The organism is Colwellia sp. TT2012 (genome assembly GCF_001440345.1).
Taxonomy (GTDB): domain Bacteria; phylum Pseudomonadota; class Gammaproteobacteria; order Enterobacterales; family Alteromonadaceae; genus Colwellia.
Map to the genome: position 1 here is coordinate 115344 of NZ_LJYX01000002.1, position 115343 is coordinate 230686.

115 protein-coding genes, 5 pseudogenes and 1 riboswitch (2 of these 121 cut by a window edge) are annotated in these 115343 nt (G+C 39.7%); of the genes and pseudogenes, 59 read left to right on the forward strand and 61 right to left on the reverse strand.

From position 1 onward, the window contains the following. Positions 1 to 19, forward strand: partial view of a serine hydrolase gene (locus tag ASU03_RS00515; RefSeq protein ID WP_057829957.1) — the end only. Its footprint begins 1589 nt before the window's first position; 19 of the gene's 1608 nt are visible here — the last part of the coding sequence; the start codon falls outside the window, past its left edge; the stop codon is at positions 17 to 19. Between the two features lie 137 nt (positions 20 to 156). Here the strand turns inward: ASU03_RS00515 and ASU03_RS00520 are convergent, their stop codons facing one another. Both ASU03_RS00520 and rsmD read right to left on the reverse strand, forming a co-directional pair. Beyond that, entirely contained in the window at positions 157 to 705 is a 549-nt protein-coding gene (locus tag ASU03_RS00520; RefSeq protein ID WP_057829958.1) for a methylated-DNA--[protein]-cysteine S-methyltransferase, read from the reverse strand. Positions 706 to 789: 84 nt separating this feature from the next. Next, positions 790 to 1413 (reverse strand): 16S rRNA (guanine(966)-N(2))-methyltransferase RsmD, encoded by a 624-nt coding sequence (gene rsmD, locus ASU03_RS00525; protein WP_197411162.1) that lies wholly within the window; start codon positions 1411 to 1413, stop codon positions 790 to 792. Between the two features lie 433 nt (positions 1414 to 1846). On the opposite strand from rsmD, the gene ftsY reads away from it, so the two are divergent. From ftsY to hemB, 13 genes are all read left to right on the forward strand, one after another. Next, positions 1847 to 3292, forward strand: a complete 1446-nt coding sequence (gene ftsY, locus ASU03_RS00530) for a signal recognition particle-docking protein FtsY (RefSeq protein WP_057830101.1) — start codon at positions 1847 to 1849, stop codon at positions 3290 to 3292. Positions 3293 to 3427: 135 nt separating this feature from the next. Beyond that, positions 3428 to 4117, forward strand: coding sequence for a cell division ATP-binding protein FtsE (gene ftsE / locus ASU03_RS00535; protein ID WP_057829959.1), 690 nt, complete (start codon positions 3428 to 3430; stop codon positions 4115 to 4117). 11 nt (positions 4118 to 4128) lie between these two features. Then, complete coding sequence (ftsX, locus tag ASU03_RS00540; protein ID WP_057830102.1) at positions 4129 to 5094, forward strand: permease-like cell division protein FtsX; 966 nt, start codon at positions 4129 to 4131, stop codon at positions 5092 to 5094. 240 nt (positions 5095 to 5334) lie between these two features. Beyond that, positions 5335 to 6192 (forward strand): RNA polymerase sigma factor RpoH, encoded by an 858-nt coding sequence (gene rpoH, locus ASU03_RS00545; RefSeq protein WP_057829960.1) that lies wholly within the window; start codon positions 5335 to 5337, stop codon positions 6190 to 6192. 103 nt (positions 6193 to 6295) lie between these two features. Then, positions 6296 to 6517 carry a hypothetical protein gene (locus tag ASU03_RS00550; protein ID WP_057829961.1) on the forward strand — a complete coding sequence of 74 codons (222 nt, stop codon included), beginning with the start codon at positions 6296 to 6298 and terminating at the stop codon, positions 6515 to 6517. A 170-nt stretch (positions 6518 to 6687) separates the two neighbouring features. Then, positions 6688 to 9153, forward strand: coding sequence for a TonB-dependent receptor plug domain-containing protein (locus ASU03_RS00555; RefSeq protein ID WP_057829962.1), 2466 nt, complete (start codon positions 6688 to 6690; stop codon positions 9151 to 9153). A gap of 357 nt (positions 9154 to 9510) precedes the next feature. After that, complete coding sequence (gene tatA / locus ASU03_RS00560) at positions 9511 to 9780, forward strand: twin-arginine translocase TatA/TatE family subunit (RefSeq protein WP_057829963.1); 270 nt, start codon at positions 9511 to 9513, stop codon at positions 9778 to 9780. A 3-nt stretch (positions 9781 to 9783) separates the two neighbouring features. Continuing rightward, positions 9784 to 10272 (forward strand): Sec-independent protein translocase protein TatB, encoded by a 489-nt coding sequence (gene tatB / locus ASU03_RS00565; RefSeq protein ID WP_057829964.1) that lies wholly within the window; start codon positions 9784 to 9786, stop codon positions 10270 to 10272. Next, positions 10269 to 11033, forward strand: a complete 765-nt coding sequence (gene tatC / locus ASU03_RS00570) for a twin-arginine translocase subunit TatC (RefSeq protein WP_057829965.1) — start codon at positions 10269 to 10271, stop codon at positions 11031 to 11033. The genes tatB and tatC overlap by 4 nt, the downstream gene beginning before the upstream one ends. Then, positions 11030 to 11539 (forward strand): hypothetical protein, encoded by a 510-nt coding sequence (locus ASU03_RS00575; protein WP_057829966.1) that lies wholly within the window; start codon positions 11030 to 11032, stop codon positions 11537 to 11539. The genes tatC and ASU03_RS00575 overlap by 4 nt, the downstream gene beginning before the upstream one ends. A 105-nt stretch (positions 11540 to 11644) precedes the next feature. Next, a complete protein-coding gene (locus ASU03_RS00580) occupies positions 11645 to 12448 on the forward strand; it encodes a TatD family hydrolase (RefSeq protein ID WP_057830103.1) in 804 nt (267 codons plus the stop codon). 6 nt (positions 12449 to 12454) lie between these two features. Next, the gene (locus ASU03_RS00585) at positions 12455 to 13336 is read left to right on the forward strand and encodes a GGDEF domain-containing protein (RefSeq protein ID WP_231731454.1); all 882 of its coding nucleotides are present in this window, start codon (positions 12455 to 12457) and stop codon (positions 13334 to 13336) included. A gap of 15 nt (positions 13337 to 13351) precedes the next feature. Beyond that, positions 13352 to 14398, forward strand: a complete 1047-nt coding sequence (gene hemB, locus ASU03_RS00590) for a porphobilinogen synthase (RefSeq protein ID WP_057829967.1) — start codon at positions 13352 to 13354, stop codon at positions 14396 to 14398. A 103-nt stretch (positions 14399 to 14501) separates the two neighbouring features. Here the strand turns inward: hemB and ASU03_RS00595 are convergent, their stop codons facing one another. Further along, a complete protein-coding gene (locus ASU03_RS00595) occupies positions 14502 to 15158 on the reverse strand; it encodes a glutathione S-transferase family protein (protein WP_057829968.1) in 657 nt (218 codons plus the stop codon). A gap of 129 nt (positions 15159 to 15287) precedes the next feature. Here ASU03_RS00595 and ASU03_RS00600 point away from each other — a divergent pair, with 129 nt between their 5' ends. Together ASU03_RS00600 and ASU03_RS00605 are read left to right on the forward strand one after the other, a co-directional pair. Then, complete coding sequence (locus ASU03_RS00600) at positions 15288 to 15857, forward strand: TetR/AcrR family transcriptional regulator (RefSeq protein ID WP_057829969.1); 570 nt, start codon at positions 15288 to 15290, stop codon at positions 15855 to 15857. Between the two features lie 25 nt (positions 15858 to 15882). Beyond that, complete coding sequence (locus ASU03_RS00605; protein WP_231731455.1) at positions 15883 to 16140, forward strand: hypothetical protein; 258 nt, start codon at positions 15883 to 15885, stop codon at positions 16138 to 16140. A gap of 35 nt (positions 16141 to 16175) precedes the next feature. Here ASU03_RS00605 and ASU03_RS00610 read toward each other — a convergent pair whose 3' ends face one another. Together ASU03_RS00610 and rhlB are read right to left on the reverse strand one after the other, a co-directional pair. Continuing rightward, entirely contained in the window at positions 16176 to 17144 is a 969-nt protein-coding gene (locus ASU03_RS00610) for a Ppx/GppA phosphatase family protein (protein ID WP_082627078.1), read from the reverse strand. A 39-nt stretch (positions 17145 to 17183) separates the two neighbouring features. Next, on the reverse strand, positions 17184 to 18479 hold the full coding sequence (gene rhlB, locus ASU03_RS00615; RefSeq protein ID WP_057829972.1) for an ATP-dependent RNA helicase RhlB: 1296 nt from the start codon (positions 18477 to 18479) through the stop codon (positions 17184 to 17186). Positions 18480 to 18651: 172 nt separating this feature from the next. On the opposite strand from rhlB, the gene trxA reads away from it, so the two are divergent. The 4 genes from trxA to fre all read left to right on the forward strand — a co-directional run bounded on the left by trxA (position 18652) and on the right by fre (position 22891). Beyond that, entirely contained in the window at positions 18652 to 18978 is a 327-nt protein-coding gene (gene trxA, locus ASU03_RS00620; RefSeq protein ID WP_057829973.1) for a thioredoxin TrxA, read from the forward strand. Between the two features lie 244 nt (positions 18979 to 19222). Then, entirely contained in the window at positions 19223 to 20482 is a 1260-nt protein-coding gene (rho, locus tag ASU03_RS00625; protein WP_057829974.1) for a transcription termination factor Rho, read from the forward strand. Positions 20483 to 20572: 90 nt separating this feature from the next. After that, a complete protein-coding gene (ubiD, locus tag ASU03_RS00630) occupies positions 20573 to 22054 on the forward strand; it encodes a 4-hydroxy-3-polyprenylbenzoate decarboxylase (protein WP_057829975.1) in 1482 nt (493 codons plus the stop codon). 117 nt (positions 22055 to 22171) lie between these two features. Then, positions 22172 to 22891: an NAD(P)H-flavin reductase gene (fre, locus tag ASU03_RS00635; RefSeq protein ID WP_057829976.1), complete on the forward strand. Its 720-nt coding sequence runs from the start codon at positions 22172 to 22174 to the stop codon at positions 22889 to 22891. 116 nt (positions 22892 to 23007) lie between these two features. Here fre and ASU03_RS00640 read toward each other — a convergent pair whose 3' ends face one another. Beyond that, entirely contained in the window at positions 23008 to 23658 is a 651-nt protein-coding gene (locus tag ASU03_RS00640) for a response regulator transcription factor (RefSeq protein WP_082627079.1), read from the reverse strand. A 366-nt stretch (positions 23659 to 24024) separates the two neighbouring features. Here ASU03_RS00640 and ASU03_RS00645 point away from each other — a divergent pair, with 366 nt between their 5' ends. Beyond that, complete coding sequence (locus tag ASU03_RS00645) at positions 24025 to 24453, forward strand: GGDEF domain-containing protein (protein ID WP_057829978.1); 429 nt, start codon at positions 24025 to 24027, stop codon at positions 24451 to 24453. 38 nt (positions 24454 to 24491) lie between these two features. Here ASU03_RS00645 and ASU03_RS00650 read toward each other — a convergent pair whose 3' ends face one another. The 3 genes from ASU03_RS00650 to coaBC form a co-directional block, all read right to left on the reverse strand. Then, on the reverse strand, positions 24492 to 25955 hold the full coding sequence (locus tag ASU03_RS00650) for an aminoacyl-histidine dipeptidase (protein WP_057829979.1): 1464 nt from the start codon (positions 25953 to 25955) through the stop codon (positions 24492 to 24494). A 96-nt stretch (positions 25956 to 26051) separates the two neighbouring features. Next, positions 26052 to 26648 carry a nucleoid occlusion factor SlmA gene (slmA, locus tag ASU03_RS00655; RefSeq protein ID WP_057829980.1) on the reverse strand — a complete coding sequence of 199 codons (597 nt, stop codon included), beginning with the start codon at positions 26646 to 26648 and terminating at the stop codon, positions 26052 to 26054. A gap of 69 nt (positions 26649 to 26717) precedes the next feature. Next, positions 26718 to 27929 (reverse strand): bifunctional phosphopantothenoylcysteine decarboxylase/phosphopantothenate--cysteine ligase CoaBC, encoded by a 1212-nt coding sequence (gene coaBC / locus ASU03_RS00660; RefSeq protein ID WP_057829981.1) that lies wholly within the window; start codon positions 27927 to 27929, stop codon positions 26718 to 26720. 134 nt (positions 27930 to 28063) lie between these two features. Between coaBC and radC the strand changes: the two genes are divergently transcribed. The 8 genes from radC (at position 28064) to mutM (ending at position 32670) form a co-directional block, all read left to right on the forward strand. Beyond that, the gene (gene radC / locus ASU03_RS00665; RefSeq protein WP_082627080.1) at positions 28064 to 28816 is read left to right on the forward strand and encodes a RadC family protein; all 753 of its coding nucleotides are present in this window, start codon (positions 28064 to 28066) and stop codon (positions 28814 to 28816) included. 86 nt (positions 28817 to 28902) lie between these two features. Next, positions 28903 to 29214, forward strand: coding sequence for a PilZ domain-containing protein (locus tag ASU03_RS00670; RefSeq protein ID WP_057829982.1), 312 nt, complete (start codon positions 28903 to 28905; stop codon positions 29212 to 29214). Positions 29215 to 29320: 106 nt separating this feature from the next. Continuing rightward, on the forward strand, positions 29321 to 29989 hold the full coding sequence (locus tag ASU03_RS00675) for an AAA family ATPase (protein ID WP_057829983.1): 669 nt from the start codon (positions 29321 to 29323) through the stop codon (positions 29987 to 29989). Further along, the gene (locus ASU03_RS00680) at positions 29976 to 30410 is read left to right on the forward strand and encodes a hypothetical protein (protein WP_057829984.1); all 435 of its coding nucleotides are present in this window, start codon (positions 29976 to 29978) and stop codon (positions 30408 to 30410) included. The genes ASU03_RS00675 and ASU03_RS00680 overlap by 14 nt, the downstream gene beginning before the upstream one ends. 270 nt (positions 30411 to 30680) lie before the next feature. Beyond that, positions 30681 to 30917 carry a 50S ribosomal protein L28 gene (rpmB, locus tag ASU03_RS00685; protein WP_019029297.1) on the forward strand — a complete coding sequence of 79 codons (237 nt, stop codon included), beginning with the start codon at positions 30681 to 30683 and terminating at the stop codon, positions 30915 to 30917. A gap of 27 nt (positions 30918 to 30944) precedes the next feature. Next, positions 30945 to 31100, forward strand: coding sequence for a 50S ribosomal protein L33 (gene rpmG, locus ASU03_RS00690; RefSeq protein ID WP_057179290.1), 156 nt, complete (start codon positions 30945 to 30947; stop codon positions 31098 to 31100). Between the two features lie 204 nt (positions 31101 to 31304). After that, positions 31305 to 31805, forward strand: a complete 501-nt coding sequence (locus ASU03_RS00695) for a hypothetical protein (protein ID WP_057829985.1) — start codon at positions 31305 to 31307, stop codon at positions 31803 to 31805. 49 nt (positions 31806 to 31854) lie between these two features. Then, positions 31855 to 32670, forward strand: a complete 816-nt coding sequence (mutM, locus tag ASU03_RS00700; protein ID WP_057829986.1) for a bifunctional DNA-formamidopyrimidine glycosylase/DNA-(apurinic or apyrimidinic site) lyase — start codon at positions 31855 to 31857, stop codon at positions 32668 to 32670. On the opposite strand, the gene coaD is transcribed toward mutM, so the two are convergent. After that, a complete protein-coding gene (coaD, locus tag ASU03_RS00705; protein ID WP_057179293.1) occupies positions 32667 to 33140 on the reverse strand; it encodes a pantetheine-phosphate adenylyltransferase in 474 nt (157 codons plus the stop codon). The genes mutM and coaD overlap by 4 nt on opposite strands. 234 nt (positions 33141 to 33374) lie before the next feature. Here coaD and ASU03_RS00710 point away from each other — a divergent pair, with 234 nt between their 5' ends. Next, positions 33375 to 34031, forward strand: coding sequence for a TetR/AcrR family transcriptional regulator (locus ASU03_RS00710; protein WP_057179294.1), 657 nt, complete (start codon positions 33375 to 33377; stop codon positions 34029 to 34031). Between the two features lie 107 nt (positions 34032 to 34138). On the opposite strand, the gene ASU03_RS00715 is transcribed toward ASU03_RS00710, so the two are convergent. The 3 genes from ASU03_RS00715 to bioH all read right to left on the reverse strand — a co-directional run bounded on the left by ASU03_RS00715 (position 34139) and on the right by bioH (position 36462). Beyond that, entirely contained in the window at positions 34139 to 35158 is a 1020-nt protein-coding gene (locus tag ASU03_RS00715) for a putative metalloprotease CJM1_0395 family protein (protein WP_057829987.1), read from the reverse strand. A 48-nt stretch (positions 35159 to 35206) separates the two neighbouring features. Further along, positions 35207 to 35509 (reverse strand): hypothetical protein, encoded by a 303-nt coding sequence (locus ASU03_RS00720; RefSeq protein ID WP_057829988.1) that lies wholly within the window; start codon positions 35507 to 35509, stop codon positions 35207 to 35209. 116 nt (positions 35510 to 35625) lie between these two features. After that, complete coding sequence (bioH, locus tag ASU03_RS00725) at positions 35626 to 36462, reverse strand: pimeloyl-ACP methyl ester esterase BioH (RefSeq protein ID WP_057829989.1); 837 nt, start codon at positions 36460 to 36462, stop codon at positions 35626 to 35628. 71 nt (positions 36463 to 36533) lie between these two features. Here bioH and ASU03_RS00730 point away from each other — a divergent pair, with 71 nt between their 5' ends. Then, positions 36534 to 37295: a ComF family protein gene (locus ASU03_RS00730; RefSeq protein WP_057829990.1), complete on the forward strand. Its 762-nt coding sequence runs from the start codon at positions 36534 to 36536 to the stop codon at positions 37293 to 37295. Positions 37296 to 37306: 11 nt separating this feature from the next. Here the strand turns inward: ASU03_RS00730 and ASU03_RS00735 are convergent, their stop codons facing one another. After that, entirely contained in the window at positions 37307 to 39883 is a 2577-nt protein-coding gene (locus ASU03_RS00735; RefSeq protein WP_057829991.1) for a M14 family zinc carboxypeptidase, read from the reverse strand. A 173-nt stretch (positions 39884 to 40056) separates the two neighbouring features. Here ASU03_RS00735 and nfuA point away from each other — a divergent pair, with 173 nt between their 5' ends. The 4 genes from nfuA to ASU03_RS00755 all read left to right on the forward strand — a co-directional run bounded on the left by nfuA (position 40057) and on the right by ASU03_RS00755 (position 42687). Beyond that, positions 40057 to 40635, forward strand: coding sequence for a Fe-S biogenesis protein NfuA (nfuA, locus tag ASU03_RS00740; protein ID WP_057829992.1), 579 nt, complete (start codon positions 40057 to 40059; stop codon positions 40633 to 40635). Positions 40636 to 40647: 12 nt separating this feature from the next. Continuing rightward, a complete protein-coding gene (locus tag ASU03_RS00745; protein WP_057829993.1) occupies positions 40648 to 40899 on the forward strand; it encodes a hypothetical protein in 252 nt (83 codons plus the stop codon). A 21-nt stretch (positions 40900 to 40920) separates the two neighbouring features. After that, positions 40921 to 41283 (forward strand): VanZ family protein, encoded by a 363-nt coding sequence (locus tag ASU03_RS00750; RefSeq protein WP_057179302.1) that lies wholly within the window; start codon positions 40921 to 40923, stop codon positions 41281 to 41283. 330 nt (positions 41284 to 41613) lie between these two features. Then, a complete protein-coding gene (locus ASU03_RS00755; RefSeq protein WP_057829994.1) occupies positions 41614 to 42687 on the forward strand; it encodes a polysaccharide deacetylase family protein in 1074 nt (357 codons plus the stop codon). A 41-nt stretch (positions 42688 to 42728) separates the two neighbouring features. Here ASU03_RS00755 and ASU03_RS00760 read toward each other — a convergent pair whose 3' ends face one another. From ASU03_RS00760 to ASU03_RS00810, 11 genes are all read right to left on the reverse strand, one after another. Next, positions 42729 to 43394, reverse strand: coding sequence for an SCO family protein (locus ASU03_RS00760; protein ID WP_057829995.1), 666 nt, complete (start codon positions 43392 to 43394; stop codon positions 42729 to 42731). 89 nt (positions 43395 to 43483) lie between these two features. Next, positions 43484 to 44404 carry a heme o synthase gene (gene cyoE / locus ASU03_RS00765; protein WP_057830106.1) on the reverse strand — a complete coding sequence of 307 codons (921 nt, stop codon included), beginning with the start codon at positions 44402 to 44404 and terminating at the stop codon, positions 43484 to 43486. Positions 44405 to 44432: 28 nt separating this feature from the next. Continuing rightward, entirely contained in the window at positions 44433 to 45494 is a 1062-nt protein-coding gene (locus tag ASU03_RS00770; RefSeq protein WP_082627081.1) for a COX15/CtaA family protein, read from the reverse strand. Between the two features lie 4 nt (positions 45495 to 45498). Then, positions 45499 to 46122 carry a hypothetical protein gene (locus ASU03_RS00775; RefSeq protein ID WP_057829996.1) on the reverse strand — a complete coding sequence of 208 codons (624 nt, stop codon included), beginning with the start codon at positions 46120 to 46122 and terminating at the stop codon, positions 45499 to 45501. Beyond that, positions 46115 to 46987 carry an SURF1 family protein gene (locus tag ASU03_RS00780; RefSeq protein WP_082627082.1) on the reverse strand — a complete coding sequence of 291 codons (873 nt, stop codon included), beginning with the start codon at positions 46985 to 46987 and terminating at the stop codon, positions 46115 to 46117. The genes ASU03_RS00775 and ASU03_RS00780 overlap by 8 nt, the downstream gene beginning before the upstream one ends. An 11-nt stretch (positions 46988 to 46998) precedes the next feature. Further along, positions 46999 to 47883 carry a cytochrome c oxidase subunit 3 gene (locus ASU03_RS00785; RefSeq protein WP_057829997.1) on the reverse strand — a complete coding sequence of 295 codons (885 nt, stop codon included), beginning with the start codon at positions 47881 to 47883 and terminating at the stop codon, positions 46999 to 47001. Positions 47884 to 47907: 24 nt separating this feature from the next. Beyond that, positions 47908 to 48471 carry a cytochrome c oxidase assembly protein gene (locus ASU03_RS00790; RefSeq protein ID WP_057829998.1) on the reverse strand — a complete coding sequence of 188 codons (564 nt, stop codon included), beginning with the start codon at positions 48469 to 48471 and terminating at the stop codon, positions 47908 to 47910. 20 nt (positions 48472 to 48491) lie between these two features. Further along, positions 48492 to 50099 (reverse strand): cytochrome c oxidase subunit I, encoded by a 1608-nt coding sequence (ctaD, locus tag ASU03_RS00795; protein ID WP_057829999.1) that lies wholly within the window; start codon positions 50097 to 50099, stop codon positions 48492 to 48494. Positions 50100 to 50109: 10 nt separating this feature from the next. Further along, on the reverse strand, positions 50110 to 51615 hold the full coding sequence (coxB, locus tag ASU03_RS00800) for a cytochrome c oxidase subunit II (RefSeq protein WP_231731462.1): 1506 nt from the start codon (positions 51613 to 51615) through the stop codon (positions 50110 to 50112). Positions 51616 to 52288: 673 nt separating this feature from the next. Further along, on the reverse strand, positions 52289 to 52924 hold the full coding sequence (gene lexA, locus ASU03_RS00805) for a transcriptional repressor LexA (protein WP_057179310.1): 636 nt from the start codon (positions 52922 to 52924) through the stop codon (positions 52289 to 52291). Positions 52925 to 52977: 53 nt separating this feature from the next. After that, entirely contained in the window at positions 52978 to 53583 is a 606-nt protein-coding gene (locus ASU03_RS00810; RefSeq protein ID WP_057830001.1) for a HutD/Ves family protein, read from the reverse strand. A gap of 515 nt (positions 53584 to 54098) precedes the next feature. Further along, positions 54099 to 54196, forward strand: a riboswitch (TPP riboswitch). Positions 54197 to 54311: 115 nt separating this feature from the next. Here ASU03_RS00810 and thiC point away from each other — a divergent pair. The 6 genes from thiC to ASU03_RS00840 all read left to right on the forward strand — a co-directional run bounded on the left by thiC (position 54312) and on the right by ASU03_RS00840 (position 61813). Further along, complete coding sequence (gene thiC, locus ASU03_RS00815) at positions 54312 to 56288, forward strand: phosphomethylpyrimidine synthase ThiC (protein WP_057830002.1); 1977 nt, start codon at positions 54312 to 54314, stop codon at positions 56286 to 56288. Positions 56289 to 56297: 9 nt separating this feature from the next. Further along, positions 56298 to 57467, forward strand: a complete 1170-nt coding sequence (locus ASU03_RS00820) for an FAD-dependent oxidoreductase (protein WP_057830003.1) — start codon at positions 56298 to 56300, stop codon at positions 57465 to 57467. Positions 57468 to 57611: 144 nt separating this feature from the next. Continuing rightward, complete coding sequence (gene thiS, locus ASU03_RS00825; protein WP_057179314.1) at positions 57612 to 57824, forward strand: sulfur carrier protein ThiS; 213 nt, start codon at positions 57612 to 57614, stop codon at positions 57822 to 57824. A gap of 5 nt (positions 57825 to 57829) precedes the next feature. Continuing rightward, positions 57830 to 58624 (forward strand): thiazole synthase, encoded by a 795-nt coding sequence (locus ASU03_RS00830; protein WP_057830004.1) that lies wholly within the window; start codon positions 57830 to 57832, stop codon positions 58622 to 58624. Between the two features lie 336 nt (positions 58625 to 58960). Next, entirely contained in the window at positions 58961 to 60577 is a 1617-nt protein-coding gene (gene thiE / locus ASU03_RS00835) for a thiamine phosphate synthase (RefSeq protein ID WP_057830005.1), read from the forward strand. A 129-nt stretch (positions 60578 to 60706) separates the two neighbouring features. Then, complete coding sequence (locus ASU03_RS00840; protein ID WP_057830006.1) at positions 60707 to 61813, forward strand: multicopper oxidase domain-containing protein; 1107 nt, start codon at positions 60707 to 60709, stop codon at positions 61811 to 61813. Positions 61814 to 62138: 325 nt separating this feature from the next. On the opposite strand, the gene ASU03_RS00845 is transcribed toward ASU03_RS00840, so the two are convergent. Beyond that, the gene (locus ASU03_RS00845) at positions 62139 to 62804 is read right to left on the reverse strand and encodes a PEP-CTERM sorting domain-containing protein (RefSeq protein WP_057830007.1); all 666 of its coding nucleotides are present in this window, start codon (positions 62802 to 62804) and stop codon (positions 62139 to 62141) included. 346 nt (positions 62805 to 63150) lie between these two features. Here ASU03_RS00845 and ASU03_RS00850 point away from each other — a divergent pair, with 346 nt between their 5' ends. After that, positions 63151 to 63612 carry a methyltransferase family protein gene (locus ASU03_RS00850; RefSeq protein ID WP_057830008.1) on the forward strand — a complete coding sequence of 154 codons (462 nt, stop codon included), beginning with the start codon at positions 63151 to 63153 and terminating at the stop codon, positions 63610 to 63612. Positions 63613 to 63736: 124 nt separating this feature from the next. On the opposite strand, the gene ASU03_RS00855 is transcribed toward ASU03_RS00850, so the two are convergent. Further along, entirely contained in the window at positions 63737 to 64588 is an 852-nt protein-coding gene (locus ASU03_RS00855) for a delta-class carbonic anhydrase (protein ID WP_057830009.1), read from the reverse strand. Positions 64589 to 65126: 538 nt separating this feature from the next. Here ASU03_RS00855 and ASU03_RS00860 point away from each other — a divergent pair. Together ASU03_RS00860 and ASU03_RS00865 are read left to right on the forward strand one after the other, a co-directional pair. Further along, positions 65127 to 65381, forward strand: coding sequence for an AbrB/MazE/SpoVT family DNA-binding domain-containing protein (locus tag ASU03_RS00860; protein WP_231731456.1), 255 nt, complete (start codon positions 65127 to 65129; stop codon positions 65379 to 65381). Positions 65382 to 65425: 44 nt separating this feature from the next. Further along, positions 65426 to 66133: a lipoate--protein ligase family protein gene (locus ASU03_RS00865; RefSeq protein ID WP_057830010.1), complete on the forward strand. Its 708-nt coding sequence runs from the start codon at positions 65426 to 65428 to the stop codon at positions 66131 to 66133. Between the two features lie 30 nt (positions 66134 to 66163). On the opposite strand, the gene ASU03_RS00870 is transcribed toward ASU03_RS00865, so the two are convergent. Then, on the reverse strand, positions 66164 to 66748 hold the full coding sequence (locus tag ASU03_RS00870) for a peroxiredoxin family protein (RefSeq protein WP_057830011.1): 585 nt from the start codon (positions 66746 to 66748) through the stop codon (positions 66164 to 66166). A gap of 193 nt (positions 66749 to 66941) precedes the next feature. Here ASU03_RS00870 and ASU03_RS21695 point away from each other — a divergent pair, with 193 nt between their 5' ends. Beyond that, the gene (locus ASU03_RS21695) at positions 66942 to 67157 is read left to right on the forward strand and encodes a cysteine-rich CWC family protein (RefSeq protein ID WP_082627083.1); all 216 of its coding nucleotides are present in this window, start codon (positions 66942 to 66944) and stop codon (positions 67155 to 67157) included. 137 nt (positions 67158 to 67294) lie between these two features. Further along, positions 67295 to 68779: an FAD-dependent oxidoreductase gene (locus ASU03_RS00875; protein WP_057830012.1), complete on the forward strand. Its 1485-nt coding sequence runs from the start codon at positions 67295 to 67297 to the stop codon at positions 68777 to 68779. 208 nt (positions 68780 to 68987) lie between these two features. Here ASU03_RS00875 and ASU03_RS00880 read toward each other — a convergent pair whose 3' ends face one another. The 4 genes from ASU03_RS00880 to ASU03_RS00895 form a co-directional block, all read right to left on the reverse strand. Then, positions 68988 to 69698, reverse strand: a complete 711-nt coding sequence (locus tag ASU03_RS00880) for a phosphoglycolate phosphatase (protein WP_057830013.1) — start codon at positions 69696 to 69698, stop codon at positions 68988 to 68990. A 41-nt stretch (positions 69699 to 69739) separates the two neighbouring features. Then, positions 69740 to 70849 carry a PepSY-associated TM helix domain-containing protein gene (locus ASU03_RS00885; protein ID WP_057830014.1) on the reverse strand — a complete coding sequence of 370 codons (1110 nt, stop codon included), beginning with the start codon at positions 70847 to 70849 and terminating at the stop codon, positions 69740 to 69742. Positions 70850 to 70949: 100 nt separating this feature from the next. After that, positions 70950 to 72227 carry a DUF4374 domain-containing protein gene (locus ASU03_RS00890; RefSeq protein ID WP_057830015.1) on the reverse strand — a complete coding sequence of 426 codons (1278 nt, stop codon included), beginning with the start codon at positions 72225 to 72227 and terminating at the stop codon, positions 70950 to 70952. 16 nt (positions 72228 to 72243) lie between these two features. Continuing rightward, entirely contained in the window at positions 72244 to 74385 is a 2142-nt protein-coding gene (locus ASU03_RS00895) for a TonB-dependent receptor domain-containing protein (protein ID WP_057830016.1), read from the reverse strand. Between the two features lie 231 nt (positions 74386 to 74616). Here ASU03_RS00895 and ASU03_RS00900 point away from each other — a divergent pair, with 231 nt between their 5' ends. Genes ASU03_RS00900 through ASU03_RS00910 form a run of 3 tightly spaced genes read left to right on the forward strand, consistent with a single transcriptional unit; the run spans position 74617 to position 76899 of the window. Then, complete coding sequence (locus ASU03_RS00900) at positions 74617 to 74886, forward strand: hypothetical protein (RefSeq protein ID WP_057830017.1); 270 nt, start codon at positions 74617 to 74619, stop codon at positions 74884 to 74886. Between the two features lie 25 nt (positions 74887 to 74911). Continuing rightward, a complete protein-coding gene (locus ASU03_RS00905; protein WP_082627084.1) occupies positions 74912 to 76576 on the forward strand; it encodes a PepSY-associated TM helix domain-containing protein in 1665 nt (554 codons plus the stop codon). Next, the gene (locus tag ASU03_RS00910) at positions 76576 to 76899 is read left to right on the forward strand and encodes a DUF3325 domain-containing protein (RefSeq protein WP_057830019.1); all 324 of its coding nucleotides are present in this window, start codon (positions 76576 to 76578) and stop codon (positions 76897 to 76899) included. The genes ASU03_RS00905 and ASU03_RS00910 overlap by 1 nt, the downstream gene beginning before the upstream one ends. Positions 76900 to 76937: 38 nt before the next feature. Here ASU03_RS00910 and ASU03_RS20515 read toward each other — a convergent pair whose 3' ends face one another. Continuing rightward, complete coding sequence (locus ASU03_RS20515) at positions 76938 to 77090, reverse strand: hypothetical protein (protein WP_157465779.1); 153 nt, start codon at positions 77088 to 77090, stop codon at positions 76938 to 76940. Positions 77091 to 77545: 455 nt separating this feature from the next. On the opposite strand from ASU03_RS20515, the gene ASU03_RS00915 reads away from it, so the two are divergent. Further along, a complete protein-coding gene (locus ASU03_RS00915; RefSeq protein ID WP_057830020.1) occupies positions 77546 to 78304 on the forward strand; it encodes a TSUP family transporter in 759 nt (252 codons plus the stop codon). A 17-nt stretch (positions 78305 to 78321) separates the two neighbouring features. Here ASU03_RS00915 and ASU03_RS00920 read toward each other — a convergent pair whose 3' ends face one another. Beyond that, the gene (locus ASU03_RS00920) at positions 78322 to 80772 is read right to left on the reverse strand and encodes a cation:proton antiporter (RefSeq protein ID WP_057830021.1); all 2451 of its coding nucleotides are present in this window, start codon (positions 80770 to 80772) and stop codon (positions 78322 to 78324) included. A gap of 186 nt (positions 80773 to 80958) precedes the next feature. On the opposite strand from ASU03_RS00920, the gene ASU03_RS00925 reads away from it, so the two are divergent. From ASU03_RS00925 to ASU03_RS00945, 5 genes are all read left to right on the forward strand, one after another. Next, the gene (locus ASU03_RS00925; RefSeq protein ID WP_057830022.1) at positions 80959 to 81444 is read left to right on the forward strand and encodes a hypothetical protein; all 486 of its coding nucleotides are present in this window, start codon (positions 80959 to 80961) and stop codon (positions 81442 to 81444) included. Positions 81445 to 81505: 61 nt separating this feature from the next. Next, complete coding sequence (locus ASU03_RS00930) at positions 81506 to 81751, forward strand: helix-turn-helix transcriptional regulator (RefSeq protein WP_057830023.1); 246 nt, start codon at positions 81506 to 81508, stop codon at positions 81749 to 81751. A 144-nt stretch (positions 81752 to 81895) separates the two neighbouring features. Further along, the gene (locus ASU03_RS00935; RefSeq protein WP_057830024.1) at positions 81896 to 82231 is read left to right on the forward strand and encodes a hypothetical protein; all 336 of its coding nucleotides are present in this window, start codon (positions 81896 to 81898) and stop codon (positions 82229 to 82231) included. Then, complete coding sequence (locus ASU03_RS00940) at positions 82231 to 82485, forward strand: hypothetical protein (protein WP_057830025.1); 255 nt, start codon at positions 82231 to 82233, stop codon at positions 82483 to 82485. The genes ASU03_RS00935 and ASU03_RS00940 overlap by 1 nt, the downstream gene beginning before the upstream one ends. A 3-nt stretch (positions 82486 to 82488) precedes the next feature. Then, a complete protein-coding gene (locus ASU03_RS00945) occupies positions 82489 to 84144 on the forward strand; it encodes a PepSY-associated TM helix domain-containing protein (RefSeq protein ID WP_082627085.1) in 1656 nt (551 codons plus the stop codon). 132 nt (positions 84145 to 84276) lie between these two features. On the opposite strand, the gene ASU03_RS00950 is transcribed toward ASU03_RS00945, so the two are convergent. Then, positions 84277 to 86598 (reverse strand): TonB-dependent receptor, encoded by a 2322-nt coding sequence (locus tag ASU03_RS00950; protein WP_057830027.1) that lies wholly within the window; start codon positions 86596 to 86598, stop codon positions 84277 to 84279. Positions 86599 to 86615: 17 nt separating this feature from the next. Between ASU03_RS00950 and ASU03_RS00955 the strand changes: the two are divergent. Continuing rightward, positions 86616 to 86927, forward strand: a pseudogene (locus tag ASU03_RS00955) (hypothetical protein); the annotation flags it as partial. Between the two features lie 771 nt (positions 86928 to 87698). Here the strand turns inward: ASU03_RS00955 and ASU03_RS00960 are convergent. The 16 genes and pseudogenes from ASU03_RS00960 to ASU03_RS22020 all read right to left on the reverse strand — a co-directional run. Then, entirely contained in the window at positions 87699 to 88091 is a 393-nt protein-coding gene (locus ASU03_RS00960; RefSeq protein WP_057830029.1) for a hypothetical protein, read from the reverse strand. Next, positions 88078 to 88746 (reverse strand): AAA family ATPase, encoded by a 669-nt coding sequence (locus ASU03_RS00965; RefSeq protein WP_057830030.1) that lies wholly within the window; start codon positions 88744 to 88746, stop codon positions 88078 to 88080. The genes ASU03_RS00960 and ASU03_RS00965 overlap by 14 nt, the downstream gene beginning before the upstream one ends. Positions 88747 to 88851: 105 nt before the next feature. Further along, complete coding sequence (locus ASU03_RS00970; protein ID WP_057830031.1) at positions 88852 to 89157, reverse strand: PilZ domain-containing protein; 306 nt, start codon at positions 89155 to 89157, stop codon at positions 88852 to 88854. Positions 89158 to 89269: 112 nt separating this feature from the next. Then, positions 89270 to 89572: a JAB domain-containing protein gene (locus ASU03_RS00975; RefSeq protein ID WP_057830032.1), complete on the reverse strand. Its 303-nt coding sequence runs from the start codon at positions 89570 to 89572 to the stop codon at positions 89270 to 89272. Positions 89573 to 89782: 210 nt separating this feature from the next. After that, positions 89783 to 90253, reverse strand: a pseudogene (locus ASU03_RS00980) (transposase); the annotation flags it as partial. Positions 90254 to 90334: 81 nt separating this feature from the next. After that, on the reverse strand, positions 90335 to 90787 hold the full coding sequence (locus ASU03_RS00985; protein WP_057830034.1) for an IS66 family transposase: 453 nt from the start codon (positions 90785 to 90787) through the stop codon (positions 90335 to 90337). Then, positions 90771 to 91231: pseudogene (locus ASU03_RS22005) on the reverse strand (IS66 family transposase). The gene ASU03_RS00985 and the pseudogene ASU03_RS22005 overlap by 17 nt, the downstream one beginning before the upstream one ends. Positions 91232 to 91267: 36 nt before the next feature. Next, positions 91268 to 91345 carry a hypothetical protein gene (locus ASU03_RS21320; RefSeq protein WP_231731463.1) on the reverse strand — a complete coding sequence of 26 codons (78 nt, stop codon included), beginning with the start codon at positions 91343 to 91345 and terminating at the stop codon, positions 91268 to 91270. 47 nt (positions 91346 to 91392) lie between these two features. Beyond that, positions 91393 to 91641, reverse strand: coding sequence for a hypothetical protein (locus ASU03_RS00990; protein WP_157465781.1), 249 nt, complete (start codon positions 91639 to 91641; stop codon positions 91393 to 91395). A gap of 710 nt (positions 91642 to 92351) precedes the next feature. Beyond that, on the reverse strand, positions 92352 to 93326 hold the full coding sequence (locus ASU03_RS00995) for a methylenetetrahydrofolate reductase (RefSeq protein WP_057830036.1): 975 nt from the start codon (positions 93324 to 93326) through the stop codon (positions 92352 to 92354). Positions 93327 to 93744: 418 nt separating this feature from the next. Then, positions 93745 to 93852 (reverse strand): annotated as a pseudogene (locus ASU03_RS22010) (XdhC family protein); the annotation flags it as partial. Positions 93853 to 93992: 140 nt separating this feature from the next. Beyond that, complete coding sequence (locus ASU03_RS01005; protein ID WP_057830038.1) at positions 93993 to 97076, reverse strand: PqiB family protein; 3084 nt, start codon at positions 97074 to 97076, stop codon at positions 93993 to 93995. After that, complete coding sequence (locus ASU03_RS01010) at positions 97073 to 97753, reverse strand: paraquat-inducible protein A (protein WP_057830039.1); 681 nt, start codon at positions 97751 to 97753, stop codon at positions 97073 to 97075. The genes ASU03_RS01005 and ASU03_RS01010 overlap by 4 nt, the downstream gene beginning before the upstream one ends. Next, the gene (locus ASU03_RS01015) at positions 97740 to 98387 is read right to left on the reverse strand and encodes a paraquat-inducible protein A (protein ID WP_057830040.1); all 648 of its coding nucleotides are present in this window, start codon (positions 98385 to 98387) and stop codon (positions 97740 to 97742) included. Before ASU03_RS01015 ends, ASU03_RS01010 begins: the two co-directional genes overlap by 14 nt. Positions 98388 to 98519: 132 nt before the next feature. Next, entirely contained in the window at positions 98520 to 99062 is a 543-nt protein-coding gene (locus ASU03_RS22015) for a c-type cytochrome (protein WP_231731464.1), read from the reverse strand. A gap of 144 nt (positions 99063 to 99206) precedes the next feature. Continuing rightward, positions 99207 to 99476 (reverse strand): annotated as a pseudogene (locus ASU03_RS22020) (c-type cytochrome); the annotation flags it as partial. 244 nt (positions 99477 to 99720) lie between these two features. Between ASU03_RS22020 and yihA the strand changes: the two are divergent. After that, on the forward strand, positions 99721 to 100407 hold the full coding sequence (yihA, locus tag ASU03_RS01025; protein WP_057830109.1) for a ribosome biogenesis GTP-binding protein YihA/YsxC: 687 nt from the start codon (positions 99721 to 99723) through the stop codon (positions 100405 to 100407). Between the two features lie 127 nt (positions 100408 to 100534). Here the strand turns inward: yihA and ASU03_RS01030 are convergent, their stop codons facing one another. Then, on the reverse strand, positions 100535 to 102340 hold the full coding sequence (locus tag ASU03_RS01030) for an ABC transporter ATP-binding protein/permease (RefSeq protein ID WP_057830042.1): 1806 nt from the start codon (positions 102338 to 102340) through the stop codon (positions 100535 to 100537). 807 nt (positions 102341 to 103147) lie between these two features. Here ASU03_RS01030 and ASU03_RS01035 point away from each other — a divergent pair. Further along, the gene (locus ASU03_RS01035; protein WP_057830043.1) at positions 103148 to 104284 is read left to right on the forward strand and encodes a GGDEF domain-containing protein; all 1137 of its coding nucleotides are present in this window, start codon (positions 103148 to 103150) and stop codon (positions 104282 to 104284) included. A gap of 389 nt (positions 104285 to 104673) precedes the next feature. On the opposite strand, the gene ASU03_RS01040 is transcribed toward ASU03_RS01035, so the two are convergent. From ASU03_RS01040 to ASU03_RS01080, 9 genes are all read right to left on the reverse strand, one after another. After that, the gene (locus ASU03_RS01040) at positions 104674 to 104991 is read right to left on the reverse strand and encodes a hypothetical protein (RefSeq protein ID WP_057830044.1); all 318 of its coding nucleotides are present in this window, start codon (positions 104989 to 104991) and stop codon (positions 104674 to 104676) included. A 426-nt stretch (positions 104992 to 105417) separates the two neighbouring features. Continuing rightward, the gene (locus tag ASU03_RS01045) at positions 105418 to 105699 is read right to left on the reverse strand and encodes a hypothetical protein (RefSeq protein ID WP_057830045.1); all 282 of its coding nucleotides are present in this window, start codon (positions 105697 to 105699) and stop codon (positions 105418 to 105420) included. A gap of 258 nt (positions 105700 to 105957) precedes the next feature. Then, positions 105958 to 106341, reverse strand: coding sequence for an HsmA family protein (locus tag ASU03_RS01050; RefSeq protein ID WP_057830046.1), 384 nt, complete (start codon positions 106339 to 106341; stop codon positions 105958 to 105960). Between the two features lie 88 nt (positions 106342 to 106429). Continuing rightward, positions 106430 to 107200 carry an MBL fold metallo-hydrolase gene (locus tag ASU03_RS01055; protein ID WP_057830047.1) on the reverse strand — a complete coding sequence of 257 codons (771 nt, stop codon included), beginning with the start codon at positions 107198 to 107200 and terminating at the stop codon, positions 106430 to 106432. Positions 107201 to 107383: 183 nt separating this feature from the next. Then, positions 107384 to 110476, reverse strand: coding sequence for an efflux RND transporter permease subunit (locus tag ASU03_RS01060; RefSeq protein ID WP_057830048.1), 3093 nt, complete (start codon positions 110474 to 110476; stop codon positions 107384 to 107386). Positions 110477 to 110488: 12 nt separating this feature from the next. Further along, the gene (locus ASU03_RS01065; RefSeq protein WP_057830049.1) at positions 110489 to 111622 is read right to left on the reverse strand and encodes an efflux RND transporter periplasmic adaptor subunit; all 1134 of its coding nucleotides are present in this window, start codon (positions 111620 to 111622) and stop codon (positions 110489 to 110491) included. A 116-nt stretch (positions 111623 to 111738) separates the two neighbouring features. Further along, positions 111739 to 112461: a TetR/AcrR family transcriptional regulator gene (locus tag ASU03_RS01070; RefSeq protein ID WP_057830050.1), complete on the reverse strand. Its 723-nt coding sequence runs from the start codon at positions 112459 to 112461 to the stop codon at positions 111739 to 111741. A gap of 213 nt (positions 112462 to 112674) precedes the next feature. Continuing rightward, positions 112675 to 112980, reverse strand: coding sequence for a hypothetical protein (locus ASU03_RS01075; RefSeq protein WP_231731458.1), 306 nt, complete (start codon positions 112978 to 112980; stop codon positions 112675 to 112677). 273 nt (positions 112981 to 113253) lie between these two features. Continuing rightward, positions 113254 to 114120 (reverse strand): LysR substrate-binding domain-containing protein, encoded by an 867-nt coding sequence (locus ASU03_RS01080; RefSeq protein WP_057830052.1) that lies wholly within the window; start codon positions 114118 to 114120, stop codon positions 113254 to 113256. A gap of 218 nt (positions 114121 to 114338) precedes the next feature. Between ASU03_RS01080 and ASU03_RS01085 the strand changes: the two genes are divergently transcribed. Beyond that, positions 114339 to 115343 carry the 5' portion of an S-(hydroxymethyl)glutathione dehydrogenase/class III alcohol dehydrogenase gene (locus ASU03_RS01085; RefSeq protein ID WP_057830053.1) on the forward strand. 150 nt of this gene lie beyond the right edge of the window, so only the first 1005 of its 1155 coding nucleotides appear in the window; it begins with the start codon at positions 114339 to 114341; its stop codon lies off the right edge, out of view.

The following is a 115343-nucleotide window of genomic DNA, read 5'->3' on the forward strand; positions in this document are numbered from 1 at the left end:
ATTAGTACCTAAAAAATAACTCACTAAGCTGAACTCTGGATAATGGCTGATTGCTCGCTAAGTGCAGTTTAACGAGTTTACTAATGAAAAAGGAGTGCTAATCTGGCACTCCTTTTTTGTTTTTAGCCAATAAGCTAATCCAATTCAGCGTGGATATTAGCGGAGAAATTGTGTTTTTGCTTGTCGTTTATGAATCACATTATTGATATCTAGCTGGGTGTATTCATCAGAGGCTTTAACGCTGACCCCTTCATGCTTTAATAACCAGAGTTTACGTTCAATACCTCCGGCATAACCCGTTAAAGCGCCATCAGCACCAATAACGCGATGACAAGGTACTATTAAAGTAATAGGATTTCTGCCATTAGCGCCACCAACCGCCTGGGCAGCTTTTGGCTTATTGAGCATCTTGGCTATGTCGCCATAGGATTTTACTTGCCCAAAAGGAATTTCTGTTAGACAACGCCATACTGATTGTTGAAATGATGTTCCTAGTGGATCCAGCGGCAGGGTAAATACTTGGCGCTCACTGGCAAAGTATTCTGTTAATTGCTGTTTGCACAGTGCCGTGATGTCATTAGTTTTGCCTTGCGCTTGTTCACCACCACAAACTTTATCACCACAAAAAATAGCTTGGCAAATGCCTTGCTCGGAGGCCATAAATTCAAATAAACCTAATGGCGTGTCGAGATAGTCGGTATACATACTTGTTGTTGCCAAAAGTTGCCTCCAGTGCTTTAATTTATTGTTTCAAGTTATGACTTCAAAATATTGTTACCAATAGCGAAATTAGGCTTTATATTGATAGAGCTGATAGACAACCTGACCGGCGATTTTTTCTTTTAATAATTGCCAGTTTTCTGGCATAAGCTGTTTGCTTTCAACTTCCATTTCGACATAAATGAGTGCTTGCTCAGCTAAACCATATTGATTTAATAATGCTGCCGCTTGCTCTACTAGCTGTTTTCTAAAAGGAGGGTCGAGAAAAACTAGATCAAAGGGCTTGTGGCTACTTGCCGTTTTCCCCAACTTAAGAAAAGCAAGTGCATCACGGTTAATCACCATGACATTGTCAGCTTTAAGTAGCTCTTTATTGGCTTGTAGTTGTTTAGCCGCGGCTTTATTTAATTCCACTAAGGTAACTTGAGCAGCGCCACGTGATAATGCTTCAAAACCTAAGCCACCAGAGCCAGCAAAGCAATCTAAGCAATTAGCTTGATTAATGTAAGGCATTAGCCAGTTAAAGACGGTTTCTTTTACTCTATCGGTGGTTGGCCTTAGACCATCAGCCATTAATACCGGTAATTTCCTGCCTCTATATTTTCCGGCAATAATGCGGATCTTACCGGTAGATTTTTCCTGAGTCATCCCCGCAGGAGCTTTTCTATTAAGTTGTTTTTTTGCTTGTTTCATATCACTGACAATTTTGCTATTAAGTGCTAATATAGCGCCAATTTTATCCTTGTTTGGCCTTTATACCAAGTAGATTAATTAATCCAATTGGTATTATCGCAAACAAATCCATACTGTAATACCAATCGGACTAATGAACTGATCACTTAGCGAGAATTAAAAGGCTTAGAGGCAAGGCATTGATTGATGAGAATGGTTATTCCCTTGTCAAAATCAATAACGCCGCATGTAAGCCTTTACTTTTTATTAGGTACTCGCCCTTCGGGAACTCGTTAGCAAACTGATAACGTCACAAAATGAATGAAATATAGAATAACTATGTTTAACTCATTTTGTTTGTTCTAAGCTCACTAACGTAGTTCTAAGTTGGTCAGTTAATTAATCCGTTTGGTATAATATATTTAGGTAGCTAAAAGTGTCGAAAAAAAAAGGTATGTTGTCTTGGTTAGGCTTTGGCAAAAAAGCCAAGCAAGCAAGCGCTGAAAAAAGCACAGCAGAAAGTTCAACAGAGCATCTTCCCGATGCTAAGCTTGCACCAGCGCCCGTAGTTGAGCCACTTGTCGAACCGATAAGCGAACCGACCAGTGAGCAAACCGCTGAACTAAGCACAGCAGATGTCGCTGGGCCAGAGAAAATTGTCCCGGCAGTTAATGATGCGAGCAGCGTCGAACATGAAAGTGGCGAAGAGCAAAAAGTCGAGCATGGCATTAAGGTTGCCGAACCAGTCGCTGACGTTGTCGACAGCATTATTGCTCTAGCTGATGAAGTGCTACCCGAGGAAAAATTATTAGCTGAGATGACCGCTAGTGAGCAAGGTGAAGAAACAACTGAAGCTGAGTCTGCTCATGAGTCAGTGCAAAATAAACCAGTACCAGCAGGCAGCTCAACAACGCTTGAGCCGAGTGACATCAAGACCGTTGCGGACCAAGATGAAGAAAAAACTGAAACAAAAGCGGAAGCTAAGCTGGGTTTCTTTGCTCGCTTAAAGCAAGGATTAAGTAAAACTAGGCAAAATTTAGGTGGTGGCTTAATTGATTTGTTTCGAGGTAAACAAATTGACGATGACTTATTTGAGGAGTTAGAAACCCATTTGTTGTTGGCCGATGTTGGTATTGAAACCACCATGAAAATTATTGATTCATTAACGAAAAGTGCTAGTCGAAAGCAGCTAAAAGATGCTTCTGCCTTGTATGACTTACTGAAAATAGAATTAAAGAAAATCATTGCAGATGTTAGCCAGCCTTTAGTTATCCCAGAGAGTGACGGACCCTTTGTTATACTGATGGTTGGCGTAAATGGTGTTGGTAAAACCACTACTATAGGTAAATTGGCTAAGCAATTCCAAGCTGAGGGTAAATCCGTAATGCTTGCTGCAGGGGATACGTTTAGAGCCGCTGCCGTTGAGCAATTGCAAGTTTGGGGAGAGCGTAATAATGTTCCTGTTATTGCGCAACATACCGGTGCTGATAGTGCTTCTGTTATTTTTGATGCCATTAGTGCCGCAAAGGCGCGTAAAGTTGATGTCCTCATTGCTGATACGGCGGGTCGTTTACAAAATAAAGCCCATTTGATGGAAGAGTTGAAAAAAATCGTGCGGGTAATGAAAAAATTAGACGTTAATGCCCCACATGAAGTGATGCTTACCCTTGATGCGGGCACCGGGCAAAATGCTTTAAGTCAAACTAAGTTGTTTGATGAAGCGGTCGGTTTAACGGGGTTAACTGTGACTAAGCTAGATGGTACCGCCAAAGGTGGTGTTCTTTTTGCTATTGCCGATAAACATAATATTCCTATTCGTTATTTAGGTGTGGGTGAAGGTATCGATGATTTAAGACCCTTTAATGGTGATGACTTTATCGAGGCAATTTTTAGCAAATAAATAAGCACAGCCTCAAACGACTTTAAAACAGATTATTGCTTGGTGATGCTAAATAAGCATTTTAAAGCCGTTTGAGTATATTGCGGGGAACTGTGCTAAGTTATCCTGCTAATCAGGGCAAAATATAAAAACAATATGATTAATTTCAATAAGGTAAATAAAACCTATCCCGGTGGGTTTTTGGCATTAAAACAAGTGAGTTTTAGCTTGGCAAGCGGTGAAATGGCATTTTTAACGGGCCATTCAGGCGCAGGTAAAAGTACTTTATTAAAATTAATCTCACTGATGGAAAAGCCTAGCTCTGGCAGTATTCAAGTAAATAATACCGAGCTAGCTGACATTAAATATAAGCAGGTTCCTTATGTGCGCCGTGGTATTGGCATGATTTTTCAAAGTCATAATTTACTTAAAGATCGCACCGTTTTTGATAATGTCGCTTTACCTTTAATTATCGAAGGTGTCAGCCATAAAGAAATAAAAAAACGGGTTGCTACTGCATTGGATAAAGTGCATTTAGCGGCCAAATTAAAATGTTACCCACATATGCTTTCGGGTGGTGAACAACAGCGTGTTGGCATTGCCCGCGCCATTGTCAACAAACCGCCTATTCTGCTTGCCGATGAGCCAACAGGTAATCTAGATCCCAAGTTATCGCTAGATATTATTCATTTATTTGAAGAGTTTAATGCCGCAGGTGTCACTGTGTTGATTGCTACTCATGACCTAGGTTTAATTGCCCGCATGAAATATCGTACCCTGACGCTAAAAGAGGGCACCATGATTAATGATGGTATTGTAGATGGCTTACAAGTGCAGGGGGGTTAGTGATGAACAATATGCATAGCAGTGGTTTAACAGCACGTTCAAGTTTATTAACACGCCTTTTAACCTTACCGATACGACATGTGCAGCAAGCCATAGGTAGCTTAGGTGATTTATGGCGGACACCTTTTACTACCGTGATGACGATTTTTGTTTTAGGGATCAGTTTGGCTTTGCCTGCTACTTTGCACCTTTTTGTTAAGAATGCCCAGCAAGTTAGTGAACAATGGGATAGTGCTGCGCAAATCACCCTGTTTTTAAAGCTATCAACCAGTGAAAAGAGCACACAAAACCTGATAAAACGTATCAGCCTTTATAATGAAGTCGCCGAAGTTCGATATATTTCCGCCGAACAAGCCTTAAAAGAGTTTAAAATTTTATCCGGTTTTGGCCAGTCACTTGACTATTTAGAGACCAACCCATTACCAGCGACATTGCTGGTGACACCAACACAAAGAGCCAGCCAAGCGCAAGCCGCTAATGCCTTATTAGCAAAATTGAATAAAGAGCGCGAAGTTGACCAAGGTAAGCTAGATTTAGAATGGTTAACACGTTTAGAGGCCATAGCGCGCTTAATTGAAGATATTGTCCTTGGTGTCGCCTTATTGTTATGTTTATCTGTGGTGCTTATTGTTGGTAATACCATTCGCTTAGCTATTTTAAATGAAAAAGATGCTATCGCTATTATGAAATTGGTGGGTGCAACCGATAGTTTTATTCAGCGGCCCTTTTTATATGCGGGTATTTGGTACGGTATTTTTGGCGGCATACTTTCATGTATTGCCGTTACCTTACTTGCTTGGTATCTAGGTTATGCGATAAGTGATTTAACTGAACTTTATCAAAGTAGTTTTCAATTACAGGGTCTTGCTGGCAGTGAAGCCTTAATGCTTATTGCTTTTGCTGTTGTGCTGGCTTTACTGGGTAGTTATATCTCGGTCAGTCAACATATCAAGGCAATAGAGCCCAATGCGGATTAACAACGAAAAAATAAGTTTGATTGCAACGGATTGTTTTCTTACTTATCTGTTTGTTTCTTCGCTTGTTTAAAGCTGAAAAGTAAAGCCCCTTACAAAGTGTCACATTTAATTCATCAAAAATTTGAAAGATCGCCTTGTGCCCCCCTTTTTATTAGGCTAATGTTCATGTCCCCGCTATCGCAAAGAGTGTCGAACTATGTTACTATCGCGGGCGAATCAAAGAGAGAAAGGAGAGTTATTATGAGTCAAACAATGCAACTTACCCTACCAAAAAGTGGTAGCATCGAAGCATATATGCAATCAGCGTATAACATTCCTATGCTTACGGCTGAAAAAGAGCATGATCTGGCTACTCGTCTTTATAACGACAATGATTTATCAGCGGCACAAGAATTAATTATGTCGCACTTACGTTTTGTTATTCATGTTGCTAAAGGTTATTCAGGTTATGGTTTGCCTCATGCTGATTTAGTGCAAGAAGGCAACGTCGGTTTAATGAAAGCGGTTAAACGCTTTAACCCCGAAGTAGGTGTACGTTTAGTGTCTTTTGCTGTTCATTGGATTAAAGCAGAAATTCATGAATATGTGCTTAAAAACTGGCGCATTGTCAAAGTTGCCACCACTAAAGCGCAACGTAAATTATTTTTCAATCTACGTAAAAATAAAAAACGTTTAGGCTGGTTCAGCACCGAAGAAGTAAATACGGTAGCAGAGAGTCTTGGTGTAACCACTAAAGACGTTATGGAAATGGAATCTCGTATGAGTAGCCATGACCAATCGTTTGAATTATCAAAAGACGATGATGATAATATTGGCGCCGGTAGTTTTTCACCTGCGCAATACTTGGAAGATAAACAATCAGATTTAGCCGTTGAAGTTGAAAATGATAATTGGGAACGTCATGCCAATAAGCGTTTATCAACCGCACTGGTGACACTGGATGACCGTAGCCAAGATATTATTAAAACACGTTGGTTAACAGAAGATAAAACCACCTTGCAAGAGCTAGCTAATAAATATCAGATATCAGCAGAGCGGGTAAGGCAGTTAGAAAAAAATGCTTTATCTAAATTAAAAAATACCATGGTATTTGATTAAGCTTTATCTAAACTCAAAAAAACCTATGTAAAGAAACCGACTTGATGTCGGTTTTTTTATGGCTAAATTTTACTGCATAGTCATGTTATAGCAATTTCATTAAATGATTGCCCACTTGTGCTGGTTAAAATACTCCAAGGCGGCGTTGCTCTCAATCCCAATAGCCAGCTATTGGTCAATCGAGCGCCTTTCCCTGATTTATTTTCCCTACGCACAACAAGATCACAAACTTAATGAAAATGGTATTATCAAATTTATCCCCACCTTATCGCTAGTCATTAATCCCATTAGAGCGTTATTTATTTTGCCACCAGCTAAAAAATAACCTTTCAGGTAACAGTTGGTTACAACTATAGGCTTAAAAGTCACCAGTTCGTTGCAGCTTTAACTAAATTACCACACTTGAAAACGAACTTTTGCAAATAGATCGCGCAGTATTAATAGGAACGGGTATATATCAGTTCCCAATACATTAACGATAAAAAGGTAGAAGTAATGAGCCTAAGAACAGCCAGAAAGAATATTGTCAGCCGCGCAGTAATGTTTGCCCTTGCCGCAACATCAATGACTACAGTACAAGCAATTGCCCAAGAAGGCGCAGAAGAAGTTGAACGTATTGCCGTAACCGGTTCTCGTATTAGCAGAACAGATATCGAAACCGCTAGTCCAATCACAGTGATTTCTGCAGATTTTATCGCTAAAAGTGGTTTTACCTCAGTACAAGAAATATTAGCAATGCAACCTGCTGCGGCGGGTATGAGCTTAGGTGCTACCTCGAATAATGGTTCAGGTGGCTCAGCAACAGTTAACTTACGTGGTATGGGAACTCAACGTACGTTAGTGTTATTAAATGGTCGTCGTATGGTGGCTTCAGGTACAGGTGCTAATTCTTCCGTAGATTTAAATACTATTCCGGTATCAATGATCCAATCCATTGAAATCTTGAAAGATGGTGCTTCGGCGGTATATGGCTCAGATGCTATCGCTGGTGTAATTAACATTATCACCAAAAAAGATTTTGTAGGTACAGAAGTCACTGCTGATGGCAGCATTACCGACAAAGGTGATGGTGAAAGTGGCGGTTTTAGTATTTTACACGGCAGTGAATTTGCCGGTGGTAACCTAGTGCTTGGTGTGCAGTACTCAAAGCGTGGTGAAGTTATTCAGTCGGATCGTGATTTTGTGCCTGCAGGTGAGTCATCATTTATTCCCGGTGGTAGCTTAGGTGGCATGATGCCAGATGGTAATGGTGGCTTTAAACCACGTGACGAGAGTTATGATTATACCGATGATAGTTATGCACAAACGCCCAATGAATTGTTAAGTTTATTTACTAGCTTTAACAGTGAAATTGCTGACGATACCGAGCTTAGTATTGATCTTATGTATACGCGTCGTGAGTCAAATCAGCAAATGGCACCACAACCAGCAAATATCGACTTAGATACTGCATTGTTAGATGATAAATATACCGATCAATTTAAAGATGAAGATGGCAACACGCTAGACTCTTTAAATTATAGACGTCGTATGACTGATGCGGGTCCTCGTATTTATGGCCAAGAAACAGATACTTACCGAGCTTCAGTTGGTTTAACTGGTTATTTGAGTAATGATTCGCAGTGGGATATGTCAGTGACTTATGGCCGTAATGATTCAAAAGACAGTGTTGCTAACTCTATCCATGCCGGTAATATGGAAAAAAGTATCTACAACAATCAAGAAGATTGGTTCAGTGGCGACCCTATGGATAATGCCTTCCTAGCAAGTGAAGGCATTATGTACACTGAAAACAATGAAGGTGGTAACGAGCAATTTATCTTAGCCGCAGGTTATAGTGGTATTAATGACGCTGATATTGGTTATGCCATTGGTGTTGAAAGCCGTTTTGAAAGTGGCTACTACACCCCTGATCAAGTCACCCAAGACGGTGAAAGCACTGCGGCACAACAAGACCCAACTGAAGGTAACTATTCAGTACAATCTATTTATGGTGAAGTTTCAATACCTGTTACAGATTCATTCTCGCTAGAAGCAGCGACTCGTTACGATAACTACTCAACTTTTGGTGGCGCAGCCACGTGGAAGTTAGGAGCTACTTATACCATTATCGATGGTTTAATGTTTAGAGCAGTAGCGGCAACAGGCTTTAGAGCGCCAAGTGTTAGTGAATTATACAGTGGTAACTCAGGCTCTTTTGATTACTTAGATGATCCGTGGGGCAACGAACTAGACGCTCAAATTAAAGTTAATTATATCGGCGATGCCAATTTACAACCAGAAGAAAGTGAGTCATTCACTGCCGGTGTGGTATGGGAAGTCACTGAGGGTTTATCTACTACTGTAGATTACTGGTCGTTTGATATTACCAATGCCATTAGCCGGGTAAATGTGCAAGTTGAAATGGATAAGTGTAAGGCTGGAGACGCAACAGCATGTACAACCATTAATATCACCCAAGATGGTGATTTATCTAACATGACGGCAATGTTGACGAATATAGGTCATCAAAATACTTCCGGTATAGATTGGAATGTTAGCTACACTGCGGGCATCTTTAGAATAACGCTTGATACCACTTACTTGATAGAGTTTGAAGAAGACAATGTTTCCTATGAAGGTACCATTGATGGCAATATGGGTGGTTACTCGCAGTTAAAGTCTAACCTAAGTATTAGTGCTGATATCACTGAAGACTTAAACCTACTTTACACGGCTAACTACATTCAAGGTATGGACGGTGTTAACTACGAAGACGTATTTACCACGGATGACGTGGTCTATCACAATATATCAACAGCTTACCATGTTAATGATGCTTGGCAGGTAACCGGCGGTATCAAGAACTTATTTGATACTGAACCAGAAGAAGTACCAAATGGTAATGACATGAATACAGTACCCAACATTTATGATGTGGTCGGTCGTATTTTCTTTGTTAATACTTCTTACAAATTCTAAGTAGTATTCATTGCGGGTAATAATGGCTGATCTTCATTAAGTTGAATATCAGCCACTAAAATTTAAGGCGACTACTTAGTCGCCTTTTTTGATCGGTTTTATTGAAGCACTGCTTTATCGCCAGTTTGAGGGCTATTTAATTGTCGGCGTGGCTGGTATTCTGACTGGTTATTTGAGCGATTATTATCGAAACTGACTTACCGACAAAATAAATATTGTTTTAGCTCATCATTTCCCCACTCATTTACTGTTTTTACTCGTTTCCCAGTATTATTTAGGTATATAATGTTGATACAAAAAGCATGAACTAGGGTATTGCTTAGTCATGTGAACATCAAATAGCAGGAGTAATTTATTATGGGTGGCATCGGAATTTGGCAACTAGTTATTATTGCCGTGATTGTCGTGTTATTATTTGGCACTAAAAAGCTGCGTAATTTAGGTGGTGATTTGGGCTCAGCGATTAAAGGTTTCAAAAGTGCTATCGGTGAAGAGAAAGAGCAAAATAATAGTGTCGAAAAATCTAGTGCTGAAAAAAACTCGGATAGTTTAGCTGATAACTCTAGTAGTGCAGCAGAAGCAAGTAGTAAAGCCACCAGTAAGACTAAAGAAACCGATCAGGCTTAATTTATGTTTGATGTAGGTTTTTGGGAATTAATTCTTATTGCAATTATGGGCTTGGTTATTTTGGGTCCTGAGCGTTTACCCGTTGCAATTCGTACGCTGCGCAGCTGGATAACGGGTGCACGTAAATTTAGTGATACCGTTAAAGCTGAGCTTACTGAAGAGTTACGCATTCATGAGTTGCACGCTAATTTGAAAAAAGCCGAGCAAAGCAATTTACAAAACTTAAGTCCAGCAGTCGCCGAGTCATTAAAAACATTGCAAGAGGCGGCAGCCTCGGTCACTGAACCCTTTAAAAAAGTGGACAATCAAGCTTTAGATGCCATGATTTCCTCTTCGTCGCTATCTTCAGTGAATACTGAAGTGGAGCAAGACGATAGTGCTAAAAGCCCGAGTACCGATAGTGCAACGGTAGCCGAAACAAGTTCCGCAGCACAATCAGCTGAACAATCAACAAAAGTAGCTAACCCAGAAAGTGATAAACGCCAATCATGAGCACAGCCCCAGCACCTAGTGCCAGCCTATTTGATCACCTGTTAGAATTACGTAATCGTTTATTACGCGCCATTTTAGCGGTGTTAATTGTCTTTTGTTGCTTGGTATACTTTGCCCAAGATATTTACCAATATGTGGCACAGCCATTGTTAGCAACTATGCCTGAGGGCTCACAAATGATAGCAACCGATGTTGCTTCGCCGTTTTTTGCCCCCTTTAAATTAACCTTGGTATTATCACTCTTTATTGCTATGCCATTTGTCTTATATCAAATGTGGTCATTTGTGGCACCAGGTTTATACAGTAATGAAAAACGTTTGATTGTGCCATTAATGTTTGGTTCTACGCTACTGTTTTATAGCGGTATTGCTTTTGCTTACTTTATTGTTTTTCCAGTAGTGTTTACTTTTTTTGCTTCTGTAGTACCAGAAGGGGTGATGATTGCCACAGATATTAGTAGTTATCTGGACTTCATTTTAAAGCTCTTTTTTGCTTTTGGCGCGGCATTTGAGATCCCCATTGTTATCATTTTACTGTGTTGGACGGGTATAACGACACCTGATAGCTTAAGAGAAAAACGAGCCTATGTAGTGGTGGGTGCTTTTATTGTGGGCATGTTATTAACACCGCCTGATATTATTTCACAGACTATGTTGGCTGTGCCTATGCTGCTATTGTTTGAAGTGGGTATTATTATTGCTTCGTTTTATCATAAAGAAGACGAAGATAATTCAATTGATGCAAAAGAGAGTAAAGAATGACAGCAATGAATTTATTAACCGGTACCGCACTTATCAGCGGCTTGGTATTTCCCCTATTAGCATTAGGTCAGACGACTAATCTAGCTGCTGACATTAAGGTTTGTCGACAAATAAGCCAGGACCAAGCAAGATTAACTTGTTTTGATGCACTTAGTCAGCAAAAGCCATCAGTAAGCAAGCTAGCAAGTACATCGGTAACCGCTGGACAAGTGGCTTTAACTGCACAGCAAATTGATACTTTTGCTAAAGAGCAGGTAATAAAAACCAGTGAAGAACGCGCTAACGAAATAAATAGCATAACCCTAACCATTAGTAAATTATCTAAAACCATACGAGGACAGTGGAAAATAACCTTTGAAAACGGTCAGAAATGGCAACAAAAAGATAGCATTAAGTTTAAGTTAAAAATCGGCCAAGAGGTGATTTTAACCAAAGGTGCACTTAGTGCGGTATTTTTACAAAAAGAAAATGCCAATAAACGCATGAAAGTAAAAAGATTAAAATAGAGCGAGACTAGTTTGAATAACAACTTGTTAAAAGGTAATAACTTAACCGCTAAGACCTCAGCAGCTAAGGCCTCATCAAACAAGGCCTCATCAAACAAGGCCTTAATAGATGTAGGTGTTAATTTAACCAATAAACGCTTTGATAAAGATCGTGAAGCGGTAATTGCTCGCGCACAATCGGCAGCGCTCAGTGGTTTACTGATCACTGGGACTAGTGTTGTCGAAAGTCAAAAAGCCTTAGCACTGTGCCAGCAATACCAAACAGATTTTCCTAATTTTTTATATAGCACAGCCGGTGTTCACCCGCACGATGCTGACCATGTTTCAGTTGACTATATAGCTCAGCTCAAACAATTAGCCATGCACACACAGGTCAAAGCTATTGGGGAATGTGGTCTGGATTTTAATCGCAATTTTTCAACACCCGCCCAGCAAAAAATAGTTTTTAGCGAGCAGGTTGCTTTAGCGGCTGAATTACAAATGCCATTATTTTTACATCAAAGAGATGCTTTTGTACCCTGGTTTAATATTCTATCGCCCTACTTAGATAAAGTACCTGCCATGGTCGCTCACTGTTTTACCGGTTCGAAAAATGAATTAATGCAATGTATTAACGCTGATATGTATATTGGCATTACCGGTTGGCTATGTGATGAGCGCCGCGGTCAAGCCCTTCGTGACATTGTCAGTTTGATCCCGTTAAATCGTTTGTTAATTGAAACGGATGCGCCCTATTTAACGCCTAGAACGATCCGACCAAAACCGAAAAGTAGCCGCAACGAACCCAGTTATTTACCTTACATACTGAAAGAAATTACTAGCATTACCGGGCTTGACCAAGAAGAGATAGCTTGGCAAACTAGTCGTAATGCCGAAAAGGTGTTTAATTTTCCTACAAAAAGGAATTAATTTAAAATGAAGCCAGTCGTTATCGCTAAAATTACAGGTTATGCAGCTTTATTGATCTTGTATACTCCTGTGACTATGGCGGTTACCGCAGAGAGTAGCGAACCGCTATATTTTACTATGGGGTTTTTTTTTGGCAGCGTCATAACCGCCATCATTACTTGTTATTTAAGTCGGCATTTTCACAAAAAATATCAACAAATGTTATTGCAGCTTAAGTTAGCAAAAAACAATAACAAAATAGCCGAGCAAACCATGAAAAGCTTGACTGAAGAGCAACAAGACAGTCAAGATTTATTAGAAGAAAGGGTACAAGAGCGTACGCTAGAGCTTAATATAGCCTTGCAAGAATTAGAAAGTGCAAACCAAGAGCTTGAACGAAAAAATGTCCTAGATGAACTTACCGGCTTACATAACCGACGATTTTACGATCAAAAAATATTAGCCGAGTATCGCCGTAGTCGCCGTAATCTTACCCCTTTAAGTTTAGTGTTAATTGATATTGATCATTTTAAATTAGTGAATGATAATTATGGGCATTTAGCCGGAGATCAGTGTCTTATTTGGCTATCGAAACATATTAAGCAAAGCTTGAAGCGTAGCGCTGATAAAGCATTTCGTTATGGTGGTGAGGAATTTTGTCTCATTCTCCCTAATACCGATGTAGAAGGTGCACTACTCCTGGCTGAACAATTACGCTTGTTGTTAAATGAACAAGTTTTCATTTTCCAAGAAATCGAGATAGCGCTAACGATTAGTTGTGGTATTTGTACTTACCAGCAAGAAGTGGATATTGGCCCCGAACAAATTTTCTCTGGCGCTGATAAAGCGCTATACCAAGCAAAGAATAATGGTCGCAATCAAACGCAACAATATATTTTAACAGAATAATTTTTAGGAATGTTTATGTCTCTCAATGGTAGTTTGGCTTTTGGCCAATATCCTGCTCGTCGACTGCGCCGTATGCGTGTGGATGATCATACCCGTCGTTTAATGGCAGAATCTCAGTTAACGGTTAATGATCTCATTTACCCGGTTTTTGTACTTGAAGGGGAGAATCAGCGAGAGGCTATTGCTTCCATGCCGGGGGTTGAGCGTAAAAGTCTTGATCTTTTATTAGTAGAAGCACAAGAGTTGGTCGATTTAGGCATACCGGCCATTGCAATTTTCCCGGTAACGCCCAATGATAAAAAATCACTCATGGCTGAAGAAGCATATAACCCTGAAGGCTTGGCGCAACGTACAGTGCGTGCCCTTAAAGCTAATTTCCCACAACTCGCCGTTATTACTGATGTTGCGCTTGACCCTTTTACCACTCATGGACAGGACGGCATTATAAGTGATAGTGATGACAATAAAGCCGGTAAAACTGGCTATGTTTTAAATGATATCACCACAGATATTTTAACAAAACAGGCGCTATCACATGCCCAAGCTGGGGCAGATATTGTCGCACCATCAGATATGATGGATGGCCGTGTCGGCGCGATCAGGCAAGTATTAGAAGAAAATGGTTTTGTTAATACCAAAATTTTAGCTTACTCAGCTAAGTATGCCTCTAATTACTATGGCCCATTTCGTGATGCGGTCGGCTCAGCAGGCAACATTAAAGGTGGTAATAAACATAGTTATCAAATGGATCCTGCTAATAGTAATGAGGCTATGCATGAAGTTGCCCAAGACTTGGCCGAGGGTGCTGATATGGTCATGATAAAACCGGGTATGCCTTATTTAGACATAGTCCGTCGCGTTAAAGACACCTTTCAGGTACCTACTTATGCCTATCAAGTCAGTGGTGAATATGCCATGCATATGGCCGCTATTCAAAATGGCTGGTTAGAGGAGAAACCTTGTGTGATGGAAGGTTTGCTCGCTTTTAAACGAGCGGGAGCCGATGGGATTTTAACCTATTTTGCCAAGAAAGTTGCTCGCTGGTTAAAAGAAGACGCTTAAGTTTTACATTAAAACTTAACTTAAAAATTAATATAAATGCGCGATTTATTCGCGCTTTTTTTTGGCTAGTATTTGATTGAGTAGAATTATTTTAAGCCGATCACTATAGTTTTTTTGCCATTAATACTTTTTGACAAGACGGTCTGGTCATTAAATCCGCTAAATATTGCTCTATTTTCGGATAATCAGCTATCAGGTTAAAACCTGTCGGTAGGCAAGAGATATAATGCAACATGGGTGCTAATAAGGCATCAGCAATGGTGAACTCTGCGGCAGCGAGAGCTGTCTCTTCGCCTAACATCTTTTCAATGATAGCTAAAGTAGCTGCCGCTTTAGGTTGCACCTCTTTAACAACATCAAAGCGAACACTATTTTCTTTCCCTTTGGGAAAAGCAAACTCTAGCAGGTATTCTCTGACCAGTACCTTATCAATATCTATAGAGATTAGTGCACACAGAGCATCGTGTCGGGCAAAAGCAAAACTATCATTGGGCTGCAACGCCTTGTCTTTATCAAGGTATCGACAAATACTGGTTGTTTCCGGCAGAACTAAGCCGCCTTGAAGCGGGTTACCTGCAAGTAATACTGGTATTTTACCAAAAGGGTGCCAAATGTGGTGCTGTTCGCCTTGAAAGGTTATTTCTTTGCCATCCACCTCGATGCCAACGGTATATGCAAGCTGCTTTTCTTCACACACTAGCATCACCGTACGAACGAAATTAGAAAAGCTTGGCCCGTAGATGTGTATTGCTGCTGTCATTTTATTCTCCTTTATGTAAAATCTTCACTGTATAGACAATAATCTACTCATAATTAAAATATGTTCAAGAACATATTATAAAAATATGAAATACTATCTTTAGAATATGCAAGCAAGTGGAGCTTAGCCATGGCATGGCAAGAAACTCATAAAGAACAGTCCAAAGAAAGAATTTTAACCAGTGCAGCTATGCTCTTTACCCATCATGGTTTTGAACAGATATCCATTGATCAAGTGATGAAAAAAGCAGAGTTAACCCGAGGCGCTTTTTATAGTCACTTTAAATCAAAGAGTGATTTATACGCCCAAGCAATCAGTAAAGCTGCCACTGTCGCTTACCGGCGTAAGCCTGAAAATTGTCCGCAGACCATGAAAAATTTTGCTCAATATTATTTAAGTCCTGAGCATAGAGATGATCAAAATGAACAAGCATGCCCGTTAGCCTTTTTGCTATCAGATATAAGCCAAAAAGATGAGCAAGTAAAAGAGACTTACACCAAGACCCTACAAGCCTTTATCGGCCAAGCTCAAGCCTTAACTCCAACCCGAGAACAAGCGCTACAAAGCGTGGTGCTGATGATTGGTGGCTTGGCTTTATCTAGAGCATTAGCTGATAAAGACTTAAGTAATGAACTCTTAGCTGCTTGCCAAGTAGGGATTAGATCGCTAACAAGTAATGGGGAAAATGATGTCGGCTGAATTCAGTATAATATTAGTAAACGCAGTGATTATACTTATTGCTTATGTCTCTGTGTACCCGAAATTGGCCGGTAAAAACCTTAATAAAGTAGCGCTATTTGATTGCGTGGCTTCTGGCTTAGCCTTGGTTATTGTGGCAAGTAAATACTGGGGCACAAGTGTTGAGTTTGATTTTTTAATGGTTGAGCTAAATTGGTTTTGGTTTACCCTACTAAGTTATAGCGTCATTGAAATACCGGTAGCTTTGTGGTATTTCAAGGCTTCCTTTACTAAAGGCAGTTAAAGCTAAATAAGGCTACCGGCAAGATGAAAATTTGTTTAGATAATTTTAGCATCGGGGACTAATTCAAAAAGTAAGCCCTCACGAAGTGCGCCGCTAGATAGAGCTAATGTTTCAATATGCAGACATTCGAATAGGGCAATTAAAATGGCTAGACCACTGGCTAACACCGCTTTACGATCTGCTCTCAGCCCCGCAATATTGATATTATCTATGGTCTGGCAACTTATTAGCGTTTGTTGTATTTCATTAAGAAAGGTTAAGGTGATTATAGGTGTTTGCTGACGTTGCTTAAGTATCTCGATCATGGCTTGCATGGTGCCTGAGCGGCCTACAGCAGACTGCCAACCAAGTTGCATAAAGTCTTTGTTCACTGTGCTAATGACATTGGCCGCGGCGGCAATACCATGAGTAAAATTCTGCTGGTTAAGTATGCCACCAGTAAAGTATTTACTCATAAAGCTAACGCAGCCAATATTTAAACTAACTACTTTCTTTGCCGTACAGCCAGCGCCGACGATAATTTCAGTACTAGCACCGCCAATATCGAGCACTAATTTCTTAGCATGTGATTGCTGGGTAATGGTGGTAGAAGTGTGAGCAACCCCAGCATATATTGTTCTAGCTTCTTGCTCTCCGCTCAGTAATTTAATATTTTTGGGCAATATTTTCTTAGCGGCATCAAAAAACAGCTGATTATTTTCGGCAATACGTAATGCTGCTGTTGCGACAATAATAATATTGTTTACTGGAATCGTTTGTAGGTATAAGGAGAAGTTTTTAAGACAATCAAGGCCACGTAAAATGGCATCATCACTGAGTAGGTTATTACTATCTAATCCTGCGGCTAAGCGAACTTTTTGCTTAATTTTATTGACGATTTTTATTGATTTACCCTTTGGTCCGGTAACCAAACAGGTAATAAGTAGGTGGAAACTATTAGAACCTAAATCAACCACAGCGTAATGGTTATCATCATACTGTGGAATTACTTGATTTTGGCTCACTAAGTTACTCAATGTGCATTTATATCTAGGGGAAGCTAATTAGCTGCTGCGATTAGTATTGCCACCGCGATTTCCTGGTTTAGTATTATAGCGTCCGCCTTGTCTATTACCACCGGTTCTTGAGGTATTAGTCCTATGACGGCGTTGACGAGGTTTAGGTCTAGGTAAGTCAGTCAGTAAGGCATCATGATCATACTTAGTTACGGGTAGATCATGTTGAATATAAGTTTCAATTTCAGGTAAATTAAAGACATATTGTTCACACGCTAAACTGATGGCATGACCGCTTTCGCCTGCACGACCAGTACGACCAATGCGATGGACATAGTCTTCGCAATCATCAGGTAGATCATAGTTGAAAACATGCGTTACGCTGGGGATATGTAAACCCCGGGCAGCAACATCAGTTGCCACGAGAATATCTATTGTACCTTCAGTAAATTGCTCTAATATTTTCAAACGCTTTTTCTGTGGCACATCACCGGTTAATAAACCAACACGTATTTTATCGGCACTCAGATGGTCATAAACTTTTTCACAAACATGTTTGGTATTTGCAAAAACAATGGCTTTTTCAGGCCAATCTTCTTCAATCAATGTTTGTAACAAAGCCATCTTATCTTCGTTAGATGGATAGAAAAGCTCTTCACTGATGCGAATGTTAGTTTTTTGCTCAGGGGCAATTTCAACACTGGTTGGATCATTCATATGATCGAAGGCTAATTCTTTAACACGGAACGATAAGGTTGCCGAAAACAGCATGCTTAAACGTTCAGTAGCAGCAGGCATTTTATCAAACATATAACGAATATCTTTAATAAAGCCTAAATCAAACATTCTATCGGCTTCATCAAGTACGATGACTTCGATGTTGCTAAGGTTGTAAATGCCTTGTTTCAAGTAATCTATTAAGCGACCACAAGTACCAATAAGAATATCAACACCTTGTTCAAGTTCTAAGCGTTGACTTTCATAACCTTCACCCCCATATACAACACCAAGTCGTAAGCCAGTGCTTTTTGCCATTTCTTTAGCATCACGGTGAATTTGTATCGCTAATTCACGTGTTGGCGCCATTATCAAGGCTCTAGGTTGGTTATGTGTTGGCGCTTCTTTTTGTAGCAGATGATGAAAAGTAGCGGCTAGAAAGGCAAGGGTTTTACCTTCACCAGTTTGTGCTTGGCCAGCTATATCAGTGCCTTTTAGTAAAACGGGTAAAGACATCGCCTGAATAGGCGTACAATATTCGAAGCCCATGGCTTCTAATCCGGTCACTACTTGCGGAGCAAGATTTAGGTCAGCGAATTTTGTTTCAGTTAAGTGTGTTTTTTTCATGGCGCAAGCTTAACATTTTTGATTGCTAAATAGTGGCTTAAAAATTAATTAATTAGATTTTAGGGTATTACTAGTTAATTTATTCCAATGAAACATAAAACAGTATTGGCAAAGTAGTTAATCACGGTATAATTACCACAAAGGCGTTTTCGCCATAACAACGGAGAATATGATGAGCGATAAAATTGTTCAGCTAACTGATGATAGTTTTGAAGCAGATGTATTAAAAGCATCGGGTTTAGTATTAGTTGATTTTTGGGCTGAATGGTGTGGTCCATGTAAAATGATTGCCCCAGTACTTGACGATATTGCCACAGAATATGAAGGCAAAGTCACTATTGGTAAATTAAACATAGACCAAAACTCAGTGACACCACCTAAATACGGTGTCCGTGGTATTCCAACCTTATTACTGTTTAAAGACGGTGAAATCGCTGACACTAAAGTGGGCGCATTATCAAAAACTCAATTAAAAGAATTTTTAGATAAAAATTTGTAATTTTTAAAGCTTAAAAAGCCTGACAACTGCTACCTAAGTTAGCAGGCTTTTTTTTTTAACAGAAAAAATGTTCACTTACCTCTTCATTCAGCCTTTACCTAATCAGATTTTAGTGCTAAATTTAGCCCCTGAGTACACAATTACATCTCTTTATCTCTATTCTTATTGTAACAAATACATTTAATATACACTGTGCTGGCAATCGCCTAAGACACTATCACTTAAAATAGTTTAAGAAACCCCTATGAACCTTACCGAACTAAAAGAAAAATCCATTAATGAATTGGTTGAGCTTGCTGAGTCAATGAAGCTTGAAAACCTTGCTAGAACACGCAAGCAAGACATAATTTTTGCTATTTTAAAAGCACATGCTGAAGGTGATAATGACATTTTCGGCGGCGGTGTTTTAGAGATTTTACAAGATGGTTTTGGCTTTTTACGCTCAGCAGACTCGTCATACTTAGCAGGGCCAGATGATATTTATGTATCACCAAGCCAAATTCGCCGCTTTAGCATGCGAACAGGTGATACCATCCAAGGTAAAATTCGTTCGCCGAAAAAAGGCGAACGTTACTTTGCCTTATTAAAAGTCACTGAAATTAACTTTGATCGCCCTGAAAATGCACGTAATAAGATATTATTTGAAAACTTAACACCGATTCATCCAACCGATCGCTTCATCATGGAACGTGGTAATGGTTCAACAGAAGATATTACTGCACGTATTATTGATCTAGCCTCACCCATTGGTAAAGGCCAACGTGGTTTAATTGTTGCTCCGCCAAAAGCCGGTAAAACCTTATTATTACAAAATATCGCCCAAAGTATTGCTCATAATTATCCGGATGCCGAGCTAATGGTATTATTAATTGATGAGCGTCCAGAAGAAGTAACTGAAATGCAGCGCTTGGTGAAAGGTGAAGTTATTGCTTCTACCTTTGATGAACCAGCAAGTCGTCACGTACAAGTGGCAGAAATGGTCATTGAGAAAGCAAAACGTTTAGTTGAACATAAAAAAGATGTGATCATTTTATTAGATTCAATTACCCGTTTAGCCCGTGCCTACAACACAGTTATTCCTTCATCAGGTAAAATTCTATCTGGTGGTGTTGATGCTAATGCCTTGCACCGCCCCAAGCGTTTTTTTGGTGCAGCACGTAATATCGAAGAGGGTGGCAGCTTAACTATTATTGCTACCGCGCTAGTCGAAACGGGTTCTAAAATGGATGAAGTTATCTACGAAGAATTTAAAGGTACAGGTAATATGGAATTACACCTGTCACGTAAAATTTCTGAAAAACGTGTTTTCCCGGCCATTAATCTTAATCGCAGTGGTACACGTCGTGAAGAACTCATTACTAGACCCGATGAATTACAAAAAATGTGGATTTTACGAAAAATCGTCCATGAAATGGATGAAATAGGTGCGATTGAATTCCTAATCGACAAACTAGCCATGACCAAAACCAATGATGAGTTTTTTGATTCAATGAAGCGTAAATAATCGCAGCATTAATTACTCAGCCATAATTTATGAAAACCAGTCTTAATGACTGGTTTTTTTATTTTACCTTACCTCTTACTGGTAACTTAGATGAAATATAGTGATTTAAGAGACTTTATCAGTCAACTTGAAAAAATAGGCCAACTTAAGCGTATTACTCAGCCAATATCAACTCATTTAGCAATGACTGAAATCAGTGATAGAACGCTAAAAGCACAAGGGCCAGCCTTGCTTTTTGAAAATGCGGTTAATGAAAAGGGTGAACCCTATGCTATGCCGGTGCTGACCAACCTTTTTGGTACCACAGACAGAGTTGCCTTAGCCATGGGGCAAAAAAACTTTGGTGCTTTGCGCGATGTTGGTAAGTTACTGGCTATGCTAAAAGAGCCAGAGCCTCCCAAAGGTTTTCGTGATGCGTTAGGTAAAATACCTGTGTATAAACAAGTATTGAATATGCCAGTAAAGGTCATCAAAAAGCCATTATGCCAACAAATAGTGTTATCTGGCGATGACGTTGATTTAACGAAACTACCGATACAAACTTGTTGGCCTGGTGATGTCGCGCCATTAATTACTTGGGGGCTTACTATTACTAGAGGGCCTCATAAAGAGCGACAAAATCTCGGTATTTATCGTCAACAAGTACTCAGCAAAAATAAAGTCATCATGCGTTGGTTATCACATCGTGGTGGCGCTCTTGACTTTGAAGAATTCAAAAAAGAAAATCCAGGTGAGAGATACCCAGTGTCTGTTGCTTTAGGCGCCGATCCCGCCACCATTTTAGGTGCGGTAACGCCAGTACCCGATACGCTATCTGAATATGCTTTCGCCGGTTTATTACGTGGCGCTAGAACACAAGTTGCTAAATCCATCAGTAATGATTTAGAAGTGCCAGCTAGCGCTGAAATCATTTTGGAGGGGTATTTAGATCCAGATGAAACGGCGCCAGAAGGTCCTTATGGTGATCATACTGGTTATTATAATGAAGTAGATGTCTTCCCTGTATTTACCGTTACTCATATTACCATGCGCAAAGATGCTATTTATCACAGTACCTATACCGGTCGTCCGCCAGATGAACCTGCGATTCTAGGTGTTGCTCTTAATGAAGTATTCGTGCCTATTTTGCAAAAGCAATTCCCTGAAATTCAGGACTTTTATTTACCGCCAGAAGGTTGCTCTTATCGCCTTGCTATTGTCACTATTAAAAAGCAATATGCCGGTCACGCTAAGGTAGTAATGATGGGGGTTTGGTCATTCTTACGGCAGTTTATGTACACCAAGTTTGTCATAGTCTGTGATGATGATATTAATGCCAGAGATTGGAAAGACGTTATCTGGGCGATGACCACTCGGATGGATCCTAGTCGTGATACTGTTTTGATAGAAAATACGCCCATTGATTATCTTGATTTTGCCTCACCTGTTTCAGGGTTAGGCTCTAAAATGGGCCTAGATGCCACGAACAAATGGCCAGGTGAAACAGATCGTGAATGGGGTGAACCCATTGAAATGACACAGGAAATAAAAGACCAGGTTGATGAACTTTGGGATGAATTAGATATTATTTAACTATTATATAAAGTTTGCTGACTATACTTAGTTACAGTCGCAATGTTATCTTATTACCTCCTGGCAAAGATCAATTTGCTGATGAGAAATGACTAATAAAGTAGAAAAGGTTAAAGAATGAAGACAGTTAATTGTCAAATAGAATCGTTAACATCGTTAACTTCACACGTATATAAAGTACTTTTAAAGCCCAGTGAAAAAGTTGATTTTATTCCGGGGCAATATTTAAACTTTGTTATGAGTGAGGATGATAAACGTCCGTTTTCAATAGCCAGTTCACCACATAGTGATTTACTTGAATTACAAATTGGCGCTTTTGTCGCTGATAGTTACCCTATGCAAGTGATTGAACGTATTAAAGCGCGTCATGCTAGTGGTGAAGCGGTAACCATTGAAATAGCCGCAGGTCAGGCACAATTGCGTACGATGAGTGAACGACCATTATTATTACTTGCTGGAGGTACTGGTTTCTCTTATATCAAATCAATGTTTGAGTATTTGGCCGAACAAAAGTCACAGCGTCATATCAGGGTCTATTGGGGATTACGTGAAGAAAGTGCCATTTATGAACTAGAAAAAACTATTGCCACTATTGCTAAACTGCCGCACGCTAACTTTATTCCAGTCATCGAGAATGTGCAGGAAAATACGGCAAAGCCATGGCAAGGTAAAACGGGTTTAGTTCACCAAGCCGTAATGGATGACATTATTAGCCTAGAGCCTTACGATATTTATTTAGCGGGCCATTTTGACATGGTTGGTGCTATTCGTAGTGATTTTGTTGAGCATGGTGCCTTGTTAGAGCATATGTATGCCGATGCCTTTGCTTTTATCTAAGTTACCGCTAAGTATATAACTAAGCTAATAGATGAAAAAAGCACGTTAATGAGCGATCATTGACGTGTTTTTTGTTGCAGTCATCAAGAAAACATCTCCTATAGCCGAAGGTTTTATTAAAAGCTGGCCTTAGATAAATCTAACTGAGCAATGGTAATAACCGCTTGTGTACGGTTACGAACATCGAGTTTTCTGAAAATTGCCGTAGCATGGGCCTTAATTGTCGCTTCTGAAACATTTAAATCGTAAGCGATTTGTTTATTTAGCATGCCTTGGGCAAACATCATTAAGATACGGTATTGTTGTTGAGTTAAACTGGCAACGCGCTCAGCAACATTACTTTTACTGTTGTTACCTTGTGTTTGTTCAAAAGACGCGGGTAACCAGATATTACCTGACAATACCGCAACAATAGCCGCATAAATATCATTAACTGGCGTTGATTTGGGTATAAAACCAGCCGCACCATATTCCATGGATTTATTGATGGTGTCATGATCCTCATGAGCGGAGACGATAACCACAGGAATTTGTGGAAAGTGATTACGCACATGGATTAGGGTATTAAAGCCATGCGCACCGGGTATATTTAAATCCAGTAATAACAAATCGCTATCATTATGAGCCGTAAGCTGCTGTTCTAGTTCTTCAATCGTTTCTGCTTCAAGCCATGTAGTATAAGTTAGTTTGGCTTTTAATGTCCCTAATAAAGCTTGTCTAAATAAGGGATGATCGTCAGCTATTATTATTTTTTCTGGCTGAATCATAACAAGTATCCTAAATAATGATTGACCCATTCTAACGGAAAAATTTTTAATAACAAAGCTTAGTTAAGAATAGCCATTATCGTGCTATTGATAGCGTTATTTTGGGAGAGTAGTTTTGCTTATTGGTGGGCAGAACTGATCTGCAGCTGAGTCCCTGTAATTAGCGATGTTCTATTCTAACCTAGCAAGTATGCAAACATGTGCAAAGCTTACTTACAAAAAATTACCAGTAAGTTTATCTTATTATTTTCATTTACCAGCCGTGCTGTCACCCTGATGGAGTTTCTTCACTTTACTATGGTTTATTGTTTTACGCTTTTTTTACCTATTTTGCCGATGTCACTTTGAAAAATACCGCCACAGCAAATGAGCAGTGCCAACAGAAGCCATGATTTATTAGCATTGGTGATTATCGATATAGATCATTTTAAAGGCTATAACGATACTTTTGGCCATCCTGCCGGTGATGTTGCCCTTGTTGCACTAGCAAATTTATTAAAAATACAAATGAAGCGGGGTAACGATGCAGTTTTCCGCTTGGGTGGCGAGGAATTTGCACTGCTGTATCAAGGAAAAAGCGAACAGGCGGCAGTCAAGTTAATCGAAGATATTAGAGTTGCGGTAGAAAGCTTGGACCAATATTGTAATCTTGAAAAGAAAATAACCATATCTGCAGGGCTATTATTGATTAATTCGAAACAAAATATAGCGGTTGAAAGTGCCTATAAATTAGCGGATAAATTGTTATATCAAGCAAAAAATTCTGGGAGAAATAAGGTGGTAACATCAAACTGATAGCCTTAAGCTATCAGTTTATCAATATTGTATTGTTGTTATTTTTTTGGAATATTAGCCAATACTGCGACTAATAATTGCCAATATAGCGCTACTGTGGCAATTTCAATTTTTTCGTCTGGTGAGTGAGGAAACTTAATTGTTGGTCCAATAGAGACCATATCCCAATGTGGATACGCGGTTTTAAATAAGCCACACTCTAAACCAGCATGAATTACCATAACCGCAGGTACTTTATTAAATATATCTTGGTAAGTATCACGTACCGTTTTCATAATGGCTGAGTCAGTATTAGGCTGCCAACCAGGGTATGCGCCGGAGAATACAATGTTCGCACCAGCCAGTTCAAAAACAGATTGTACCGTGCGTTGAGTTTCTAAGCTGCCATCGTCATGCAAGCTACGAATTAATACCATGGCACTGAAGTTTTTCCCTCTGGTGCGTATTACACCTAAGTTTAGTGAGGTCTCTACAATACCTTCAATATCATCACTCATCCGCATGACACCATTTGGACAAGCATTCAGCGCTCGTAAAATGGCGGCTTGTGTTGCTTTGGTCCAACACTGCTCAAAATCTTCTGGTGAAATTAATAACATATCGATATCAGTTTCAATGGCACCAAGATTTGTTCTAATAGTTGCTAAGTAGTTGGCTAGAGCGGCCTTTAAGGCGTCAACTTTATCGTTAGCAATAACAAAACTGGCATTGGCTTCTCGTGGGATAGCATTACGTAAACTTCCACCATTTAGCTCTGTTAGGCTGATGTCAAAGTCAATACTAGCATTTAATAAAAATCGTACTAATAACTTGTTAGCGTTGGCACGGCCAGTGTGAATATCCACACCTGAATGGCCGCCTTTTAAACCAGAGATAGATAAGTTAAAAGCTTGGTAATCGTGAGCAACATCGGTAAAAGCTAATGGAAAAGTGGCATTACCATCAATGCCACCAGCACAACCCATGTAAACTTCGCCTTCTTGCTCCGAATCGGTGTTGATTAAAATATCACCGTCAAGCCAACCCGCTTCTAAGCCAAATGCCCCGGTCATGCCCGCTTCTTCATCAATGGTTACCAAAACTTCTAATGGCCCATGAGGAATATCATCACTGGCTAAAATAGCTAAGGCTGAAGCCAAACCAACACCGTTGTCAGCACCTAAGGTTGTACCTTCAGCCGTTACCCAATCACCAGACTCGATAATATATGGCTTAATGGGGTCGGTTAAAAAATCATGGTCTGTGTCATTATTTTTTTGTGGCACCATATCCATATGTGCTTGTAAGATAATACCTTTGCGATCTTCCATACCTTTGGTTGCTGGCTTTTTAATAAATAAGTTACCAACGGCATCTTCTTTAATGGCTAAACCAAGCTCTTTTGCCCAGCTTTGTATCCATAAAGATATCTCTTGTTCATGTTTCGACGGATGTGGAATACTGCAAATTTTTTCAAATAATTGCCACAAGCGGGCAGGTTTTAATTGAGAGAGAGCACTCATAGGTTTCCTTGGGAATATTAAGATTATTTACTGTAAAGAGCAGGTACAGCCGATGTTAGCCTGCCTACAGCTGAGATGATGACAGTATTATTACTATTATTTGTCGGCCATTAAAAATTGCCATTGTTCATTAAAGTCAGTGCTTGGTTTTTTACTATAACCTGAGCGGACAAATCGGCTCATTTTACCTTCAGCGAAAGCAACCAGTAAACTAGCTAAAGCGGCTTCACTAATAGTAAATGTTTTACCTTCACGTAGTTTGCGTTCACGTAAAACTTGTTTGAATTGAGATTCTAATTTTTCAAAAAATTGATGAACTCTACTACGTAAACGTTCATTTTCACCCATTAAGGCATCACCCGCTAAAATTCGGCACATGCCAGGATTACGCTCAGAAAAAATTAATAAAACATGCATGATATGATGGCATCTTACTAAAGCTTCTTTATGATCCGCTAAAATTAAATTGATACGAGAAAAAATAGATTCTTCAATAAAATCGATTAAACCTTCAAACATGCGCGCTTTTGACGGGAAGTGCCGGTATAAAGCCGCTTCTGAAAATCCGACTTCAGCGGCTAACTTTGCCGTAGTGATACGCTGCCCAGGACAATTTTCTAACATTAACGCTAAGGATTCTAATATTTGGTGTTTACGGTTTGGCTTTTTGTTTTTACTTTGTGTGGCGACCATAGTTAAATATTCTCTATTGTTATGTCCGTTAAGCTTGGGAGCTAGCCCGAGGTTAAAGTCATTAAGTTATTATGGCTCAGTACTTTTTGCTAGATAATGCTGATTGATTAAGGACACCAGTTTTGTAGCTATAACTTGTTTATTTGCCAAAGGAATTTCTATTTCATCAAACGCACTATAAAGGGTTAAGGCATTATCATCACTGTTAAAACCTTGTCCGGCTTTAGCGACATCATTGGCCGCGATTAAATCTAAGTTTTTACGCTTTAATTTACCACGTGCATAGTGTGCTATATTTTGCGTTTCAGCCGCAAAGCCAACGATAAACGGTTTATTGGCTAACTTTGCCACATCAGCAACAATATCTTGGTTTTTGACCAAGGAAAGTTGCATATGCTCATTGTCTTTCTTGATTTTTTCCTTGGCAATATCTGCAACGCGATAATCAGCAACCGCAGCACAAGCGATAAAAGTAGTGCCTTGAGGCGCGTAAGTTAGCGCTTGTTGGTACATTTGTTCGGCGCTAGTGACTTCAATAAGCTCACAGCCTCTGGGCGCGGATATATTTACCGGGCCAGAAATTAAGGTGACTTTAGCGCCCGCACGCAATGCTGCATGAGCAATGGCATAGCCCATTTTACCCGAACTATAGTTAGAAATATAACGTACTGGGTCTATCGCTTCACGTGTTGGTCCGGCAGTAATAACCCAATGTTGGTCTTGCAAGTATTTGTCGGCAAAAAAATCACTACTCAGGGTAACCAATTCATCAACCTCTAACATACGACCTAAGCCGATATCACCACAAGCCTGTTCACCAGCACCGGGCCCCCAAATATGCAGTCCCCATTGTTTTAAGGTATTGATATTTGCTTGTGTTGCTTTGGCATGCCACATTTGCTGATTCATTGCTGGGGCAATGGCGATTGGTGCGCTGGTAGCTAAACATAAAGTAGCTAATAAATCATTGGCCATACCTGCGGCTATCCGCGCAATAATATCGGCAGTCGCCGGAGCTATGACAATCAAATCAGCCCATTTAGCCAGTTCAATATGTCCCATGGCAAGCTCAGCCTGACTATCGAGTAAGCTATCTGAAACATGATTCCCAGAGACTACTTGCAGCGTTAAGGGGGTAATAAAGGCTTTGGCACCGTCGGTCATAACTACGCGTACATCTGCGCCATGATCTTTAAGTCGGCGGACTAATTCTGGTGTCTTGTAGGCTGCGATACCACCAGTAATACCCAGTACTATTTTTTTGTCCTGAAGAGTTTGCATAACCTGCTAATCTTAAAGTTAACAATAATGCCGATAAGATAACATTTATTGGCATTATTTAGAAATAACAGTTACTAAATAAAGACAGTAACTTATCGATAAAAACAGACAAGATGTAAAGCAAGGATGCACTTATGTTAAAAGGATCAGTGTTGAAGGCGTCGTCATTAAATGAAGCACCGTTAAAGTACAGTGTGTTAAAAGATTGGCCTGAACTGGAAAGGCCAAGAGAAAAGCTGGTCCACTTGGGCCCATCGAGTTTAAGTGATGCTGAGCTGTTGGCGATATTTTTACGTACTGGGGTAAAAGGCTGTCATGTGGTCGATCTTGCTCGGCAGTTATTACTTAGTTTTGGTAGTCTAGGTGCTGTTTTTTCTGCCAGTCAGGAAGACTTTTGCGCTAGGCATGGACTTGGTCTGGCCAAATACGTGCAATTGCAAGCTTGTTTAGAAATGTCTAAACGTTATTTAGCTGAGAAAATGAGAACAAGTGACTGTTCTTTAACCTCTTCACAAGCAACTCGGGACTATTTATTAAGTGAGTTACGCTTTGAAAACCGTGAAATATTTGCTGTGTTATTTTTAGACAATCAACATCAAGTGTTAGCTTTTGAACGGCTCTTTTTTGGCACACTTGATGCGGCCGCCGTGTATCCTAGAGTTGTGGTGGAGCAAGCCTTAAAACACCATGCCGCCGCAGTGATTTTAACACATAACCACCCTTCTGGTATTGCCGAAGCCAGTCTTGCCGATAAACAAATAACCAATAAATTAATTCAGGCGCTACAGTTAATTGATGTGCGTGTCTTGGACCATATTATTGTGGCGGGTAATCAATGTTACTCGTTTGCAGAGCACAATGAACTTCCCTCGTTTAAAGGGAAATAGCGGATAATTTGCTAAAAACGGGAAAGACAATTACTTTTAATTAGGAACCCCTAGTTAAAATTTACTAAGTAAAGAAGGATCATCTGATGACTGATAGTAATAGCGAGGGAATAGAACGTCGCAAATCGTTTCGTTTAGATATGGAAAAAGAGTTGGTGGATATTGTTTGGACCGATGAAAAGGGTAAAAAGCATAATAAAAAAATTGCTTGTTTAGACTTTGCCCGTGGCGGATTGAAATTAGATTGTGATGAAAGTTTACCCGCTAATACCGCAGTAACCGTGGTCTTTAAATCGGCTAATGCCAGTAATCAAAAGCTGTATAGCAAGGTGCTGCGCAGTATTAAACAAGAGAATGGCTGGTTTGAAATTACCTTAGTGCTGGATAAAAATGCTTAGCCATTAAAGTGGCAGCGCCTTGTTGAGCGAAAGCAATATGGTGAAATTGAACTACAATTAGCATGGGAAGATGTTAATTATATTGTGGTAAAGGACGGTACTAAGCATGATGATATTAGTGGGTGGCGAAAAAGGCGGCAGTGGTAAAAGCTGTTTAGCTCAAAATTTAGCGGTATATTTCGCCTCAAATAAGAAAGCAATTGTGTTAATGGTGGATTGTGATCCACAAAGAACAACTTCAGATTGGATACAAACCAGAAATGGTGATCCCTCATTACCCGCCATTAACTGTATTCAATTGTATGGAAAAATTCGTAATGATTTACTGAGCTTAGTACAGCATTATGACTACGTTATTGTTGATTGTGGTGGCCAAGATAATCTGGCCTTGCGTGCTGCTATGTCGGTTGCTGATCACGTTATTATTCCCTTAAGACCAAAAAGACGGGATTTAAAAACAGTACCTCATATGGAAGATATGCTAAGTACCTGTAAAATGGTCAATCCAAAAATGATGGCCTCTTTTGTGATTACCCAGTGCCCATCATTACCCAACCAAGCAAGGAGAATTCTTGAAGCAAAAGAAGTGTGTAGCTCATATGGCATTAACGTTTTAGATGCCGTAACCTATAATCGAAACGTTTATGATGATAGTGAAGAGCAGGGTTCTTCCGTTATTGAAATAGATCCCACAGGTAAGGCTGCCCTAGAGATGATTGCTATAGCCGAAGAATTATTGGCAATGGAACCGGATAATTTGCATGAGTTTAACTGATTTAAAAAAAAGCAAGGATGGCAAGGCAAAAAGGAAAAACTTCACTATTGATGAGTTTATCTCTGATGCTGAAGATTATGCCAAAGGTGCGCCTAAAATTGTTAGTGAGCTAACAAACGAAGGCACTTGCCATAAGTTAAACCTTAAGCAAGCTATCAGTGAAGCAAAGCGCTATGTTGAAATGACAGAAATTGAACATCAGCAAGCACAAGGCGTTAAAGTAGGTGTTAGAAATAAGACCAATAAACCCTTTCGGCGGGCAACTTTTACTTTAAGCGAAGAGGCTATTGATCAGCTTCATGATTTATCTGCAGGTTCAGACTTGGCTAAATCACATATATTGCGTATTCTTATTGATGAATTGTGTAATAAAGAACAAAATGAGCAATTAAAGAAGTTATTACAATCAAGAATTGGTTAATTTTCCAGATTTTAACTGAAATTTGTTGACTTTTTACCCTTAAAAGAGACAATATTTAGTCGAAAGCTCACTATTTAGCTGAGCTTTTTCTTTCTATATCCTATTTAACTATATGAAACTTAGTGAAAACTACTATTTTTGTAGTATTTTTCTATTAAGACTAGTATTAGTTAATCAGTTTCTCTATAATATGCCACCTTTTTCAGGATCCCGAGACGACGGTCTTGGGGAAAATATAGCTCGAGCTGAAATTAATATTGGAGTACTCACATGTCTAAAGTTTGCCAAGTAACAGGCAAAGTGCCAATGGTTGGAAACAACCGTTCTCACGCAAGAAACGCGACTCGTCGTCGTTTTTTACCTAACCTTCAATCTCACCGTTTTTGGGTTGAGAGTGAAAATCGTTTCGTTAAATTACGTTTAACTCCGAAAGGAATGCGTATTATCGATAAAAAAGGTATTGATGTTGTTTTAGCAGACATCCGTGCCCGTGGCGAAAAAGTTTAATAACTTTATTATTCTAAGGAAAATACTATGCGCGATAAAATTCGTTTAGTTTCTAGTGCTGGTACTGGTCATTTTTATACTACTGATAAGAATAAAAGGACTATGCCTGAGAAAATGGAAATCAAGAAATTTGATCCAACCATTCGCAAGCACGTAATGTATAAAGAAGCTAAAATTAAGTAATTAATTTCTGTTTCTAGTAAAAACCCGGTTCTTACCGGGTTTTTTTATGTCTGAATTAGGGTATTGAGCGAGCATATGGATGTGTAGAGCTGTTATACCATTCAGCATAAAAAAGTGATCACTTTCTTATACTGATTGGTATTATGCGCGCTATTTTTTAAAAAGTTCAGTATCATACCTGCATAGTTAACTTGGAATATTTGTATGAAATTATCTCGGACCGGATGGAATAATGTCATTATTTTTTCAGTAATGACGATAATTTTAGTGATCAATGCCACTAATGACAAACTCTTCCCAAAAGAAGAACATGAAAATACGGCCGAACAATTAATACTGCCACAACATAGTGTTATTTTAACACTAGCAATAGATTTGTCAGCAAGGCAACAGGTGTTATTTGAACGTGTCGGTCGCAGTTGGCAACTAACGGCTAAAGGTATTATGTTGGTAAAAACTGAACAGCAAATTGAGCAGATGATGTTTGCTTGGCAACAGAGTACTGGCTTAGTACAAGCAGCAGAAATTGTCATTGATAGCGAACAAGCAATTAACGTGCAAATTTCTTTAGCAGGGGAGTCGCAAGCGCGAACTTTTATGTTATATCCGCTCAATGATCAATTATTAATTTATCAGCAACAAGGTAACACTTGGTTAGCCTTACCTCCGGCACTCGCCCAGCAGTTATTACCTATTAGTTTGTAGTCGTTTAGTTTTAAAAATAACGTTTGCAACTTTTTACTAAGAAGAAATTATGCCCGAATTACCCGAAGTCGAAGTATGCCGCTTAGGTATAAGCCCTCATATTATTGCTCAGACAGTCAGTAAGGTAACTATTCGTGATAGCCGCTTACGTTGGCCTATCCCTGATGAAATACACTCTGTAGTGGGCTTACAAGTGCTTGGTGTTGATCGTCGCGCTAAATACCTATTATTGCGCTTTAAAACAGGAACTTTATTACTGCACCTAGGCATGTCAGGTACGATAAGGATAATTGAGCATGATACCCCTATAGTTAAGCATGATCATTTTGATCTCGCTTTTCAACACGGCAAGGTATTGCGCTTCAATGATCCTCGACGTTTTGGTGCGGTGTTATGGTTAGCGAATGATGAAGATAAACTGGGCTTACTCAGTAAATTGGGGCCTGAGCCACTCAGTGATGACTTTTCTCAGGGCTATTTGTTTAATAAAGCTAAAAATAGAAAAGTCCCTATCAAAACCTTTTTAATGAATAATCATATCGTGGTAGGCGTAGGTAATATTTATGCCAATGAGGCGCTGTTTCAAGCCGGTATTTTACCGACAGCCAAAACTGGGGGTATTGATGAGCAAAGACTAAACCGGCTAACTAATATTATTAAAAAAGTGCTCAGTGCGGCCATTGCACAAGGTGGCACTACCCTTAAGGACTTCACCCAAGCAGATGGTCGACCAGGTTATTTTGCGCAATCACTGATGGTCTATGGTCGTGCCGGGCAACCCTGTATGACTTGTCAGAGTAAATTACAGGAAATCAGGCAGTCGAATCGTAGCTCCGTTTTTTGTCCTAATTGCCAACAAGATTAATTTTGCTGTAATGCTTTTTTCACTATGGGATGAACAAACTGACCAACATCACCGTGGTGGAGGGCTACTTCTTTTACCAAGGTTGACGAAATAAATGAATTTTCTTCTGCTGGTGTTAGAAATACACTCTCAAGATCAGGGGATAAGCGGCGATTCATGTTGGCAAGTTGAAATTCATATTCAAAGTCTGACACTGCCCGTAAACCGCGAATAAGCACTTTGGCTTGATGTTGCTTAGCAAAGTCAACCAATAAGCCGCTAAAACCAACGACAGTCACATTGGTTAAATGCTTAGTTACTTGTTCAATCATAGTAACACGCTGTTTTAAATCAAAGCGTGGTTGTTTACTTGGACTGGCAGCAACACCAACAATTACCTCACTAAATAATTTACTAGCGCGAACAATTAAGTCACTATGGCCATTAGTTACGGGATCAAAAGTGCCTGGGTATATTGCTTTTATTGTCATTATCTACTGTTTTCTTAATGGTTGTTAAGCGTTATTGTAATGCTAGAGGCGACATACTGACAAGTATTTCTACTTGTCAGTATGTCGCTAAGCCATAGATAATCCACTAAAATGAATTATTAATCACAAAAAAAAGAAAAAATCCTAAAGTATTTACTCAAAACACTTTATATATACTGAATTTTGATAGTATTATTGGGTTAGTTTTAATCAAATCAAGTGAGAAGTTGTTGCATGAAAACCCGTGATAAAATAATCCAAGCCAGTATTGAATTATTTAATGAGCAAGGTGAGCGTAATGTCACCACTAATCATATTGCTGCTCACTTAGCCATCAGCCCTGGTAATTTGTATTATCATTTCCGTAATAAAGAAGACATTATTTTATCTATATACGAGGAGTATGCACGTAGTTTACTATTGGAAACCTTGCCGAAGGTGTCCCCGGAAGTAAAACCACTAGACTCACTTGTTTTGTATATGGATGCGGTGTTTCAAACAACAATGAAATTTCGTTTCTTTTATAGCAATCTACCTGTGTTATTGGATAAAAGCCCTAGTTTGCGGGAAAAATATGTTGAAGTGCAACAGTCTATTTCAGAGCGTGTTAGTCAATTACTTCTTTCATTAAGAGCCGCAGATATCATTGATTTTTATGATGATGAATTGGCTGATATTGTCAGTATTTTACGTCTTATCAATACCTTCTGGGTTAGTTTTCATCAAACTCAGACTATCGTTAATGAAGTCAATGATTCAGTCTTTTATCAAGGCGTGCTTAAAATCTTAGTGATTTTACGTCCCTATACCAAAGCTCATGCCATAAGTGACCTTAATCAAGCGCGTGATGTTTATCAGCAAAGGTACCAAAAAGCGGTAGAAATAGATTAACCTTAGCAGCACTTGCGCAATAGCTCGCTATTGGCATTGAGAGCAAGCCAATCTTGGCAGTTTTTAAACCAGTACCATAAGCAATAACCTAGTAAAATTGGTATTAGTTAAGCTGTTAATTCGAATTGAAAGTTGTCCGGTCTTTCATAACCTTGGCTTACTGTGAAGTAAAAACTTTCGATACGTAGTGCCCGTTGTTGTACCTCATTTGATTGTACGTTCTGAGTACTTTGACTAGCCGCTAACTTTTGCTTTGATGAGTTGGAAATAATAGCGTCTTGCGCAGATAAGGTCTGCTTGATGAAAGTATCGAACTCAGTACTTGTAGCATCTTGCTCGGTATTCAGGCTTACATTAGCTGCTATATTCAGTTCTTTATTCGAATGACTTGGCTGAGCATCAGCGTTACTTTGTAACGCAAGTAACTCTGATTGTGCTACGAGTATTTTTTGTGTGGCACTGGCGGCAACCCGAGTATCTTGTGTCGACGGATTTGCTGGTGCTAATGCCGCAGAATGCACTTTTTGCATCTTAGTTATGGTTGCTTGCGGATCGCCTACGACACTGCTTAAGTCGACAGATACCTCTCCTCCTACCGCATATTGTTTGCCATCAGGGCCTACTTCAAAGGTATAAGACGGCGTTCCGGTCACCGCCCCCCCTGTTGTCGCGTGAGCTAATTCATGGGCTTTTACTTCTTTATCTCTTTGTTGTAGCTGGCTAATGAGTTTTTCATCGGCAAGTGCCTGTTTAGTGCTGTCGTTATCTTTATCATTTTCGGCGTCGCTATCTTTAGCACTGTTGTTTGCATTAGCATGTTCTTCTTGCTTGTGTTCAGCATCCTGCGGAGAGCTCTGTTCACCTTGTTGATTTTCTTGTTCAGCAATGGAGCTGGCAGCATGCTCTGCTTGTTTTCTTAAATTAGCAAGATCGACTTGTTCGTTGACTTGGGCTGGTGTTCGGGCGCGCTCTTTATCGGCAGCGACAGCTTTTTCCGCGGCAGAAGGGTTGGTGGCCGTAACCTGGGTGATAATTTCTCGTTGATGATTATCACGACGCAAGCTTTCCGTAGGTGGGTTGACCACAGTTGCTAAGGGTAAGTTTGCTACATGAGGGGTGATATTCATAAGGACAAATGATTTACCAATAAGTAAAACGTTAACGGCTATATATTATTAGGCGGTGACATCTAGTAGGGTACCTAGCACATCATCAGCACTTTTAATAACTTCAATCGAAGCTTTTGCTTGAAATTCAGCCACTTTTAAATTGACAATAGCTTGGTTTAAATCAGGTAAATCTAAGTGGTTACTTGCCTTAGTCACCTCAGTGTTTACCTCACCACTATTGGCTGGATTTGTTTGTTGCTCAGTATTATAGGTGGTACTGGCGACAATATCAGCAGCCGCTTGCTCCGCTGTTGCGTTAGCATTTTGTAAGCCTTGCAAACCTGAATTAAATGCAGATGGTATCTCCATAGGTAATCCTCCACGGCTAATAAACCTTGTTGGTTAATTATTAATCTAAATGGCGAAAAAGTAAAGCTGAAATTATCACCAGGTAAGACATTATCTCATTATTATTTCGGTATTATTCATTTCGCCTTATTGGCATTGAAATGTAACGCTAGCCAAGTGCATAACACCTGATAAAAGTCATCAAGGTGAGAAATAAAGGGTGCATGGGAAGCATGGTCAAATAGGTGTAAGTCACTATGTACGGCTAAAAGACTGATTTTTTCGATCACTGTTTTAGGTACCAAGCTATCATTCTGCCCGTATAACCTTAGAAAAGGTTGCTGGATACTTGCTAATTGCTGGCGTAGATCACAGTCACTCAATAAGGCCAGTGAATTGGCTAACGTTTCTTGGCTAGGCAGGGCATGTGCCATAACTAACTTGCTGATTAGCTTTAAATCTTGTCGAATATGTGGGCTGCCCATGGCTTGAATTTTTAAGAAAGCTTTAATCGTTTTCTCGGTATCTTGTGCTAGCTGATGATGAAAACTATCCAGTACATTGGCCTTTATACCCGGCCAGTTATTTTGCTCTTGTTCAACAAAGTATGGGCTGCTGGCAACCGTAATCAAGGCTAATACTTTTTCTGGGTAGTTGATGGACATTTGCGTGGCAATTAAGCCGCCCAATGACCAACCAAGATAAATAGCGGGTTGGTCAATTACTTGCTCAATATGATGGCAAATATTGGCTAAAGAGTAGGGCTTTATAGCAACAGCACTATTGATACCAAAGCCAGGTAAGTCCAGGGTGATTAACTGGTAGTGACTATTTTTATTTTCGCTGAATAATTTTAGCAGCGGTTGCCAAACGCCTGAGTTTAAGCCCCAACCATGAATTAACACAATAGGAATGGCATTTTTATTAAGGCTACTTTGAGGAGGGAAGGTGGAAAATGTTAAGCTTTTTGCCATGCTTACTACTGCACTATAAATATAAAAGTACTAGTGTATATCATATCATTTGATAGCAAAAGGAAAGCAAGATGGCATGGCAGCTAGAGCTAAGAAAACTTAAGGCGTGTTGTCTTTCTAGCTTAAGAAGTATTAGTTGCTGTGATCTGTGTGGTGAAAATGTCAATAATAGCTTTTTACTCGGTTACTCGCTGCCACAAGCATTACTTTGTCAAAACTGTGTCAACGATTTACCTTATTTTAATCAACAGCTAGTAGCGGGTAACTTACTCAGTTGGCCCGCTATTTATCATGCCTTACCAAAAATTCATTTTGAACAACTTTTTGCCTTATCGCCTTATATTTACCCCTTTAATAAATGGCTAGCACAAATGAAATATCTAGGTCGTTTTGAGCTGGCGCATTTGTTCAGTGCCTTGCTCTGTGCTCAGTGGCAAGCCATGGCAAAACACCAAGCGTTAGCTCCTGTGGATTTAGTACTACCGGTGCCTTTACATATTAAAAAATGGCAGTTTCGTGGTTATAACCAAGCCCACCTGATAGCAAAGTGTTTTGCTAAGCAGTTAACTTTTCCTTATGACGCTAAGTTAGTGGTGCGCATTAAAAATAATACTAGCCAAATGGGGAAAACTGGTCATCAACGGCGAAAAAATTTAGCCAATACTTTTGCTTTGCAGCGAAAATTGGCGAGCCATATCAAACATGTATTGATTATTGATGATGTAGTAACCACGGGTACCACGGTCAGTGAAATTAGTAAGTTATTAAAACAAGCAGGTGTTGAAACCGTCACCTTAGTAACTGTGTGTTTAACCCTACCTAAAAGCAATTAGCAACAATGTCCTTATTTATAAGGCGTGGAAAAAATTTTACTAAAAAACAAGCTGTTGGCGAGTAATTTGGCGCTGCCATGCCAGTAACCTCTAAAAGCGAGTACATCAGTGGTAGCAATGACTCTACCTTCACCGACGTTGTGCGCAACAATGGCAGCGTTATGTGCTAATCGATTTACTAAGTTTTTGTCGGTATAACCACTGAGTAGTGGTGAGGAGGTATATTTCGCTAACGTGACAAACGGTTGTTGAGGGTGCTCGATAATGAGATTGCTATTACGAAATAGTGGCAGTAAATTATGCTGATAACCGTAAGCTAGTGGATGACTAGTATCTAATTCTACTTGGAAGATAGCGCCAGCAATACGTTTGCGACTAGCGAGTTTTTCTTTATCTTGATAACTGAGATTGTCATTATCAAATAACTGGTCTATCTGCTCTTTAGTGACAAATTTAGTACGTAATATTTCTTGTTTTGCTAACCATTGGGCCGCACGTTTTTGGCCGATAATGACGCCACCTTGTTCAACCCATTGCTTTAATTGCTGCGCAGTATGTGCAGTAACATACTGATAATTACCATCAACAAGAATAATATGACTATAAGTTGATAAATCTACACGTTTTAACCTGCTATGATCGATAATTGACAGAGGAATATTTAGTGTCTCATCAAGGTAAAATCGTACTTCACCAGCTTCATATTGAGAGATACCCAGACCCCCTATTAATAATGTTTTAACCTTACTTATTGGCTTTAATGAGCCACTGCCAATATCAATGCCTTTCATGGTCAAACCTGTGCTAATACTGTCTAAGGTGATACCTGCGCTATTACTGGCAGCAATTAATTGTCTTTGCCAGTCTTGGTTTTGTTGAATACCAGCGGGCACGACGATGCTGCCGGCATTAAAGTGCTTTGTTTTGCCATTTATTATGCTAGAAAAAGGCTTAGTGGCCACTCTCGCTTTGATATTATTGCTTAGCAGCTCATTGAGTAATTTCGGCGCTAAAAAGTGATGCCATTCGAAGACATAGCCATAGGCTGACTTGCTGATATTATTTGAGATAAAGGCTGGCGGCTTAGACCAAGCTTGCTGCGCCAATTTTAGTCCACGTGTCCGGTTTATTTGAATAGCTGCAATGTTCATTGCCAACGGCATAGTCCAGCCGGAAACATCATAAAAAGTATTATCTTTAAAATTTGTTTGTCGATTAAACAACGCTTGGATCAGGCGAAATTGTGGTTGGGCCAAAGGTATATAATAGCTATTACTTTTTTGATATTTTTTATCTTTAAATTTAAAATCAGCAGTAAGTGGGTAAATTCTAATTTTATGCTGAGTTAGTGTTGATAACAATGCATTGAGGCGATAGTTATCTTTATTTTCGTGTAATAAGTAGCCGGAAAAATCTTCTTGTTTGGCCAACTTTATACTTTGTTGATAAAAATCACTACGGTATTTTTTTAGTTGCTGGCGATTTTCCCAAGCACCTTGGATGGTTGAAAGCGAGGTGGTCACGTGGTTTTCTATACTAAACTCTAACGTCAGTAAGCCATTTATCGTCTGTTGCTGCATTCCCCTAGCACTGGCTTGCTCGAATAAAACGCCAATACTGCCATTAATATCTGGATAGGTTGAGCCTTTGCCGTAGTAGAAGTCATCAAAATTCTCTTCACTATAATAAAGGCGCTGTTGCTTATCTAACGCTGCCGCATGAAAGCTTGCTAGTGTTGTGGTTAATTCGACATTTCTTTTTGGTGTCAGTGGATGAGTACGGCTTTGAACGCCCGGCTGAAAAAAGTAACTACTGTTGGCAGACATTTCGTGAAAATCACCGACAACATGAGGTTGATATTGGTGAAAGTACTTTAATCTGTGTTGGCTTTCTTGTTGAGAAAGTAATAACCAGTCGCGATTTAAATCAAACCAAAAATGATTAGTTCGTCCAGTAATCCAGCCTTGGTGATGTTCAATATGATTTGCGTCGCTATTGTCAGTGGAGTTACGGTAAGTGTTAACCCAATTAACAAACCTATCCATACCATCGGGGTTAATACTCGGCTCTAAGACGATAATGGTATTGGCCAGTAATTCAGTCATTTTTGCATCGTCATTAGCCGCCAAATAATAGGCAACTATCATGGCAGCATTAGCACCACTTATTTCATCACCATGTACACTATAACCGAGCCAGATAACTAAGGGGGCCTGGTCGGACTTTTGCTGAATAAGTCGATTTTTATTTTGAGAAAAAATGTCGCGCTCACTAAGTATATTGGCTAAGTTAGCTAGATTTTTGGGGCTAGAAATGGTCACCAGCAATTGCTCACGTTGCTGAGCCGTTTTCCCCATCGAGGTAATAGCCACCCGTGCTGAGTTATGCGCTAGGGTATAGAAGTAGTTACTTAGTTGATCATGCCTGATATGTCGTTGACCAATTTCAAAGCCTAACGTGCTACTGGGTAAGGGGATTTTACTATTAAACTGAATACCTGTGGGTAAGTAATCTTGTACTGGCATGGCATTTAGCCGAGTAGAGCAGAGTAAGGTGAATGAGATAATTAGAATTCGTATAAGTAGCATCTATGTGGCCCCTTGTTAAGACTGCTCTAAAGTAGCAAACAAAAGCGTAAAAATCATTAGCACATAACTAAATAGCAGAGTAAAATGGCCATACTTGAGTAAAACAGTCAGGTACTTTTCACTGTTGATTGATAAAACTGGAAGAGTATCCGAGAGCAAAGAGAGTTAAGATAATGATCAGTATTTCAGAAAATGCGCAAAAGCATTTTATTAATTTACTTTCGCAACAAGCTGAAGGTACACGTATTCGTGTTTTTGTCGTTAATCCAGGTACAGCAAAAGCTGAGTGTGGCGTTTCATATTGCCCTCCTGATGCGATGGAAGACGATGATATTGAACTCCCTTTTGACGGCTTTTCAGCAATGGTTGATGCCGATAGTAAAGGCTTTTTAGTAGACGCTGAGATTGATTTTACTACGGATCAAATGGGTTCACAGCTTACCTTGAAAGCACCTAACGCTAAGTTACGTAAAGTTGCCGATGACGCACCCTTATTTGAACGTGTGCATTACTTTTTGCAAGCCGAGGTTAACCCTCAGTTAGCGGGTCATGGCGGCGAATGTACCTTAGTTGAAATTACCGATGATGGTTATGCTGTCTTGCAATTTGGCGGTGGCTGTAATGGTTGTGCACAAATTGATGTCACAGTAAAAGAGGGCATTGAAAAGCAATTAATAGACTTAATGGGTGATGAAATTAAAGGCGTTAAAGATGCAACTGATCATAAACGTGGTGATCACTCATATTACTAATCTTTAATTTATATGATTAAATTATTAGAAAAACTAGGTCAAAATCCACAGCGCAGTTTAACACTGTTCTTAAGTGGTCTTGGCCTTTTTGTTATCGGATTACTTTTTGTTGGTTTAGGCTACTTTTATCATCACCTTTGGCAAGTGATCGGCATGGTGATACTTAGTATTGCGTGCTTAATTTCGGCTTGGGGTTATCTAGGTATATTTGCCAATCGTTGGTTAAATATCATTTATCGCACTCGCTCTATTAACAAACAATAACCTAACAAATAGACACGCTAAATGAACATGATGATTAATTTGATAAAACACTATTGGTTTATCATTACGCTTTTTTTACTTACTGCCATTGCAACTTTATCTTTATGGCCAGCCGAATATTTACCCCAGGTCCCGGGGAGCGATAAAAGCCATCACTTTATATCCTATGGCGCTTTAATCTTGCCGCTAGCATTACGAAAACCTAAACACTGGTTGTGGATTGCCCTAGGCTTCGCTGCTTTTAGTGGTGCTATTGAATTGATTCAGCCCTATGTTAATCGCTATGGTGAATGGCTTGATATGCTAGCCAATGTGATGGGTTTAGCTTGTGGCACGATACTGGCAAAAATTATTACTCACTTCTTCTCTGGCTCTAGCAAGTAACACTTGTTCAGATAAAGAGTACACTTGCTTGATTCATAGTGCACATAAGCCCGTCGTCGTCGACATACATAAGCCATAAGCAAACTACTGAGGTATGAGCATGGCAGCTAGGGTGCTAGCAGCTAAATAGTTAGCATGCTCGGGATGGGCATATTGCCGTGTCGGCTAAGCCAAGCAAGGGGACTAATATTTGATGAAATCATCGGTAATGCTAGATAAAATAAGCGCTGGTGTGGCTTTAAATGGCTAGTTTTAAACAAAGAAATACCCTAAAGTGCTAGTGGTTTACAGACAAGACGTTATCTCATCTGATTTTTAAGGGTATATACCATGAAATATATGTTGCGGACACTATGTTCAGTTTCATTATTATTGAGCGTTGCGCTCAGCAGTCAAGCAGCGGTTATTTTACAATACCATCATGTTAGTGATAGCACCCCAGCAAGCACCAGTATTTCGCCAAAGCAGTTTGAAGTCCATTTACAGTACCTTAAAGATAATAATTTTAAAGTGTTGCCTTTATCAGAGTTAATTGAAAGCATTAAAAATCAGCAAGCCTTGCCAGATAAAAGTGTTGCCATCACATTTGATGATGCTTATATTGATGTCTTAACTCAAGCAAAACCGCTGTTAGATAAGTTTGCTTTTCCGTATACCATTTATGTTAACCCAGGTATTATTAATCGCCATGAAAACAATAAAGCCTCACCTTATTTATCATGGATTCAACTAAAATCGCTGTCTGATGAAGGGGTGATTATTGCCAATCATGGTTATGAACATGATTCAATGCTGCGTCTGACCGAGGGTGTTACGCAAGCACAATGGCTAAGTCAACAAACAAAATTATTATTAAAAGCGGAAACTATTATTGAAGAAAACACCGGGCAAAGCTGGCGATATTTTGCTTACCCTTATGGTGAATATGATGTGGCAGTGCAAGCTTGGGCAAAAGCTAATGATTTTGTTGCTTTTTCTCAGCAATCAGGTGCTATCGATCTATCAACAGACTTAACCAGCGTACCACGTTTTCCTGCTTCTAAACCCTACGATAAACTTTCTGGCTTACGTGACAAGCTCAACTCATTGGCGTTTAATATTAGTTTAACAGGCGAGCAAGCCGAAACAATCTTTAAGTACAAAGAAGCTAAAAGTATTACTTTCTCGATTGACAGTGAAGACTTCTATAAATCGGCGTTAAATTGTTATATTTCTGGTTTAGGTAAACAAAAAATCACTTGGCATGATGATAATAATTTCACTATTAATTTCACTCAAGACCTACCCGTAGGTAGGGTAAGAGCTAACTGCACTGCCGCCAGTATTAGTAAACCAGGGCGTTACTACTGGTACTCAAAGCCATGGTTTATCTTAAAAGCTGATGGCAGCTGGTATCATCTATAATAGAGCAGAATAATTTCGCTCAGTTATCTAGATATTTAAAATTATTGTTGATATAAAGCGACTATCTTTTGGTAGTCGCTTAATAGCTTGTCATTATTGATAGTGGGCACTTCACCAATCACTTGCTCAGCTTTAAATATTGCCGCTACTTTTCCTGCTGGATTGATTAATACTAATGATGCACTGTGATCAACCCAGTAGCTTTCATCCGTCTCCTCAGCCCCGTCTTTACTTGACTCTTTACTAGTGATGGCATACATCATGCCTAAATTTCGAGCAAACGGAAAAAGTACATCGTGCTCTGCACGCAGCGCTTTAAAGTCAGCATTAAAATAAGCAATGTATTGCGCGAGCTTTTCCTGAGTATCTCTTTTAGGATCAACGGAGACTAATAACACTTGGCTATTGCTGGCAATAGCAATTAAATCCTCATAAATGAAATTGAGGTTTTGCAAGGTTATTGGACAAACATCTGGGCAAGAAGTATAACCGAAAAACACCAGCGACCATTTGCCCTGTAATTGGCTGTTATTAAAAGACTGTCCTGATTCATCGGTGAAGGTAAAAGCGGATATTGGCCGTGCTTGCTGATAATGCAAGGCAAATTCTGCTGCAGGCAATGTTTTTGTTTGCTTAATAAGATGAAAACCAACCGCACCAGCACTAATTGATAGTAAGGCAATAATGCCATAGATAGCTTTATTCATTATCGATACTCTATTATTTTGTGTCATTTTACTAATATGGTTATTCAGTTATTCAGTTATTCAGTTATTCAGTTATTCAGTTATTCAGATTAACTCATGGGTAGCCAATAATGATCGATGAGCAAAATAATGAACAGCAGCATTAAATGTACGATGGAGAATTTAAAGGTGGCCATGGCTGTACCTTCGTTAGCATGAAACTTGAGTTGCCACGCATAGCCCATAAAGATTAAATTCAAGCTACAGGCTCCTATTAAGTAGAACCAATTACTCATGCCAACTAAATAGGGTAATAAACAAACCACAAAGAGTAAGATGGTATATAGCAGTATTTGCGTTTTGGTAAAACTGACACCATGGGTGACCGGTAACATGGGAATATTCACTTTGGCATAATCATCTTTACGGTGGATGGCTAGTGCCCAAAAGTGTGGTGGTGTCCAGGTGAAAATAATTAATACTAATAGCAAGGCGTTAGGTGCTACCTCATTAGTCATTGCTGTCCAACCCAGTAAGGGTGGGATAGCTCCGGCTAATCCGCCGATAGTGATGTTTTGTGGCGTTGCTCGCTTTAAATACAAGGTATAGACAAAGCTGTAGCCAACTAAGCCGGAAAATGTCAAAAAAGCAGTCAGTGGATTGACTAAGCTATAAAGAATAATAAAACCTAGTAAGGCTATGCTAATGGCAAAAACAATGGCATTAGTGACGCTAATTCTACCTTCTGGCAAAGGTCTATTATGAGTTCTGCCCATAATGGTATCAATTCTTTCATCAACAATATGGTTGATCGCTGCTGCCGCTGAAGATAATAAAGCAATACCTAACATAGCGGGTAGTAGCACTTGCCAAGGTAAACCGCCGGGAACCGATAAACTCATACCAACTAAGGCGGTTAGTACCAGCAAGGCGACGACTTTAGGCTTGGTTATATCATAATAGGCACGCCAATTAGTAAAGACATGATTATTGGAAAAATTATAATTGTTGTTAGCAATTTGTGAGGACATGGTATTATTAATAGTTTTATTTATGGCCTTATTCATAGAGCGACTCCTTGGAATTTTGTCTTAACCTATAAGCTAAGGTGATCAAACTCAGCATTAAACAGGCGGCAACTAAGTTGTGCGCTACCGCAATCTTAAGTGGTAACGAAAACCAAATATTACTCACCCCCAAACTGATTTGAATAACTAATAAACTGAGTAAAACCATGGCGGCGTTTTTGATCGCATGAGTCCTCGCTTTGAGAAAAACCATGATGGCTAACCAAGCGAGAAAAACGCCGGTAATGATGGCGCCAAAGCGATGACTCACATGGATAGTCACTCGTTCATTATGCGCTAGGTGACCAAACTCATAGCTTTCTTGTTTGGGGGGAATTAGGTCAAATGACTGCTCAAAGCTTAAATCCGCTAGCCAATTTCCCTGACAAATAGGTAACTCTACGCAGCTCAATGCCGCATAGTTTGAGGAAGTCCAACCACCTAAGGCAATTTGTGCCGTTAAAATAGTAATGCCGAGTAGAGCATAGCGGCTATATTTTTTAAGTTGAAAATCTACTAAAGTAGCCCCTTGCGCACTTATTCCCTTGGCATTAAGGCGCAAATATAATAAAAATAGCAAACATAAGGTGGTAAAACCGCCGAGTAAATGCGCCAGTACCACCACGGGCATTAATTTCAATGTTACTGTCCACATACCAAGAGCGGCTTGCAAGATAACAATGGCTAAAATAAGTAACGGCAGTAATATGGGAGACCTAACGCTGGATCGCGTTGCAACGCGTAATTTAATTGAAAAAAAGGCAATCGCAGCAATAAGTAAACCAAGGCTGCCGGCGAAATAGCGGTGGATCATTTCATTCCAGGCTTTAGCCGGCTCGACCGTGCTTTGTGGAAAAGCTTGCTCGGCCACGGCAATTTGCAAACTGGTTTCTGGTACAGCAAGCAAACCATAACACGTCGGCCAGTCTGGACACCCTAAGCCAGCATGAGTTAAGCGTGTATAAGCACCTAGACCAATGACAATAATGGCTAATAACAAACTGGTCAGTACTAAGCGACGCAGTGTTTGCTTGTGTTTACTCTGCTCCATCATTTAGTTAACCCACCTTAGAATATTTCAAAAGTTTTTTCATATCATTGATAATAGCCTTACCAAATGACGTTTGCTGCTGTTCATGCTCTGGTAGTTGATGGCTTAAAATAATGTTGCCTAGAGGATCGGCAATAAGCACTTGTGGCTCGTGTAGCAAGTTTTTCATTTGCGCTGTTAAGGCAAGTATTTGCCATTGGCTCTTGGCAAGCCGTTCACTTTGCTGGGCGGTAAATATATTTTCTTGCAGTAATACCGGCGTGACCCTAGGCATATCTTTTCCTAAAGTGACATAACTGTTGTGCACAATTTCAATGCTATGCAAACACATATCAGCACATTGCTTAGGCAGTCGATAAATAATAAGCCATTGTTGGCCAAATTTTTGTTCCTTAATGCCTAAGTCGGTCAGTGTTAATTGCTGTGTTAATAACCTGCCTTCATTGGTTACGCCTAAGTCTAGCCACTGATTGTCTAAGGCTAATTTGGCTAATAATATCGGCAAGATAAAAACCGTGATTAACAATAGTAAGCTGCGGCGATTTTTATTATTTGCAGCATGCTCTGCTTTATTGCTACTGCTTAGCGTATTGCTATTATTTGCATCTAGCTGATTGTTTGACTTAGTCATATTTTACCGCCTTATGCTTGTTGTTATTATTGATAGTATTAATGTCAGTGTTTTCCGCTGGGATATCGGCGCAAGATTCAGCTGAATGTGACGGATGACGACTGGCAAGCTTTGCTGTATTGATGCGCAAACAAATCATCAATATTAGCCAAGCAATAGCTAATGTTGCCCATTGAAAGGCGTAACCGAAATGTTTTTCAGCTGGCATCACTATAGGGTGCCAGTTCTTTTTATAGCCTAGGCTTTCTTCTTGGTCCACATAGATGACAAAGGGTAGCAGTGGCTTATTTATCAAGGTGGAAAATTTAGCTAATTCAATTTGTTGCACCCGCAATGGCCAACTAGCTTGAGTAAAGTCTTGCTCGGCCAGCATTATGCCTTGCTCGACAATGCGTACATGCCCTTTAAATTGATAGTGTCCCTGCAAAGGGATTACTTCAGGCAGTATACTGCGATCAATTGAACCTTGTACCCAGCCTAAATTAACTAATACTGCATGAGTTGCTGTTTCGACAACTTGTAATACTCGATAGCCTAAAGAATTTTTTTCCACTTGATTATCGAGTAAAAAGATATAGTTTTCGTTAAACTGGCCGTTAATAGTGACGGGAAAATCGTTAATACTTTCTTTACCGGTGAATTGCTTTTCCTTTGAGAGTCTGACTATTTCGTTCAGGGTTAGTGGCGATTGCTGATTAAGTTGCGTAATACGGGCAGCGCGCCGCTCTTTCTCTAAGCCACGGTCGTACTGCCAGAAAGATAGTTTAACCAAACCGACAAAGACAATAAGCGTGAACCCTAACCAAAGGACGTTTCTTACTACTGATTTAGTTGATATTTTTACTTGGGTATCGACATACTGCAAAAAGTCAGACCTTATAAAATATAGACAAAAACAAAAAGCATTAGCCAAACTACATCGACAAAATGCCAATACCAACTTGCTGCTTGAAAAGCAAAATGGTTATCAGGGGTAAAATGACCTTTTAATACTCTGAACCACATAATTATCAGCATGATACAGCCCAAGGTGACATGCATACCGTGAAAGCCAGTCAATAAGTAAAAAGTGTTGCCATAGACACCGCTATCTAGAAATAGGCGCATTTCTTCAGAATAGCCATGCGCGTATTCTTGAATTTGAAAAAAGATAAAAGCCAAGCCTAGTAGTATGGTTAGGCCAAGCCACTTTTTTAAAGCACTGCGATTATTTTTGATTAATGCATTATGTGCAAAGTGGGCAGTAACTGAAGAGGTTAATAGTAAAACCGTGTTAATTAACGGTAAGCCAAACCAGCCCATCGCCGTGGTGGTAGTGCCATCAGGTGTTTTTATTAACGGCCAAGTCGCAATAAAGTCAGGCCAAAGGACAGCGCCAGTTGCGACATTATTACCAGCGCCACCAAGCCAGGGTACTGAAAATACGCGTAAATAGAGTAAGGCACCAAAAAAAGCCGCAAAAAACATCACTTCAGAGAAGATAAACCAACTCATACCTTGGCGGAATGAATTATCCATCTGATGTGAGTATTTACCCGTTAACGATTCATTAATGACATCACTAAACCAACCCACTAGCATATAAATAACCAAGGCTATGCCTGCTAGCAGTAAATAGCCACCGTAACCACTCTCTTTATTTGCTAAATCAGTGACAAAGTTTCCGGCACCAAAGGCAATCATAAATAGTGCTACCGCACCTATGATTGGCCAGTGGCTGTGGCTGGGTACATAATAACTTTCGTATGCTTTGTTAGTCATTTTCTATCCCTTTTTCAGTGAACCCTATGACGACTTCTCTGTTATGTCATACAAGGTATAAGATAAAGTTAAGGTGTTAATATCTTCGGGTAATTCTACATCGACATAAAACTGCAAGGTCATTTCAACTTCCTCTGCGGCCTTTAGCGGTTGTTGAGTAAAACAAAAACATTCAATTTTATGAAAATAATTTGCCGCTAAGCCAGGTGAAACTGACGGTACGGCTTGTGCGATCATGTCATAACTTGCTTTGTTTTTTGCATAAAATGAAACCAATTTTATCTCACCGGGGTGGACAGTAATTTCATTAATAATAGGCTCAAATATCCATGGAATACCTTGAGCATTGCGGGTAATAAATTGCACGGTAACGGTACGAGACTTATCAATAGTCGTGGCGGTATAAGCCACAGCCGTTTTATTCGTTTTGCCATTTAAGCCGGTAATATCACAAAAAACATCATATAAAGGTACCAGGGCAAAACCAAAACCAAACATAGCAAGCACCACCAGTAGCAGTTTCTTTACCGTTTTGCTGTTGTTATTTCGGCTATTAAGCTCCGCTTGGTTTTGCTCGGTATCATTCATATTATTTTATGCCTCTGCGGTTAGATATTGTCTATGTCTTTCTGCGATGGCGGCGTACTAAATGTGTGGTAAGGTGCTGGACTGGCTACTGTCCATTCTAAGCCTACGGCACCCTCCCAAGGTTTTGCAGGTGCTTTTTCGCCACCACGAATACATTTGATCACTACCACTAAGAAAATCAATTGCGATAAACCAAAGGCAAAACCGCCAATGCTGACCCACTTATTAAAGTCGGCAAATTGCAGGGCATAATCTGGAATTCTGCGTGGCATACCGGCTAAACCTAAAAAGTGCATAGGGAAAAATAATAAATTTACGGATATTAATGAACACCAGAAGTGCCATTTACTTAAGGTATCGTTGTACATATGGCCGGTCCATTTAGGTAACCAATAATAGGCACCAGCATAAATTGAAAATAATGAACCAGTAACTAACACATAATGAAAGTGAGCTACAACAAAGTAAGTGTCATGATATTGAAAATCAACGGGAGTCATGGCTAACATCAAGCCTGAAAAGCCGCCTATGGTGAATAAAATAACAAAGGCGATGGAAAACAGCATAGGTGTTTCAAAGCTTAATGAGCCGCGCCACATGGTTGCTACCCAGTTAAAGACTTTTACCCCCGTTGGTACTGCAATGAGCATGGTGCAATACATAAAGAACAGCTCACCAAATAAAGGCATGCCGGTGGTGAACATATGGTGTGCCCAAACAATAAACGACAGTAAAGCAATGGATGACGTGGCATAAACCATAGAGCTATAGCCAAATAATCTTTTGCGAGAAAAAGTGGGGATAGTGGTGGAGACAATGCCAAAGGCTGGCAATATCATGATATACACTTCCGGGTGGCCAAAGAACCAAAAAATATGTTGGAACATCACCGGATCACCACCACCAGCAGCATTAAAAAAGCTAGTACCGAAATAGGTATCGGTCAGTAGCATGGTGACCAAACCCGCGAGTACGGGCATAACCGCAATCAATAAATAGGCAGTAATGAAAAAAGTCCAGACAAATAACGGCATTTTCATGTAAGTCATACCTGGGGCACGCAGGTTCATTATGGTCACAACAATATTAATTGCCCCCATAATGGAAGAGATCCCCATAATATGAATAGCAAAAACGAAGAATGCAGTACTGCCGTTCGAATAGGTGGTCGATAATGGCGCGTAGAAGGTCCAACCAAAATTGGGTGCACCGCTGTCCATAAAAAATGTACTCAGTAAAATGATAAAAGCAAAAGGTAAAATCCAAAAGCTCCAGTTATTCATGCGCGGCAGTGCCATATCTGGCGCCCCTATCATCATAGGTATCATCCAGTTAGCAAAGCCGGTAAAGGCGGGCATAATTGCGCCAAACACCATAATCAAACCGTGTACTGTGGTTAATTGGTTAAAAAAATCAGGTTCAACTAATTGTAAACCAGGCTGGAATAGCTCAGCACGAATGACCATTGCCATGGCGCCGCCGGTTAAAAACATAATAAAAGAAAACCATAAATAAAGTGTGCCGATATCTTTATGGTTAGTGGTATAGAGCCAGCGTTTTATGCCAGTCATCTTATGCTCAACATGATGTTCGTCGTGCGAATCTTGTTCTATAACGTCTGTAGTCATTTTATATCCCCTACTTCGCACTAGCAGCATCAACAGCTGCAGGTTGTACTAAATCACCAGTATTATTTCCCCAAGCATTACGCTCATAAGTCACAACTGCGGCTATTTCGGTTTTGGTTAATTGACTACCAAAAGCAGTCATGGCAGCATTTTTCTTACTACCGTTAATCACCATATCTAAATGAACAGTAATATCTCCCGTCGCAATCACACTGCCTTTAAGCGCAGGAAATGCCGGAGGTAAGCCTGCCCCTGTCGGTTGATGACAGGCAACACAAGCTTTCAAGTAGACTTTTTCGCCCATTGTCATTAATTCATCATGGCTATACACTTTAGATAAATCCTCTACTGGTACTTCTTCAGTTATTATCTCTACCGCTTCTTCAACTGCAGTTTCAATTGCTAAGGATGCTGTGGCCTCTTGTGCTTTATCTTCAACAGAAGAGGCTACAGCAGACTTTACATCAGATGCTTGCACTAAATCACCGGTATTATTGCCCCAAGCATTACGCTCATAGGTGATCACTGCAGCTATTTCTTTTAAACTTAATTGCTTGCCATAGGCTTGCATGCCCGTGCCCGCTTTACCGTTAAACACTATGTTGATGTGATCTTGTATTGTGCCTGTGGTCGTTATTGGGCTGCCTTTTAGGGCCGGGAAGGCTGGCGGTAAACCTAAACCAGAGGGCTGATGACATGCGGAGCAGTAAGCTGTGTAGGTTGTTTCGCCTAATTGCATTAGCTCGGTTTTAGACATGGCTGTAGTTAACGAGGCTTGTTCAGCACTGGCTGCTTGGGCGATACGTTGGTGTTGTTCATTAAGCCAAATTTCATAATCTTCTGCTGATTTCACTTCGACAACTATTGGCATAAAGCCATGGTCTTTACCACATAACTCAGCACATTGGCCGCGGTAAATACCGGGTTCATCAACCCTAGTCCATGCCTCGTTGATAAAGCCTGGGTTAGCATCTTGTTTAACGGCAAAAGCAGGTACCCACCAAGAATGGATGACATCATCTGAGGTTATTAGAAAGCGTACCTTTTTATTGGCGGGTATAACCAGAGGTTTATCAACTTCAAGTAAATAGTGCTCGCCCTTAATAGCAGTAGTTTCGTGTTGGTTTTGATACTGTTCGCGTGGGGTCGACAGTACAGAGTAATATTCGATATCTTGATCAAAATATTTGTAATGCCATTTCCATTGGGAGCCGGTTATTTGAATGGTAACATCAGAATTAGTGTTGTCTTCCATGGCAATCAAGGTGGTAGTTGCCGGTACTGCCATGGCGATTAGAATAACAATAGGTATTGCGGTCCATAATATTTCCACCTTGGTACTTTCATGAAAGTCAGCGGCTTTTGCCCCTTTAGATTTTCGATGAAAAGCCATGGACCAAAACATGGCACCAAAAACTATTAGGCCAATTGCGGTACAAATCCAAAGTACCAGCATATGTAAATCATAGACATCTCTGCTAACGGCAGTCACCCCTTTTGTCAGGTTTAACTGCATTTCTGCCCAGGCTGAATTGGTAAATAGGCTTACCAACACTAGCCAAATCAGCTTATGTTTCCCCACACGGCATCTCCTCTTGGTAATCATAGAGAACAGATGTGCAGCAATGTACTTCATCACCACTGAACTGAATATCTGTAGTTTTTATTATTATTAATAAACTAACAATATCTCGGTTTAGCCACGGTTTAGCCACGGTTTCGCGATGGTGAACGATTGATGGCGAATAAACAATACCCTTGGGTATTCCTCCCGAGATCAGGTTAATTATTGACGTGAAGAGTAATGTGGCATGGCACTATAAATTTAGTGTGACAGCATTAGCACATTGACGTCTTTTTATTCTTCTTATGTTCGTTTTATATGCGTTACTGTTAATAGAATTACGCTAAAATTCGATCGAGGTCAAATATTTTATAGCTAAGTAATTATAAAAAAGTCATTCAATTCAATGGAGTAATAGCTCTAAAGCCTGTGTGAGCTATACGGGAAGTAGCTTTGTTAAAGATAAGAGGGGCATTAAAAAATAGTAGCTAGGGGGAAAATAAATTTATTAGCTTGAAGAAAAAAAAGCACCATAATTACTGCCAATTCTATTATTGGTAAGGGTAATTATGGTGCTTGTTATATTACGGATTAAGCACACTAGCTTGCTTAGTTTTTGTGCGTTTTACATCCAACTACCACTGCGGATGATACCAACGGCAATACCTTCAATATGAAACTCTTGCTTGCTTAGATCAACTTTAATGGGCGAAAACTCTGCATTTTCAGCATGTAAATAAACAATATTCCCTTCACGTTTATAACGTTTTACCGTGACCTCGTCTTCAACTCGGGCAACAATCACTTGGCCATTTTGTACATCAGTGGTTTGATGTACCGCCAGTAAATCACCATCTAAAATACCAATATCTTTCATGCTTTCGCCATTAACACGTAAGAGATAATCAGCGGCTGGGTGGAATACATTGCCATCCATTTTATAATGCTCTTCAATATGTTCTTGCGCCAAAATAGGTTCACCGGCAGCAACACGGCCAATAAGCGGTAAACCTTCGGGCTCTAAAAACTCTTCAACTAAGCGAATACCACGAGAAGTGCCGGCAAGCATTTCAATATAGCCTTTTTTCGCTAAGGCTTTTAAGTGCTCTTCAGCGGCATTTGCTGATTTGAAACCAAAAAACTTAGCGATTTCGGCTCGAGTTGGCGGCATGCCAGTGTCTTTGATTTTATCTTTGATTAAATCATAAATTTGCTTCTGGCGGTTAGTCAGCGGGCGTAATTCGGTTGTTGAATTTATCATAGCATTAGCCTGTAAATTTACACAGTATCACTGTTAGTATATACAGGATTATTTTAAAGGCAAGCATTTACTTTTAGTTGCATAATAATCATATTCTTACCGCTAATGCTGACATTTAATAACTGCGAATTTTTTGGAGAATTGTTTGCTTGTAACTTAACTAGATGACCAACAGGCACGGTGCAATCTTTATCTTTGGCGGTGTTAACCATCATGGTGTCAGTGAGGCTATAAGCAAACAGTAAGCTATCAGCTAACAATTCAACAATGATACTTTGTTGTTCAATATAGCAATTAACCTCAGCTGAAAATGCTGTTTGTTTAGTCATGATATTGAAGTCTTTAATGCCGCCATTAAGCAAAGAGCCATGAGTTTTATTGGCGCCATCAAAACGGGCTATATCCAGTAATTGTATTAACTTATCTACATCGCCATTATGATGATCTAGTGTCAAACCTGCACCTTCGATTAAGACTAAATTACGTTGATAGCCAGAAAAATTCGAAAAGTCGCCGTCATTTACCACACTGGCGATACTTAACCGCCAAGCAAAATTATCTAAATTACCACCATCGCTAATGGCTAATTCTGTGGTGTGACCTAAACCATTTTTCCAGGGGATTGTTTTAAATTCATTTGGCGAGATTAACGTTATCACTAGTATTACCTTAGGACTAATTGCTGTTGGGTAGTTATTTTATCTTATACCCGTCACCATTCAAAGTTTTCGATTTTAGTGGCAATGAAAAGGGCTTTAGGCAAGGGAAATAATGTAAGCATAGTCACTCTATGGTTTAATTATTTAACGCGGTATAAAGTCATTTTAAACCCATCAAAGAAGTGGTTGAACAACATCACTTCATCGTTGCTGTAACTCATAATGACGCTGCATGGATGGAGCTGATTAGAGAATGCAGACGGTACAGGAGTCCCTGATTAGATAATGCAGGAGCAATTATCCTGAGCATATTCGCCTGAACAACCATTATTTCATCACAGCGCCTTGAATTGAAATTGCTCAAGCACTCTGAAATAGGCATCTTGAATGGTAACGGGTATATGCTCAGCTATTGGCAATATTTTATCATCTTGTTTTTATATTAGTATTTGCTTGCTAACATGCGTATGCCCACGTTAGAATCAGCTCACGTTTTGTTAGCCTCGCTAGCAAAACAATACTTGTCGGAGTGCCAAAGGCTGAGATCGCGTAAGCGGGATCCGTAAAACCTGATCAGATTAATATCTGCGTAGGAAACAAGAGAGAGTAATTTTCTTTCATACAAGCTTAGTGCTTACCATGTAGAACAACGCTCTTTTTGCCTCATCTTTAGCTAAAAAAACTCCGCCTTTTTTTATTTTATTAAAAATTTTAAAACAGGTGCGACCATGAGCGAGCAAAATAACGCTGCTGTAAAAGACAAAAAAAAACCAACTAGACGTGAAAAGCGTGCAGCGGCTGAAGCATTTTTAAAAAATGTTTCCGACCAATCTTTCCCCAATTCTAAAAAAGTTTATGTATCAGGTAAAATACACGATATCAAAGTGGGTATGCGTGAAATTACTTTATCTGATACCTTAATTAGTGGTAGTAAAGACAAGGCCGTTTATGAAAAAAATGAACCCTTATGTGTTTATGATACTTCAGGTTTTTATACCGATGAAAATGTTGATATTGACGTGCACAAAGGTATTCCACGCTTACGTGAAAGCTGGATTGACGCCCGTGGTGATGTCGAGCCGTTAACTTCAACTAGCTCTGAATATGCCCAGCAACGCCTTGCCGATGAAGGGGTTGACAGTATCCGCTTTGAAAATTTACCTCAAATGCGTATCGCTAAAAAAGGTAAAAACGTTACGCAAATGCATTACGCTCGCCAAGGTATTATTACCCCAGAGATGGAATACATTGCTATTCGTGAAAACATCAAGCGTGAAGAAGTGAAAGATGCAACCTTACTGCTGCAACATAAAGGTGAATCTTTTGGTGCCAGTATTCCTGAGCAAATTACCCCTGAATTTGTCCGTGATGAAGTGGCTCGCGGTCGCGCCATTATTCCCGTAAATATCAACCATCCAGAATGTGAACCTATGATCATTGGCCGTAACTTTTTAATTAAAGTTAATGCTAACATTGGTAACTCAGCGGTAACCTCTTCTATTGAAGAAGAAGTAGAAAAACTGGTGTGGTCAGCAAAGTGGGGCGCAGATACGGTAATGGATTTATCTACCGGTCGTAACATCCATGAAACCCGTGAATGGATTTTGCGTAACTCACCGGTACCTATTGGCACAGTACCCATTTACCAAGCACTTGAAAAAGTAAATGGTGTCGCCGAAGATCTTACTTGGGAAATTTTCCGCGATACTTTAATTGAACAAGCAGAGCAGGGCGTGGATTACTTTACTATTCATGCCGGTGTATTACTTCGCTATGTACCAATGACAGCAAAACGTGTCACCGGTATCGTTTCGCGAGGTGGTTCAATTATGGCGAAATGGTGTTTAGCCCATCATAAAGAAAACTTCCTTTTTACCCATTTTGAAGATATCTGTGAAATCTTAAAACAATACGATGTGTCATTTTCACTCGGTGATGGTTTACGCCCAGGCTCAATCGCCGATGCCAACGATGAAGCACAATTTGCGGAACTACGCACCTTAGGTGAGCTAACTAAAATCGCTTGGCAGCATGATGTACAAGTCATCATAGAAGGTCCAGGCCACGTACCGCTTCATATGATCAAAGAAAATATGGAAGTACAACTTGAAGCTTGTGATGAAGCACCTTTCTACACCTTAGGACCATTAACGACCGATATCGCGCCAGGTTATGATCATATTACTTCCGGTATCGGTGCGGCTAATATTGGTTGGTTCGGTTGTGCCATGCTTTGTTATGTAACACCTAAAGAGCATTTAGGTTTACCGAACAAAGAAGACGTAAAAGAAGGTTTGATGACTTATAAAATTGCCGCTCATGCTGGTGATTTAGCTAAGGGTCATCCAGGTGCACAAATTCGTGATAATGCCATGTCTAAAGCGCGTTTTGAATTCCGTTGGTATGATCAATTCAATATTGGTTTAGACCCAGAAACCGCTAGAGCTTATCATGATGAAAGCTTGCCACAAGAGTCAGGCAAAGTTGCGCATTTCTGCTCTATGTGTGGACCGAAATTTTGTTCAATGAAAATCTCACAAGAAGTACGTGAGTATGCTGCAAATCTTGATAAAAATGCCATAAAAATTCAATTACTTGATGAGACAATAACGATAACGTCTGATGAAGCTATTGAAAAAGCCATGCAAGAGAAATCTGCTGAATTTAAAGCGAGTGGTAGTAAATTATACCAACTTGCTGATTAGTAGCAATCGATGAATATTGCCATTGTTGGCGCAGGATTGATGGGGCGATTACTCGCCCTATCTTTACTTCGACAAAAACAGTCATCAAGCGTAACCATTACGTTATTTGATAAAGACAATAAACTCGCCCACCACAGCGCAGCTTATGCTGCCGCAGGGTTATTAACACCATTAGGTGAATCACTTCATTGTCAGCCTAATATTGTTAGTATGGGTTTTGAGTCATTACGCTTATGGCCGTCTTTGCTCGATAGTTTGCATGAACATACCATGTTTCAACAAACTGGCGCCATCATGGTCAGTCATGAGCAAGATAAAGGTGACTATCAGCGCTTTGTTAGGCACTTAAAGAACAACTATCCGGAGCAAGCATCATACTCGCTAAATCGCGCAGAATTACTTGAATTAGAGCCGGAAATAGGCCGTAGTTTTAACCAAGCTTTGTACCTGCCACAAGAAGGGCAACTGGGAAATCGCCGCTTATTAGTGGCACTGCGTAAGCAGTTGGAAAAAGAAAGCCCACACGCCAGTACAGGCAATAGGCTTAACTGGTTAAGTGAATGCCAGGTGGTTGAAATCAATACTTCGGAAGAAAGCAGTTCGCTAGGTTACATAAAAGGTGGCGATAAACACAGCCAGCAGTTTGATCTGGTTATTGATTGTCGAGGCACAGGGGCGACCAGTAAAAACAGTCATGATACTTGTGCTCCTTTGGCAGACTTAAGATCGGTTAGGGGTGAGCTGTTTCAGCTGTTTGCACCCGAGGTCAATATTTCAAGGCCAGTACGGTTAATGCATCCTAGATATCAGCTTTATATTGCGCCCAAGGGCAAAGGCTTTTATGTGGTGGGCGCGACTGAAATTGAAAGCGACGATGATTCACCTATGACAGTACGCTCGGCAATGGAATTATTAAGCGCAGCTTATAGTGTGCATCCTGGTTTTGCTGAAGCGAATATTCGTCAACACGTTAGTCAATGCAGGCCAGCCTTTAGTGATAATCAGCCTAAAATTACCGTGCAAGATACACTTATTCAAGTAAATGGTTTGTTTCGCCATGGATTTTTGATAGCCCCCGTGGTGCTTAAACAAACACTGGCGGTTATTGATAATAGAATAAATAATACCGAAATAGCTTTGCCTTATGCCGACTTATTTTCAGGCATAGTTGCCGGTTAATGTTACTAAATAATTAAACCATAGCATGACTATGCTTCCATTATTTCCCTTGCCTAAAGTCCTTTTAATTCCCACTGAAATCGAGCACTTTGAATGGTTACGGGTATATAATAAATAGACAAGAATCAATATAAAGAATCTCCTATGAACATTCATATTAACGGAAAAGCGTACGCGTTAGGCCATGAAAACCATATTAGTATTACTTCGGCGTTAACTTTGCATTTTATTGAGCCGCAACAGAGCACTTTTGCTGTGGCTCTTAACGGTGATTTTGTTGGTAAAACAGATTACGACACCACCATGGTAAAAAATGGTGATAGTCTCGATGTCTTACAGCCTATTCAAGGAGGCTAAATTCAATGTCACTGAATATATATGGACAAATTTTAGATAGTCGTTTACTGATTGGCAGCGCCTTATACCCGTCACCACAGGTGATGAAACAAGCGATTTTGGCCAGTGGCTCACAAGTGGTGACATTGTCGCTAAAGCGACAGAATCCAGCTGAAAAGTCGGGTCAACAAATTTGGCACTATTTAAAAGAAATAATTGAGCAGACCAAGGGGCATTTATTACCCAATACTGCCGGCTGTAAAACAGCAAAAGAAGCGGTCACTTTGGCACATATGAGTCGTGAAATTTTTCAAACTGACTGGATTAAGTTAGAGGTTATTGGCGATGATTATAACTTACAACCGGATCCTATCGAATTACTGCATGCCACCGAGCAACTTATAACCGAGGGTTTTAAAGTGCTGCCGTATTGCACCGATGACTTAGTTGTATGTCAGCGTCTGTATGATTTAGGCTGCCAAGTTATTATGCCTTGGGCCTCTCCCATTGGCACAGGCAAAGGCTTGATGAACCCTTATAACCTAGAGACCATTCGCTTACGTTTACCTGATGCTACCTTGATTTTAGATGCCGGTATCGGTAAACCCTCTGATGCATGTTTAGCGATGGAAATGGGCTATGATGGCGTATTACTCAATAGTGCGGTGGCACTGGCAGATAACCCAGTATTGATGGCAAAAGCCTTTGGCCAAGCACTGCAAGCAGGTGAGCAAGGTTATGTCGCCGGTATCATGGAGCAAAGACAGACCGCTCATCCATCAACGCCGACATTAGATACTCCATTTTGGCATCAATCGTGAGTTAAACGGCTTATTGCTATAGCACCCAATTAAGGCGTCAAAAGTACTCTGCCCAACTTATCGCTGTTAAAAACTCAGGTGGTTGTTTTATCTTAAGTTTTGCAGATGTGAAATAGCAAGCTTCACAAGCAAGACGGTACAGGATGTACCTTATTAGACAATGCATGGAGCATATTGTCCTGATGCTTGTGTAGATCCCCATGGACGGGATTATGTTCAGGACGAACGGTATATCGCGGTGACAGGATGTCAAAGAGCGTGTATGCGTCTCGCTTATTCACGCAGCAATACTTAAGGTCAACAGAGCCTTAACAATCAACATATATAGTGACATTTATGACTGTTCTTAATAAGAAGAAACCAATAATCTGGACTATTTCTGGCAGTGACTGCTCTGGTGGTGCTGGCATAGCGGCGGATATAAAAACCGGTCATGCTTTAGGGGTGGAAGTTTGTCACCTTATTACCGCTAATACCGTGCAAAATTCTCAGCAGCTGCTCAGTGTGAATGCTGTATCGGTTGAGATATTACAGCAACAAGCCACATTATTAATCGATGACAAAGTACCATCCGTGATCAAAATTGGTTTAGTGGCGAATGTCGAGCAAGTGATTTGGCTAGCTAAATTGCTTAAGCAATTTAAAGCAAGCATGTCCAACTTAATCAGTGTTTATGATCCTGTTGGTCAAGCCAGTGTTGGTGGTAGTTTTAGCTGCCTTAGCCTAGAGCAACTTACTCCTTTATTGGAGCAAGTGGATGTCATTACCCCTAACCTGATGGAAGCAAAAATATTAGCTAGTTTTGATACGTTAGCAGATAAACATGATGCGCAGACCCTAGCTAAAAAAATATATCAAGACTTTGCTATTACCAGCATTATTGTTAAAGGTGGTCATAGTGATAAAGATAATGGCTTAGCGATTGATTATTGTCATCACCAACTCAATCAGCTCAGTGATGAGAAACAAGACAACCAAGAAAAACGGCATCAAGCGATCAGTTACCAACTTAGCTCACCTCGGCTAACAACACATTTTACTCATGGTGGTGGCTGTAGTTTTGCCAGCGCCTTAGCGAGTTTCCTTGCCCAAGGTTATCTTATGCGTGATGCCTTTATGCTAAGCAAAGCTTTTATCAACCAAGGTTTGTCGGCGAGTATCGTCATGAGTGCATCACAACAGCATCAATATTACGGTGCCTTTGAGCAACAAGCTTGGCTGCTTAATTGCACCGATAGGGCTCAACACTTCGCCGAAGTTGTTGATGACTTAAGTGGGCAATACCAAGAGTTACCCGCGTTTAGCTCACTTAATTTACACGGAGATAAACTCGGTCTTTATCCGGTTATTGACTCATTATATTGGTTAAAACGCTTGTTACCACTAGGTTTGAAAATCATTCAGTTACGGGTGAAGAACTTGACTGAAAACGAGTTAGAGCAAGTGATTATTGCGGCGGTAGCGTTAGCGAAAAACTATGGTACTCGCCTGTTTATCAATGATTATTGGCAACTGGCGATAAAACATGGTGCTTATGGTGTGCATATTGGCCAAGAGGATTTAGCTGATGCTGACTTAGTTGCTATTCAACGGTCTGGCATACGTTTAGGTATCAGCACTCATGGTTGTTATGAGTTTATATTAGCGCAACAATTACAGCCGTCTTATTTAGCCATAGGGGCAATTTTTCCGACCAAAACTAAAGACATGACTGGGCAAATCCAAGGGCTAGATAACTTAAGGCAAGTGTTAAGTTTGCGACCAGCAGAAAATGCTTGGCAGATCCCAGTGGTTGCCATTGGTGGTATTAATCTTGAACGGGCAATAGACGTAGTTGCCACTGGTGTCGAGAGCATTGCCGTAGTTACCGCGATCACTGAAGCGGAACAATCACACGGCATAACTCCAGAGCAAGCCGTAGCAGCATTTGAACAGATCATTGTTAAGGGGTAGAACGTTGAGTTTTCCCCGCACCCTAGCTTACTTGGGCATATTTATGCTTTAACAGTTTATAAAATACTATTGATAATTATTCGTATTTGCTATTATGGGGCAATTCTAATCCATTAGCAGTATCACCAGATGAATACCATGATATCTATTCTCTGTCGTTTGACAGTGATTTTAGCGACTTTATTTTCATTTCAAGCCGTTGCTGTTGAGCGACTTTATTATGTCGCCGCCGACGAAATTGAATGGCAATATGCAGAAAAGCATCACAACTTAATGATGGATATGCCGTTAATGCCAGAGCAGCAAGTATTTGTTAAAGCCAGTGAAAACACCATCGGCAGTAAGTATAAAAAAGCGCTTTACCGTGCATATACCGATGCTTCTTTTAGCCAGTTAAAAGCACGCCCAGCCAGTGAGCAGCATTTGGGTTTATTGGGACCATTGTTTCGTGCCGAAGTGGGCGATACCATCAAAGTCGTCTTTAAAAATAACGGTACACGCCCGTATACCATTCACCCACACGGCGTATTTTACAACAAGGCCAATGAAGGCTCACCTACCAACGACGGTACCTCAGGCAAAGATAACCTAGATGATCGAGTGATGCCAGGGCAAACTTATACGTATAACTGGCAAGTGCCAGAAACTGCAGGTCCTGGGCCGGCAGATACTAGTTCGGTAGTCTGGGTTTATCATTCACACGTAAACAGCATCAGGGATTCTAATACCGGCTTGATTGGCGCTATTGTCATTACCGCGAAAGGCATGGCCAAGGCTGATGGCTCGCCTAAAGATGTTGATCGTGAGTTTATCAATCTTTATACCGTGATGAATGAAAATGAAAGCTGGTTTTTAGCTGATAATATCAAAAATTATCTGACCGCTCCGGCCAGCGATGACATCACTGCAGACGAAGATTTTGTTGAAGGTAACCTGATGCATATGATTAACGGTTACCTGTTTGCTAACTTACCTGGTTTAACTATGGTTGAGGGTGAAAAAGTGCGTTGGCATTTAATTGCCTTAGGCACAGAAGTTGATTTACATACCCCGCATTGGCATGGTCATACCGGTTTGATCAATGGCCATAGAACTGATGTGGTGGAATTATTGCCAGCGTCGATGAAAACCTTAGATATGACGGTTAATAATCCGGGCATTTGGATGTATCACTGTCATGTTAATGATCATATCGCTGCCGGTATGACGGCACTTTATCAAGTGTTGGCAAAATAACAGGTATTATATAACTAATGGGACAGCAGCGAGTGTTAATCGCCGCGGCCGCACTTGCCTTTAGCTGCTAGTGGCTAGCATACGGCTAGTGCTTTGTGAAAAACTGAGTGAGAAAAATATTAAATGACAGCTTTGCTCTATAACTAGCTTATTGCGAGTAACAGGAGTAAATAGTATTACTGTAGTTACTGCGATAACTGAAGCCGAAAACTCACCAAAAGGTATTTTTTTGATGATTGCTCAATCAAAGTAGAGTGGTTAAATTTGCTACGTAAGCAAAAAAGCACCTGACAAATGGCAGATGCTTAAAAGGTTGGTAAAATATTTAAGCGCTATTTTTTAATTTACGTGATGCTAAACCCATAAGGCTTAATGCAAAAATAGCAAGTGTAGTTGGTTCAGGTATATCTGTTACTGAATTTGATGCCGGAGCTATAACTGCACTTACACCAAAATCCCATGGAATTCCCTGAATATTAAAGGCCCATGCGCCATCTTGCCCAAAGTGAATATCCATATTAGAAGGGTAAGCATTTAAACCTTGTTGATATTCGTAATATGTTGTGCCGGATTGTTCCCATATAGTATGGGAAAAGTCTAGCTCAAAGCTAGATTGATCAGCAGTTATTGATCCTGACACATTGAAGATACCAGATTCAAAAATACTATTACTAGCCGCAATATTGTTATTATTTAATAATGTAAAGGCGTCTATATGAATAGATGGGCCATCGTAAGAGAATGATACAAGGTTGTTATTGTCAATAATAAACGCTTCTCCTGGGGTATAACCGTTTAATACAATCGCTCCTGAAACTTCGATATTTGTAAGCGCATCAAACTCACCCATTGTTGAATTACAATCACCACAAATTGCAGTCCAAGTAAAAGTAAAATCAGTGTCACTAGGTAGAACGTTTGCATGTGCTGCCTGAGATAACGATGCAATAACTAGAGCACTTTTAAATAGGCTAGAAAAAACTTTGTACATTTATGTATATCCTTATTAATAAAAATCATGACACCAAATTATAATGTCTTTGAGCTTACAATATTGATAAGCAAAAATTGTACCAGATATTTTTAGTATACTGTATACCACTGGAATTGGCTGTTTAACAGAAATATCAGAATTAATAACAAATATTTTTATAGATGTTGTAAAAAATAGTGACACATTTTTTATATAATTGATAAAGTTGAATAACATAGGTAGGGCCTTGCCTCTCATTATCAATAAAGGCCTTAATGATGAGGTGAAAACAGTGGCACTACTGAAACATAAAGTTGCTATGAAATATCATCTAAACAGACAGTAACAAATATTAAGGATAATAATGAAATTTTTAGAGAACAAGATACCACCACCATTAGTTGCACTATTAATTGCTGCGGCTATGTGGGGCGTAAGCAAGTTTACAGCTATTTTAGCGCTAACTGCTACAGTAAAATATTCGATGGTTCTGGGCTTTGTTCTCGCAGGAGTATTTTTTGCTTTATCTGGTGCAATATCTTTCCGATTAGCTAAAACAACGGTAAATCCGCTCAAGCCTGATACCGCTAGTTCACTGGTTACTTCGGGGGTTTATCAATTTACTCGTAATCCCATGTATGTGGGTTTTGTTGCATTATTATTTGCTTGGGCTAGTTACTTAGCATCGGCTTGGGGCATAGCGTTAATTGCCTTGTATATCGTTTACATTCAACGCTTTCAAATTGTGCCTGAAGAAAGAGCGCTTTCGGCGATATTTAAAGTAGAATTTTCTGACTATAAAGCAAAGGTTCGTCCGTGGTTATAATGATCACGGGTATATAACGAATGTAGGGCTATAATTTAGAAAAAATTTATAATTAATAGCAAACAAATAGGGAAGTGCATCACTGCAATTCCCTTGTAATAAAAAATATAATAACTTCCTTATTCTACATTGAGGATAGTAACTTAGGGTTGGTTACTAAGTTTCGCACGCCATGGGCATGGTCTTCTTTAAAGGTATTACCTTTACACCACTGTCCAACAGATTCGATATTAACTTTGGCAACTTGAGGACGAACACTCCAAGACACTTGCAATGGCGAACCTTTTTCATTATATCCAGGGCCTGTAGTTGAGCCAGCATATTGCACTGGTGTACCCATATTATTAGGAATATTGAATGCTTGTTGATAACCAAATTTAACGCCATGTTTAGTTAGTTTGGTAAAATCTAAAGCATTTTTATCATTCACCAATACATATACTTGTGTTTCTACCCTTAATTGTGGGTTCATGATTGATTCACTTAAACAAGCGCCTAATGTTGGCCCAGGCATTACTTGCGCGCTTGAATGCACGTAATGAACTTCAATAGTATCACCTGAATATAAGCCGCCATGTTTACTTGGGCATATAGCTGTTTTTGTTGCTTGTTTTTCACTTGAACTTAACTTGCCAGAATAAACATAACCACTTTGGAAGCCGTGACCATCACCGTTGCCAGCGTATTTAGCAAATTCGCCGCCTTTATGCTCAGCATTTTTATGAAAATGAATATTACATAAGTTCATTGCTGTATAAGCCGGTGCTGCACCGAATACGCGAGCATTTGTTCCTTGGATGTTATCAATATCACGAGGAGATTGTGGGCCAAAACCTTTACCGTCAGTATTTTTTTCTAACATAGCACGTTGCTTTTTAATGACACTGTCGGCAACGTTGTCGTGACCACTGCCAGCTGTAGCCATTAGTGGTATTAATGTTACGGCGATAGCAAATGCAATAATATTTTTTTTCATGTTTTATCCTTAAGGTTGTTATTTAACTGGTTACTGATGGCGAATAGCACAACTTCAATCTATCTACTTAATTGATTGTACAATTGAGCAATGTTAGCCTTTGTTTTTTTATCGTTTTTACCAAAATTTCATAACCGAGTATGCTACAGAAAAATTTGCGACTAGACACTAATTCAGCCCGTACATACCCTGCTTAATGTGTTAAAAATTTGCTCTGTTGTAGAACACTGTTGTCTATAATGTAACACGCTGATTTGAAAGAAGGTGTTGTTGATGTGATATAAACGAGCTTCACAAGCATGGATGCTTGTGCAAAGCCCATGGAAGGGTTTATGCGTCTCGTTTGTTTACTCAGCAACACCAAACTACAACAGAGCCTAAAAATTGTAATCCGTCACTAGCATAGTGATATGGTGTTTACTTGCGGGAAAATTGAATGAATATGCTGATATAAGCAATATTCGTCAGTATAAAATAGCCAGCTATAATTTTAATTACATCAAGTGCCGAGTATGGCGATATCGCATGAGCTGTAACATTGGAATATAACCGAGCTAATGTCTGGCAATTAACTGAGAGTATTATTATGATTGAACTTAAAATACAAAGAGTTGGTGTTAATTTTGGGGTTGAACTTCCTGAAGAAGTGTTAAAACAATTACAAACCAGTGAAGGGGAAAGTATCTTTTTGGAAAATATGTTTGATGGCAGTTATCGCCTGACTAAACATGATGAGAAGTCTGCTGAGCAAATGATGTTAATTGACGGTCAAATGCATGAGGAAGACTCCTGAAGGTATCCGGTTAAATATGCAGAGCAATACCATAAGAAGTAAATATGAGTCCTAATAAGCTACTACGCTATCAACAAATTTCAGTTGCTAATGTTTTTGACAAAGAAACCCAGCTAATAAAGCAAATACAATTAGGTGAACTTAAGCAGTGTTTAATGCTTTGGCAAGCCAAAGAAGCGACCTTAGTCTTACCAGCCAGTAAAAAATGGCCTGAATCTGATACGCTTAAAACGGAATTATTAGCCGACCAATGGCTTTTACATTCACGTAAAACGGGTGGTGCACCTGTGCCGCAATGCCCAGGTGTGATTAACCTATCGCACCTTTATTTGTGGTCAAGTGATACGCCGTATTCGATTCCCCAAGCCTATGAAAACTTATGTACAGTTTTACAGGGTTTTTTCCAGCAATTTAACTTAGTAAGCCAGACCCATGCTACTGAGTTTTCCTACTGTGATGGCGATTACAATATGAATATTAACGGTAAAAAAATTGTTGGCACCGCGCAGCGGGTTATCTTGAAAAAAGGCGGTGGCAAGATAGTGTTAGCGCAAGCCTTTATTCTTATTGATGTGTTATTAGATGAGATCATCAAGCCAGTTAACTTGTGTTATCAACTCTCTGCTAAAACAGAGCGAGTAAAAGCGCAGGTTCATACCACGCTTTTTGAACAGATTACTGAGCGACCGACAATAGATAAATTATATCAGCAGCTTACGCAAGCTTTTGTCGATAGTGCTTTATATCGATAAAACCGTCAGGTTAACTAGCTTTATGCTGTGCTAAGTACCATTTTTCAGCTGTAAATAAAGCTCGGTAAAGTTAACGCGCTTTTTATAACCTTTGAAAAAATGTTTGTGAATCACATTGCCCTTGTTATCAATGACTACTACACCCGGGTAAGGGATACCGTAATGCTTACTAGTTGCAGCATATTCTTCATTAACAATATCGTAGGCCAACATTGTTTGTACTTTTTGGTCAGAAAGTAATGGGTAACGTATGTTTTTCTGCTTAGCAAAGGTTTTTAAAATATCAGTATTATCATAAGAAATAGCCGCTAAACCATAACCTAAATTAGTAAATTTCTCTGCATGATTATTTAATTCTATTAGGTGTTTTTTGCAAAAAGGGCACCAATCAGCAGAGCGAAAAAAAAGGAGTATCAAACCATTATCACCACTGAGTTGTTTGATATTCACTGGCTGCTGTAGCGTATTAATAACTGATATTGCGGGTGCTTGTTTACCAAACGCTGGACCTACCTCAATGCTGGTATTGGCGAAGGAAATATTGGCAAATAATAGTAATGAAAAAAGTGTTATAAAGAGTTTTTGATTCAGTGATAAATTAAATCGAGTATTCATTTAAGTTAAGCCTTTTGAAGTTTATCTTTTAAAAGACCGCTTGATTAAATAAAAATTTCATCAAGCTTAAATTCAGTCAAAGCAGTATGAAAGCATTTACTTTTGTATGCCTTAAAACACGTACTAACACGGGTAAAGCTGTTAACATCACCGTTTGCTATTACCCCCTAAAAAATTTATTTACTGAACTTTTATGACGTCTAAAATTGATGACAGTATTTGCCCTTTATGTCAGCAAAATAATTGTTGCAATGTTAACGCTAGCAGTGGGTGCTGGTGTATGAATAGCCAAGTGCCCGAAGCACTTTTGGCAAAGGTACCTACTCATCTAAAGGGCATAACTTGCATATGTAATGCTTGTATTAGAGGTTATCTGCAGCAACAAACGTTAAGTCATAGTGCAGAGTAACTGTTTTTTATGATACCTATTTTATTCGCTGTAAAAATAAAAACATATGCGAACAAACATTATTTACCCTAAGCACTACGAAAATAGCGCCCAGCGATGTAAAATACTGCCCATGAACACATTTTCTTGTCACCATTATGAATAAAGCCCAAGCAAACCAAGAAATTCACCAGCCATTATTAAGTTCAAAAGCCAAAATTGCCATTATCGGTGGTGGTGTTGCGGGCTCCACCATAGCGTTGCGATTTGCTGAACTCGGCTTAGACACCACGTTAATAGAAAAAGGCCCGAGCTTAGTCAATGGTCCACCTTTTTGCCATTTACATGCGGGCGGTAACTTGTATCGTGAGATTTGTGACCAGCAATGTCTGACGTTATTACAGCAATCGATTGATACCGTTAAAGTCTATCCACACAGCGTTAATATTCGGCCGACGCTTATTGCACTACCTAAAACGGATCATGGTCAACCGGAAGATCTATTACCTCGTCTAGAAAAGTTACGCGCCAGATATGCTGAATTGGTGGCTGAAGATGAGAGTAACAAGGTACTCGGTGAACCTGAGCATTATTTTCGATTCTACTCGCGAGCAGAATTAGATGCGCTACTCGATTTACCGTTACCAAGCGAGGCAAAAGATCATCGTGATTGGTTAGTCGCCTTTGCTCAGCATGTTGATTTGGACCGTCTTAAATTTCCAGTGCTGTTAGTACAAGAATATGGCTTATCAGCATTTCGTTTTGCTGCTATTACCAATTTGGCGATAGCGCGTTTGCCCAGCTGTCATTTACATACTAACAGCCAAGTTATCGCTATTACTAAGCAAGAAAATTCTTTAGGTTGGCAAGTGTCAACTCAGCACCGACAGAGCCAAGTTATTAGCCATCAGTATTATGATTATGTGATTAATGCCTGTGGTTTTAAAAGTGGGGAAATTGATGACATGGTAAGTGCTAAGCGGCAACGTATGGTGGAGTTTAAAGCCGCTTATGTTGCCCATTGGTCTAAATGCCAAGGTTTATGGCCTGAGGTTGTCTTTTATGGCGAGCGCGGTACCCCGCAAGGGATGGCGCAATTAACGCCATACCCAGGTGGCTATTTTCAACTACATGGTATGACCCAAGACATTACTTTGTTTGACCAAGGCCTAGTGGCCAGTTGTCAGCAAAGTGCCCAGCCAAAATTAGCACCACGATTTATCGAAAAAATTGATAAACAGTGGCCTGAGCAGCTGATAAGTAATAGGACTTTAGGGTCCATTGCCCATATTGCCCAATTTATTCCGGCTTTTAGCACAGCAGTGGCAGCGGCAAAACCGTTATTTGGCGCTCAGCAAATTCCCGGGGAAGATGCTGATTTACGCGCAGCGGATGTCTCTTTTTATGGTAAACATTATGCCCGTGCAGAAATTGTTAAAGCCTCATCGGCCTTAGCGGCGGCCGATGCTATATTGAAAAACCTAGTCGAGTGCGGCTTAGTTGCCGAGTTAGAGCTGGGCAAATATTTAACGGAACACTATTTCCCCATAAGCCTGCAATGCACTGCCGCCGAAGTCACTGAACAAGCCATAGCACTAGCCAAACAGCGCGACTACCCTATTGCTTTGGCAAAGAACCTGTAGCGCCCTGCCTAGCGTAAGTTAACGTAAGTAATACCATTTTCATTAAGTTTGTGATCTTGTTGTGCTTAGGGAAAATATTGCAGGACAAGGCGCTCGATTGACCAATAGCTGGCTATTGGGATTGAGAGCAACATAGTCTTGGGCTATTTTAACCAGCACAAGTGGGCAAGAACTTAGTGGAATTGGTATAATAGTAAATTAGTGAGTGTTAACGTTGCAGGGCTGCCAGTAGTTCGTTAAAAGTGTCAAAGCACCACTGTGGCTGATAGGTAGCAATATCTTCACCATAGTTATAACCATAAGTTAAGCCGACACTGTCTATGTTGGCAGCTTTCGCCGCTAAGATATCGTTTTTAGAATCGCCAATCATTAAACACTGCTCGGCAGTTACTTTAAGTTGCTCTAAGGCATAATTTAACGGGGCAGGATGGGGTTTTCTCTCAGTCAAAGTATCACCACCAATGAGGATTTCAAACAGTCCACCTATGCCTAAAGCCGATAAAATAGGCTGGATAAAGACGGTGGGTTTGTTGGTAATGATAGCCAAGCGAAAACCCGAGCTTTTTAATATGAATAGACCTTCTTTGACATCGTCATACAGGGTTGACTCAATGCACACGCCATCTTGGTAATGCTGGAGAAACATTGCTAAAGCGTCATTTACCAGCGCGGGATCTAATTGCTCACTAATATTTTCTGAGCCAGATAATCCCCGCTCAACTAATGTCTTGGCACCATTACCGACCCAATGACGAATCGTCTGTTGACTATATTCAGTCTGTTTTAACTGTCGTAGGGTTTTATTTAGCGCTAAAGCGAGATCTGGCGCACTATCAACTAAAGTGCCATCAAGGTCGAATAATAGGACGTTTTTTTCTTGTAGGGTCACGGCATTCTCACTAGGGTAAATGGTAAACATTGAGCGCCATTTTACCATTCAGTCACTGGATAGCCAGTAACTTATAATATTGCGGCTTTGCAGTAATATCGGATATTGGCAACCCTTTTACGGCGCTTATGCCAGAACAGATACAAGCCAGTTAAAGCTAAAATAACAGGGCTTAACCCCAATAGACACCAAATCAATTTACTGGCTAAACCGGCAAAATGACCGAAGTGTAATTTACGGAAACTATCAACCGCGACATGTACAAAACTGGCTTGCCTGACATCTTGTGAGCTAACCACTTCAGCTGAACTTTTGTCATAATTAATGTTACTAGCGTAATTACTATTTAACGGGTTACTGGTGTTTAATTTACCGTAGAAGGTGATGTTCATTTCAGGCTCATAGGGCATTAACAGATAGGTGGCTTCAAAATCGGCTATTGTTTTTGCATTACTTTCATAAAGTGCTTGGAAAGAAATATTTGGGTTATGGAAAGCTTTAGTAAGAATATGAGGTGTTTTGATGACATGCTCTTCAACTTCGTGGATAACCTCGACAATATTCCAATAAGCGCCGGTGAAGGCTAAAATAATAATGACAGGTGAGCTGGCAATACCCACCATTTTATGGATATCACTAAATAATATTCGGCTAGCGGCTTTGACTCTTAGGGTAAAAAAGTAACGCCAAAATCGACGATATAATACCATGCCGCTGATGCCTAAAAACAATAAAATAATAGAGACTATTGCCCCTAAAAATATACCATTGGCATCAAGTAATAACTTGAAATGCAAATCTAGCAGCCAGTCAGTTAAATTGTCGGAAAGGCCAACCGGTGTTGATAATAATTCTCCAGTATATTGATTTAAATAGAGCTTTGACCACTTATTAGTATGGTGTTCAATAATATAAGCAGTATCAGTTCTGTGATGATCGTTAAATATCTCCCAACTACCTATTTCATGATCAGGGTAAGCACTTTTAACCCTAGCCATTAAGGAATCTAGAGAAAGTCTTGTTGTCGGTGAAGATTCAGCCACGGCCATTTTTTCAGGCATTAGTAGCATATCTAGCTCAACTTTAAACACTAAAATACTGCCGGTAATTGAGATCAGTAATAAGGGGATCATGGCAATCAGTGCACCATAAGAATGCCATTGATGTAGTTTTTTTTTCATATTCTTTTTCATAAAAGTAGGACGGTTAAATTACATATATAAATAAAAACCTAGCCTTAATTACTTAGGGCTAGGTTTTATTACAGAGTAAAGTAATATCTTAATGATATAAGTCGTAGAAACCTTTGATGGTTTTACCTTTAATTTCTACACCTTTAGTGGCAGTCGCACTGTTGATATCAACGACATAAACAAAAGTTTCAGCGCCCGTTTCTATACCAAGGTAAACTTTGCCATCCATAATTTCTATCGGTGAACTGTAGCGCTTGCTATGCAGTGGTACATCGGCGACATCGGTAATGGTTTGCGCTACTAAATCAATGATCACTAATTTTTGTGTCATCAATTTTTTGCTGAACGCACCCCATGATGCAGCATCAGTATCATCAGTGATGATATGGGCCAAGGCTTTATTATCGCCAATATAATCAAATATGAAAATTTTTCCGCCATCAGTAGCTTTTTCTATATCAAAAAAGTAGTTAGCATCAAAGACAGTTTCATCTTTATTAATGCGTAATATGCCAGAGGGTTTAGTAGATGCAGGTGAGAAACCAACGGCAATTGAGCCATTAGATAGGGTATATAAATCGCCACCTTCAGTTTTGATCATACCGGTGGTACTACCGTTTACGCCAATATTACTGGTTCTGTCATCAGTAATAATACTTTTGGGCGTAGCGCCTTCAGTAAGTGGGTAATCATAAATGGCGACAAAGGCTTTATTCGCTTCTGGTGTGCCCCAATTGCCGGCATCATCCATTTTATGAAAAGGCATGAATAAACTATCGCCACGGACAACTAAGCCCATAGGATAAGCAACGGTACCTTCACCGGGTGTGCCAGTATCTAGGTCATGAATACTGTAAGTAACTTTATTGGTCACTAAGCCCGTTTCGGCATCAACAGTGTATAATGTACGTTTAGTATGATTGCCATCTCTTGGTGCATCGGTGGCGAGTAGTATCTTGTCATCTACTGAGCCAAACATTTCTAGGGCATTAGTAAATTCAAATGAAGCGAGCTTGGCGACGACGTTGTCGGCATTAACTTTGTAAGACGTTGCTTGATTATGTAGATAACCAGTGATGAATAAGGTATTGCCAACCGGGTAGAAAAAGTTCCAGCCTTGTTGCTCAATGCCTGTGCCATCAGCGGTTAATGCTTCAGTTGTTATTGACTCTTGGGTAACTAAATATTCTGTCTTTTCATCACCTGTAATTTTAAAGCCAAACGAAAATGGGCCTGGCTCTACAGCAACAGGTTGAACGATTACTTCTTTTTCTTTTTCTTTTTCTTTTTCATTATTGTCACTGCTGCCACAGGCGGTTAATGTTAAGGCTGCAATAAGCAAACCTAATGTTTTTAATTTAAACATGAGTGTCCTTAAAAAGTTAATAAAGGTAACGAAATTTGAGGTAGAAGGCTCTACCGGGTTTTTCTATTTTGAAATTATCAAAGGTCTCGGTATTTAAAATATTACGTGCCGAGAGTGATAGGTTGTAACTGCCATCAGCAAAGCTGTATTCAACATCGAAATCGTGAGTTATTTGTGTTGGGATATATAACTTGTACTCATCATCGCCAGTGCCTTCCCAATTTAAGAAGAATTTATTGACATAAGCAGTGGTCCAAAAAACAGCTATTTGATCGTTATTAGCCAGATAAAAGCTGGCCGCTAAACGGGCATTGGCAAATAGGTAGGGCTCATTAGGCATGCGCTTGCCATAATTAAGATCGGTAACACCCTCATAATCCACTGATGATTTGTTGATTATGTCTTGATAAGTGGCATTAACTTGCAACGAATAATTGTCATAAAAGCTCAGGTAATAAGAGCCTTCCACGCCTGTGGTTTCGACTTTCTGCAAATTTTTGTAAATGCCATAAATAATACGGTCAGGCACATAACGAATGAAATCACTGGAGTCACGGTAAAAAATATTGGCTTCAAAACGATGGGTGGTATTTTGTGAAGTAAAGTCAGTTAATAGCCCTACATTTATATTGTGACTTTTTTCCGGCTTTAAATTAGGGTTAGGACGAACGTATTTTCCGGTACCTAATATTTCTTCAGCTTCTGGCAGGCGATAGGCGAGTTCATAAGAGGTTTTCACTAACCAGTCAGGGTGCAGCTGGTAGCTTATTGTTGAGCCATAACCTATTTCGCTTATATCAACTTCACTTTTGACATTTTGTAAGTTGAAATCAATTGACTGCTCTGCGTTAATCTCACCTTGATAACCGTAATGTTTGGCAAATATGTTCCACTTTAATTCTTGTTGTAAGGCACTGGTATCAAAGGCTAAACCAGTAATGGCTTTTCTGATCCAGTTGGGCAAGCTAAAAACGGTATTGTTTAAATTGACTGGGTCATGGCCAGTTTTTTTTAAGTAATTATTACTATGGCTAACTTGTATGGAGCTATCAGCGCTAAGTTGATACTGCGCAGAAATATTCGCTCTAAAGATATCATCAGTGACGGTGAACAACGATTTTGTGCCCAGCTCACCTTGTAATTCATCGGCTTTAACCGTGTATTCACCTAGCCAGTTATAATCTCGATTGTATGTGTCGTTAATAAGCTCTTCGGTTTGACCAGTAAGCAGATATGCGGATAACGATAAGGCATCGAAGTTCTTCTGGTAAATAGCCGATATTAACTGGGTATCAGTTTCACTATAAAATTTACCAAAAACGCTATTGATAGAGGTTGCGGTATGTTGTTCATTGTTTCGATTTTTTGCGCCAGTAATAGCAATAGATAATTCATCGGCGTAGCTTTTGTTGATCACACCAAATTTTACCTTGATCATGCCGGCGGAATATTCATCGTGAAAACGTTTGGCAGTCATGGTGCCAATAACGTTACCTAGCTCATCGGTGCGATTAACGTTATGCATTTTATAATCGTTATCAGCGTGCTCTAGGGTAGTTGATAGCCGAATAAAAACATCATTATCGAAATTTTTCTGGGCAAAGATGCTGGCCTTATGGGTATTAAAAGAGCCGTAGGTATAAGAAATATCGAGTAAGTCTTGGTCAAGGGCGGGCGTGATAACATTAATAGCGCCGCCTAATGCATCCGCGCCAAGAGATATGGGCACCACACCTTTATAAACTTCTATCTGCTCAACTAAATTAGCCGGGAAGGTTAAGGCAGAACCAAAATCTTCCATCGGTATACCATCAAAAAAATAGCGAATTTGATTGCCGGAAAGGCCATTAAGCGACAAATTAAATTTAGCGCCAACGCCGCCACTTTGTCGAACATTAATACCCGGTGAGCTTTGCAAAATCTGCAACAGATTATAATTTGAATTTTTGAACGCTTCGGTGAGTAATACTTCTACGGCAAAACCAGATGAAGTCAGCTCTTCGGTAGAATCACGGCCAATAACTTCAATTTTTTCTATGGCATTACTCTCTGGCTTTTCATTATCGGCTATAGCATGGTTGGCAAAAAATAGGCTAGTTAGACAGCAAGTCAAATAAATAGTGGTAGGCGTGAATCTTGTACTGCTTTGGCAAAACACAATATGCTCCGATTACTCAGGAAAGATTTATTTGTTTGGTAAAGACAAATAATACAAATAATAATGAGATGAATTATCATTTGTATTGTTATTTGTGTCAATAGGTAAAAAGATGTTTATTAGAGGGATCAATAACTAACAACTTAGTGAGTTGTTAGTTATTTAATTCGGTAAGAAGTAGCAATATATTGCGCAAAAATAAACTTAGTACTTATAGGTAATTAAACGATAATGGTTTTTATTAACATTACTGTTATCATGGCAATATTATTGTTGCGCCATGCACAGGGTTATAGCGGCAACCTTGAACTTGGCGTATTAAATACGCTCACTAAGCGAAAACATGGAATAACAGTGCCTTACCTTATCAATAAACTAAATCTAACGAGCTCTCGTTGGTCAGTATTCTTTCGCGTATTAGCCGCCCTTTTTGGCGGCTATGTCTTAGCTATATCTACTTCCCTGTTTATTAGTCAGTTATTGCAGCAACGTGGTTATTGAAATCGCTTACCGGTGTGATTAGCTAATGAAAGATAACTTTAGACAATCAATGAAGTGGTTGCATACTTGGGTTGGTCTTATTGTCGGCTGGATGCTGTTTTTCATGTTTTTAACCGGTTCTCTGGGTTATTTCTACCAGGAAATAACCCGATGGATGGAACCAGAAAGACCATTTGTTGTACATAATATTAGCAATGAAAAGTTAATTGATACCGCGCAGAGTTACCTCAACAAGCACGCTCAAGGCATTGATGAATGGAGTATTTATTTACCCAATATTCGCGATCAAAATTTACGTGTCGGTTGGCGACATTCAGCAGAGCCGGGTAAAAAAAGAGGCCGATACCAGATAAAAGTGTTGGATATCAATACGGGCAATAAAATCGAAAGTAGAGCAACCGGTGGCGGTAAATTACTGTATCGAATGCACTATCGCTTGCACTATTTATCAACCGATATCAGCTATTGGCTAGTTGGTTTTTGTTCTATGTTGATGCTGCTTGCTGTTATTACCGGCGTGGTTATTCATAAAAAAATATTCAGCGACTTTTTTACTTTCAGAGCGAAAAAATATTTGCCCGGCTGGTTAGATATTCACAATGTCTTAAGTGTTATTGCCCTGCCATTTCACTTTATGATCACCTATAGCGGTTTACTGTTCTTCCTCTTTATTTATATGGTGTTAAGTAGCAACTTACAAACCAATGAAGATGAATACAAGGAAATGCGTAAAGAGATATACCCACGTACCGTCCATTTAGAAAAAGCCAACCAAGCTGCGGATATGTTAGATATTTCAACACTATATCAGCAGGCAAAAAATGCTTGGCAAGGGAATGAATTAAGTTACGTAGAAATGTTTGCTGCTAACGATGTTAATGCTCAGGTATTGTTTGTTCGTCATGAAACCGACATTACTTATAATCCAGCCGATGAAGTGATGATAAGCGCTGTTACCGGCGAAGTTATAGCTCAGCAAGCTAAAGAGTATACTGCCGCAGGTATGATTCATAATGGCTTTATTTCTCTACATGAAGGCCAGTTTGCTGGACCATTAGCCCGCTGGATATATTTCTTCACCGGCCTTATCGGCGCAGCGATGATTGCTTCGGGTTTAATCTTGTGGACCACCAAGCGTAAACCTCAACAAATGAAAAAGCCTAATGGCCCTGATTTTGGCTATCGTCTGGTTGAGCAATTAAATATCGGCACCATTGTTGCTTTACCGATTGCCATCGCCTTATATTTTTATGCCAATCGCTTATTACCCCTTGATATGGTTGGACGTGCAGCTTGGGAAGCACATGTGATGTTTTTTAGCTGGGCAATATTATTTAGTTATCCAGCGTTTCGCCCAGCGGTTAAAGCTTGGTCTGAGCAATTACAATTGGCGGCCCTAGTTTATTTGGCGCTACCGTTAGTGAATGCACTAACCACAGATAAGCACTTATTTAATAGCCTTAGTAAGCAAGACTGGAATCTAGCCGGCTTTGACTTAACCTTACTATTGGTTGGTAGCTGTTTTGCCTTTGCCGCTTATAAAGTTAAAGCCTTACAAGTAAGTAAAAATTCAAGTAAACGACCAAGTACACAGTCAAGTAAACAAAGCGTAAAACAGGGTAAACCGCCATTATCTGCAACTAGTAGTAGTTTATTGCCAGTGCAGCAAGCGCATAAGGAACAGTGCTAATGTTAGTGTTAACCAGCTTAAGTTCTTCTGCCATGGTGCTTTTTTGTTTAGCCATGAGCAAACATAGAGAGCAGGTATTAGCGTATCAGGTTTCTAGCCTAGTGGTGCGATTTTTACGACCATTGGCTTGGCTATTATTGTCGTTCACGGCCTATTTAAGTGTCGAACTTTTTGGTTGGTCTATTGGCCCAGCATTGTTATTTGGCGCACTGACCATAGCGACTTTATTACTGATATTGTTATTAACCTACCGAGCGAAAATAGTGCCGCCATTAGCCATTGTTATCTCGTTACTCGCGAGCATTAGTATTTTCATCGGCTAGCCGTAATGCTTTTTATTAAGCTTGGACTTTGCCAGTGACTATGCCATTAACTTAAAGCGTTTTAACATCTCTTGTAATTGTTTTGCCTGATGGGATAACTCTTCTGCAGCAGCAGCGGCGCCCCCTTGTGTTAGGCTGCTTGGATGTAATTGAGGGCAGGGGGCTTTATCGTATAAATCTGCTCTTGGCATTTAATCTCCTTGGTGATTGTTAATCTCAAACATTAGGCTAGTCACACTTCATTGGTTAAGTCTTATACCAGTTTCATTAAATGATTGCTCACTTGTGCTGGTTAAAATAATCCAGCCCTTCGTTGCTTTCAATCCCAATAGCCAGCTATTGCTCAATCAAGCGCCTTGTCCTGAAGTATTTTTACTACGCACAACAAGATCACAAACTTAATGAAAATGGTATTAGTTCATCATCATTCATCCTAGTTAAGCTAAAACCGGCACTTTATTTTCATCGTTGATATCGATTATTGTCCCTAGTGTGTTGCTAATTGTTGATCACTTTCTTAAAATATGCGGCTATTTGTTGATGTATTGCCAAGCTGATGGAAAATGTGTCCTCGTTGGGCAGGTTTAGAAACCAATATCTTTAGGTGGTTTGGCTCGAGACTTAGTTGAAATTTAGAGGACCTGTTGTGGATTTTGTAAGCTTAACTATTGAAATTTATTGCTTTTTATTTACCATCGCCATTGTTGCCGGTTTTCTTGATACCTTGGCAGGTGGCGGTGGTTTATTAACCCTGCCGGCGTTAATGATGACTGGCATGCCGCCTTTAGCTGCATTGGCAACGAATAAATTGCAATCAAGTATGGGCGCAGCTACGGCCAGCGTGATGATGTTACGTGGTAGACGAGTGCGCTGGCATCAGGTGAAATACTTAATGCTATCTGCTTTCATTGGCTCGGTGATAGGTACTGTCATTCTTCAGTTTGTTGATGCACAAATGCTGACGGTTATTATTCCCGTGGTGATTACTTGTATCGGTATATATTTTTTAATCACACCAATGGTTGATGAAGCGAATAAGCCAGTGAGAGTATCATCAGCAGGTTATAAGAAGTTTGTTGTACCGCTCATTGGTTTTTATGACGGGATTTTGGGTCCTGGTACTGGCTCGTTTTTTACCTTGGCAGGTCGAGCTTTACGTGGTCAGAAATTTCTTGAAGCAACGGCTATCGCAAAAACCTTGAATTTTGCCAGCAATATTGCCTCACTGCTGGTGTTTTTGTTTGCTGGTCATGTAGTCTGGTTACTGGGCATACTCATGATGGTGGGGCAATTTATAGGTGCTTGGTTAGGTTCTCATTGCTTATTCAAAATACCAGTGAGCTATTTACGTTATTTAGTGGTATTTATGTGTTTTGCCATGCTAATTAAGTATGTTGCTACTTAATTATTTTGTGGGGTAATTTATTGCATCATTTTACCAATAGCTTGTGATAATTCAGGCTCAGTGGCTAAGATAGGTTTGATTTTTTCACCAGGCAACCAAATAATATCCACCAAGGAAGTCGCTTTAATAGTATCAGCAGAAAAGCCAGAGAGTAACGATATCGCACTCACTGTTTCGCCCATACCTAAGACACTGGTAATTGTTTTGCCATCTTGTTCTCGTACTAGTTCCACTGTACCTCGCGTGATAATGCCTAAGGCACAAAAGGCTTTACCAGCCTTGGTTATTTCTTCATTGGTGTTATAAATACTGTGCTGCATTATGGCGTTAACTTTATCTTGGGTGCTTTTGGGCAGTTTTTGTAACCAAGCGAGCTGTTTGATTAACTGCTCGCCAGAAATTGAGCTTTCAATATTGGTCGCTTTATTGAGTGCCGCCATGCGTTTTTCCACCGCCATTATCATGCGCTCTGCTTCGGGTTTATCAAGTACCGCTTGTTTTAGTTGCTGCGTTATAACCGCTCGCTCGCGATACAATAGCAATCGACAAGCAGAGTAAGTTTCTAAGCTATGGATGATCTCTGGAAAGGCTTCGCGCAAACTGGTGATATAACACATTGTCGTTTTTTTGTTATCTTCGACCATAACATGTACATCTTCAGCGGCTATATCGTTGGGCGCTAACTCATCAATATGTGATTTAAGTTCACTTTGAGCCTGAATAAAGCCCCGGGCAACCTCATAACTTAATGACAAACGATTAAAGCTAAGTTTTAGGGCGAATTTTTTCATTGTTTTAATATTTTTTAAAGCATTTAACAGTGGCGGTGTTTGCCATAAACTTTCTAGTTCAGTACGTGGTGCTATGGTGGGTGTGCCATCAAGGGCATGTTCAACCGAGGCTACGAGTTTGTTGGTCGCCCCTTCCCCCAAGGTGCCTTGTTCAAACTGAGTCCAATAATGTTTACGTTCAGTTTCGAGCAAACGTCGCCGGTAGGCAGTGATTAACTCTTTATCACTGATTTTATCTACTTGGGTTTGGATGCTGACCGCATGAATACCGGAAATTTTTTTAACTTGTGGCCAATTGGCACCTTTTAAAAACTCATTGGCCATCATCTCGGGTAAGATAGCCGATAGGGTTTTATTTATTTCGCCACTGGCTTTATCTACTGTGGCTTGTTTTGCTTCGGGTAAACGATTAAGGGCTAACTTTTTAAGTAGCCAACCCATGCTGCCACCATTAATTAACATGGTTAGTACGACAATGCCGGCGCATAAAAACAGGATCTGATCACCTATTTCTCTAGGTATGAGTTCATTTTGTGCCACGGTTAGTGCCAAAGCTAATGATACCGCACCGCGTAACCCGCCCCAAACTAACACAATAGCTTTTTCTCGGGTGATACCTATGCCAATACGTTTAAGTAATGGCATAAATAGCGCCACCGAAAGACTACGAATAACTTGTACACTAATATATAAAATCAGCAAAGCAAACCACATTTGGCTATTATCTAATTGCACTCTACCGGCGATGAGGGTGCCCACCAGTAAGAAGATAATAGTATTGGCAATATGAGCCATCATCTCCCAAAAATGATGTAAAAAACCACTGACCTCAGGAGAAATTTTAGTGCGGCCTAAGCTGGCAAACATTAACGCCAATACCACCACAGCGACTACACCGGAAACATGTAACGCTTCGGCGACCATAAAGGCCAGGTAAGAAACCACGATAGATAGCGTGATTTCAATCATGGGGTCGTTGAATATTCGACCAATCCAATGAATGACAATAAGACCAAAGAAAACGCCGATAAAGCCGCCAATAAATACTACCCGTAAAAAATCCCAAGCAATGAATAGTGGATTTATGTTTACTTCACTCGGGCTGACCACCATAGACAGAAATAGCATAAAAAAAACTATCGCGGTGCCATCGTTAAATAATGACTCACCTTCAATCAAGGTCTCCAGTCGTTTACGCGAGCTTAATTCTCTCAGTAACGCCACCACGGCAACGGGATCGGTAGCACTAATGAGGGCGCCAAACATAAAACATAAGGGCCAACTCCAATCCCAAGGAAAAGCATATTTTGCCAGTACGGCGGTTAACAGGGTTGCTACCATCAAACCTGGCACAGCTAGTAGTGCTATTTGGGAAAAAATACGGCGAAATAAATGCACCTCCATGGCGAAGGCACTTTCAAAAATTAGGATAGGTAGGAACAACCACAGGATTAAATGAGGATCGACTTCGGCGATCATCAGTACAGTTTGCTCCATTAACGGTATATATTGCGCAAAGATGCCACTACGTTGGAGCAAACCGAGCGCTAAGCCAATAACCAATAGCGCCACTGAATAGGGAATGGGAGTGTTTTTTAGGACATCACGGGTGATAGCACCAATTATTAGCGATAGCACCACAAATACCAGTACTAAAATGCCGGTATCAAAATGCATAATCCTTACCTAGTTGTTACGGGCGGATTCACTAAGTATAGTAAAATTTATAGTAAACCGGATTGAGCGACTTACTAAGTGATGTTAATTTAATATAACACTATGTTAATAATATTTGACATAGTGTTTGTTTGGTATTACCTTGTGTTAAGTTTACTTAACATTGTAAAGGTAGGAAGGTTAGCTATGATTTTTAAAAATAGTAATTTTAGTGAGCAAACCGCATGGATTAGTGTGATTTTCACCCTAGTCATCGCCTGGTATTATGCCAATGGTATCACTCAGCTTGAGGGCACATTCGCTAGCCATGCAGAGCAAATAGTTGCCTTATGGGCGAGCACAATAATCGCCAGTATCATTTTTGTTATCATTGCTTTTACCATTTTAGCTGTTATTAGAAAGGTGAATGGTGACGGTGAAGACATCTCTTTGATTGATGAAAGAGATGAACTTATTGAAGCTAGAGCGACTAGATGGGCTTACTATAACTTGAGTACTTGCATCATTATTTTGTTTGTCCATATATTTTGCCAAGGCGTTATTACTAATTACCCCTTTTTCACTAACGTCCCTCCCATCGACTTTCTCATTCACGGCTTAATGTTTTCAGGCCTATTGGTTGAGTTTGTTTTACGGGCGACACAAATTTATCGGTACCGCAAAGCTGCTTAGCAGGAGAGTTAATGTGCCTAGTACAGGTAAACAATAAAGGTAAATAGTTAAGGTGAAAAACATGAGTAAAAAAGCGAAAGGCGTTATTAGTAATCAGTTAAGAAAAAAGCGTTTTGAAAAAGATGAGATGACTCAACAAGAATTAGCTAAAGCCATAGGGGTAACCCGTCAAACGATTGCGGCTATCGAGGCTGGCAAGTACTCACCGTCATTAGAGGTGGCCTTTTGTTTAAGCGATATATTTTCCAGCCCTCTTGATGAGTTATTTCAGTGGCAAGCCAATGACAGTGACACTAGCAAAGTGTAAGTGAATGAAATTAGCCTATCATCTTAAATTAATGTAATCAATTCTCATTTGCTTTGGTAAAGCTATTGCTTAAAACCCTGCCTCGCTTTATTATAATTGCAAATAATAATTGTTATTATTTGCAATTGAGGTGTAGAGAGTGTTATGTTTTTAAGTTTTATTCCTGCCTGGTTTGCCTGTTGTATTTTATACGGCTCAAGTTCAAAGCAAAAAGTCTTCAAAAAATCGCTACCAATATTAGTCAGTAGAGTCACTGTGGTCATACTACTGGCGTTGATGTTAATCATTTTATTACAGCATCTACCAACAGTTTCTGCTTTGATAACAGCTTTGTCATTACTCTGTTGCTTTTTACCCTTAGTCACCTTGATCAGTGCTTATAAAAAATATTACTTGCAGCTCAGCAGTGCCTTAATTTGTTTGTTGGCGCTTTCTTCGCCTTTTGTCAGCTGGCTAGCTGTTATGGGAGTTAATGCCTGATGTGGTCACGTACTTTTGCGGGCCTGTTATTAGGCTTATTGATCTCTATTTCTGTGGTGTTAAATCTTAACCTGCTGGTACCAATAAAAGAAGATACCATGTTGCTCATCGGACTGTTGTGCGCCTTCCCTATATGGGCAGGTATGCAAGTCTGGGCTTATTCTTTTACTAGTGCAAAAAAGGCTTGGTTAAAGTTAACCTTAGTCCTTACTCCGTCTGTTGTACTTAACCTTCTACTACTTGTCCTGCGGTAATTAATGATGAAACGTGATGCACTCAAAGCGCTAACCAATGCTCATGCTTGGGTTGGCCTAATTATTTCCACCATATTATTTATTATCTTTTTTGCCGGTTCGTTAAGCTTGTTCCGTGAAGATATCATTTCTTGGGAACGCGACCCTTACTTTGTCAGCAGTGAAAGTGGTGCAAGTTTTTCCATTGATGCGGTAATTAGCCAAGTAGTAAATGATTATCAGGTCAATACCCATGGCTACTTTATCTTGCAGATGCCAACAGACGAGCAGCCAAGCACTAATATTTATTTTGAAGAAAAAATACCAGCAGAAGAGCAGCAAGAGCATGCTCTAGATAAGCAGCTAGACGATCACATAGATAGGCACCTAATCATTTCACCGGATGGTAAAGTACTGGGTGATGGCAATGCTTTTGATTGGGGCAATTTTTTATATCAACTGCATTACAATTTACATATTCCTGAAGTGGGTTTGTATTTTGTCGGCGTAGTGACCTTATTCTTTTTTGTCGCGCTGTTAAGCGGTGTCGTCATTCATTGGCGTAAAATAATAGCTAAGTTCTTTCAATACCGTAAAGACGGTAAAAAAGATAAATTACTCGATGCCCATAACTTGATAGGCGTCATGGGTTTACCTTTTCATCTTATGTACGCATTTTCAGGTTTGGTATTTAATCTATTAATTGTTTACCAAATATCTTATGCGGTTGTCCTGTATGGCGGTGATCAAGGTAAGTTATTTAAAGCCGCAGGTGTGGTTGATGTTCACCTTGATGAAAGCAATGTTGCCATACCTGTACAAGGTTTAGATAAGTTATTGCTAACAGCAAAGTTATCCCTAGGGCAGGTAACTATAATACGTATGTCTATCGACCATTTTGGCGATGAAAGTGCCTCGGTCACTTTTCGTGGCGATGATAAAAGTCAATTTTCAACGCGTAAAGAAGTGACTTACCATATCGCCTCGGGTCGTGAGCTTTATCTGACCAAAAATAATTATGATAATGATATCCGCGGTGGTTTAGCGGTTATTGCCAGCTTACACTTTGGTGATTTTGCTGGCTATTCACTACGCATGTTGTTTTTTGTCTTGGGCATAGGTACCTGTTATATCATTTTAACCGGCAACTTAATGTGGTTACAAAAAAGAGCTAACTTGCGCAGTGAAAAACAAAATAAACTTGGCTTACAGCTGGTTAAGGCCATGACCACAGGTGGTTTTATTGGCACTATCTTTGCCACTGCGGTAGGTTTTATTTGCGCTAGGTTATTGCCGATAGACTTACTAGACCGTAGTGATTTAATTGGCCAAATTTTCTTTGCTTGTTTAGCAGCTAGCTTGATTGTCTCATTGCTTATTAAAGCGCAACAGCAATTCGCGGCAATCTTCTTAAAAATTACCGCACTGGCGTTAGCGTTAATACCTGTTTTAGATTGGCTAATGTTGTCACAAGGTATTGTGGTTATGTTTAAAGCAGGGCATTTTGATGTGCTTATTGTCGAAGTAATGCTGTTAAGTTTAGCGTTATGTTGTTGGTTAGTTTCGTCTAGGTTATTTAGTAGCGCAGAAGCTGTTGTTAATGAGCAGCCAATAAGCCTGAATGACCTTGCTGAAAATTTAATAGCTGAAGGTATACCATCAATTAAAGTCACTAGTTAAAGTTATTCGTTAAGTTCAGCCGCTAAGGTAAATCTTTAATATTTTTTAGTAGCTAGCGTAATGAATAATAAAAAAGGAGCCACTGACTCCTTTTTTATTGGTTATTTCTAGTACATATAAAAGCTTATTTAATTAAAAACTGCCTCGAACACTGACGCTAATTTGTCGAGGTTTACCTAGGGTAATATAATGGCTTTGTCTGGTGGCAATGTATTCATCATCAAAAATGTTTTTGCCAATTAAATAGACTCCGACACTTTGCCATTCATAACCTAGTTGCATATTTACCAGAGTACGGCTGTCATTATGCAAGTCAAAGTTTGGATCTTCTTCTGTCAGACCTCGAGCGTATGGGTTAACGTCTGCTAGTGAGTCACTGGCATAATTGGCATTAACATCAGCAAAGAAGCCATTATCAGCTACATAGGTACCGCCTAGTGTGGCAGTCCATTCAGGTGAGTTAGCAAAGCTACGACCCGATAGGTCAATGCTTCCTTCACCTGGTATCTCCAAGATGTAGTCAGTAAATTCACTCTTCGCCTGACCGAGTGCTGAATAGAATTTCAACTGATTATTAAGCTGATAATTTACTTCCACTTCAAAACCTTTTACCGTTGATTTAGCGGCATTACTGGTTTCGGTATCAAAAGTATTTTCAGATAACTGTGCCACCACTTGTTGATCTTGCCAATCAAGATAAAAAATATTGGCATTCGCTATTAAAGCACCCTCTAACCAACTAGAACGTAAAGATAGCTCATAGTTATCGGTATACTCAGCATCGTATTGGAATGACTCTGCTCGCGCATCATTGGTGCCTACGCCACCTGAACGGTAGCCTTTTTGAAAAGTAAAACTGGTGGTTAAGTCTTCGCTCCAGTGATAGCTGGCGCCTATTTTAGGTAATAGCGTATTAAAGTCAGCATCAACCAGCGGGCTAGTATTGCTCGCTTGTTGCACTGTGCCGAGAATGTATGCATTTAATCCGGTAACTAAAGGAATGAGGCCTTGATAGGGCGTGCCTTGATAACTAGCGGGATCAGGCATTAATTGGCTATTTAGCAAGCTTAAATTTGTGCTGCCAGCATTTTGTTGTTGCTCATGATCCCAACGTAAACCGGCATAAATATCCCACTGTTCACTTACTTGATAGACAAAGTCAGTGAAAAAAGCATAGCTAGTTACTTCACTTTCTGTGGTTGAAGTATTTAAATAACTTACTGGGTCAAAAGCACTGTACTGACTGATAACTAAATCAGCGGTACCAGCATCTAAGCCATAGTTTCTTTGCAAGAAGCCGCTATCTAAACCAATACTCGCTAAGCGGGTATAAGAAGTACCAGAAAGATCGGTGTGTATTTCTTCATTGGAGTAAAAAGCACCGATAATGCCCTGCAAGTTTTCATAATCAAAATTAAAGCGCAGTTCCTGACTGAGGCTATCAACATCGGCCTGATAAAGTCGGGTACCCAAATCTTCCGGGGTATTGTCACCATCCCAGTCATAACCTGAATTGACAGCAGAATAGGCGGTAACGCCGGTGAAACTCCATTCATCGTTGAGCTGATAGTCAACGGCTAGGGTGATCAAGTCGGCATCATAAAACTGTTCTTGTTTATCATTGTTATTGGTATAACGTTGTTCATAGGTGCTGCCAGTTTCTGCTTGATAAACACCGGAGGTGCCACGGGTGTTTTTAGCATGGGTGTAGCTTAGTTGTACTTCAAGATCTGGTATGGCATCGGGAGTCAGTAGAACTTTCAATCGATAGAGATCATCTTGATTAAAGTCGCTGGTCTCGTTACGGGTAATATTGGTATTAAAGCCGTCTATTTCCTTATGCTCGCCGCTAAAGCGGAAGGCGAGTTGGTCTTCGATAATACCGCCACCAAAAGCGATCGCAGCTTCTTTTTCACCGTATGCACCGCCCTGTAAGCGATAAATACCTTGCCATTCATCGGTGGGCTTTTTGGTGTTTAAAATTACCGCACCCGCTAAAGCATTACGACCTTGTAGTGTTGATTGGGGGCCTCGTAAAATTTCTACTTGTTGTGCGTCCCAAGTAGAGAAACCACCGCCGATTATCATCTGCCTTGGTAGCGCCGCGCCATCAACATAAACACTGGCTAAATAGCTATTACCGCCACCAGAAACATTTTGACCGTTTATGCCTCGAATGCTAAAGCCATTTGAAGGCGTTGCATAAGCATTGGCGGTAAAGCTAAGAGCATCATTAAAATTAGTTATATTTTGTTGTTCAAATTGCTTACTGGTGATAACAGCGACACTGGTGGTGGTTTCTTGCAGAGTCCGAGCAATTTTCTGACCAGTGACAATAATTCTTTCAATTTGTTGTTCTTGCACAACGGCTTGCTCAGTATCAGTATTTGCGTTGACTGTGGCAGAAAATAGCAAACCAGTACTGATTGCGCTGGCCACGAGAGATAATTTCATTACTACACCTTGTGTTAATGATAATCGGAATGATATCTATTAGTATTAAGTGGTCGGATGTTATCAGTAACAGCCGTTGGCATCAATTATTTAAAGGCACATTAATCACGCAACAATACTTACGCGGCGAAAAACTGATTAAACCTCTGCAACAAATAGTGGAAGAAACCGCAGAGGTGTATCGAGCAAGGTTAATTGATATCAGCTGGTTTATGCGCATTCTAAATGAAAGCATTGCCGTACAAGCCAACAAAGAAGATAAATGCACAGGCAGATTCTGGGAAGGTCGTTTTAAATCCCAAGCCTTATTAGATGAAGCCGCTGTTATCACTTAAGTACGACAGGCGTTATTCACAGTCAATATTTTTCTTGGTATGGTATTCGCTAGGCCTCAAGAATTTTCATTGCCAAAAGTAACGCACACCACTTATTTCTTGGTCCAGCTTTAACTTCAGGGGTATTTCATTGAACTGAGACCAAACAAATTACCTTCTGTATCCATACATACGCTTACCCAACCAAATTTTCCAATCGACATCTTAGGTCTAATCACATCCCCTTGAAAAACACCAGGCACCCACTCAAAATAAATAATACATAATATCAATAAATCTGCGTTATTGATTTATATTGAGCAGAGTTTTCTTTGATTTTCATTGTATCGAATAGAATATTAATAGTAATGCACAAAAACAGAAATTTCGTCCAATTTAAGGCACAACTAGCCTAAAGTGAGAAATTTATCTAGATGAGTTGTATTGATTATTAAGCAACTAACTTTTGGGGAATTGACACTGTTGCTCGATTTTTTAAGTGCTGATGTTCGCAAAAATCCGTGAGTGCTTGCACTCTACCTACCGGACCATGAAAATATTGCCTAAACTGGCTGGTTCATTAAAGCAGTCCTTGCTAGTGCTGAACTCTGGGCACACAATAAGGTGTATCAATTAAGCTTATTTGTTGTTTTCTTGCCGTTGCCAGAATAACTCTCAATGGAAAATTATTGATGATTATTCAAGCGTAGTGGATAGCACTCCTTATTTCCGTTTAAGTGGGTGTCTGCTATATTATTCGCTAAATACTTGTTCGGTAAATAGTGATTAATCAACCCCTGATTTGAGTAATCGGCTTAATTTTTTCTGTTGTTCCTCGTTACAAAGCTCATGAATCATAATTCTAAGGATATGAGATTTAGCTAAATGAGTCTCTTTGGCTAATAAATCTAACTGGGCAATAGCATCTTCACTTAAGGTAAATGTGGCATGACGCTTTGCTGGCTTAGATTTTTTTGATTGGTGTTCTGGCCTATTACTTTCTGCTGCCCGCGGCTGCTTAGCAAGAATAACGGCTTGTTCTAAGTTAAGATTTTCGCCACTGACCACTTTAGGCTTACCTATTGCGTAGTCTTCGGCATCAGAGATAAACTCATCAATCGTAAAGTTTTTCTTCTTAACTTTACGATTATTAGATTTTTTTAAATCAATTAAACTCATGTGAGTCGTCCGGTTTCATCGCCATCAACTCCTCAGCAATGGCGATCATTTCAAGTGCTGCTTTGCCCTCAGGATCAAGTTCTATTACCGATGAACCTTGCTCTTCACTGTCATCATAAATATTACGGTTATAAGTGACTGCGTTAAGCACATTAATACCGTAAGAGCGACAAACTTCTTTCGCTTCTTCAATACGTTTTGCTTGGCTTGGCAGAGCTGGACATTGAGCAATAAGAAAGGAGGCTAACATCTTAGGATTAACCATTTTACAGGTACTGAGCATATCTTCCATGTGGGGCACAGTTTTTAAATCACGTCTTTTAGGTCTGAGTGGAATAACCACATGATCGGCTACTGACATTGACGCCCTTAGTGCTAAATTATCTTGACCACCACAATCAATGATCACGTAATCATAATGTTGATTTAAACTCAGTAAGTCATTGCGAATTTTACCATACAGTTGGATACAATTGATCGAAGGTAAGCTTGGATCCGTATTACGGACTTGAATCCAATCAGAAGTAGTTCGTTGTGGATCACAATCAACCATTAACACAATGGCTTTTTTATTACGGGCAAAATACACCGCTAAGTTTTGAGCAAGACAGCTTTTACCACTACCACCCTTTTCCCCACCCACTAATATCATCATTTACTATTTTCCTTTTCACCCTATGTGAACAACAACATATTAATTATAGTTCAAACAATTTAAGTTGTTAATATTTATTACATTACTACAATGCCATGATTTACCTTAGATTTCTAATATTAAAGCAATCTCAAACCAGTCGTTTTCCTGCTTAATACAGCGTAATACTTTACCTTCTAGTTTTTGACTATTAGGATTAGCGGCTTTAAATAACACCGTGATCGCAGTTGACACCGCAATAGCTTCATCACAATCAAGTTTTAAACCGCCTCGAGAGAAATCTAAACAAACAATTTTTTTCTTTTTATGAAGTCCATTCTCGTCTTGCCAAGTGATATCAACTAACTCTTTTTCCATGTCGAGACGAAATGACTTTCGGCGCTCTACTTCGTTATTACTGCTTTCGGTCATGAGATGTTCCTTATTAACTGTCATTAAGAGGCACTCAAATTAACTGGCATTTCGCTTTGTTGCAACATTTTATTTGTGCAATTTCTAAAGTTATCATTAATCCCTTGCAAATCTATTTACTCATCGCTGATAGATAACCGTGTTCCGCAAAAGAATAACACCGAGGATCAGCAACAATCATATGATCCAAAACTCGGACATCAATTAAATCAAGTGCTTGTTCAAGCCTAGTGGTTATTTGTTTATCGGCAATACTCAGCAATTCATGATGGAGATTGTGAGTTAAAATGACTGTGGCTGCGCGATGTTTTAGTGCTTGCTCGACCACAATTCGAGGATAAACGGCGGCAGCATCTATAGTGCCAAAAACTAAAGCCTTAAATTTTAATACTTGTTGTTGGTTATCTATAAACATCACCGCAAACAAAACACCTACTCAAAATAATTAATACCTAATATCAATAAATCATCGTACTGATTTACATTGGCCCGAATTTTACTTTGATTATTATGGTGACGAATAGGGTATGTATACAAATGCACAAAAACAGAGATTTCATCCAATTTAAGGCATAACTAGCCTTAAATGAGTCATTTATCTATAGGGATCATATTCATATAATGATTAAGCAAGTAACTTTTGGCAAATTGACACCGTTGCCCGTTTTTTTAAGTGTTGATGTTCACAAAAATCCGTAAGTGCTTGCGCTCTGCCCACTGCGCCATGGAAACATTGTCTAAACTGGGTGGTTAATACTAACCAGTTTTGGGTACTAATGACTAAGCGGGTTAATATTTCAGGTTGGGCTTTGTCTATATAACTGCGTTTATCGGCTCGAATACAACGGCCGGTTAAATCAAGCAATTGGATATAGTCACTTAATTCAAACGGTAAACCTGTAGGCATGTTCTTTCTTGGGTTACCGATAAAGGGCAGTAGTTGTTGGGCTTGTTGCCCTTTAACTGCGGCTTTTATCCGTCGTTGAATACTGGTGTACTTGGATGTTTCTGGGGTTTTAGCTACCTTAGCTCTAATCGGGTTTAAATCGACATAAGCCATACAGGCTATTAACGCGGCTTCATCAAGCAAGGCTTTAAACAAATGTAGGAAGTAATTATAAGGGTTGATGTCATTGGCTCGACACGTCATTACGATGCTATAAAGTGTGGCACTTGCTTATGCACCATTAAGCGATTTTGAGAATAACCAATTTTTTCTACCCGTAGTAAAAGGCCTAATATCTCGCTCGGTGATATTATTATCAATCCCTAAGTGACCATCATCAACATACCGAATTAGCTTATGCCACTGATTGAGGTTGTATTTTATCGCTTTGCCAATATAGCTTCTCGCAAGGACTTTATCACTTGCTTCATCAAGCCATGCCTTGAATTTAATTAAAATTGGCAACGCTTTTTCTTGTCGTAACTGATACCGCTCTTGTGGGGATAATTGTTTATTTCTGGCTTGGGTTTCCAGTTTGTATAATTTGCCCATAAAGCTAATAGCTTTATGGGCACGGCCTTTATTTTTCGATTCTGTTTTTAGTGCCTCATCATATTTACGTCTGGCATGTGCCCAACACCCGACAGGAATAACCCCTTCAATACCGTTATACACACTGTACATCACACTGTAAATACCCTTGATATCCTGCTAGTAATTCTTCAGCACAAGCACGACTACGCCTCGCTTGATAATCATAAATAACCACAACTTGTTCGCTTACTTCATTACTGCGATATACCCACATTTGTGAGTTGCTGCTTGGATTGTACCTTCATCTAAGACTTGTACACGCGTTTCGTCCGCGCATAAACTGTACTCGTTAAGTGAGTGTCGTTGCATCGCTTTTACTAATGGCTTGATGAGAATGCCGGCTTTAATGCACCAGTTCGCTAATGTTCCTCGTGATAAACTTAAACCGCCACGTCCAAAGATATCAACGAGACGATAAAGCGGTAGTGCATCATAGTATTTGGCGGTAACAACCGCGGCAAGTGCTTCTGGACTAGCGATGCTACCCGGAATAGGTTGCTGGGGTTTAGGGGCGGTAATTATTTTACTGGTCAGTTGCTCGTGCTCACAACATCTACAAGCATACTTGAATTACTTATGCTTGATCACAGTAATTTTGGCCGGAATGATTTTAACTTGCTCGCTGTCTTCGCTGCCACATTGATGCATTTGTTCACCGCAGCATGGACAATCTAGCTCAGTTAATCTGTGCTCAATCACTTCTCGTTCAAAATGCTCTGCCAGTGTTTGTTTACCTTTCTTATGGTGCTTAGCTGGCTCTGTCGTTTTATGCTGCTTGGCTTCATTGAATGTGCCCCGTGGCGTTTTTTACTTTTTCGTCCGTATTTTTGTGATTGTCTTAATTTTAATTCGGCAAGTAAATGGTCAATCCGCGCTTGCATTTCAACTTTATCTTCTTGCCATGCCGCCTTTAGCTGCACTGGCAACGAATAAATTGCAATCAAGTATGGGTACTAGCTACGACCAGTGTGATGATGTTACGTGGTAGACGAGTGCGCTGGCATCAGGTGAAACACTTAATGTTCTCTGCCTTTTATTGGTTCAGCTATGTGCGCTATCTAGTGGTATTTATGTGCTTTGCCATGTTAATTAAGTATATACCCGTAACCATTCAATATGCATGTTTCAGAGTGCTTGAGCAATTTCAATGCAAGGCGCTGTGATGAAATAATGGTTGTTCAGGAGAATATGCTCAGGATAATTGCTCCTGCATTATCCGTATAAGGTACTTCCTGTACCGTCTGCATTCTCTAATAAGGCTACATCCATGTCGCGTCATTATGAGTTACAGCAACGATGAAGTGATGTTGCTCAAACGCTTCTTTGATGGGTTTAAAATGACTTTATACCGCGTTAACTAATTAAACCATAGAATGACTATGCTTCCATTATTTCCCTTGCCTAAAGCCCTTTTAATTCCCACTGAAATCGAGCACTTTGAATGGTGACGGGTATATAACTGCTTAATTATTTTGTGGTGTGATTTATTGCATCATTTTACCGATAGCTTGTGACAATTCAGGCTCAGTGGCTAATAAAAAAACACCAGACATATATGGACGCTATATTTCTTATCGCTGAGGCTCTTAAGGACAATGAATAGCTTAAATAACTCATCATAACGATGAGTTATGCTGGTAAATATTTGGGGGTGTTATGTATTTAAAGCCGCCAATTCTTTTTTCGCTAAAAAATTATCCATTTTTGAACGTAATAACTTATATAACAAAATTGAGCCGTCTATTTCTTCTTTACGATTAGTTAAGCTCTCAATATTTAAACCTAAAGGTAAATCATAAGGGATGACGGCATCTAAAATTTGCTGCAAGCTATTGACGCAAATGCGAATTGATTCATACAAAGGGTTTTTGGCATTAAGAATACGTAAACTGGTCGCCTCGGGAACATTGACGCCTAACCAGTCAATAAATTCTAAGGTTTTTTCACTACCACAGGGGGAGAATGTTAAGATCAAGCGTTGTGGTTTTAAGCCTTGTTTTTGGCATTCAATGGCATAACGGGTAAGCAAGTCTATGGTTGCTTGTGGATTGTATATGGCTTGAGAAATAAAGAAACTACAGCCTTGTTGGTGTTTGGAAATTAAGCGCTCATGTTCATTTTTTTTATTAGCATGGCGCTCGGCAATAGTAACACCACCAATGAAAAAATCATGGGGGTTATCAACTAAAGTTTGATATGCCCTAGCCAAAGATAAGGAAACTTTATTCTCCCTCGACGGACTACCAACCAGCACTACATCTCTGACGCCATATTTTTGCCACGCTTCGTTTGCCCATTCATTAAAGTCATCACTATTGGATTGAGTAACGCTTTTATAAGTAATGACTGGACGATTAGATTTTTTATTCAATATAGAAGAATAAAGCCTAGTGTCATGGGTTGATTTGAATGGGAAAGGTCTGGGTTTACTAATACGCGAATTTTCATCTTGAATGTCATAAACAATTAGGCCATCAAAGTCGATATCACTGACACGTTCAAGTAGCTTATCGGCAATTTCAGCCACTTTATCAAGTGGGGTATCACTTTTTGGCGGTGTGGTGCCGATAAAGTAGACACCGCGATTAATATCATTATATCTGGCTTGTAGCTCTGAGTGCGTAGTCAAAATGTTACTTCTTTGTTTGTTTTTGGATGTTTAGGTGTTTAGATGGCTATATACTCATTCAAATAGCCGCTTTTGTCAACTATTAAAGTAATACCATTCAGCATAAAGAAGTGATCACTTAGAACGGCATGGACGACATTAGAACAATCAAAATAGGTGTAGTTATCGAAGCCTATTTTGTGACGTTATCATGTTGTTCCATGTGTTCCCAAAGGACGAGTTTTAAAGGCTTATACCCGTTACCATTCAAGATGCATGTTTCAGAGTGCTTGAGCAATTTCAATTCAAGGCGCTGTGATGAAATAATGATTGGTATAACAGTGCCTCGGATACGACCCACCCAAGACCAATTTTTTCGATGGTTTAAATCATGGGGTTTTAAAAATCGCGTCAGATAAAATAATAGGTTGGCAATTAGCAGGCAAACACCGCTTAATAAACCATAGCTTTTGCCTTGGCTATTAATAAGCATCATGGCACCAGCTTTACGATAAGAAGATCGTTGTGTGGCTATAATGCTAGCCAGTTAGCTAATAATGCGGTAAGGCGATTACTCCTTTTGAGTTTATTTCGCTTAACTTAACAGGAGTTAAGTTAAGCGAAATGAGAAAGTCGCCAAATTACACCGTTGTCGGCAATAAAAATGTAAGCAATTAATTAATGCTTTTACTCAACTTTTACCGCTTGTTGGTTAAGGGCTATTTTAGGCTGCCATTCCAGCCAATCCTGATCAAGATCTTGATGCAAAATAAAGCTTAGTGGTAACTTGCTACTTTCATCCTCAAACTCCGGTGTTGCAAAGGCGATACCACCAGCAATCAGGGTTTCTATTGATTCAGAATCAATAGAAATGCCAGAGAAAATTCCGGCTTCAATCTTGATACCACTGGTGTTCCAAAATTGACTTTTACCGTTGACCAGCGATGTGTAACGTTTGGCAATATTAATAAAAACATTTACCTCATCCGCGCTAGGTGATAAATCAATACCAATCACTTTGCCGACTTTAATTTGACGATACAAAACAGGATTACCGACACGTACTGAGCCAAGACGAGTAGCGGTTAATTTTATATTTAAACCGTAAGCTAATTGCTCAACGGTAGGTGCGAGTTCAAGTGCGGAAAACTCAAGTTGTTTAGCCTGAGAAGAATGAGCAGGTAATAAACCAATAAAAGCACCGTCAAGTAAGGCGGCAACATTTTTTGAACCGACTAAGCCAATTACCGGCTCTATTTTCCAAAACTTTGTGCCTTGTCTCGCATATTGGCTACCTAGATCATTTAATAACACCAGTGCGGTAACCCCGACCTTATCTTCACTAAAAATAAAACGCTCAATTATGCCCATGGTTTGTTCTTGATAAACCACCTTGGTATTTACTTTTAAGCCGGAAAAATCGTTAAAATGTATGCTTATGCTTTGGCCGGCATCTTTTGCCTGTTCTTCATGTTTAAACAAGGTGAAGCTGGTCAACTCTGCAACGGGCGCACTGGTTGTTATCGAGCTAGTAAGCGCATTTTCAGGAGTATAAAAACTGATAGCGCCACGTAAAATAGCATCAAGAGATTCAGTTTTAACCACGAAGTCGCTCATGCCGCCAGAGATAGTAATACCGCTGGCATTATAAAAACGGCTGGTGCTTTGCACTAGGTCTTTATGCTCTTCATCTATGGTGATACTGACTTTAATATTATCGGCCGCTTTATCTAGGCTGACATTGTCTACTTGACCAATGGTTATGCCGCGATAACTAATAGCACTACCCGGTGTCGCCACATTGGCGTGGTCAGTGGTTAAGGTAAGCTGTAAACCTGGGGCGCTGGCCAATTTTACCGGTGGTTTGTTAAACAAGGTGAACTGCGTTTGTCTTGCACCTTGGCCAAGGTTAAAAGTGATGTAGCTACCGCCGAATAATGCATCGGTATCGCTAGCACCAGAAAGGCTTAAGCTGGGTTTAACTAAATAAAACTGGGTATCTGCTGTTAATATATGCTGATATTTAGCTAATAAGCCCACTTGCAGTTGCTGGTATTCACCGAGGATATTCACTTGATGAATTGCGCCAATTTCAACACCACGATATAAAATCCGGGTATTGAGCGTTATTTTTTCACTTATCGCGATATTTAGTGTGAAAGCAATATTTTGTGCCGCCAGTTTGTCATTGGCATAGAGGGTAAAACTATCACCATTATCAACTGCATTTTTCTGCTTAACCTGACTACCATCCATATTAGTAAAGGCAATACCACCGGTTAAGATAGTTTGTAATGACTGCGCTTGAATATCAATCCCCAGTAAACTTGCCGAGATTTTAATACCGGAATTATTGTAAAAACGACTGCTGTTATTCACATAATGACTAAATTCTTTTTGCAGATGTATATGTATTAAATGCTGTTCAGGGGCCGTAGTTTCAATGGCTTGTATGTTACCAACTACTTGTTGCTTGTAATAAACATTGCTACCGACCTGTAAAGAACGGCGATCATTGCTTTTTAGTATTAAGTGCAAACCCGGTTCACTATATTTATAAGGCGGTTTACTATTAAAGACTTTAAATTTATTACTGGCTTTACCTGCTAATGAGGGCCTGATACTAATGTAGCTACCTGTTAATAAGGTTTTAGCATTAGATAAGCCGGTAAGACTAATTTGTGGTGAAACAATATAAAATTGTGACTGCTCCGTTAAGTAAGGCACCACACGGGGATTCACTTTAGCGATGGCAGTAATTTTTCTCCTGACAGGGTCTATTTTACTGAATGACTCTATCACGCCTATGGTTAATCCTTGAAATAAAATGGCCGCATTGTGATCTATGCCGGAATTCCAATCTAGGGTTAACTCGACTTCATGACCCATTTCTGCTGATTGAAAGTCAGCATGTAAGGGGTATTCTTGGCCATTCTTTGCGGGCGATAATTCTTCTTGGTAACTTAGGGTATCTACCGCAATGCCGCCGGCCATAATGGATGCTAAAGAATCGGTATTAATCTTAACGCCACCAGAGAGTGAGGCCGTCACTTGTATGCCACTGGTGTTATAAAATAACGAGTTCTCTTTTACTAAGTGAGCAAATTCAGGCTTGATAAAAATATTGATGGCAATTTTTTTACTACTTTCAATATAGTGATAACCCGTAACATAGCCAATAGGGATCTGTTTAAAGCTTATCGGTGAATTTTCACTAATAGAACCTAAAACGTCGGTATACAAGGTCAGGTGTAAGCCTGGGGTCGACATATCTAATGTCGGCGCTTCTGCTAAGGCAATAAAATGATGCTGACTTTCCATACCTTTCTTGGTATCCGGCAATATAGTGATATAGCTACCAGAAATGAGCGTATCTAAGCCAGAGACACCTTGCAGGGAAATATCGGCACTGACTAACCAAAAACGAGTGTTTTTGGTTAGATACTCGGCGAAGTCTTTAGAGATTTCAACTTCGGCGATAACATGTTGTAAGTCTGGCGAAGGCACAACTTTTTTCACCAAGCCAGTGATTAAACCTTTATAACGTACTTCGGTTTTATTGGGCACTATACCTGAGCCGTTATCGAATTCTATGGTGATATAGGTGCCTTGTTCCGCAAACACCTTTACCGTAAGCCATATGCCAAAAATTAACGCGATAAAAGGTACAAACCAAATAATTGAAATACCCTGACGTGGAACAACTTCTGCAAGGTTGTTCTTTGGGGGGGGATTATGCGTCGAGGCAGCAATATTCTTGTTCTGGGTCATTTCTGTCCTTTTTCTTCTGGTAAAGTGGCGGGCAAGTTTACTGACGGTAACTGTGCTTGTTTTACTGTGTTCTTATCCGCTGCTTTATCCCATAATAAGCGTGGGTCAAAACTGTTGGCTGCAAACATGGTAAAAATCACCGTAATGGTAAAGTAATTTATCGCAGGACCTGCGGCTACCGAGGTAACAAAGCCAAGCTCTACCACGGTAACCATTAAAGCAACAACGAAGACATCAAGCATTGACCAAGGGCCTAAAAGCTCAAGTATATGGTAAATCTTACTATGTTTATTTGGTTTTAAACGGATCCCTGTATGTGCTTTATAAACTAACACAAATAAACCAATGATTTTTATTAGCGGCACTATGATACTGGCGGTAAATATTATAATCGCTATCGGGTATAAACCAAGATCAATAAATTCGCCTATGCCTGACAAGATAGTGGCATCACTAGGAATACCTAATTGATAGACAATCATTATCGGATAAAGGTTCGCCGGGATAAAAGCTAATAGGGCGGCGACATTCCAAGCCAGAGTGTATTGTAAGCTGTTGCGCTTACGTTGGTAAAAAACACCATGACAGCGACTACACTGTTGAGGTTCGGCTTGTAAACTATTCAGCTTATGGCATTTAGGACATAAGGATAGACCATTGCTTTTAGCTGTGTTCATTAGCACAGCTCCTTGAAAAAGCCCGCTCTAACTTATCCCAGATATAGTCTTGGTCGAGTGCTGCCGCAGACATAGTGGAGCAAATTAACCAGAAGACAAAAGCAAATAAGCCCAGATTTATCGATAGTTCAGTATCATCAATTAATTTATACATAGAAACGACAATAGCTAGCAGAAAAACATTGAGCATAGCCCAGTTATCAAGATGATGATAAGCGCGGAAAAAATTCAATAACGATGGTTTTAGTTTATTAAATTTAAAGCAGTAGGAAATATAAAGTGCACCCGCTAGACGGACAATGGGCACGGCAATAGCAAAGAGAAATACTAAGCAGGCAATCATAAAAAAGCCACGATCAATCAACACCAAAATACAATCAAATAATGACGCCTGATGAAATTGCCCAGCAAAGGTAATACCCATGAGCGGTAATAAAATGGCCGGAAACATTAACATTAAACCTGCAAGAGACCAGTGAAAGCTACGTTCAATGGAATCAACCTTGCGTTCTATCAAGGTACTGCCACAATGATTACATTTGGCTAGTTGTCCTTGTTTTAAGTGCGGCTTGTCATAAAGTGCATCACACTGCGGGCAAGCGACAAAGAAACTTGGGTTTATTTTGTGGTCCATTTAATTGCTAGTTGTCCATTCACTTGGTCGCTGGCGGTTTAATTATTAGTTATGTAAAAGTACCATGAAAAAAAAAGCAGCGATAAACGCTGCTTTTTTTAGAAACTGGCTAATGAAGCAAGCAAGCCATTATTATTTTAATGACGTGATGTATTGTGCAACGGCTTCAATATCAGCATCTGATAATTTAATGGCGATGTTACGCATAATGCCATTGTTGTCATTACTACGGCTGGCGTCACGGAAGCTAGCAAGCTGCTTTTTCAAGTAATCTTTACTTTGGCCGGTAAGGCTTGGAAAACCAGCTTGTTTCATACCTTTACCTGCTACACCATGACAAGCAATACAAGCGGTCACACCTTTTTTAGTATCGCCACCCAAGTATAATTTATGGCCGGCTTCATTTGACTCACCAGTACCAGTATTCGTGCTTTGCACAGCGAAAAATGCGGCTAAGTCGTTGATGTCTTCTTTCGATAACGCGGCAACCATACCCGCCATTACAGGGTCTTTACGATCCCCTGATTTGAAATCAGCTAATTGTTTGGCAAGATAGTTAGCACTTTGACCAGCAAGGCTTGGGTACATAGGGGCTAAGCTGTTACCGTCGGCGCCGTGACAGGCGGCACATGCTACCGCTTTGTTTTTACCTGCTGCTACATTACCTGCGTAAATTGCTGCTGCTGGAGTAGAAGAAAGAACTTCAACATTACCGGCAACGGGTGCACTGCTTGGTGCTGTTTCTGCGCTAGAGCCTGTACTTGCTGATGCTGCAGCTTGTTCGTTGGCACTAGGTAAACCGGAGAAGTGAGCCGCTAAATCAGCCATATCTGCATCAGATAGGTTAGCCGCCATAGGCGCCATCATGGCATCGGTACGAGCGCCTGATTTGAAATCTTTTAATTGCTTAATGATATAAGCGTCATTTTGACCGGCAAGGTTAGGAAACATAGGACTTGCACTAACGCCTGTAGGGCCATGACAGGCGCTACAAACAGCTGCTTTTTCTTTACCTGCGTTAGCATCTGCGGCTTGCGCAGCACTGACGGAACTTAAGGCTACAAGTAGCGAAAAGATAATTTTTTTCATTGAGTTGCTCTCTGCTTGTCATTAACTACCTAGCTGCTTGAATAATATAATCGCTATGTAATTAAAAAATGATAAAAAAGTATGATGGATGTGTCGTCATTTTACACGAATATTAGCGCCTTGTAATAGTGGTGAGGCGAAATCCAGCAAAAAAACAGCTGATTTCACTGATTTGTGCATTTTTTTGATAATAAAAGCGGTAAAAAAACGCTATAATGGCGAAAATTTTAAACGAGTTAAGCCCTTGTCTTCTACAAAGATACATTTAAGTAAAGCCACCTTTACCATTAGCGCTCCAGATATTCGTCGTTTACCAGCTGATTCTGGTATCGAAGTCGCCTTTGCGGGTCGCTCTAATGCCGGTAAATCAAGCGCTTTGAATACGCTAACCAATCAACGAGGTTTAGCGCGCATAAGTAAAACCCCAGGTCGAACTCAGCTGATTAACGTATTTGAAGTGGCAGAGAATCGACGCCTTATTGATTTACCCGGTTATGGCTTTGCCAAAGTGCCATTAGAAATGAAGAAAAAATGGCAAAAAGCATTAGGTGAATATCTAGAAAAACGTCAATGCTTAAAAGGCCTAGTTATTTTAATGGATATACGTCATCCGCTAAAAGACTTAGATATGGATTTAATCCATTGGGCGGCAGATAGTGAATTAGCCGTGTTAGTCTTGTTAACTAAGTGTGACAAGTTATCACAAGGTAAACGTAGCGCTGAGGTGCTTAGCGTTAAAAAAGCATTAGCGCCATTAAATGCCGATATTAGAGTACAAGCTTTCTCCTCACTAAAATATACTGGCAAAGAAGAAGCTGATGTCGTTATTTGTGATTGGCTTGAACAAGAAGCCCAAGAATATGACTTGCCTGAAGCAAGTGATTTAGACGATGAAGATGAAAATATCTTACCCGAAGATTTTCAGAATTAATTAAATCGACTAATCAAAAATGAAAAAAGGAGAATACTTTAGCGGTTCTCCTTTTTTTGTATCGATAAATAGAGCTTAATCCTTATTTTAACCCGCAGCAGAGGGCAATAATTTAATGGAATTGCTATTAACTTACTTGCTTAAACTGTAGCTCTACTAATCGCTGATATAAGTCACAGGTTTGCAATAATGATTGGTGATCACCGATATCAACTAACTGGCCTTGATCTAATACCGCAATTTTATCAGCGTGTTGTATGGTTGAAAAACGATGAGCAATAATAATGGTAGTACGGCCACGCATTAATTCCTCTAAGGCTTGTTGCACATGATGTTCACTCTCACTATCAAGGGCACTGGTTGCTTCATCTAATAATAAAATATCTGGGTCTTTTAATATTGCACGAGCGATAGCTATACGCTGACGTTGCCCTCCAGACAGACGTACACCGCGCTCACCTAAAAAGCTATTATAGCCTTGTGGTAATTGACTTATAAATTCATGAGCATGGGCTTTTTTAGCCGCTGAGATCACTTCTTCATCGCTAGCATCAGGTTTGCCGTAGCGTATATTATGAAAAACATCACTGCTAAATAATGCGGGTTGTTGCGGCACTAGCGCCATTTTCTGGCGAAGATCTTTTGGATCCAGTTGACGTATATCAATCCCGCCCAAGGTAATACGGCCAGCTTGTGGATCATAAAAGCGCTGCAGCAGTTCGAATAATGTGGTTTTTCCTGCACCAGAGGGGCCAACTAAGGCTAATACTTTTCCCTGCTCAGCAATTAAATTTAGCCCTCGGGTAGCTGATTGATCTGGCCTTGAAGGGTAATTAAAGCTTACTTCCTCAAAGGCTATTTCTGCGGAGAGTTCTTTTGCTGAGATAACATTTTCAACAGGGGGAAGAATATGGCTTTCAACCTGTAGAATCTCAATTAACCTTTCGGTCGCGCCAGCGGCACGTTGCAATTCTCCCAAAACTTCTGAAATAGTTGCTAAAGAAGATGCAACTAAAATGGCATAAAATACAAAAGCGCCTAAATCACCACCACTCATCTTACCTTGAATAACATCGCTGCCACCGACCCATAACATGCCGGTAATAGCGCCAAAAACAATAATAATAACACCGGCTATTAACGTGGCTCTTTGCTGTATGCGGCTACGGCCAATATCAAAGGACTTTTCAACTTCCACAGCAAACGCGTGTCTTTCATGCTGTTCATGGGTATAACTTTGCACCGTTTTAATATGTTCAATGGCTTCACCAGCATAGCTGCCAACATCGGCCATGGAATCTTGGCTTTTACGTGATAATTTTCTTACTTTACGGCCATAAAATAAAATAGGCACCAAAATAAACGGCACTGCTATTAAAACAATAACGGTTAATTTAATATTGGTGGCAAATAGCATTGCCAAGGCGCCAATAAGCATTAATACACTGCGAATCGCCATGGAAAATGAAGAACCAATAATACTTTGTAATAAAGTGGTGTCAGTGGTGATACGCGACATGATATCGCCGCTGCCATGGGTCTCAAAGTAGCTGGGGTGCAAGGTAATGACATGATTAAACACCGCTAAACGCATATCAGCACTCACTCGCTCACCTATCCATGAAACTAGATAAAAACGGGCAAAGGTACCGCCGGCAATTAATACGGTGATGGCTAAGATAAAGAGCACCGCGTGCTCTAATTGTTCAATTGACTGTTGAGCAAAGCCCTCATCAATAAGCATTCTAACGCCTTGCCCAACGGACAACATTACCCCAGCAGTAAAAATAAGGGCGATAAAGGCCGCTAACACCTGACCATTATAGGGACGAATAAATTGCCAAAGTTCAAAGAGTATGGCTATTTTTTTATCTTGATGCTTTGGTCTTGAGTCTGTGTCTGTTAGTGAGGTAGTTGAGGAGTGTTCAGACATAAGGTCCCTTAGTTTATGCTAGTTAGGTGTAAGTAACATGACTAGCTGATGAATATATTGGTAATAGTTTACGCGGTTACCTAACGCTGAACTAGGCAGTTGTATTTTAATATGGGGCATTAGCGAAAAATAACGCTAACTTACCATTAAGGCTGTAAGAGCAAGTTACCTCATTAAGGTGACTTTACCCGTGGTGTCGGGGAAGTTATCTATTACAGGGCTCACCTTAGCAGGGCTTAAAAGAGCAAACAGTACTATTTGCTAATTTTAAGACATAAAAAAGCCGATGATAATATCTCCACTAATAAATAGTTAAGAATTACATCGGCATAGTTAGCTTATGGGGAAGCTACAAAAAATTATTACAATAAGTGTTCGCTTAAGAACAAGTGTACTATAGAGCAAGAGCTCTATATAAGTAAAGCTATTTCTAAAGTATAAACTCTATTTTTTGTTCTTGAGCATTATTCGTGCGTTTGTGCCATGTGAATAGACATTATTAATGCCACGATCAAGCATGACCGCATTTACCACACAACGGACTATATCTATTAGCTGAAATCACTCAAAATTAGGTGCGCTATTGATACATAAGCGGCCATAAATATTTGAAGTAATATTCGCAATGCTGACTTTGCATAGTTGATTACTTACATTAAGCTAACCGTTTGAAAAGAATAAGGTAATGTAAAACTATAAGCAAAAATAAGCTACTGCTGGAAATTAAATATTTAAATAAACATGATTGAACTATATTGTTAGTGGTAATACATTATCTCCGCTAGTAAATATTATGAGGGCATAAACTTGATAGATGGTTTCACAATAAGAATTGTATTCGCGGTTGTCACTAGCCAAATTTTAATCTCTGCAATATATTTTCAAGTAAAAAACCCTGAAATTAAGGGTGTGCAACAATACTCGTTTCATGCATTATTTTTATGTTTAATGTTCACATTGACTGCAATATTTACCAATTCATTACCTCACTTAGGGGCAATATTAAATAATATATTTTTTGTTTTTGTATCTTATTATTATTGTCGGTCATTCCTTGAATTATTAGAAATACGATCCTATCTAAAATTCGAACGTATATGGTTTTATATAGCAATAATTATATCAACTGTAATTACGGTAATAGATATTTCAAGGACTATAAGAGTTCCATTTATTGAGCTAATTGTCGCACTAATACCTTATTCATATTTACTTTATATGATTCGAAAAAAAGTTAGACTTTCAAATTTACCTAAAGAAATAAACTTTTTTACTTATTCATTATTTATTTTAATCATTGCACATTTTGCATATATGAATTCATTAACCTTTTCATCATATCCATCAAGTTATTTAAATAACCAAATACGAAATATTTCGCTCATTTGCATTATGTTTGCTCATTTATCATCAACCATTGCATTTCTAATGCTAGTATCAGGATTAAAAGAAAGTAAACTTGTCAATTTATCAAACACTGATAGCTTAACTGGATTATTAAATAGGAGAGCTTTTTTTGAAATAGTTGAATCTTTACCGAGTAATACAAGCCATTATTTTATTATGTTTGATGCCGATTTTTTCAAAAAAATAAATGATAAATTTGGTCATATTGTTGGTGATAAAGCCCTCCAACATATTTCTCAAACGTTAAAGTCATGCTTAAGTGAAAATGATGTAGTTGCACGTTATGGTGGAGAGGAATTTATAGCCGTTATTTCAAATTGCACTGTAGAAAACGTAGATTCAATTGCAGAAAGAATCAGGCTAGAGATAATTAAAAATAAATTCTATATTGACAATATCCATGTCCCAATTACATTAAGTATTGGTGTAGCAAAATACCAAGATTCTGATCCTTTAATTGATATTGATAAAGCTGACCAGATGTTATATAAAGCGAAGAAAAATGGTCGAAATATGGTTTGTATCTATAGCCATTAAACTTCAATAAAGCTCCATATAATTATGAATAGAGTAGATGATATTGTTTAATGGAATAAGACACTTTATTGCATCGGTTAATTTATTGACAAAATATCAATTGACCGCTTTATCCTCACAAGTAGACGTTTGGATATGGAAGTGACTTACTTCCGCAATGCGCACCAAGAAGTCATTAGCGGTGAACTATTTTTCACTATTCATTGGCTAAATAGTTATGGCTCACTAATACCACAGAGTGAGCGTTAATATTGTTCTGTCTCGAAAATTCTCAAAGGCTCTGAACCTGATGGCTTGAACTTAGATTTAGTTCAAGCCATCACCTCTGAAACAGTTAGTTTCGCTTAATTTTTTTGTTGGTCACTAAACTTGTTAGGGATGCATGTGGATTAATGGATTGTGCGCTCTTGCTTGTCCCACAGGCTTCCTTGCCAATTTGAGATCGTTCCAGAGGCTTCACAGGTATCGCAATGCCACTCAATTATACCCATGGCAATACCTGTTGCCGCAATGCCTCCTAGACAAAAAAGTTCGTCAGCTCGGCTGTTGCATTTCAAATCAACATCAATGAGTGGTTGCTCTATATTTTCAGAAACCGATGACACTATTTTGATCAGAAATTTGAAAACCGTTTTTGCTTGTTCCGTAAGTTCTAGTACGTTACCTTCTTCGTCAAGGAAATGTCTTAAATCTGCTTTTAACGCCATACGTTTTATCAATTATAAAAGGTTAAGCTAGCTAACATATAGCAGTTAAAGCTCTTGGTACATTAATTCTAATTTAATATTATCAAGTTGACAGTACAGTTGGAGAGTTACATCTGTTTGACTAGGTAATAACAATAACCAATTCAACTTATTAGATACGAAAGCAGAGGTTTTCTTGAATAGTTGTAAAGACTTATCTATGAAGGTTTATTGATCATCAGCGTTATAATCTAAGTCTTGATGATATTATATTTGTCACGGATGTCGACAAAGCCCACCATAAATAAAGCTATTTCTAAAGTATAAACTCTATTTCGTTGCTCTGGATCATTATTAGTGCGTTTGTACCATGTGTGGTTTGTTATAAATAATGAGATATACGATCGAAAATGAGCTTTTTATAATGTTTGAGATAGCCAATAAATACTATTTTCGTATATGAATACTTACTTGAGTATTAATAGTCCCTTCCTCATCAATGGCAATGACCGCCTCATTAAGCAACATGACTACCTGAGTTATTTCATCTTGGGTGCGAATAAAACTTAGTTCATAGCCATAATTATACATTGAACTGACAGACGCTTGCTGGGCAACACTCAGTTGCGTCCACAATGCATGTGTACTCGGGCAAACATGCCTGCGTTCGTCTCGATCTATTTCAATTTTACCGGTTAAATTTTTGGTGTTTTTAATAGCAGAAGACATAGTGAATTGCGTCCTTGTAACACGACAATGGGTAGCTAAGGTATAGCAGTTTTCAATTTATATTCAATCAGCAGGAAGGTTTTTATAGTTGTTGTTAGCAAGCCAAGTGTTACTTTTTTACCTAGTGCGAGAATTTACCACGGGTATTTTATTAGCAAAAATGGGGTGGTATGACCGCTTTAACAGGCGAATTGTCATACATCAGCAATAATTCAACCATTATGCCTATGCACAGATGACAGAACTATTGCTGGTTAATCATTTCCCTAAGCCACTAATCCCAAGATACAGACCAGAAATATAGGAAATCATCCAGAAAGCCCAAACAAGGATGCTAAAGCGGTGGAAAGTTTTTTGCAGCTCAAGATCATTATTCCGGATAGCGATGAATGCCCAACAAAAATGGAAAATCATCAAGAAAAGCCCTAAGAAGCCCGAAATTGAATGGGCAGTAAAGATAAGGTGGCCGACATGCAGGTACATCATGATAGTGCCAATAGTATCGGTAATGACTCCCAGTCCAAACATGGTTAAATGCCACATCTTTAATTTTTTATGGTAATAGTCATTCCAGATACCAATAGAATAAAAGATCAGGGCGAGGGTGAAAAAAATGGCTCCCGATAAAATTAACGGTGTCACAGCTTTATCCTTTAGATAGTTTCAAAGGCTGATTTTAATCTAATTGATAATTAATTGCATTAGTGAGTTGTTAACGTAACTTAATCGTTTACTTATGAGCGTTATTTTTAGGCATAAACTTTATTAAACTCTTGAACTTTGCCTTAACAGAGCGCCAATGGGTTCTAGGAATTTTAGGCGCTAGCGCTAATAAATGTTGAAAATCATGCTCAGATAGGTGTACTTCCCCACCATGCGCAAGAATAATGCTGTCGGCCTGTAGCGCGATTATTTTGTGCAGTGATGCTCGATATCTATTTGGGTAAAAAAGAGGGAAGGGCGGAATAAATTTATTTTTAACTTTAACCATTAAATCGGCAACATAGACTTTATTGCTGGGCAGGTGATGTAAAGATAAATCTCTATCAGTATGCCCTTGAGTGGCTAAGGCAACCCAATCAGAAAATCCTGGTAACGCCTCGCCATCATCTAATTTATAGTCAGCTTTGAGTTGGCTTGAATACCAAATGTTCTTGCTGGGTCTTTTCATGCGTTTGGCTACCCATTTAGCCAGCAGCATGTCGGTAAGATGCATAAGCCGACCATCTAAGCCTGAATACCACTGGCCACTGACATTGGCGGTGGCAATTTTACAGCCGGTTATTTTTCGTAGCATATTAGCGGCGCCAGCGTGATCGGGATGCATATGAGTTACCACCACTAAGGTTATATCACTAAAGGAACGCTGTAATGTTTGTGTGATAAAGTGCTTTAGTACCGAGATGTCTGAGCGACAGCAACCATCAAGCAGCAGTAACTTATCGGGATATTCAGCTAGTAAAATTGTTTGAATATGTCCGTCAAGGTGATGTAGTTTCATAGCGATAAAACAGCTCAGTAAATAGGTGGATATCTCAAGGTTACAGTATAAGAAACGGCTTAAGAGCGCACTGTTTTTTTGAATTAAGTGAATAAAAAATCACAGTGTTAGTCTTGAACATATACTAGCTTGAAACCACCCACAGGATCTTGGTGGGTGGTTTTATCCACTAGCTACAATACTTTAATTAAGTACTTTTTCTAGGGCTTCTTCAGATACGTCAAATTCGTGTTCGTCCAACTTGTGCCTTGTTTCCGCCAGTAATAAATAAAAGCTAGGTAGAATAAACAAGGTAAAGATAGTGCCAATAAACATACCTGCCACTAAAATTATGCCAATGCTGTTACGCGCTTCTGCGCCTGCACCAGTAACCAATACTAAGGGAAAATGCCCGAGTATTGTTGCTGCTGTGGTCATTAAAATAGGCCGTAACCGTGTCGTTGCCGCTTCAGTGACCGCCGTGAGTTTATTGGCGCCAAGCTCTTGGGCATGGTTGGCAAATTCAACAATTAAAATACCATTCTTAGCAATTAAGCCAATCAAGGTAATCAAACCTATTTGCGAATAAATATTAATGGTGGTTAATTCCATATAAGGGATTAATAACGCACCCGATAGCGCTAACGGTACACAACCTAGCAGCACCACTAAGGGATCTCTAAAGCTATTAAATTGTATGGCTAATACCAAGAAAACAATCAATAAAGAAACAGCCAATACCATAATTAAGGTATTACCTTCTTGGCGTAACTGTCTAGATTCACCAGCGTAGTCAATTGAGTAGCCTAAAGGTAATATTTCTTTGGCTGCCTTTTCAAGGGCTGATAACGCTGCTTCTTTGTTTGATCCCGGTGCGACACCACCGTAAATTCTAAACGAAGCTTGTTGAGCAAAGGTACCGAGTTGTCTCGGCACCGTTTTCCATTTTAAGTCAGCCACCGCTGAGACAGGTAATAGCTCGCCGGTAGGTAATTTAATATTCAATGATAAAATTGCTTCGGTTTTACTGCGTACTTCATCATTAACGATGGGAATAACGCGATAAGCTTTACCGTTAGCATCAAAGCGATTAACAAAGTTACTCGATAATAAAACACTCAGTTGCTCACTAATTTGCCCGACAGTCATACCTAAATCAGCAATTTTTTCTCGATTTAATTGCAGTTCCACTTGTGGGAGGTCTATTTTTAAGTCGGTATCAGCGAAAAGAAATTGCCCACTGGCAAAGGCTGCTCCGACAAGTTGATCGGCATATTGTTTCATTTCACTATAGGGGGCAGAGGCTTTAACAATCATGTCAATTTCAAACTGACCTGAACTCGGTAAAGAGGAGGGGAGAATTGGAAACATATTCAACCCAGGTATTTGTGCTAATTTGCCGTAAATACGCGGCACTAATGACTGGGCGCTGTAGTCGCGTTCATCGGCACTGACTAACTCTAAACCGCCAAAACCACCACCGCCAAAGATGATCTGCCAAACTTTCTTACCGCCTTCTATTTCTTGCAAGCTTTCTACTACTGGATTCATTTGTGCGACGTTATAAGCGAGTGAAGCATCAGGAGGTGATTGAATAACAAACATGACCATCGATTGATCTTCTATGGGCGCGAGTTCTTTTTTCGAGTGTAGATAAAAAGGCACAGCAAGTAGCGATACCACTAGAGCAATAAGAAATACTTGTCCTTGCCACTTAAAAATCTTATGTAACAGCTTGGCGTAGCTGCTCTGCAACTTTTCAAAAAGGTGATTTACTTTACGGGTGAACCAACCTTCTTCACCGCTTTGAGGAGCAACATATGCGCTCATAATGGGTGACAAGGTAACGGCAACAATCCCTGAAATGATAACGGCAATCGCTAAGGTAAAAGCAAACTCTTTGAATAATACCCCAGTCAGACCAGACAAAAATCCGATAGGTGCATAAACGGCTGCCAGTGTTAAGGTCATTGAGATAATGGGCACCAAGAGCTGGCGTGAACTAATCAAGGCAGCATCAAATTTTGACATGCCTTGACGCATTAGTCGGGCAACATTTTCTACTACAACAATGGAATCATCAACCACTAAACCCACCGAGAGTACGATAGCTAACACGGTTAATAGGTTTAACGAAAAGCCCATCATAGTCATAGCGGCAATAGCGCCTAAAATAGAAATAGGTATGGTGATTAATGGCACTATAGCGCTTCTAAAAGAGCCCATAAGTAGTACTACTACTAAGCCAACTAAAAAGATTGTTTCAGCTAAGGTGGTAAAAATCTCAGTTAAGGCATCGCGCATATACAAGGTGCCGTCGTAAGCATAACCAATGGAAATACCGTTGGGTAGAGTTTTGTTTAGCTCAGCTACTGTTTCATATAACCTATCACCAATGGCAATTTCATTAGCGCCAGGCAATGGCCAAATGGAAATATAAACGGCATCTTGATCATTTAATCTAGCGGTGACACTGCTATCTTCTGCTGCTAGCTCAATTTTTGCGACATCTCTTAAATAGATATTCGCGCCATCTAGCTCACTGACCACCAATTGTTCAAACTCTTCAACACTGCTGAGTTGGGTATTAGCAACGATATCAATTTTTTGCCGACTATTTTCGACATAACCCAAAGTGGCTATGGTGTTGTTTGCTGCTAAGGCTTGATAAACATCACTGGCGCTTAAGTTAAATATTTGTAGTGCCTCTGGATCTAACCAGACACGCATTGCCGGTGTTCGAGCGCCCTCAATACCAACTCTTTGTACACCTTCAATAGCATTTAAAATCGGATTAACTTGGCGAATTAAATAATCGGTAATGCGTGATAAGTCATTACCGTTGGCATGAACATTTAAATAAAACACCGCAAAAGGTCTATCGGCACGACTCACTGATACCATGGGGTCTTGCGCGCCAGCAGGTAACTCAAAACGAATTTGACTTAAGCGAGCGGTTAATTCAGCTAGCGCCAAGGTCGAATTTTCATTGAGTTTTAGCCAAGCGGTAACTTTCGAACTGCCAGATGTGCTGGTCGATTCGACATATTCAACCCCTGGCACGGTAGCGGCAACACGCTCAATTGGCTCGGTAACAAAACCTTGCACTACATCAGCGGCAGCGCCGATGTAATAGGTCTCAATTACTAATGAGGCACTTTCAATTTTCGGAAATTGCAGTACCGGAATTTTACTTGCTGACCATAGGCCGGCAATACAAATAATAATAGACAAAACAATGGCGACCACAGGTCGCTTGACAAAAACGTCCATAATCGATGGTTTATTTTCTTGCATCATAAGCCCTTATTATTGTGCACTTGCATCGAGAGCAGGCGCTTTAGCGGCTACTTTGGCAGTTTCATCAGCCGCTTCATGGGCAAGGTATACTTTCATACCAGGATATAATTTGAACGCGCCTTTATTGGCAACCAGCTGGCCTGCTGTTATGCCGGCAAGTATCATTACCCGTTCACCTTGTCGCTGGCCAAGTTTAACGGCTACTTGTTTCGCGCGATAGCTACCCTTACCGGCAGCTTCTAAGACAAAAACATAGTCACCTAAGGCATCGCGTTTTATCGCTAAATCAGGTACTGATGCGAGTATAACTTGCTTAGCAATGGGCACTATCACAGAGACCAAGGTATTTGGTTTTAATGCTAGGATTGCTGAGGGTAATTGTGCGCGGTATTTTAAATGACGTGAGATGCGTGATAACTGAGGGTCGATAGCTATAATTTTTGCTGCAAACTCAGCATCTTGATTCATTGGGCTAATTTTTACCGTCGAGCCTAAACTTAGCTCTTGATAGCGTTGCGGCAAATGAAAATCAATCCAAGTAAGGTCATTGATACCAATAAGATCAAGCACTTGGCTGTTTTTGTCTAAATACTGGCCAACTTCTAAGCTATGAATACCAACCTTAGCGGTAAAGGGCGCAGTTAAGGTTTTTTTATCTATTGCCGTAGTAATCACCGCAATATCTGCTTGTGCTATTTGTACTGCGGCGCGAGCTTGGTCAACTCGTTCTTCACTAATGCCGCGATTTTTACGCAACGCAATATTACGCGTTAGGGTCTGCTGCTGTAGCGTCAATGTTGCTTGAGCTGCCATTAAACGGGCATCTTCGTCCCTATGGTCTAATACCAACAACACTTGGCCTTTTTTAACGACACTGCCAGAGCTGGCATTTAACTGGGTAATTTCACCGGCAAGTTCGTTAATAAGCAGTAAAAACTTGAACGCTTGTACTTCGCCACTTATCTGAATATGCTGCTGATAACTAATATTGCTGACGGTTACCGCAGTAACGGTTGCTGCTGGCTCAGGCATGCTGGCAGCATGGGCATTGGCCGCTTGTTGTAGTGATGATTTATAGCTATATAAGCCAAAAATAGTGCCGGCTAATAATATAATCACCACAAGCCATTTAGTTAGATTCATGATTGTTCCTTTATCCTTATTTTTTAAAACGCTTAATTAATGCCTTGAGCGTATTTACTGTATTGCGGCTTAGTTGTTTAATGATAGTTAATCTGTGCAGGTATTGGCCTTTAAACTTACCTAAGCCCAGCCTCTGTTAGGCGTAGGCATACTTCTTTTATGCCATCATCTGTTATTTTTTGCTGCCAATCATAGGTATTGACTAAGCGCTGCATGGTGCGAATATGTAAATTATCAGGTGCAAGCGCTAACATTTCTTCTGCTAGATTTTCAGCTAGATCGTTGCGCCAGCATTGGTGTACACGTACCGTTTGAAAATAACCCAAGGATAACGACCAGCTGCCTATGTTTATCTCTTCAATATCTCGGCTACCTGAGGTTAATTCACCGGAATCAGCGGCGGCTTGTAAAAATTGTTGAAACATAGCTTGGCAGCGCTCACCGCAGGCTATCATCTGTGTTAACCAACGCTGTGAGCAGCGCTTCATCATGGCTTGGGTGTTGACAATGCTTTCGAGCTGACTATCAAAGCTATACATTTGCACCTTGGAAAAATCTAACAAGCTAGTGGCAATAATGCGCTCTGGTGTGGTCAGGGGTAAAGCGAGAACTTTTTTAAAAACACTTTGTCGTTCTTGATACATGCGAGTGGCTAAGGCAATCAGTACATCTTCTTTGCATTGGACGAATTTATAAACAGAGCCCATAGACAGACCCGCTAATTTGGCAATAGCGGACATTGAAAAATCTAATAAACTACTGTTTTCAATAGCCTTGATTGCTGCGTAAATAATTAATTTTTCTTGTTCTGCTGCGCTAAATCTTGGAGCTGGAGCCATATATAAATCTTATTTTGTAATTGTATTCGAATGTCGTTCAAATGTCAGTTTAACTGAATTTATCTTAAGTTCAAGGACAAATATCTTATATTAATAACATTTATCGATAGCGGGCTGAATAGATAGCTACATCAACAGATCTTTCATCGCTGTACTGTATTCACGGGGGAGTATGGCCATTCTTGTTAGAGATGAGTTTTAGTGGGGTGGAAATTAACTAAGCTGTGCTTGTTCTAATTGCAACCAGTTCAGTGCTACATCACGATCTGAATAAATTCGTAAATTCAACCTATCAGTTCTTGGGATGGTATGAGCTAAATACTCTGTGTTTAATTGACTGGCGATTTTGTAGACAATAACCGCTATCGCGTGAATTTCGCTTAGATTACCAATATTAATTTGTGCTTCAAAATCATAAGAATAAGCGTTCACTTTATTGATTAGTAACGAAAAAGGGCTATGAAGATGAGCCAGAAAAAAATTATGCAACTGATTGACCATAATAAGATTAATTTCCACACCCTCGTTGACTATCACCTCGGCAATACAATCGCTAAGTAATATTATTCTGGCGAACGGTAGTTCATATAGTTTGATATCTTACTCCCACCCTTGGAAACTACTAACCATAAAGCTGCTTACCTCTCTAGTATAGTGGAAGGTCTAGCATTAAGGTTTGCTCGTTAAGCTAAGTGCTCAGCAAGGTAATCGACTAACAATCTAATTTTGACGGACAGTTGTCTATTATGAGGATAAACAGCCCAAATACCCTCATCGGGCTCACGGTTATCGCTAAGCTAGGTGCACAGCAAGGTAATCGACTAACAATCTAATTTTGACGGACAGTTGTCTATTATGAGGATAAACAGCCCAAATACCTTCATCAGGCTCGCGATAATGGTCAAGTAAGGTGATTAAACGGCCCTGTTCTATATAGTCTTTTACATAGTAATCGGGTAGTTGCACTATACCAATACCTTTTAATGCGGCATCAACTAAGCCATAACCCGAGTTGAAACGGATACTGCCACTGACACGGATATTTTTATCCTTGTTATTATCTCGAAAGCGCCAGTAATCTAAGGTGCCTAAGAGACAATTATGTTGCTTTAATTCAGATAGAGCATGAGGAGTACCGTGCTTACTGATATAAGCAGGTGCCGCACAGACATAATTAGTACGTTGGGCTAGTTTTTTTGCCATCAAGGTAGAATCATGTAACTTGCCTAGTCGAATGGCGAGGTCATAACCTTCATCGACTAAATCAATTTTTTGATTACTTAAGTGTGCCAGTACCTGAATATCTGGATGTTGCAAAATAAAATCATTGATTAGCGGTAGTACTTGTTGCTCTCCGTAAGTAACTGAGGCAGTCAGTTTAATCTTGCCTTGTGGCGTGGATTGTAAGTTAGTTATTGCCGTTTCAGCTTGCTCTAGTCCGTCAAGAACGACTCGACAATGTTGATAAAATAACTTGCCTTCTTGGCTAAGTGATACTTTTCGGGTGGTGCGATATAACAACTTCACCTTTAAACGATTTTCTAAAGCGGTGATCTGACGACTCACTTGTGCGGTTGATATGGCTAATTTTTTAGCCGCCAAGGTAAAGCTCTCTGCTTCTGCGACATAAACGAATTCACTGATACCTTGCCAATTCATGATTGTTACCTATATGTAAAAGTGTTTTACTAAAATAGGATATTATCATTTGAGCGGAAATAAATATAATAGCCCTCATACTTTACTTGGCTAGAGTTATTTAGCGTTAGTTAAACCTGATTAGTAGATAAGCTTGTTGATAGGTTTAGCTTTTTCTTAATAGACTACACTTGATAGCCATACTACTAGCCTTTGCCAGCGATAAAAGCGAGAACACTATGCCTGAACAAACGTCCGAACAAACGCCTGATAAATTTATTAAATCGAAAGCCGCCATTGCTTGGGGCCCAAATCAACCGTTATCCGTTGAAGAAATTGATGTCATGCTGCCTAAAAAAGGTGAAGTACTGGTCAAAATTATTGCTTCTGGTGTCTGTCATACCGATGCTTTTACTTTATCAGGTGATGATCCAGAAGGCATTTTTCCTTGTATATTAGGTCATGAAGGTGGTGGTATTGTTGAGCAAATCGGTGTCGGGGTCACTAGTGTTAAAGTTGGCGATCATGTGATTCCGTTATACACCCCAGAATGTGGTGAATGTAAATTCTGTTTATCGGGTAAAACCAACTTATGCCAGAAAATTCGTGCCACGCAAGGTAAAGGTTTAATGCCTGATGGCACGACCCGCTTTTATAAAGATGGCAAACCGATTTTTCATTATATGGGCTGTTCAACCTTTTCAGAATACACGGTATTACCTGAAATTTCTTTAGCAAAAATAAACCCAACTGCACCATTAAAAGAAGTGTGTTTACTCGGTTGTGGTGTTACCACTGGCATGGGCGCAGTAAAGAATACTGCCAAAGTAGAAGAGGGTGCTACGGTTGCTATTTTTGGTTTAGGTGGTATCGGTTTATCGGTAATTATTGGCGCTACTATGGCGAAAGCCTCACGTATTATAGCCATTGATATTAATGAAAGTAAATTTGAATTAGCTAAAAAACTTGGCGCAACTGAGTGCATTAATCCACAAAAATATGACCAGCCTATTCAAGACGTTATTGTGGAGTTAACGGATGGCGGTGTTGATTATTCTTTTGAATGTATAGGTAATGTCGACGTGATGCGCTCAGCACTTGAGTGTTGCCATAAGGGCTGGGGTGAGTCAATAGTTATTGGTGTTGCGGGTGCGGGACAAGAAATATCCACTAGACCCTTTCAATTAGTTACTGGCCGAGTATGGCGTGGCTCTGCCTTTGGTGGAGTAAAAGGTCGTTCAGAA

Excerpts from the sequence above, each read along its gene's own strand:
- ASU03_RS00520 (WP_057829958.1), bottom strand. The coding sequence starts at position 705 with ATGTATACCGACTATCTCGACACGCCATTAGGTTTATTTGAATTTATG.
- rsmD (WP_197411162.1), bottom strand. The coding sequence starts at position 1,413 with ATGAAACAAGCAAAAAAACAACTTAATAGAAAAGCTCCTGCGGGGATG.
- ftsY (WP_057830101.1), top strand. The coding sequence starts at position 1,847 with ATGTTGTCTTGGTTAGGCTTTGGCAAAAAAGCCAAGCAAGCAAGCGCT.
- ftsE (WP_057829959.1), top strand. The coding sequence starts at position 3,428 with ATGATTAATTTCAATAAGGTAAATAAAACCTATCCCGGTGGGTTTTTG.
- ftsX (WP_057830102.1), top strand. The coding sequence starts at position 4,129 with ATGCATAGCAGTGGTTTAACAGCACGTTCAAGTTTATTAACACGCCTT.
- rpoH (WP_057829960.1), top strand. The coding sequence starts at position 5,335 with ATGAGTCAAACAATGCAACTTACCCTACCAAAAAGTGGTAGCATCGAA.
- ASU03_RS00550 (WP_057829961.1), top strand. The coding sequence starts at position 6,296 with ATGATTGCCCACTTGTGCTGGTTAAAATACTCCAAGGCGGCGTTGCTC.
- ASU03_RS00555 (WP_057829962.1), top strand. The coding sequence starts at position 6,688 with ATGAGCCTAAGAACAGCCAGAAAGAATATTGTCAGCCGCGCAGTAATG.
- tatA (WP_057829963.1), top strand. The coding sequence starts at position 9,511 with ATGGGTGGCATCGGAATTTGGCAACTAGTTATTATTGCCGTGATTGTC.
- tatB (WP_057829964.1), top strand. The coding sequence starts at position 9,784 with ATGTTTGATGTAGGTTTTTGGGAATTAATTCTTATTGCAATTATGGGC.
- tatC (WP_057829965.1), top strand. The coding sequence starts at position 10,269 with ATGAGCACAGCCCCAGCACCTAGTGCCAGCCTATTTGATCACCTGTTA.
- ASU03_RS00575 (WP_057829966.1), top strand. The coding sequence starts at position 11,030 with ATGACAGCAATGAATTTATTAACCGGTACCGCACTTATCAGCGGCTTG.
- ASU03_RS00585 (WP_231731454.1), top strand. The coding sequence starts at position 12,455 with ATGAAGCCAGTCGTTATCGCTAAAATTACAGGTTATGCAGCTTTATTG.
- hemB (WP_057829967.1), top strand. The coding sequence starts at position 13,352 with ATGTCTCTCAATGGTAGTTTGGCTTTTGGCCAATATCCTGCTCGTCGA.
- ASU03_RS00595 (WP_057829968.1), bottom strand. The coding sequence starts at position 15,158 with ATGACAGCAGCAATACACATCTACGGGCCAAGCTTTTCTAATTTCGTT.
- ASU03_RS00600 (WP_057829969.1), top strand. The coding sequence starts at position 15,288 with ATGGCATGGCAAGAAACTCATAAAGAACAGTCCAAAGAAAGAATTTTA.
- rhlB (WP_057829972.1), bottom strand. The coding sequence starts at position 18,479 with ATGAAAAAAACACACTTAACTGAAACAAAATTCGCTGACCTAAATCTT.
- trxA (WP_057829973.1), top strand. The coding sequence starts at position 18,652 with ATGAGCGATAAAATTGTTCAGCTAACTGATGATAGTTTTGAAGCAGAT.
- rho (WP_057829974.1), top strand. The coding sequence starts at position 19,223 with ATGAACCTTACCGAACTAAAAGAAAAATCCATTAATGAATTGGTTGAG.
- ubiD (WP_057829975.1), top strand. The coding sequence starts at position 20,573 with ATGAAATATAGTGATTTAAGAGACTTTATCAGTCAACTTGAAAAAATA.
- fre (WP_057829976.1), top strand. The coding sequence starts at position 22,172 with ATGAAGACAGTTAATTGTCAAATAGAATCGTTAACATCGTTAACTTCA.
- ASU03_RS00640 (WP_082627079.1), bottom strand. The coding sequence starts at position 23,658 with ATGATTCAGCCAGAAAAAATAATAATAGCTGACGATCATCCCTTATTT.
- ASU03_RS00645 (WP_057829978.1), top strand. The coding sequence starts at position 24,025 with ATGAGCAGTGCCAACAGAAGCCATGATTTATTAGCATTGGTGATTATC.
- ASU03_RS00650 (WP_057829979.1), bottom strand. The coding sequence starts at position 25,955 with ATGAGTGCTCTCTCTCAATTAAAACCTGCCCGCTTGTGGCAATTATTT.
- slmA (WP_057829980.1), bottom strand. The coding sequence starts at position 26,648 with ATGGTCGCCACACAAAGTAAAAACAAAAAGCCAAACCGTAAACACCAA.
- coaBC (WP_057829981.1), bottom strand. The coding sequence starts at position 27,929 with ATGCAAACTCTTCAGGACAAAAAAATAGTACTGGGTATTACTGGTGGT.
- radC (WP_082627080.1), top strand. The coding sequence starts at position 28,064 with ATGTTAAAAGGATCAGTGTTGAAGGCGTCGTCATTAAATGAAGCACCG.
- ASU03_RS00670 (WP_057829982.1), top strand. The coding sequence starts at position 28,903 with ATGACTGATAGTAATAGCGAGGGAATAGAACGTCGCAAATCGTTTCGT.
- ASU03_RS00675 (WP_057829983.1), top strand. The coding sequence starts at position 29,321 with ATGATGATATTAGTGGGTGGCGAAAAAGGCGGCAGTGGTAAAAGCTGT.
- ASU03_RS00680 (WP_057829984.1), top strand. The coding sequence starts at position 29,976 with ATGAGTTTAACTGATTTAAAAAAAAGCAAGGATGGCAAGGCAAAAAGG.
- rpmB (WP_019029297.1), top strand. The coding sequence starts at position 30,681 with ATGTCTAAAGTTTGCCAAGTAACAGGCAAAGTGCCAATGGTTGGAAAC.
- rpmG (WP_057179290.1), top strand. The coding sequence starts at position 30,945 with ATGCGCGATAAAATTCGTTTAGTTTCTAGTGCTGGTACTGGTCATTTT.
- ASU03_RS00695 (WP_057829985.1), top strand. The coding sequence starts at position 31,305 with ATGAAATTATCTCGGACCGGATGGAATAATGTCATTATTTTTTCAGTA.
- mutM (WP_057829986.1), top strand. The coding sequence starts at position 31,855 with ATGCCCGAATTACCCGAAGTCGAAGTATGCCGCTTAGGTATAAGCCCT.
- coaD (WP_057179293.1), bottom strand. The coding sequence starts at position 33,140 with ATGACAATAAAAGCAATATACCCAGGCACTTTTGATCCCGTAACTAAT.
- ASU03_RS00710 (WP_057179294.1), top strand. The coding sequence starts at position 33,375 with ATGAAAACCCGTGATAAAATAATCCAAGCCAGTATTGAATTATTTAAT.
- ASU03_RS00715 (WP_057829987.1), bottom strand. The coding sequence starts at position 35,158 with ATGAATATCACCCCTCATGTAGCAAACTTACCCTTAGCAACTGTGGTC.
- ASU03_RS00720 (WP_057829988.1), bottom strand. The coding sequence starts at position 35,509 with ATGGAGATACCATCTGCATTTAATTCAGGTTTGCAAGGCTTACAAAAT.
- bioH (WP_057829989.1), bottom strand. The coding sequence starts at position 36,462 with ATGGCAAAAAGCTTAACATTTTCCACCTTCCCTCCTCAAAGTAGCCTT.
- ASU03_RS00730 (WP_057829990.1), top strand. The coding sequence starts at position 36,534 with ATGGCATGGCAGCTAGAGCTAAGAAAACTTAAGGCGTGTTGTCTTTCT.
- ASU03_RS00735 (WP_057829991.1), bottom strand. The coding sequence starts at position 39,883 with ATGCTACTTATACGAATTCTAATTATCTCATTCACCTTACTCTGCTCT.
- nfuA (WP_057829992.1), top strand. The coding sequence starts at position 40,057 with ATGATCAGTATTTCAGAAAATGCGCAAAAGCATTTTATTAATTTACTT.
- ASU03_RS00745 (WP_057829993.1), top strand. The coding sequence starts at position 40,648 with ATGATTAAATTATTAGAAAAACTAGGTCAAAATCCACAGCGCAGTTTA.
- ASU03_RS00750 (WP_057179302.1), top strand. The coding sequence starts at position 40,921 with ATGAACATGATGATTAATTTGATAAAACACTATTGGTTTATCATTACG.
- ASU03_RS00755 (WP_057829994.1), top strand. The coding sequence starts at position 41,614 with ATGAAATATATGTTGCGGACACTATGTTCAGTTTCATTATTATTGAGC.
- ASU03_RS00760 (WP_057829995.1), bottom strand. The coding sequence starts at position 43,394 with ATGAATAAAGCTATCTATGGCATTATTGCCTTACTATCAATTAGTGCT.
- cyoE (WP_057830106.1), bottom strand. The coding sequence starts at position 44,404 with ATGTCCTCACAAATTGCTAACAACAATTATAATTTTTCCAATAATCAT.
- ASU03_RS00770 (WP_082627081.1), bottom strand. The coding sequence starts at position 45,494 with ATGATGGAGCAGAGTAAACACAAGCAAACACTGCGTCGCTTAGTACTG.
- ASU03_RS00775 (WP_057829996.1), bottom strand. The coding sequence starts at position 46,122 with ATGACTAAGTCAAACAATCAGCTAGATGCAAATAATAGCAATACGCTA.
- ASU03_RS00785 (WP_057829997.1), bottom strand. The coding sequence starts at position 47,883 with ATGACTAACAAAGCATACGAAAGTTATTATGTACCCAGCCACAGCCAC.
- ASU03_RS00790 (WP_057829998.1), bottom strand. The coding sequence starts at position 48,471 with ATGAATGATACCGAGCAAAACCAAGCGGAGCTTAATAGCCGAAATAAC.
- ctaD (WP_057829999.1), bottom strand. The coding sequence starts at position 50,099 with ATGACTACAGACGTTATAGAACAAGATTCGCACGACGAACATCATGTT.
- coxB (WP_231731462.1), bottom strand. The coding sequence starts at position 51,615 with ATGCAGTTAAACCTGACAAAAGGGGTGACTGCCGTTAGCAGAGATGTC.
- lexA (WP_057179310.1), bottom strand. The coding sequence starts at position 52,924 with ATGATAAATTCAACAACCGAATTACGCCCGCTGACTAACCGCCAGAAG.
- thiC (WP_057830002.1), top strand. The coding sequence starts at position 54,312 with ATGAGCGAGCAAAATAACGCTGCTGTAAAAGACAAAAAAAAACCAACT.
- ASU03_RS00820 (WP_057830003.1), top strand. The coding sequence starts at position 56,298 with ATGAATATTGCCATTGTTGGCGCAGGATTGATGGGGCGATTACTCGCC.
- thiS (WP_057179314.1), top strand. The coding sequence starts at position 57,612 with ATGAACATTCATATTAACGGAAAAGCGTACGCGTTAGGCCATGAAAAC.
- ASU03_RS00830 (WP_057830004.1), top strand. The coding sequence starts at position 57,830 with ATGTCACTGAATATATATGGACAAATTTTAGATAGTCGTTTACTGATT.
- thiE (WP_057830005.1), top strand. The coding sequence starts at position 58,961 with ATGACTGTTCTTAATAAGAAGAAACCAATAATCTGGACTATTTCTGGC.
- ASU03_RS00840 (WP_057830006.1), top strand. The coding sequence starts at position 60,707 with ATGAATACCATGATATCTATTCTCTGTCGTTTGACAGTGATTTTAGCG.
- ASU03_RS00845 (WP_057830007.1), bottom strand. The coding sequence starts at position 62,804 with ATGTACAAAGTTTTTTCTAGCCTATTTAAAAGTGCTCTAGTTATTGCA.
- ASU03_RS00850 (WP_057830008.1), top strand. The coding sequence starts at position 63,151 with ATGAAATTTTTAGAGAACAAGATACCACCACCATTAGTTGCACTATTA.
- ASU03_RS00855 (WP_057830009.1), bottom strand. The coding sequence starts at position 64,588 with ATGAAAAAAAATATTATTGCATTTGCTATCGCCGTAACATTAATACCA.
- ASU03_RS00865 (WP_057830010.1), top strand. The coding sequence starts at position 65,426 with ATGAGTCCTAATAAGCTACTACGCTATCAACAAATTTCAGTTGCTAAT.
- ASU03_RS00870 (WP_057830011.1), bottom strand. The coding sequence starts at position 66,748 with ATGAATACTCGATTTAATTTATCACTGAATCAAAAACTCTTTATAACA.
- ASU03_RS21695 (WP_082627083.1), top strand. The coding sequence starts at position 66,942 with ATGACGTCTAAAATTGATGACAGTATTTGCCCTTTATGTCAGCAAAAT.
- ASU03_RS00875 (WP_057830012.1), top strand. The coding sequence starts at position 67,295 with ATGAATAAAGCCCAAGCAAACCAAGAAATTCACCAGCCATTATTAAGT.
- ASU03_RS00880 (WP_057830013.1), bottom strand. The coding sequence starts at position 69,698 with ATGTTTACCATTTACCCTAGTGAGAATGCCGTGACCCTACAAGAAAAA.
- ASU03_RS00885 (WP_057830014.1), bottom strand. The coding sequence starts at position 70,849 with ATGAAAAAAAAACTACATCAATGGCATTCTTATGGTGCACTGATTGCC.
- ASU03_RS00890 (WP_057830015.1), bottom strand. The coding sequence starts at position 72,227 with ATGTTTAAATTAAAAACATTAGGTTTGCTTATTGCAGCCTTAACATTA.
- ASU03_RS00900 (WP_057830017.1), top strand. The coding sequence starts at position 74,617 with ATGGTTTTTATTAACATTACTGTTATCATGGCAATATTATTGTTGCGC.
- ASU03_RS00905 (WP_082627084.1), top strand. The coding sequence starts at position 74,912 with ATGAAAGATAACTTTAGACAATCAATGAAGTGGTTGCATACTTGGGTT.
- ASU03_RS00910 (WP_057830019.1), top strand. The coding sequence starts at position 76,576 with ATGTTAGTGTTAACCAGCTTAAGTTCTTCTGCCATGGTGCTTTTTTGT.
- ASU03_RS20515 (WP_157465779.1), bottom strand. The coding sequence starts at position 77,090 with ATGCCAAGAGCAGATTTATACGATAAAGCCCCCTGCCCTCAATTACAT.
- ASU03_RS00920 (WP_057830021.1), bottom strand. The coding sequence starts at position 80,772 with ATGCATTTTGATACCGGCATTTTAGTACTGGTATTTGTGGTGCTATCG.
- ASU03_RS00925 (WP_057830022.1), top strand. The coding sequence starts at position 80,959 with ATGATTTTTAAAAATAGTAATTTTAGTGAGCAAACCGCATGGATTAGT.
- ASU03_RS00930 (WP_057830023.1), top strand. The coding sequence starts at position 81,506 with ATGAGTAAAAAAGCGAAAGGCGTTATTAGTAATCAGTTAAGAAAAAAG.
- ASU03_RS00935 (WP_057830024.1), top strand. The coding sequence starts at position 81,896 with ATGTTTTTAAGTTTTATTCCTGCCTGGTTTGCCTGTTGTATTTTATAC.
- ASU03_RS00940 (WP_057830025.1), top strand. The coding sequence starts at position 82,231 with ATGTGGTCACGTACTTTTGCGGGCCTGTTATTAGGCTTATTGATCTCT.
- ASU03_RS00945 (WP_082627085.1), top strand. The coding sequence starts at position 82,489 with ATGATGAAACGTGATGCACTCAAAGCGCTAACCAATGCTCATGCTTGG.
- ASU03_RS00950 (WP_057830027.1), bottom strand. The coding sequence starts at position 86,598 with ATGAAATTATCTCTCGTGGCCAGCGCAATCAGTACTGGTTTGCTATTT.
- ASU03_RS00960 (WP_057830029.1), bottom strand. The coding sequence starts at position 88,091 with ATGAGTTTAATTGATTTAAAAAAATCTAATAATCGTAAAGTTAAGAAG.
- ASU03_RS00965 (WP_057830030.1), bottom strand. The coding sequence starts at position 88,746 with ATGATGATATTAGTGGGTGGGGAAAAGGGTGGTAGTGGTAAAAGCTGT.
- ASU03_RS00970 (WP_057830031.1), bottom strand. The coding sequence starts at position 89,157 with ATGACCGAAAGCAGTAATAACGAAGTAGAGCGCCGAAAGTCATTTCGT.
- ASU03_RS00975 (WP_057830032.1), bottom strand. The coding sequence starts at position 89,572 with ATGTTTATAGATAACCAACAACAAGTATTAAAATTTAAGGCTTTAGTT.
- ASU03_RS00985 (WP_057830034.1), bottom strand. The coding sequence starts at position 90,787 with ATGTACAGTGTGTATAACGGTATTGAAGGGGTTATTCCTGTCGGGTGT.
- ASU03_RS21320 (WP_231731463.1), bottom strand. The coding sequence starts at position 91,345 with ATGCATCAATGTGGCAGCGAAGACAGCGAGCAAGTTAAAATCATTCCG.
- ASU03_RS01005 (WP_057830038.1), bottom strand. The coding sequence starts at position 97,076 with ATGACCCAGAACAAGAATATTGCTGCCTCGACGCATAATCCCCCCCCA.
- ASU03_RS01010 (WP_057830039.1), bottom strand. The coding sequence starts at position 97,753 with ATGAACACAGCTAAAAGCAATGGTCTATCCTTATGTCCTAAATGCCAT.
- ASU03_RS01015 (WP_057830040.1), bottom strand. The coding sequence starts at position 98,387 with ATGGACCACAAAATAAACCCAAGTTTCTTTGTCGCTTGCCCGCAGTGT.
- ASU03_RS01030 (WP_057830042.1), bottom strand. The coding sequence starts at position 102,340 with ATGTCTGAACACTCCTCAACTACCTCACTAACAGACACAGACTCAAGA.
- ASU03_RS01040 (WP_057830044.1), bottom strand. The coding sequence starts at position 104,991 with ATGGCGTTAAAAGCAGATTTAAGACATTTCCTTGACGAAGAAGGTAAC.
- ASU03_RS01045 (WP_057830045.1), bottom strand. The coding sequence starts at position 105,699 with ATGTCTTCTGCTATTAAAAACACCAAAAATTTAACCGGTAAAATTGAA.
- ASU03_RS01055 (WP_057830047.1), bottom strand. The coding sequence starts at position 107,200 with ATGAAACTACATCACCTTGACGGACATATTCAAACAATTTTACTAGCT.
- ASU03_RS01060 (WP_057830048.1), bottom strand. The coding sequence starts at position 110,476 with ATGCAAGAAAATAAACCATCGATTATGGACGTTTTTGTCAAGCGACCT.
- ASU03_RS01065 (WP_057830049.1), bottom strand. The coding sequence starts at position 111,622 with ATGAATCTAACTAAATGGCTTGTGGTGATTATATTATTAGCCGGCACT.
- ASU03_RS01070 (WP_057830050.1), bottom strand. The coding sequence starts at position 112,461 with ATGGCTCCAGCTCCAAGATTTAGCGCAGCAGAACAAGAAAAATTAATT.
- ASU03_RS01080 (WP_057830052.1), bottom strand. The coding sequence starts at position 114,120 with ATGAATTGGCAAGGTATCAGTGAATTCGTTTATGTCGCAGAAGCAGAG.